Consider the following 109,817-nt stretch of genomic DNA (forward strand, 5'->3'; position numbering starts at 1 on the left):
CTCCTGGGACCAGCTGGACGACGGGCACGTTCCGTCGCCCGACGAGCGGTGGGTCGCCCGCCAGGGTGTCGCCGCCGCAGGCACCGGCGCCGGGGGTTCACCGGCCGAGGGCGGCTCGTACGAGACGGCCTTCGACGCGGCCCGCGAGCGGATCGCCGGGCTGCTCGGCGGGGGCGCCCTGCCCGACCTCGCCCCCTACTACACGCCTGTCACCGCGCCCGGCTACCTGCCCGGCATCCTCGCCCGCCACCACCTCGCGCCGGACGGCAGTCCGCTGCCCGGCGCGCCCGACGCCGACCGGGAGCCGGGGGCTGTGCGGCAGATCGTGCGGCGGGCCGCGCGGGGTGCCTACCGGCACGGGGTGCAGCGGGTCGCGCCCGTCATCCGGCGGATGGGGGAGCTGTGAGCTTCCCCTCGCCGGAGGCCGGGCGCCCCCCTGCCTGTGCCGTCTTGAACCTGCGGCTGCGTCGTGGCTGGGCGCGCAGTTCCCCGCGCCCCTTCGGGGCACCACGACCGTCGACCAAGGAGTACAGCGAATGACCAACTCGGAAGCGGGGCGGCTGAAGTCCGTGCCCCGCGTGCTCGCGGTGATTCCGGCCCGGGGTGGGTCCAAGGGTGTTCCCGCCAAGAACCTGCTGCCCGTCGGCGGGGTGCCGCTGGTCGCCCGGGCGGTGCGCGAGTGCCGGGCGGCCCGGCTGGTGACGGACGTCGTGGTCTCCACCGACGACCAGGCGATCGCCTCCGCCGCCCGTGAGGCGGGCGCCGAGGTCGTGCTGCGGCCCGCCGCCATCGCCGGCGACACCGCGACCTCCGAGGCGGCCGTCCTGCACGCCATGGACGCCCACGAGGCCCTGCACGGCTCCGCTGTGGACGCCGTACTCCTCGTGCAGTGCACCAGCCCCTTCATCATCCGCGAGGACATCGACTCGGTGGCCGGCGCGGTCGTGGAGAACGGCGCGGACACCGCGCTGACCGTGGCGGCCTTCCACGGGTTCGTCTGGCGGGACGCCGACGACGACCCGGCCGCGGTCGACACCGCGCCGACCCGGTCCGTCGGCGGCGGCACGACCGTCGCCGGCACCACGGCCACGGACGGCGGCTACGGCGTCAACCACGACAAGTCGTTCCGGCCGCGCCGCCAGGACCGGCCCCAGGACCTCCTGGAGACCGGCGCCGCGTACGCCATGAACGCGGCCGGACTGCGCGAGCACAAGCACCGCTTCTTCGGGCGGACGGAACTCGTCCGCACCGACCCCGCGCGGGTCCTGGAGATCGACGACCCGCACGACCTCGCCCGTGCCCGCGCCCTCGCGCCGCTCTTCGACGCGAACCGGCCCGGCACCCTTCCGACCGCCGAAGACATCGACGCGGTCGTCCTCGACTTCGACGGCACCCAGACCGACGACAGGGTGCTGATCGACTCCGACGGACGGGAGTTCGTCTCCGTGCACCGCGGCGACGGACTCGGCATCGCGGCCCTCCGCAGGAGCGGCCTCACGATGCTGATCCTGTCCACGGAACAGAACCCGGTCGTCGCCGCCCGCGCACGGAAGCTCAAGATCCCCGTGCTGCACGGCATCGACCGGAAAGATCTCGCACTGAAGCAGTGGTGCGAGGAACAGGGCATCGCGCCCGAGCGCGTGCTCTACGTCGGCAACGACGTCAACGACCTCCCGTGCTTCGCCCTCGTCGGCTGGCCCGTGGCGGTCGCGAGCGCCCACGACGTCGTACGCGGCGCCGCGCGCGCGGTCACCACCGTCCCCGGTGGCGACGGCGCGATCCGAGAGATCGCCAGCTGGATCCTCGGCCCCTCTCTCGACTCCCTCGACACGTAAGGAACGTCTCCACCATGAGCTCCAACTCCCGTCTGCGTACCTTCGGTTCCAAGACCGCGGGACCCGGCCACCCCGTCTATGTCGTCGGCGAGATCGGCATCAACCACAACGGCGACCTCGAAAACGCCTTCAAGCTGATCGACGCCGCCGCCGAGGCCGGCTGCGACGCCGTGAAGTTCCAGAAGCGCACCCCGGAGATCTGCACCCCGCGCGACCAGTGGGACATCGAGCGGGACACCCCCTGGGGCCGGATGACCTACATCGACTACCGCCACCGCGTGGAGTTCGGCGAGGACGAGTACCGCAAGATCGACGAGTACTCCAAGAGCAAGAACATCGCCTGGTTCGCCTCCCCGTGGGACACCGAGGCCGTCGCCTTCCTGGAGAAGTTCGACGTCCCTGCCCACAAGGTCGCCTCCGCCTCCCTGACCGACGACGAGCTGCTGCGCTCGCTGCGCGCCACCGGCCGCACGGTCATCCTCTCCACCGGCATGTCGACGCCGAAGCAGATCCGCCACGCGGTCGAGGTCCTCGGCAGCGACAACATCCTGATGTGCCACGCCACGTCGACCTACCCGGCGCAGGCCGAGGAACTCAACCTCCGCGTCATCAACACCCTCCAGGCCGAGTACCCGAACGTCCCGATCGGCTACTCCGGCCACGAGACCGGCCTGCAGACCACGCTCGCCGCGGTCGCCCTCGGTGCCGCCTTCGTCGAGCGCCACATCACCCTGGACCGCGCGATGTGGGGCTCCGACCAGGCCGCCTCCGTCGAGCCGCAGGGCCTGACCCGCCTGGTGCGCGACATCCGCACCATCGAGGCCTCCCTCGGCGACGGCGTCAAGAAGGTCTACGAGTCCGAGCTGGGCCCGATGAAGAAGCTGCGCCGCGTCTCGGGCGTCGTCGCCGAGGCCGAGATCGCCGCCGCCGCGGGCGAGCCCGTCGCGGTCTGATCCACTCCCCACCCCTTCGTCACTCCCACCCCTTTCGATTCCAGGGAAGCGACGGTCGTACGTCGATGAGTCCCCGCGCCGGGTCCACCGGCCCCCAGTCACCCGCCACGCTGGCTTTCGTGGAAAGCCCGGTGCAGCTCCTGAACGTCCTGGAGTGGGCGCACGCGCACGCCCTGAAGGCGGCGGCCCTCAGGAGCACCGGCGAGACCTCCGGACCCCCGGGTCCGGAACTGGGAGCCGGCCGGCCCGGCGGAACCGGCAGGTTCGGCAGGTCCGGCAAGCCCGGGGGGTCGGGCAGGTCCGGCAGGGCCGTCGACGCCAGGCCGGGAGAGGCCGGTACCGGCCTCACGCTGGTCGTCCTGTCGCCCACCGACCCGATGACCCGCGGGCAGCTCAGGCGGATGGCGGAGCTGGCCAGGGACGAGGGGTACGAAGTGCGGTGGGAGGAGGCGAGGGGCGGCACGACCGCGCCCTTCCACACGGTCGGCGGGCTCGCACCGCTGCTGCGGCGCGCGCGGCGCATCGTGATGGGCGACCCCTTCTCACGGTACGTGCAGCTGCTGCTGACCATCACCCGCGCCCGCGACCTCGTCGTCGTGGACGACGGGACCGCGACCATGGAGTTCGTCTCCCAGCTGGCGCGCGGTGAACGGCTGGTGCGCTGGCACCGGCGCGGCGGGCGCCCCGGGGCCCGGGACCTGGTCTTCGCACCGGTCTCGGCCCGGGCCCGCCGCCGGCTCACCCCCGGCGCCGGACGCCGGGTGGAGATCTTCTCCTCCATGCCGATCGACGAGACGCCCGAGGGCGTCGACATCTCCGCCAACGACTTCGCGTGGACCCGGGCCCGCTTCGGCCCGCCCCGCATCACGAAGGGCGCCGACCTGGTCGGCACGTCCCTGGTGGAGACCGGGGTCGTGGACCCCGACCGCTACGTCGAAGCGGTGAAGGGACTGGCCGGCACCTACGGGGCCACCCGGTACTTCGCCCACCGCAGGGAGAGCCCCGAGAAATTGCACCGGCTGGCCGTCGAGACCGGCCTGGAGATCGTCCGCCCGGACCTCCCGCTGGAACTGATCGCCCGGCGCGGCCCCATCGGCCGCATGATCCTCAGCTTCCCCTCCACCGTGGTCCACACCCTGCCGCTCGCACTGGTCGGCACGGACGTCAAGGTCGCCGTCTTCGACATCGACCCGGCCTGGCTCACGGAGAACGCCTCCCCCCGGGCCCAGGGCTTTCTCTCGGGCGTCACCGACACGGCCCGCGACGCCCACCGCCTGTCGGCGATCACGGCCACCTGAGAGGACGGGCGGCCGAGCCCTGTCGTGGTGCCGTCCGGCAGGGGTGTCCGGCAACTGAACGGAACCGATCAGGTGCCCGTATGCGTGGTATGCGTAGAGAGCCCATTTCCGGGGACCCGGGAATGGGCTTCGCCGCTCGGAGGTTTTCCCACAAGGAGGGCCGGATCCGGATCCGCCTGGGCAGGCGTGGGGGTCGTCGGCTCAAAAAGCCGGTCGAGTATACCCAAGCCAGTCAAACTGTATGCGCCGCGCGGCTGGATTTTCTGTCCCGAACGAGCTGAAGTTTTGTTGATCGCAGGGCAGTTGGTCGTCGCGTCGCCCTACCCTTCAGAGGGTGAACCAACTGATGTCGCAAGAGTCCGAGGCCGATTCCTCCGAGGAAGCGTCGTCCGGGGAAGTGCCGCCCGGGGAAGAACTGTCCGGGGGGGCGGCGCTTCCCGGTGTGCTGCCTGAGGCGCTGCGCGCCGAACTCGTCGCGTTCCGACGTGACCTGCACATGCACCCGGAGCTGGGCAACCAGGAGTTCCGCACCACCGCCGCGATCAAGGAGCGGCTGGAGCGGGCCGGTCTGCGGCCCCGCGTGCTCGCCACGGGAACCGGGCTCATCTGTGACATCGGTGCACCGGACCCCGCGCTGCCGATGCTCGCCCTGCGCGCCGACATCGACGGCCTGCCCATCCCTGACATGAAGACCGGGTGCGCCTACCGCTCGACCGTGCCCGACCGCGCCCACGCCTGCGGGCACGACGTGCACACCACCGTCGTGCTGGGCGCCGCCCTCGTCCTCGCGGACCTGCACGAGCGGGGTCTCCTCGACCGGGCCGTACGCCTGATCTTCCAGCCCGCCGAGGAAGTGCTGCCCGGCGGCGCTCCCGATGTCATCAAGAGCGGCGGCCTCGACGGCGTCGGCCGCATCGTCGCCGTCCACTGCGACCCGCGCGTCGACGCCGGGCGCATCGGCCTGCGGTACGGCCCCATCACCTCCGCGTGCGACCGGGTCGAGGTCTCCCTGGACGGGCCCGGCGGACACACCGCCCGGCCGCACCTCACCACCGACCTCGTCACCGCCGCCGCCCGGGTCGCCGTCGACGTGCCGGCCGTGGTGGCCCGGCGGGTCGACGCCCGCTCCGGACTCTCCCTGACCTGGGGGCGTATCGAGTCGGGGCACGCCTGCAACGTGATCCCGCAGCACGCCGAACTCTCCGGGACCGTACGGTGCCTGGACCTCGCGGCCTGGCACGCCGCCCCCGACCTGGTGCACGCCGCGATCGACGAGGTCGCCACGCTCCACCGGGCGAAGTCCGAGATCAGCTACGTACGCGGGGTGCCGCCGGTCGTCAACGAGCCGGGCGCCACCGATCTGCTGCGCGCGGCGATGACCGCCAGGCTCGGCGCGAACGCCGTGGAGGACACCGAGCAGAGCCTGGGCGGGGAGGACTTCTCCTGGTACCTGGAGCACGTGCCCGGCGCCATGGCCAGGCTCGGGGTCCGTACACCGGGCGAGCGGACCGTGCGGGACCTGCACCAAGGGGACTTCGACGCCGACGAGTCGGCCATCACGGTGGGCGTCGAACTCTTCACCGCCGCCGCGCTGCTGCAGGCGCGCGGCTGACGGAGTGACGCCGAACGGCGGGTGGTCCACGGGCGAAGGGGTGCCCCGATCGGCACCCCTTCGTCCCCTTGTGTCACTCGTACGTAACCGGCGGCGGGCGTTCGTAACCGGCCGTCGGCACGAATCGATAACGGCAGTGATGAACACCGTTCCCCTCCCCTTCTACGCGCGTTACTGTGCGCCGCAGTCAGCGTCGGCAACGGCGCCGTTGGGGAATGTAAGGGGTGCTCTCTCATGCGTCGGATTTCTCGGAGAACCAGGCTTTCTCAAGCCGCTGTCGCCGTCGCGGTCGTCGTCGTCGCGGCCGCCGGCTGCGGCGAGACCAGCGACGAGTCGTCGGACACCGAGTCCGGCTCCGGGTCCGGCTACAAGGGCAAGGGCATCGGACTCGCCTACGACATCGGCGGCCGTGGGGACCAGTCCTTCAACGACGCCGCCTACACCGGGTTCGAGAAGGCCCGCAAGGAGTTCAAGCTCGGCGGCAACGACATCGAGCCGAGCGACGGCGAGTCGGACGCCGACAAGGTGCAGCGGCTGACCCAGATGGCGAAGGCCGGCTACAACCCCATCGTCGGCGTCGGCTACATCTACGCGCCGGCGGTCAAGGAGGTCGCCGCCAAGTATCCGAAGGTCACCTTCGCCGTCATCGACGACGCCCAGGTGCAGGCGAAGAACGTCGCCGACATGGTGTTCGCCGAGGAGCAGGCCTCCTACCTCGCCGGTGTCGCCGCCGCCAAGGCCACCAAGAAGGACCACGTCGGCTTCATCGGCGGGGTGGACATCCCGCTCATCCACAAGTTTGAGGACGGCTTCGTCCAGGGGGTCAAGTCGGTCGACCCGAAGATCGAGATCGAGAAGCGGTACCTCACCGAGAAGCCCGAGGACGGCGGGTTCTCCAACCCGAGCATGGGCAAGGAGGCCGCCAGCGGGCAGGTCGAGGCCGGCGCCGACGTGATCTACCACGCGGCCGGTCTGTCCGGCCAGGGCGTCATCCAGGAGGCCGCGGCGCAGAAGGTCTGGGCGATCGGGGTGGACTCGGACCAGTACAAGCAGAAGGCGCTCGCCGCGTCCAAGGAGTGGATCCTGGGGTCCGCGCTCAAGGACGTCGGCGGTGCGGTGTACGAGGTCGCCAAGTCCGTCGTGGACGGGAAGCCGCTGTCCGGTGAGCACCGGGGTGACCTGAAGTCGGGTGGGGTGGGCTTCGCCGACTCCAACCCGAAGTACAAGGAGATGACGGATGTCGTCGAGGCCGTGGACAAGGCCAAGGAGGACATCATCACCGGCAAGGTGACGGTCAAGACCGACTGAGGTCCCCGCCCCGGGGTGTGCGTGCTCGACTGCGGGCCGGCGGGGGCGAGCCGCGCAGTTCCCCGCGCCCCTTGAGGGACGGGGCTGCGCCCCGGCCCCGGCCCCGGCCGGTTCGTCGACTGACGGCCGGTGGGGGTCGGCCGCGCAGTTCCCCGCGCCCCTGAAAAGCCGGGCCCGATGCCGCCATGACCGGGGCAGGGGCGCAGCCCCGCCCTTCAGGGGCGCGGGGAACTGCGCGGCCAGCCCCCACCGGCCCGCAGCCGACGAACCACCCGCACGCCCCCCCCACCCCCCACCGACCCACCCCACCCCGCACGCCCCCCCGGCCGAGGGACACGCTTCGCAGGTCGAACGCCCCTTGCCTCCCGCAAGGGGCGTTCGACGTTCCGTAGTCTGTACGGCATCTGTGGCCACAGCTCGATAACGGACCGGACAGAAGGGGTTTTCCGTCTGGTCTACGCGCGTTACGCTGCGGCGGAACCAGCGCCTGGTATGGGCGCTTGCACAAAGGAGTCACGTTCCATGCGCCGGGTGTCCCGAATCGCTGTCGCGGGCGTTGCGACCGCTACCCTCACCGCCGCCCTCGCTGCTTGCGGCGGCACGTCCAACGACGCCGCTGACAGCGGCGACGGCAAGAGCAAGGGCATCGCCCTCGCGTACGACGTCGGAGGCAAGGGCGACCAGTCCTTCAATGACGCCGCGACCGCCGGAATGGAGAAGGCCGCCTCCGAGTTCAAGTACGGCTCCAAGGCCGTCGAGCCCACCGACGGCGAGTCGGACGCCGACAAGGTGCAGCGCCTCCAGACGCTGGCCAAGGCCGGCTACAACCCGGTGGTCGGCGTCGGCTACGCCTACGCGCCGGCGGTCGCCGAGGTCGCCGCCAAGTTCCCGAAGATCACGTTCGGCATCGTCGACGACGAGACGATCGACAAGAAGAACGTCGCCGACATGGTCTTCCACGAGGAGCAGTCCTCGTACCTCGCGGGCGTCACCGCGGCCCTCACCACCAAGTCCAAGACCGTCGGCTTCGTCGGCGGCGTGGACATCCCGCTGATCCACAAGTTCGAGGCGGGCTACAAGCAGGGCGTCGCGGACACCAACCCCAAGGTCAAGGTCGTCTCGCAGTTCCTCACCGAGAAGGCCGAGGACGGCGGCTTCGCCAGCCCCGACAAGGGCAAGACCGCCGCCGAGGGCCAGATCGAGGACGGCGCCGACGTGGTCTACCACGCCGCGGGCCTCTCCGGTCAGGGCGTCATCGAGGCCGCCTCCGCCGCCAAGGTGTGGGCGATCGGCGTCGACTCCGACCAGTACAGCCAGGACGCCCTCAAGGCGTACAAGCAGTACATCCTCACCTCGGCCACCAAGGACGTCGCGGGCGCGGTCTACAACCTCGCCAAGTCGGTCCAGGACGGCAAGCCCGAGACGGGTGTCGTGCGCGCCTCCCTCAAGACCGGCGGCGTCGGCCTCGCGGACTCGAACCCCGACTTCAAGGGCAACGCCAAGCTCCAGGCGGCCCTGAAGAAGGCCACCGAGGGCATCAACGACGGCACCATCAAGGTCAAGACCTCGTAGTGACCGGCCGTTACCGATCGGTCGCGGTGACCGTTCCTGGCAACCGCTCGTAGTAACCATGGTCAATCGGGCGCTGTAATGGCAGCGTTACGGTCGCGAAAACGGGGTGTGGGAAGGATGGCCTTCCCGCGCCCCGTTCGCGCGGCGGATGGCCCGGGTCTGTCCGGGAGGCATGGATCTGCCTGGATGTGCCCGGAACATCCCACTCCGCAGTAGTAGTTGAAGCAGGGGCGCTACGCGCGTAGATCGGCCCCTTTTCCAAGGAGTACGCCATCGACGCGTCCAGCAGCCCTCCGCTCGCCGCACAGTCACCGTCACCGTCACGGCCGACCGTGTCGGTCGAACTCGCGGGCATCACCAAGCGCTTCCCCGGTGTCGTCGCCAACCACGACATCCACCTCTCCGTCCGCAAGGGCACCGTGCACGCCCTCGTCGGCGAGAACGGGGCCGGCAAGTCCACCCTGATGAAGATCCTCTACGGCATGCAGAAGCCGGACGAGGGCACCATCGCGGTCGACGGCGACCAGGTCACCTTCGCCAGCCCCGCCGACGCGATCGCCCGCGGCATCGGCATGGTCCACCAGCACTTCATGCTGGCCGACTACCTCACCGTCCTGGAGAACGTCGTCCTCGGCAGCGAGAAGCTGTACGGCATCGGCGGCGGCGCCCGCGACAAGATCAAGGAGATCTCCGAGCGGTACGGCCTCGGGGTCCGCCCGGACGCCCTCGTCGAGGACCTCGGCGTCGCCGACCGCCAGCGCGTGGAGATCCTCAAGGTCCTCTACCGCGGCGCCCGCATCCTGATCCTGGACGAGCCCACCGCCGTCCTCGTGCCGCAGGAGGTCGACGCGCTCTTCGACAACCTCCGCGAGCTGAAGGCCGAGGGCCTGTCCGTCATCTTCATCTCCCACAAGCTGGGCGAGGTCCTGTCGGTCGCCGACGAGATCACCGTCATCCGCCGCGGCACGACGGTCGGCACGGCCGTCCCCGCCGAGACCACCCCCCGGCAGCTCGCCGAGATGATGGTCGGCAGCGAACTGCCCACCCCCGAGACCGCCGAGTCGACGGTCACCGACAAGCCCGTCATCCAGGTCGAGGGCCTCACCGTGTACGCGGCCGGTGGCGCCTCGCTCGGCGAGACCGGGACCGTCGGTGCCACCCCGGCAGCCGGCTCCCTCGCGGGCGACGCGGCGGGCGGCGACGCCAAGCGCGTCCTGGACGACGTCACCTTCACCATCCACGCCGGTGAGGTCATGGGCATCGCCGGGGTCGAGGGCAACGGCCAGACCGAACTGGTCGACGCCCTGATCGGCCTCAAGAACGCCGACTCGGGCACCCTGCGTTTCATCGGCGAGGAGATCACCTCCTGGCCCACCCGCAAGCGCCGCGAACAGGGCGTCGGCTACATCCCCGAGGACCGCCACCGCCACGGCCTGCTCCTTGAGGCCCCGCTGTGGGAGAACCGCATCCTGGGCCACGTCACCGAGAAGCCCAACGCCAAAGGCATGTGGCTCGACATCAAGGGCGCCCAGGCCGACACGCGCCGCATCGTCGAGGAGTACGACGTCCGTACGCCCGGCATCGACGTCACGGCGGCCTCCCTGTCCGGCGGCAACCAGCAGAAGCTGATCGTCGGCCGCGAGATGAGCCACAAGCCGCGCTTCCTGATCGCCGCCCACCCCACCCGCGGGGTGGACGTCGGCGCGCAGGCCGCGATCTGGGACCAGATCCGCGAGGCCCGCCGTGAGGGCCTCGCGGTGCTGCTGATCTCCGCCGACCTGGACGAGCTGATCGGCCTCTCCGACACCCTCCGGGTGATCTACAACGGCCGGCTCGTCGCCGACGCCGACCCGGCGACCATCACTCCGGAGGAACTGGGTTCGGCCATGACAGGCGCCGCCTCCGGTCACCTGGAGCACGTGGAGCAGGCAGAGCGTGACGAACAGGTAGAGCGCGAAGAGCACGCGGCGCAGGCAGAGGAAGCCCCGGAGGACGAGGCCCGATGAAGAAGTTCGACAAGGAGCGAGTGCTCCTCGCGGTGGCCGGACCGGTCATCGCGCTCGTGGCGGCCGTGGTGCTGACCTCGTTCGTGCTGCTCGCCTCGGGCAAGAGCCCGATCGAGCCGTACACCCTGATGTTCGAGCAGGCCGGTTTCGCCGACGTCCAGGTCCTGATCATCAACCAGGCCGGGGTCTACTACCTCGCCGCCCTCGCGGTCGCCGTCGGCTTCCGTATGAACCTCTTCAACATCGGCGTCGACGGCCAGTACCGCCTCGCCGCCATGATGACCGCGGTCGTCGGCGCGCACGTCTCGCTGCCCGCCGCCCTGCAGATCCCGTTCCTGATGCTGGTCGCCGTGCTCACCGGCGCCTTCTGGGCCGGTATCGCGGGTGTCCTCAAGGTGACCCGCGGAGTGAGCGAGGTCGTCGCGACGATCATGCTCAACGCCATCGCCACCAGCCTCATCGGCTACCTCACCCTCACCGAGGTCTGGGGCAAGCCGCTCGGCAACAACCAGACCACCGGCGTGATGAAGGAGTCCGGCTGGTTCCCCGGCCTCGACATGGGCGATGCGGGCGAGATCTACGGCTTCACCCTGATCGCCGTACTCGCCGGTGTCCTGTACTGGCTGGTCCTCAACCGCACCCGCTTCGGCTTCGACCTGCGCGCCACCGGCGCCTCCGAGACCGCCGCAGCCGCCTCCGGCGTGGACGCCAAGCGCATGGTCCTCACCGCGATGCTGATCTCCGGCGGCGTGGCCGGCCTCGCGGGCCTGCCGATCCTCCTCGGCGACGCCCACACCTACAGCCTGTCCTTCCCGACGGGCCTCGGCTTCACCGGCATCACCATCGCGCTGCTCGGCCGCAACAACCCGGTCGGCATCGCCTTCGCCGCCCTGCTGGTCGCCTTCCTCGACAAGGCCTCGCCCGCCCTCGACTACGCGACCCCGGTGGCGTACGACAAGGAGATCGCGGTGATCATGCAGGGTCTCATCGTGATCGCGGTCGTCGTCTCCTACGAGGCCGTACGCGTCTGGGGCCTGCGCCGCCAGCAGCGCCGGGTCGGCGCCGAACTGGCCGCTGCCGCCGCCAACGACAACTCCAAGAAGGAGGTGGCTGCCCGATGAGCACCTCGACCGTCGCCAAGCCGCAGGCGCCGAAGCCCGCCCGGGGCCGCCGCCGTATCTCGCTCCCGGTCCTGCTCCTGCTCGTCGCGGGCCTGCTGGTACTCGTCTCCGTCGTCCGCCTGATCACCGACGCGAACGGCATCACCTCCACCGGCCAGATGTCCACCGCCCTGCGCCTGGCCGTACCGATCGGCCTCGCCGGTCTCGGCGGACTGTGGGCCGAGCGCGCGGGCGTCGTCAACATCGGCCTCGAAGGCATGATGATCCTCGGCACCTGGTTCGGTGCCTGGGCCGGCTTCCAGTGGGGCCCGTGGACCGGTGTCGCCTTCGGCATCATCGGCGGCGCCCTCGGCGGCCTGCTGCACGCGATCGTCACCGTGACCTTCAACGTCAACCACATCGTCTCCGGTGTGGCCATCAACATCCTGGCCCTCGGCGCCACCCGCTATCTGTCGACCTTCGCCTTCGAGGGCGAGGAGGGCGGCACGTCGAAGCAGTCGCCGCCCGTCGACTCGCTCGGCACCTTCGACATCCCGGGGCTCTCGGACTGGCTGCAGACCCTCAACGGCAAACACTGGTTCCTGGTCTCCGACCTCGCCGGTCTCGTCGGCGGACTCTTCACCGACCTGTCACCGCTCACCGTGGTCGCCGTCCTGCTCGTCCCGGTCACCTGGTGGGTGCTGTGGCGCACCTCCTTCGGGCTGCGGCTGCGCTCCTGCGGCGAGAACCCGGTGGCCGCCGAGTCGCTCGGCGTCAACGTCTACAAGTACAAGTACCTGGCCGTGATCATCTCCGGCGGCTTCGCCGGACTCGGCGGCGCCTTCCTCTCCCTGGTCGCCTCCAACATCTACCTGGAGGGCCAGACCGGCGGGCGCGGCTACATCGGTCTCGCCGCGATGATCTTCGGCAACTGGATGCCGGGCGGACTCGCCCTGGGCGCGGGCCTGTTCGGCTACACCGACAGCCTCAAGCTCCGCGGCGGCGGCACCAACGTGCACGCCCTGCTCCTCCTGCTGGCCCTGCTCCTGATCATCGGCGCGGCCTGGTTCGTGTGGAAGAAGCGGTACGTCCACGCGGCGGTCACCACGCTCATCGGCGTCCTGGTCTTCCTCTGGTACACCACCACCAACGAGGTCCCGAACCAGGTCGTCACCGCGACCCCGTACGTCGTCACGCTGCTCGTCCTCGCGCTCTCCGCGCAGCGCCTGCGGATGCCGAAGGCGGACGGTATGCCGTACCGGCGGGGGCAGGGCAAGTGACGCCGACCGACACCGCGCCTCCTACGGCCGTCGACTGGGAGGCCCTGCGGGAGGTGGCACGCGAGGCCATGTCCCGCGCGTACGCCCCCTACTCGGGGTACCCGGTCGGGGTCGCGGCCCTGGTCGACGACGGCCGGGTGATCTCCGGATGCAACGTGGAGAACGCCTCGTACGGTCTCGGCCTGTGTGCCGAGTGCGGGCTGGTCTCGCAGCTCCAGAACACCGGGGGAGGCCGGCTCACCCACTTCACGTGCGTGGACGGCCACGGCGAGATCCTCGTCCCGTGCGGCCGCTGCCGCCAGCTCCTGTACGAGTTCGGCGGCCCCGATCTCGTCCTGGAGACCCCGGCCGGTCTCCTCCCGCTCTCCGAGATGCTCCCGCAGGCCTTCGGTCCTGAGCACCTCACCAGGTAATTCATGTGCGGCCCCTCCGTATCGTGTGTCGTGAGGACACCGGGAGGGGCCGCTGCACTTCTGAAGGGAAGCCACAGCCATGGACGCCATCTCCGTCATCCGCACCAAGCGGGACCGCGGCGAGTTCAGCGACGAGCAGATCGACTGGGTCATCGACGCGTACACACGCGGTGACGTGGCCGACTACCAGATGGCCGCCCTCAACATGGCGATCCTGCTCAACGGCATGAACCGCCGGGAGATCTCCACCTGGACGGCGGCGATGATCGCCTCCGGCGAGCGCATGGACTTCTCGTCCCTGTCCCGCCCGACGGCCGACAAGCACTCGACGGGCGGCGTCGGCGACAAGATCACGCTCCCGCTGGCCCCGCTCGTGGCGGCCTGCGGCGCGGCCGTCCCGCAGCTGTCCGGCCGCGGCCTCGGCCACACCGGCGGCACGCTCGACAAGCTGGAGTCGATCCCGGGCTGGCGCGCCGCGCTCTCGAACGACGAGATGCTCTCCGTGCTCGACTCGGTCGGCGCGGTGATCTGCGCGGCGGGCGACGGCCTGGCCCCGGCGGACAAGAAGCTCTACGCCCTGCGTGACGTGACGGGCACGGTCGAGGCGATCCCGCTGATCGCCTCCTCGATCATGTCGAAGAAGATCGCGGAGGGTACGGGCTCGCTCGTCCTGGACGTGAAGGTCGGCACCGGCGCCTTCATGAAGACGATCGAGGACGCCCGCGAGCTGGCCTCCACGATGGTCGGCCTCGGTACGGACCACGGCGTACGGACGGTCGCGCTCCTGACCGACATGTCCACTCCGCTCGGGCTGACCGCCGGCAACGCCCTCGAAGTCCGCGAGTCCGTCGAGGTCCTGGCGGGCGGCGGCCCGGCCGACGTCGTCGAGCTGACCCTCGCGCTGGCCCGCGAGATGCTGGACGCGGCGGGCATCAAGGACGCCGACCCGGCGAAGGCGCTGGCCGACGGCTCGGCGATGGACGCGTGGCGCCGCATGATCTCCGCCCAGGGCGGCGACCCGGACGCCCCGCTCCCCACCTCCCGCGAACAGCACGTCGTCAGGGCCTCGTCCTCGGGCGTACTGACCCGCCTCGACGCGTACGACATCGGCGTCGCCGCCTGGCGCCTGGGCGCGGGCCGCGCCCGCAAGGAGGACCCGGTGCAGGCCGCCGCGGGCGTCGAACTCCACGCCAAGCCGGGCGACACGGTGACCGAGGGCCAGCCGCTCCTCACCCTCCACACGGACACGCCCGAGCGCTTCGAGTACGCGCTGGAGGCGGTGACGGGTTCGTACGACGTGGCCGCCCCCGGCACGGCGTTCACGGCGGCACCGGTGGTCTTGGAACGCATCGCCTGAGACATCACCTGACCTGCGACGCCCTGGTGCGCGTGAACGGGATCGCTGAACGGGATCGCTGAACGGGACCGGTGGGCGACCACCGGTCCCGTTCGGCTTTTCCACGGGCTGGCTGACGACAGGACCTCACCCCAGCAACGCCGCGACCACCACCAGCACCGGTACCGCCAGCATCGTGGACAGCAGGATCGACTCGCGGGCCAGGACCTCGCCGACGCGGTAGCGCGAGGCGTACGTGAAGAGGTTCTGGGCGGCCGGCAGAGCCGAGGTGACCACCACGTCGAGCAGGGGTTCGCCCCGCAGGCCGAAGACACCCGCCGCCAGGGCCCAGGCCGTCAGCGGCTGACCCACCGACTTCAGGGCGACGGAGAGCAGCACGGGCGCCCGGTCCGCCCCACGCCCCGGCATCGTGCTGCCGCACAGGGAGATCCCGAAGGCGAGCAGCACGGCCGGTACGGACATGTTGCCGATCAGGGTCAGCGGATCCATGACGGGCCCCGGGACGGTCAGCCCGGTCGCCGAGACGGCCACCCCGGACAGCGAGCCGATGGCTATGGGGTTACGGAAGGGAACGGTCACCCGCCGCCACACAGGCTGCTTCTCGCCCGCGCCCGACAGGTCGAGGACCGTCAGCGCGACCGGCGTCATCACGATCTGCTGGAACAGCAGGACCGGTGCGACGAGGGAGGCGTCACCGAGGACGTACACGGCGATCGGGATCCCGAGATTGCCCGCGTTGACGTAACTGGAGCAGAGCGCGCCGATCGTCGTACGGCCCACGCCCCAGCGGCGTACGGCACCGACCGCGACGAAGACCCCGGCCACCGCGAACGTGCTGACCGCCGTCACCAGCAGCCGGTTCGACAGGATCACCGACAGGTCGGCCCGAGCGAGGGTGGTGAAGAGCAGGGCGGGCGTGGCGACATGGAACGCGAGCTTGGTCAGCACCTCCCGCCCGTTGTCGCCGAGATACCCCCGCCGCCCGATCAGATACCCGACCCCGATGACCACGGCGATGACCGCGAATCCGTTCAGCACCCCTTGCACGGGACCTCCCGCGAGCCCGGGGGCCGGCGGAGCCCGGGTATCCGGGGTGTGAAGGGCGGTGATTCATGGGCCATACACCCAACCCTAGGGCCGGGAGAGCCTCCCCCCGTCCACGAGCTTCCCGTCACCGCATGGGGGCTCCGCCCCCTCGCCCCCGTCCGCGCAGTTCCCCGCGCCCCTTCAGCCGGGGCTGCGCCCCGTCAGGGGCGCGGGGAACGGCGCACCCAGCCCCCACGCACCCGCACCGCACAAACACCCCAGCCGACCGCAGGTCACCCCGCTCAGCGATGAGTTCCGCGCCCCCGCCCGGTCTACCGCACGTGGACGCCACGACACCCCCCGTACTCGTACTGCCCGGCCCCGTCACCAAGGACGACGTGCCGAGGCTCTGCGAAGCCGTGCGCACACGGTTGCAGCACACCACAGCCGCCGTCGTCGTCTGCGATGTCACGGACCTGGGCCCACCAGGCCTGACGACCGTCGACGCCCTGGCAAGGATGCAGCTCGCGGCCCGCCGCGCCGGAGGCCGCCTCAGACTGCGCGCCCCCGACCCCGCCCTACGGGCGCTGCTCGCCCTCGTCGCCCTGCCCTTCGAGCTGGAGCGGCAGCCCGAACAGCGGGAACCACCGCTGCGTGTCGAGGAAGCAGTGGAACCCGGTGATCCGCCCCTCTGAGATCTCCAGGACCTGCACGGCCCACGCCGTGTGACCGCCCGTCTCGGGATCCGGCTTGTACTGGGCGAAGCCCGGCAGTCCGTTCACCGCGACCGGGACCAGGTGGGAGTCCGCGCAGGGCGCGCCGAGCGTCGTCATGAAGCCCGTGATGTCCGAGGGACCGGTCAGCCACAGGTCGAACGGCGGCATCGTCATGATGGCGTCCTCGTGCAGGAGGGCCGTCAGCGCCGCCATGTCGTACCCCTCGAAGGCGGCCACATAGCGGTCGAGCAGCTTCTGCTGCTCCTCGTCGAGCGGATCGGACGTGGCGGCCCGCGACGCGGCACTCCCGCTCCCGCTCTCCGAGAGCGTCGCCCGCGCCCGCTGCAGCGCGCTGTTCACGGAGGCGACCGTGGTGCCGAGCAGCTCGGCCACCTCGCTCGCCTTCCACGCCAGGACCTCACGCAGGATGAGCACCGCCCGCTGCTTGGGCGGCAGCTGCTGCAGGGCGGCCATGAAGGCGAGGCGCACCGATTCCTTGGCCACGGCGGCCTCGGCCGGGTCGGTGACCGTCGGCAGCACGCGCGCGTCCGGCATCGGCTCCAGCCAGGTGTTGTCCGCGCGAGGCGTCAGGGCGGCCTGCGCGAGGGGTGTCGAGTCCGTCAGATCCATGGGCCGGGCCCGTTTGTTGCCGGCGGTCAGCATGTCCAGGCAGACGTTCGTCGCGATCCGGTACAGCCACGAACGCATCGAGGAGCGGCCCTCGAACTTGTCGTAGCTGCGCCAGGCGCGCACCAGCGTGTCCTGGACCGCGTCCTCGGCCTCGAAGGACGAGCCGAGCATCCGGTAGCAGTACCCCGTCAGCTCGACCCGGTGCTTCTCCAGCCGGACATCGAGGTCTTCCACCGTCGCCGTACCGTCGCTCATAAGCCAACCCACCCCTGTGGCCTTGTCCGCCGTGCGAGCACCGCCCCATTGCGGTACCAGCACTCCGGAAGCTACCGCAGCCCACTGACAATGGCCCCCCGAGACGGAAAAGGTGCAGGTCAGGACAGTAACTGTCCTGACCTGCACCCACCTGTCCGCCGGTTGCCCCCGGTGAGCCCCGGGTGTGTCAGTGCTGCACGGCCACCAGCCGCCGCCGCGTCCGGGCCGCGTGCGACCCGAGCACCGTGATCCCCACGACCCCGACCACCGCCAGCAGGCCGAGCGCGACCGTCCCGGCCCAGCCGCCGGAGTGGTAGGCGACCGCGCCGAGCGTGCCGCCCGCGCTGGAGCCCAGGTAGTAGGCGGACTGGTACAGCGCCGAGGCCTGGGCGCGGCCCTCCTTCGCCGTGTGGCTGACGGAGGAGGACGCCACCGCGTGCCCGGCGAAGAACCCGGCCGTGATCAGCACAAGACCGAGCAGCACGAACGGCAGCGAGTCGGCCAGCGACACCAGCAGCCCCGCGGTCGTCGTGGCGCCCGCGAGATACAGCGCGCCGCGCCTGCCGAGCCGGCCCACCAGCTTTCCGGCGGTCGACGCCGAGACCGTACCGACCAGGTAGACCAGGAAGATCGAGCCGATGAGGCCCTGCGGAAGGGAGAACGGGGCGTCGGTGAGGCGGTAGCCGATCACCGTGTAGACGGCGCCGAACACCGTCATGAACAGCGCGCCGATCGCGTAGAGCCTGCGCAGCAGCGGGTTCGCGAGGTGATCACGGACCGTGCCGACCAGCGCCGCGGGGCGCAGCGAACCGGCCTTGAAGTGCCTGGGCGCGGGCAGCAGCAGCCGGAAGGCCACCGCGCAGCCCACCGCGATCACGCCGATCACCGCGACGGCGACCCGCCAGCCCCATTCCTGCGCGACCCAGCCGGTGATGACCCGGCCGCTCATCCCGCCGACGCTGTTGCCCGCGACGAACAGGCCGATGGCCGTGATGAGCGCCTTCGGTCGTACTTCCTCCGCCAGGTACGCCGTCGCCGAGGCCGGCAGCCCGGCCAGCGCCGCGCCCTGGACGGCCCGCAGCGCGACCAGCCAGCCGACCGAGGGCGCGAAGGGCACGAGCAGCCCGACGGTCACCGCGACCGCGAGCGACGCCGTCATCAACGTACGCCGCCCGAACCGCTCGGAGAGCGCGCTCAGCGGCAGGACGAACAGGGCCAGTGCGCCGGTCGCCGCCGACACCGTCCAGCTCGCGGTGCTCGCCGTGACCCCGAAGTCGTGCGAGATCAGGGGGAGTAGGGCCTGCGTGGAGTAGAGGAGCGCGAAGGTCGCGACCCCGGCGAGGAACAGGGCGAAGCTCATCCGGCGGTAGCCGGGCCCGCCCGGGGTCAGCCGGGTGTCGACGGAGACCACTTCGGAGGGGACGGCGGCTTCGATGGGAGTGACGGCGGCGGAGGGGGCGACCACGCGGGTGGACGCCCCGGTACTGGCGGAAGGCATGCTTCGAACCTAAAGTCCTCCCCGTCATCCGTCCAATGCATGGAATCGCCATAATCGTTCCTGTGATGCATCAGCAGAGGTCAGAGGGTCGCCTGTCACCGTCCGGTGACACAGAAGACATCGTCGCCGTGCTCGCCCCGCGCCTGGCGTACTTCGCCGGCGTCGCCCGCACCGAGCACGTGACGCGGGCCGCCCAGGAGATGCAGGTCCCGCAGTCGACACTGTCCCGGGCGATGGTCCGCCTCGAACAGGACCTGGGAGTGGACCTCTTCGCCCGCCGGGGCCGCACGGTCTCCCTCACACCGGCAGGCCGTACGTTCCTCGGCTCCGTCGAACGGGCGCTCGCCGAGATCGAGCGGGCCGCCGACGAGGTACGGGCCGACGCCGACCCCACCACCGGCAAGGTCGCCTTCGGCTTCCTGCACACCATGGGCTCCGAGACGGTGCCTGCCCTGATCCGGGCCTTCCGCTTCGACCACCCCCGCGTCCGCTTCAGCCTCGTCCAGAACTACGGCGAGGCGATGATCGAGCGCCTGCGCTCCGGCGAACTCGACCTCTGCCTCACCTCCCCCGTCCCGGACGCCCCCGACCTGGTCGGCCGCCGCCTGGACGAGCAGAAGCTCCGCCTGGTGGTCCCGGCCGACCACCGGCTGGCCTCGCGCCGCCGCATCCGCCTCGCCGAGGCCGCCGACGAGGCCTTCGTCACCCTGGAACCCGGCTACGGCCTGCGCCGCATCACGGACGACCTCTGCCGGCAGGCGGGCTTCCGTCCCCGGGTCGCCTTCGAGGGCGAGGAGGCCGAGACGCTGCGAGGCCTGGTGGCGGCGGGCCTGGGAGTGGCCCTCCTGCCCCCGCCGGCCGTCCCCCGCCCAGGAGTGGTGGAACTGACGGTCACGGCCCCCCGGGCGGCCCGGGAGATCGGCGTCGCCTGGCTGGACGGTCACCCGGACACCCCACCGGTGGCGGCCTTCAAGAAGTTCCTGCTGTCGAGAAGGGGCAACCTGCTGCCGGAGTGACGGGCAGGGCTCCGCACCCGGTCGCGGCGCGGCGTCCAGGGCCGGCCCTCGTGGACCGTTCGCGCGCGGACCCTCAGTCGGAGGGACGTGGGTTGCTGCGGCCGCTCCGGTCGCGCCAGGCCCGAGGCGAGATTCCGTATGCCTGCTTGAACACCTTGCTGAAGTGGGTCGCGTCCACGAAGCCCCAGCTGCGCCCTATCGCGGCGATGGTCCGCTGCCGGCCGTGCGGGCCGGCCAGCTCCCGCCTGCATTCGGCCAGGCGGTGCGCACGGATCCAGTCTCCGAGGCTGATGCCCGACCGGGACAGCACGGCGTAGAGATGACGCACGGAGATCCCGTGTGCGGCGGCGATCCGTGCCGCCGACAGACCGGGATCGGCCAGGTGCGCCCGGATGAAGTGCGTGATCCGCAGGCTGAGCGTCGCCTCCAGCGGCTCTCGGGCGCGGCTGGAATCACCGTGCTGGGTCGTCAGGACGGCACGGAGCAGTTCGATGCTGGGTTCCACGACGGCGTCGGCGTGCACGCCCTGGCGCAACGCGTCGCTGACGGCCAGTTGGGAGAAATAGGTGGAGGCCAGGCGCGCCACGGGATTGTCGGATCCCAGGGTGACCGCGGTGACGTCCCGTAACAGCCGCTCGGGAAGCGCGAGTGCCGCGCGGGGGAGACGGAAGAAGTGGTGGTCGACTCCCTCGTCGAAGAGAAGTGTGTAGGGGGCGACCGATTCGTACACGGCGAAGTCTCCCGGCCCGAGCAGGCATTGGCGGCCGTTCTGCACCACCAGGCTGGTGCCCGTCATCTGCAGACCGAGGAAGACGAGCGGTTCCTCGTCCTCCCGGGCCAGCCGCTCCGTCCGACGGACAGTGACCGCGGTCGCCCGCGCCGAACAGATCCTGAGCGGCCCGACGGTGCCGAGCCCTATGCGAACGGAGATGTCCTCCGCCGGGACGGGATGGTCGATATCGACCGCCACCACGGATTCCCACACCGCGTGCCGAACCACTTCCTCACGGTCCTGCGGCGGCATGAACGCGGTGTCCAGAACCGGGCTCATGAGGCGAGCCGCCATCGGTATCGGTCGTAAAGCCGGCCGGACAACACCTCGGGCCGTTCCCCCACAAGACACCCCTCCACGCGGACGGTTCCCGACGTCAGTTTGGCAGGATTCGTCAATTCCGCGCAACGGCTCCGCGCAACGGCTTCGGCAGGCATACGCGCAGGTCCTCCACCTGATGCGGCATCAATTCCGGTCTGTGCGCCACTGACACAGTTCCCTGCATGAATGACAAAGTCCAAAGCCCGCGACGGTTCTAAGGTCCAGGGCGAAGCCGTCATTCCTGTCGATGGACGGGTGGAGCAGTAATGCCCGCCAAAGAGGTGCGTGCCGGCTGAAGGAAGAATTCCGCTGTCGTTCGTTCCGCCGATTTCGCGGCTCATCGAATTGAAGGGACACGCATGACCCTCCGCACGATACGTACCCGCCTGGGCGCCTCCGCCCTCGCCGTGGCCGCCCTCGCCACCGGCGCCGTGACCATGAGCGCCTCGCCCGCCTCCGCCGTCAGCATGCACGGCTGTTCCTACCCGCGCGTGTGTCTGTACGACGGCTCCTACCAGAACGGCAGCATCGCCAGCTACTACCAGGACACCTACTACCAGGCCACCCTCGGTGGAAGGGACACCGCGGACGCGGCCGTCAACACCCGTAACGACGACTCCGTCTGGCTGATCGACCGGGACATGTCTCCGGACGCGTATCTCTGCGTCCCGCGCAACACCGCCATCAACCTCGGCGACTACGCCCACCCCAACGGCGGCACCTGGGCGAACGACGTCGACGCCATCAAGATCTGGGGCGACCCCGACACCGGGACGTGCAGCGGCACCACGCAGGTGCGGCAGGGCCGCATCCCCGACGGCTGGCGCCCCTGACCCCGGGGTCGTCCTCGGTACCGCGAGCCCGGCCCGGGGACGATCAGCGGGTCGTCCCCGGGCCGCTCTCCCGGGGCCGGTCGCGGCGGACCCGCTCCGCGCAAAGCCCCCGCCGACCAACACCCTCGCCGACCAACACCCCCGCCGGCTAACGCCGGAGCGACCGTCCGAAGCCGGACGCGAGTGGCATCCGCAGGCCCAGCGGCGGCGGGGCCGCGAGCGCGTCCTCCACGGGCCGCGAGAACGCCCGTCCGAACAGCGCCCCCATCACGAAGTCCTCCGCGAGCGCGTGCACTTCGTCCCGAAACGCGTGCAGCGCGTGCCGGGCCGAGTGCACCTCGAACCGGCAGATGTCCCGGTTCGCCTTCTTGGCCCGCGCCGCGAGCCGGAACGACAACTCGGGGTCCGTCCGCTGGTCGTTGGTGCCGTGCACGATCAGCACCCGCCGCCCCGCGAGCTGCTTCACCGGTTCGGGCGGCGCCGCGACATCCTCCTCGGGCAGCCAGGGGGACAGCGCCAGCACGGAGTTGACGGCGGTGTGGCCTCCGGCGTGCAGGGCGGCCCGCCCGCCCATGTCCACCCCGACCAGGCAGACGGGCACGTCCCCGTACCGCCGTACGACCTCGTCCGCGGCCCACGCGGCGTCCTGCGCCGGATGCGCCTCGCTCCCGTTCCAGCCGCGGAACCGGTAGTGCACCACGTGCACCGCCAGCCCCTCCGTGTGTCCCGCGCGGGCGAGTCGGCGGCCCAACGCCCTGACGGACGCCGCCGCCAGCATCGGTGAAGGTCTGCGGGTAGAGGTCTCGTCGCCGCCCGGCAGCAGCAGCACCACGCCGCTCACCGCCGTCGGCTCGGTGCCGAGCGCCCGCCCCAGCCGTGCCGTGCGAACCGGCGTCGCTTGCTGTGCCATGACAAAACAGTGTCAGAAGTAAGGGTGTACGCCATCCGTCCGCACGGTCACCGTTACATATCGACGGATCCGCGCGAGGAGATATCTACGCGCGTAGGCGTTAGAGTGCGGAAATGACGAGCCAGACCAAGAACACCCCGAGCTCGGAGCAGATCCGCCGGGCGCCGAAGGTCCTGCTGCACGATCACCTGGACGGCGGCCTGCGCCCCGGGACGATCGTCGACCTCGCCCGTGACGCGGGCTATACGGGCCTGCCGGAGACGGACGCCGACAAGCTCGGCATCTGGTTCCGCGAAGCCGCCGACTCCGGCTCGCTGGAGCGGTACCTGGAGACCTTCGCGCACACCTGCGCCGTCATGCAGACCCGCGAGGCGCTGGTCCGCGTCGCGGCCGAGTGCGCCGAGGACCTCGCCGAGGACGGCGTCGTCTACGCCGAGGTGCGGTACGCGCCCGAGCAGCACCTCGAAGCCGGGCTCACCCTCGAAGAGGTCGTCGAGGCCGTCAACGAGGGCTTCCGGCAGGGCGAGCGGCTGGCCCGCGAGAACGGCCACCGCATCCGCGTCGGCGCCCTGCTCACCGCCATGCGGCACGCGGCCCGTGCCCTGGAGATCGCCGAACTGGCCAACAGCTACCGGGACCTGGGCGTCGTCGGCTTCGACATCGCCGGAGCCGAGGCAGGCTTCCCGCCCACCCGTCACCTCGACGCCTTCGAGTATCTGAAGCGGGAGAACAACCACTTCACGATCCACGCGGGCGAGGCCTTCGGGCTCCCCTCCATCTGGCAGGCCCTCCAGTGGTGCGGCGCCGACCGGCTGGGTCACGGCGTGCGCATCATCGACGACATCCAGGTGCAGGAGGACGGCACGGTGGAACTGGGCCGCCTCGCCTCGTACGTACGCGACAAGCGGGTGCCGCTGGAGCTGTGCCCCAGTTCCAACCTCCAGACGGGCGCCGCCGACTCGTACGCCGAGCACCCCATCGGGCTGCTCCGGCGGCTGCACTTCCGGGCGACCGTGAACACCGACAACCGTCTGATGTCCGGCACCAGCATGAGCCGCGAATTCGAGCATCTGGTCGACGCTTTCGGTTATTCGCTCGACGACATGCAGTGGTTCACAGTCAATGCGATGAAATCAGCATTCATTCCTTTCGATGAACGACTGGCCATGATCAATGACGTCGTCAAGCCCGGTTATGCCGAGCTGAAGTCCGAATGGCTGTTCGCGCAGACCGCCTCCACCAGCGGTTCTGTGCGCGAAGAGGGCTGAAGTCGGAGGATCGGAAGCGGCCGGGTGATGGCGACTCGGCCGCTTTTCGATGTTTGCGGGGCGCGCTCGCACGTGATTACCGTTTCGGACCGCTCGAATCCCCGTCACAGCATGCAAGGACGAAGATGAAGCAGTCTGCTGCCAAGACCCTCGGTGTCGCCGCTCTCGGTGCCGCCTTCGCCGTCGCCGGCGCCGGTGCCGCCAACGCCGCCCCCGCGCTCCCGGAGACCCCGGCGCTCGGCAACGCCGCCGGCTCGCTTCCGGTGGACGGGCTCGCCAAGTCCCTGCCCGGCGCGGGTGAGTCCCTCACCCAGGGCACGAACGCTCTCAGCAGCGGTGTCGCCGCCGCCCAGCCGGCCATCGCGAACCTCCTCGCCGAGGGTCCCGCCGCGCCCGTCGCCGGTCTGCTCGGCGGACTGCCCATCGAGGGCCTGCCCACGCACGGCACGCCGGTCAACGGCATCCCGCTGGGCTGAGCGGCATCCCGCCGGGCCCCGTCGTCGGAACCGGGCCCCCGTCCTCGTACGCGCCGATGGGGCGCACCCCCGCTCGGGTGCGCCCCATCGGCGTTCTCGCGTACGCGGCAGCAGGCCGTGAGTGTCACCAGGCCGTGCGTGTCACCGGGCCGTACGCGTCACCAGGCCGTGCGGGTCGCCTTGCCCTCTGCGGGGAAGAGGATCCACAGGGCTATGTAGAGAAGGAACTGAGGGCCGGGCAGCAGGCAGGAGACCAGGAAGATCACCCGCATCGTGGTCGCGGAGGTGCCGAAGCGCCGAGCCAGCGCGGCGCACACTCCGCCGATCATCCGGCCGTCGGTCGGGCGGGCAAGGCGGTTCATTGCGACTCCTTCGTGAGCGTCGTCGGACGGATCCGGGGCTTCCTGTGCGGTCGCCCCGTCTGACATCCACGGTACGGACACGAAGAGTCACGGGCGTCACTCTACGGAGCGATACCGACCCTGGAAATCGTCGGGGTCAGACCCTGAGCCGACTCCTCCACCGCGTCCCTGCGGCGCAGTGCGGCGACCCGGCGACGCAGCAGGGCCCGGCGGCGCAGCGCGGACCGGGCGGCGGGTACGACCGCGAGATGGGCCAGCGCCACACCCACGGTGTTCAGCAGCAGCGAGTCGACGTCGACGACCTGGCCGGGCACCCCGGTCTGCAGAAGCTCGATGCCCATCGACAGCAGCGCGCCCGCGGCGACCGTCCGCATCAGAGACAGCAGCGGGGAGACGGCGAGCCGGCCGCCCGCGAGGGGCAGCAGCACCCCGAGCGGGGCGAGCAGCAGCAGTCCCTGGCCGATGGCGCGGGCCGCCGCCTCGGGGCCCATCGCCAGATCGGCCCTGATGCCCGCGAACGGACGCAGGTTCGCGGCGCTCACCCAGGGCACGTCCAGGGGCCGCAGCGTGACCCAGGCGACAAGCGCGAGATGTGCGACGAGGAGGAGACCTCCCGTCGCACGGACGCGGTTCACGGCGGTTCCGCCGTTCGAGCCTTGACGCTGCACGACCCCAAGGACGCGGCCACCGGCAGGATCGGTTCCGTGTGACGGCGGCGCTTGGCCCGCACAGGTGAGGCGTGCGCCACAGACGGGCTTCGGCCGACCGCTTCAGGACACCTCCGCGAGGCGTCCGCCCGCGGAGCCGGAGGGGCTCAGGCCCCGTCGGTCCGCGTCGAGGGCGGGGTCTCCGTGCCCGGCCGCGTACGCACGGCCTCCGTGCACTCGTAGCGGCGCGAGGCGTCGGTGCCGGGGCCGCCCAGGGTCACCGTGCCGTCGTCGGAGGCGGCCTCCGAGTCGCTGAAGGTGCAGATGATCTGCGCCAGCGCGTACGGGGTCAGCTCCGCGGGGGCCGTGCTCAGCCGGAGCGCGTCGCCCGGGTCGGTGCGCTGCGGGCCGGCCACGGTGAGGCCCTTCGGCACGGTCGTCGAGTAGTTCGCCTGCTTCTCCGCGTCCGACGGGGACTCGGAGAGCTCGTCGAGGAGGGCCTGCGCGGCGCGTACCCGGTCGGTCTCCGCGGGACCCGCCTCGATGCGTACGGTCCGGTCGACCGGCGCGAGCTGGGAGGAGCAGACGAGGAACACCTGCACGAGGATGCCGCGCGAGGACTGCGTACCGATGTCGGGGCCGGTCAGCGCGCACGGCACCCGGGAGGGCGCGGGCCCGAAGTCGGTCGGCACCTCCGTCGCCCGGATCCCGCACCCGGCCAGCGCCAGAGCCAGGGCCAGCAGCGGCACGGCGAGCGCCGGACGGACCGCACGGACCGCCCGCAGTGCTCGTGTCCCACGCGGCGCACGCGGGGCGCGTATGCCCTGTGTGCCCCGCGTGTCCTGTCGTACGGGCATCACACGCCCCCCTCGGTGCGGTCGGCGTCGGCCCGGTGGCCGTCCTCGGCCCCGGGATCCCCGTGGTCCTCGGGGTCCTTCGGCTCGGAGGAGTCGAGCGGCAGGCGCAGGGTGAAGACCGCGCCGCCCTTGGGCGAGTTCGCGGCGGTGATCTCGCCGCCGTGGATGTGGGCGTTCTCCAGGGCGATGGACAGGCCGAGGCCGCTGCCCTCGGAGCGCGGCCGGGAGGCGCTCGCCTTGTAGAAGCGGTCGAAGACGTGCGGCAGGACGTCCTCGGGGATGCCGGGACCGTGGTCCTGCACCTCGATGACCAGGTCGGCGCCCTCCGCGCGCACGCACACGCGCACCGGGGAACCGCCGTGCTTGAGGGCGTTGCCGATGAGGTTCGCCAGGATGACGTCCAGGCGGCGCGGGTCGATGTGCGCCATGATGCCGCGCGGGGCGTCCAGTTCCACCGCGTCCAGCCAGGCGCGCGCGTCGATGCACGCGGTGATCTGGTCGGCGATGTCGACGGTGTCGGAGACGAGCCGGGCGGTGCCCGCGTCGAAGCGGGTGACCTCCATCAGGTTCTCCACGAGGTTGTTCAGCCGCCGGGTCTCGCTGACGACGAGCCGTACGGCGGGCTCGATCATCGGGTCGACGCTGCCGGTCTCGGCGTCCAGCTCCTCCTCCAGCACCTCGGTCACCGCGGTGATCGCGGTCAGCGGTGTCCGCAGTTCGTGCGACATGTCGGCCACGAACCGCCGGGACGCCTCGTCGCGGGCGCTCATGTCCGCGACGCGTTTCTCCAGCGCCTCCGCCGTGCGGTTGAACGTCCGTGACAGATCGGCGAGTTCGTCCGTGCCGGACACCCGCAGCCGGGTGTCGAGCTTGCCCTCGCCGAGCCGTCGGGCGGCGGTCCCCAGCCGGTGCACCGGCTTCAGCACGGTCGTCGCGGCGGCCTGAGCGAGCAGCGCCGAGCCGATCAGCGCGAGCCCGGTCGCGATCCCCAGCGACCAGGCGAGGGAGTTGAGGTCCTTGGCCTCCGGCTCCAGCGACTTGAGCATGTACCCGGTCGGCCCGCCGCCGATCACCCTGGTACCGCCCACCAGATACGGCTTGTCGCCCTGCACGGTCCGCTGCCAGTACAGGTGGTACGCGTACTTGTTGCGCGAGGAGATCTTCTGTTCCTTGTTCACCGCCTTCTGGAGGGACTGCGGTACGTCCTCCAGCGTGAAGGTGTCCAGGTCGGAGTTGCCGCGGACGGCCGTGCCGTTCTCGTCCTCGGCGATCAGCAGGACGCTGAAGCGCTGGCTGCTGTTCGCCATCTGCCCGGCGGCGCGCTGCAGTTCCCCCTGCGTGGGGTGCTGCCGCAGCGTGCTGGCGCGGGTCTGCATCGCCTGCTGGAAGTCGCCGAGCACCGCGTCCTGCGTACGGGTGAGCACGGCCTCGCGGTTGAGCCAGTACGCGATCCCGGACGCCGACACGGCGGCGGTCAGCGCGACCAGCCCGAACACCACGACCAGGCGCAGCCGAAGACTGGTGAAGCGCAGCCCCGCCATGACCGTCCGACGGGCCGCCGCCCAGCCACGGAGCTTGTCCTGCGGTTTGGTCACTGAGGATTGTCCAGCCGGTAGCCGACGCCGCGCACGGTACGGATCAGGGTCGGCGAGGACGGCACGTCCTCCACCTTCGCGCGCAGCCGCTGCACACACGCGTCGACGAGCCGTGAGTCGCCGAGGTAGTCGTGCTCCCACACCAGCCGCAGCAGCTGCTGCCGGGACAGGGCCTGACCGGGGCGCCGGCTCAGCTCCAGCAGCAGCCGCAGCTCGGTGGGCGTCAGCTGCAGGTCCTCGCCGTTCTTCGTCACGGTCATCGCGGCGCGGTCGATCACCAGCGAACCGAAGGTCGCCGAGTCGTTCGCCTCGCGCTCGCCGCGGCGCAGCACGGCCCGGATCCGGGCGTCCAGCACCCGCCCCTGCACGGGTTTGACCACGTAGTCGTCGGCGCCGGACTCCAGCCCGACCACGACGTCGATGTCGTCGCTGCGCGCGGTCAGCAGGATGATCGGCAACTGGTCCGTCCGCCGGATGCGGCGGCACACCTCGAATCCGTCGATGCCTGGCAGCATCACGTCGAGGACGATCAGATCGGGCCGTTGCTCGCGCAACAGCTTCAGTCCGTCCTCGCCGGTGGCAGCGGTGGCCACCCGGTGTCCCTGGCGCGTCAGCGAGAGCTCCAGGGCCGTCCGGATGGCGTCGTCGTCCTCGATCAGCAACAGGGAAGGCACGGACGTCATTCTGTCCCATGACGTGGGCGGGTATCGACTGTTGGAGCGCTCCCACACATGTCCCGCGTACGAGTGGGTGGCCGAGGCGTGCCGAGTGTGCCGGATGAGTAGCCGTACGACGCTTCTCTGTGATCGGTCTGTGGAATATCGGGGACGCGGGGCCTGTGACAGGTCTGTGACAGTCGGGGGACACCGTCATGAAGTCGCCCCGGCAAGCTTCTGGTCACAAGCACGGAGGCACCACAGCGAAGTCGGCAACACAGTCGGCGGCGCAGCAGGCGAAGTACCGGAGAACCGGAACTCCACGACGGGGGGCGCGAGATGAACACGCTGCACAGCACCAACACTGGCGCAGTTGTCACGCGGCTCCACGACGTCACGAGGAGCACCGAGAAGGCCGGTGCCGATGGGGGTCCCGCCCGCGTGAGCGTGGTCGAGCGCGGGGGAGGGCGGGGGTGCGCTCGCGGCACCGGGCGTCAGCACACCGGGTCGTACATGACGGTGGTTGACGCGCACACCGGGGGAAGCGGCACGGGGGCTGCCCACGGGGGTACGGGGGCGGCGTACGGGGAGGCCACGGGGGAGCGGCACTCGGTGTCGGAGGCGGAGTTCACCGCCTACGTCCAGGAGCGCCGCGCCTCCCTGTACGCGACCGCCTACCACCTGACCGGTGACCGTTTCGAGGCCGAGGACCTGCTGCAGAGCGCCCTCTTCTCGACGTACCGGGCGTGGGACCGCATCAGTGACAAGGCCGCGGTCGGGGGCTACCTCCGCCGCACGATGACCAATCTGCACATCAGCGCGTGGCGTCGCCGCAAGCTGAACGAATACCCGACCGAGGAGCTGCCGGAGACGGCCGGCGACACGGACGCGATGCGCGGCACGGAGCTGCGCGCGGTCCTGTGGCAGGCGCTCGCCCGGCTCCCCGAACTCCAGCGCACCATGCTGGTCCTTCGTTACTACGAGGGCCGTACGGACCCGGAGATCGCGGAGATCCTCGACATCAGTGTCGGCACGGTGAAGTCCAGCATCTGGCGGTCGCTCCGCCGGCTGCGTGAGGACGACGTCCTCAGCTTCGGCCGTGACGAGGAGGAGTCCTTCGGGGAGCTCGTCGCCTGAAGGCTGTGGGGGGAATGTCCGTCACTCCGGGGGGAGGCGTCGGACAGCACGGGGAAAGTTCGTCACTTCGGGGGAGGTGACGAACGGCTCGGGGGAGCAACACCGGGGGGAACCAACGGGGTCCGGGGGGACCACGGGGGAGCACCGGAAGCAGCGGGACCGGAGGGGCCGGGGGGCCCAACCGGCCCCGCTGCTTTTTGCCGTCAGGGGCGCGGGGAACGGCGCAGTCTTTTGCCTTTGCCTTCAAGGGGCGCGGGGAACTGCGCGAGCTCAGCCCCCACTCACCCGCACGTCACCCACGACCTCCGCCGCGGAGCGGGACGCCGCGGCCAGCCGCGCCAGCGCCTCGTCGCGATCACACGCGTACGCGCCGAGCGCGGTCTGCCGGGACACGATCGACCGCTCGTCCCGCATCAGCCGCCACCCCCGCCGAAGCAGGAACGGCACGGACTTGCGGCCCTCGCGAAGATCCCGCAGGAACCGCCGCCGGAACGTGGTCACGGCCCCCCGGCTGAGACACAGGGCGTCGGCCAGCAGCCCCGCCTCCCGGCACCGCTCCACTATCTCCGCCGCGAAGATGCCCTCGGCGATGAAGACCGGGGTCCCCTCGAAGTCGACGGTCTCGGCACCCGTACGCGCGCTCAGCGAGATGTCGTACGCGGGAACGCTCGTACGCCCCGTCCCGCACAGCTCCGCGATCGCCGCGACGGCCGCGTCCGCGTCCCAGGACAGCGGGTGGTCCCAGTCGATGTCCGAACTCCCCGCCACCCGCGGCAGCGTCGGGTCGTGACCCTCTTTGTAGAAGTCGTCGAGCCGCAGCACCGGAAGGCCGGAGCGGGCCGCGAGAAGGGACTTGCCGGAGCCGGAGGGGCCGCACAGCAGCACGACACGCGCGGTTTCCAGGGAATTCGGGAGAGGGGAACTCACGAGACACCAGTGTGCGGCATCACGCGCTCCCGGCCGAGCCCGCGGGTCGCCTTTGGAGCGCACGTCACACTTCAACTACCCTACGTGTCGACCTGATTACTTTGCGCAGCAGAAGGTGGCAGCAGCGATGGCACGACACTCGGCCCTTCAGAACCCGACCGCCCGGCGCGCGTTGCTGGCCCTCACCACCGCGGGGATCGCGGTCGGCGCCGGTGCGACCTCGGCGGTCGCTGACACCGATCCCGTGGTGGACGTGATCCGTACGCGCCCGACCTCGCTGGGCACCATCGACCCGCAGTCCGGGCTCCAGGCCCTGACGGGGACGGTCGGATACGTGACGGGGCCGGTCGCGGGGCTGAAGCCCAACCCGCTGGCGGGCACGGGCGTCGACCCGCTCGACAACGGGCTCGGCACGCAGATCGCCGACTTCCCGCCGATGGCGACGACCATGCTGACGGCGCCGGTCGCCCAGGCCCAGTCGCTGGGCAGCGTCCCGGTGCTGGGCCAGGTAACGACGCTGCTGGGCGCCTGAACCGCGAGCGCCCAGGAGCCCAGGAGCGGGCGAGAGAGAGCCGCGCCTCCCCCGGACGGTGGGGATGCGCGGCTCTCCCGCTCAGGTGGGCCGAACGCCGGCCCGGTGGGGTGCCCGCCTCAGTAGGACGAGCCGGACGCGCCCAGCGCTCCCGTCGGGTGCCAGACCGTCTTCGTCTCCAGGAAGGCCGTGAGACGGTCGATGCCGGGCGTGGCGAAGTAATCCACAGGCTGTGGACGGACGACCCGCTTGAGGTTGTCGGCCGCCGCGATCTCCAGGTCCTTCGCGAGTGCCTCGTCGGCGCCGGCCAGGTCGATCGCGTTGACGTCCTGATGGGCGGCGAGCGGGGCCGCGATCTCCGCCGTACCGCCCGTGAGGATGTTGACCACGCCGCCCGGGACGTCCGAGGTCGCCAGGACCTCGCCCAGCGACAGCGCGGGGAGCGGGGACTTCTCGCTCGCGATCACGACCGCCGTGTTGCCGGTCGCGATCACCGGGGCGAGCACCGAGACCAGCCCGAGGAACGACGACTCCTGGGGGGCGAGGACCGTCACCACCCCCGTCGGCTCGGGGGACGAGAGGTTGAAGTACGGGCCCGCCACCGGGTTCCCGCCGCCGACGACCTGGGCGATCTTGTCGGTCCAGCCCGCGTACCAGACCCAGCGGTCGATCGCCGCCTCGACCTGCGCGGTGGCCCTCGGCCTGGACAGCCCCTCGGCGTCGGAGACTTCCTCGACGAACTGGGCCCTGCGGCCCTCCAGCATCTCCGCGACGCGGTAGAGGACCTGGCCTCGGTTGTACGCGGTCGCGCCGGACCAGCCGCCGAACGCCTTGCGGGCGGCGACGACCGCGTCACGGGCGTCCTTGCGGCTCGCGCGCGGAGCGTTGGCCAGCCACTGGCCCTTGGAGTCGGTCACCTCGTACACCCGGCCGCTCTCGGAACGCGGGAACTTCCCGCCGACGTACAGCTTGTAGGTCTTGAAGACGCTCAGCCGCTGGTGCTCGGCGGGCTCGGCCTTCTGGGTGTTCTTCTGCTTGTCGGGGTTCTTCGGCTTATCGGTGTTCTTCGGCTTGTCAGACATCGAGGTACGCCTCCAGGCCGTGGCGACCGCCCTCGCGGCCGTAGCCCGACTCCTTGTAGCCGCCGAACGGCGAGGTCGGATCGAACTTGTTGAACGTGTTGGACCAGATGACGCCCGCGCGCAGCTTGCTCGCGACCGCCAGGATCCGGGAACCCTTCTCGGTCCAGATGCCCGCCGAGAGGCCGTACTGGCTGTTGTTGGCCTTCGCGACCGCCTCGTCCGGGGTGCGGAAGGTGAGGACGGACAGGACAGGGCCGAAGATCTCGTCGCGCGCGACGGTGTGCGCCTGGGTGACGTTGGTGAAGAGCGTCGGGGCGAACCAGTAGCCCGAGGACGGCAGTTCACAGGACGGGGACCAGCGCTCGGCGCCCTCGGCCTCGCCCTGCTCGACGAGCGAGGAGATACGGGCGAGCTGCTCGGCGCTGTTGATCGCGCCGATGTCGGTGTTCTTGTCGAGCGGGTCGCCCAGGCGCAGCGTCGAGAGCCTGCGCTTGAGGGAGTCGAGCAGCTCGTCGTGGATCGACTCCTGGACGAGGAGCCGGGAGCCGGCGCAGCAGACCTGGCCCTGGTTGAAGAAGATGCCCGTGACGACGCCCTCGACGGCCTGGTCGATGGGGGCGTCGTCGAAGACGATGTTCGCGCCCTTGCCGCCCAGTTCGAGCGTGACCTTCTTGTTCGTGCCCGCCACCTGGCGCGCGATGGCCTTGCCGACGGCCGTGGAGCCGGTGAAGGCCACCTTGTTCACGTCCGGGTGCTCGACGAGCGCCGCGCCCGTGTCGCCGTATCCCGGAAGGATGTTGACTACGCCCCTGGGCAGGCCCGCCTGGCGGCAGATGTCCGCGAAGAACAGGGCGGACAGGGGGGTCGTCTCGGCGGGCTTCAGCACCACCGTGTTGCCCGTCGCGAGGGCCGGGGCGATCTTCCAGGCCAGCATCAGGAGCGGGAAGTTCCAGGGGATGACCTGCCCGGCGACGCCCAGCGGACGCGGGTTCGTGCCGAAGCCGGCGTGGTCGAGCTTGTCGGCCCAGCCCGCGTAGTAGAAGAAGTGCGCCGCTACGAGGGGGAGGTCGGCGTCCCTCGTCTCCTTGATGGGCTTTCCGTTGTCCAGCGTCTCCAGGACGGCCAGTTCGCGGCTGCGCTCCTGGATGATCCGGGCGATACGGAACAGATACTTGGCGCGCTCGGAGCCGGGCAGCGCGGACCACTTCTCGAAGGCCCTGCGGGCGGCCTTCACCGCGCGGTCGACGTCCGCCGCGCCCGCCCGGGCGACCTCGGACAGGACCTCTTCGGTGCTCGGGCTGACCGTCTTGAAGACCTTGCCGTCGGCGGCCTCGGTGAACTCGCCGTCGATGAACAGGCCGTAGGAGGGCGCGATGTCGACGACGGAGCGGGACTCGGGCGCCGGTGCGTACTCGAATGTGGAAGCCATTGCGGAAGCCATGTGGATCAGTCCACCGTCACGTAGTCGGGGCCGGAGTAGCGGCCGGTGGCCAGTTTCTGGCGCTGCATCAGCAGGTCGTTGAGGAGCGAGGACGCGCCGAAGCGGAACCAGTGGCTGTCCAGCCAGTCCGCGCCCGCGGTCTCGTTGACCAGCACCAGGAACTTGACGGCGTCCTTCGTGGTACGGATGCCGCCGGCGGGCTTCACACCGACCTGTACCCCGGTCTGCGCGCGGAAGTCGCGGACGGCCTCCAGCATCAGGAGGGTGTTCGCGGGTGTCGCGTTGACGGCGACCTTGCCCGTCGAGGTCTTGATGAAGTCCGCGCCCGCCAGCATGCCGAGCCAGCTCGCGCGCCGGATGTTGTCGTACGTCGACAGCTCGCCGGTCTCGAAGATGACCTTCAGGCGGGCGGCGCCCGAGGCCTCCTTCACGGCGACGATCTCGTCGTACACCTTCAGGTACCTGCCCGCGAGGAACGCGCCCCGGTCGATGACCATGTCGATCTCGTCGGCGCCCGCGGCGACGGCGTCCCGCACGTCGGCCAGCTTCACGTCGAGCGCGGCGCGGCCGGCGGGGAAGGCGGTCGCGACGGAGGCGACCAGCACGCCGGACCCGGTGACGGCCTCCTTCGCTGCGGCCACCATGTCGGGGTAGACGCAGACGGCGGCGGTCGTCGGGGCGGTGCGGTCCGTGGGGTCCGGGTGGACGGCCTTGGCGCCGAGCGCCCGGACCTTGCCGGGGGTGTCCGCGCCTTCCAGTGTCGTGAGGTCGACCATCGAGATGGCGAGGTCGATGGCGTACGCCTTCGCGGTCGTCTTGATGGAACGGGTGCCGAGTGAGGCGGCACGCGCCTCCAGACCGACCGTGTCGACGCCGGCCAGCCCGTGAAGGAACCGACGCAACGAGCCGTCTGACGCGGTCACGTCCGTGAATACGTGAGCTGCGGAGGATGCAGTGGTGGGCATGGTCACCACCCGAGCATATCTACGCGCGTAGCGGCTGTACAGCCCCGGGATGCCCCTGGCCGGGGGGCGGGTTCGTCCGCGGGTGCGTGGGGGTTGGCCGCGCCGTTCCCCGCGCCCCTGGGGCGCCCCTGCGGGGCGGGCCCGGGGCCGCGCCGTACTCGTCTGCGGCCGGGTGGGGGTTGCTCGCGCAGTTCCCCGCGCCCCTTCGGGGGCGCCCTGCCGGGGTGTGCCCCGTCAGGGGCGCGGGGAACTGCGCGGCCCGCCCCCACGCACCCGCAGGTGACGACGTTCGTGGTCAGAGACCCCGCAGGGGCGCCCCAGGGGCGCGGGGAACTGCGCGGCCAACCCCCACCGGGCCGCAGACGGTCGCGTCGCCAGGGCGGGCCGCCCCGCAGGGGCGCCCAGCAAGGGGCGCGGGGAACGGCGCGAGCAACCCCCGCAGGCCCGCAGACGATGCACCCCACACCCGCGGAGCGACCCCCGTCGGGACGGTCAGGCAGAATCGGGAGTATGACGACCCCGGACCACCAGCCCCCCGCACCGGACACCCCGAACCCTCCGGAACCCCAGTTCAAGGACAGGGTCTACCGGTCCCCCTCCGGTGTCGCGGGCGGCGCCCTGCTGCTGGCCATCGCGGCCTGGCTCGGCATCGACGCGCTGCTCACGGGCGAGGGCCGCACCCCCTGGGTGGCGCTGGCCACACTGCTCCTGCTGGTGCCGCTGGTCGCCGCCTTCACCCTGCGCCCCGCGGTCTACGCGAACGAGCAGCGCATGCGCATCCGTAACCCCTTCCGGGTGATCACGCTGCCCTGGGGAGCGGTCGAGACGTTCAGGTCCGGCTACTCGAACGAGGTACTCGACAAGACCGGCACCAAGTACCAGATCTGGGCCGTACCGGTCAGCCTGCGGGCCCGCAACAGAGCGGCCCGCAAGGAGGCCCGCGGCGACACGACGGGCGCCCGCGGACGCCTGGGCCAGTCACGGCAGGCCCCGCACCCCGCCCCGGTGGCCACCGGCCCCGTACGCGCCCAGGGCGACCAGATCATGGACGAGCTGCGCGAACTGGTGGAAGCCCGCGGCAAGGACCCGCGGGCCCAGGGCGACGTGTCGGTGCGCTGGGCCTACGAGGTCGTGGCCCCCGCGGCGGCCGGAGCGGTCCTCCTGGCGATCCTCCTCTCAGTGGCCTGATCCCGCCCGACGCCCCAAGACGCCCCACAACGCCCCACGACACCGCACCCCGTACACCGCACCCCCCCCGCCGCACTCGGACCGAGCCCTCTTGAGGCGGATGGCCACGCCCGCCCGTACGAGAGGGCGGCACCCGCATCGGGCGCCGGGACGCCCGCCGGCCCGGGCGGGTCGTTTCGCTCGCTACTGTCACCACCGGTGCCCGCGCCGGTGTCGGCACCGGCGTTTCCACGCGATCCAGGAGTGCATGTGTCGTACGACGAGCCGCTGCGACTGCCCGCGGCCGCGATACCCGACGACTGCCGGGACTGGACGGCCGGACGGGCGGCGAGTTGGTCGGCCGCGCTGCCGTCGCGCTGGACGTTCCTGCGGGTGCGCCGGTCGATCGCCGGCGCCGTGACCACCCTCGCGCTCTGCGCGGGCGCCTGGGCCGCGATGCTCGGCGGACTGTGGCCGTTCGTCGCCGCGGGCTTCGCGGTGTACGTCCTGTGGGTGCTCGCGCGGCCCGAACTGGTCTGGGCCGGAGCACCCGCGCTGCTCCTGGGGCTCGCGGTGCAGGCATCGTCCCTGCCCTGGGCGGTGACCGCCGTCGGGGCGTTCGTCGTGGTGGCCTCCTGGGCCGCCGTCGCCGTACGCCTGCGGGCCCGCGGTGCCCAGGTGGAACAGGCCCTGGAGGCCGCCGGGGACGGCACGGCACAGGTCCCCGACGCGCAGGCCCCGGTGCGGCGCGGCCGTTTCCTGCTCCCGCTCGGCCTCGTGGTGCTCGTACTCGGTGTGCTCACCGGCGTCACCGCCCACCTGTGGGGCACGGTCGACGACCAGCGCGGCTCCTGGGTCATGGCCTTCTATCTGACGGGGCTCGGCCTGACCGCCCTGGTCTCGGCGTGGCTCGGCCGCCACCGGGCCGTCGCACTGCGCCGGGCCCCCGCACCCGTACTGCGTGTCCTCGTACGCGACGACGCGCAGGGCACCACGGAGGTGTACGCGGCGGACGACCTCGCGGCGACGCGGCCCCTGTTCACGGTGGAACTGACGTCCTACGACGGCGAATCCGACGAGGACGAGGACGAGGACGAAGAGGACGAGGGCGAGGGCGAGCCGGGCATCGCCGGTGCCGGTGCCGGCATCGAAGCCGTCGACGGGGCCGGGGCTGCCGAAGAGCTGGAGCGGCTTCTCGACGCGGTCGACGACGGTGTTCCCGGGCCGGTCCGCGAGGCCGTCCTCTTCGGCGCGCCCTTCGACGGCGCCGAGGTCGTGGTCCTGAGCGCGGACGAGGACGCGGACCAGCCGCCGCTGACGGAGTGGTCGGCGGGACCGGTCCGCCCGCTGTCGCCGAGCGCCGGTGTGCGGCACATCGCCAGGGAGAAGGCCCGCGAGGAGCAGAACCGTCAACTGGAGCGGCAGGCCAGGGAGTCGGTCGTGGACCGCGCGCCCGCCCCGGTGCGCCGCTGGCGTGCGGGCTGGCTGGACTGGGTGGCCGCCGCGCTGCTGGTGCAGTGGGGCGTCTGGCTCACCTGGGCCGGGTTCACCGAGGCCGAACTGCCCTCCTGGAAGCTGGGTCTGGCCGCCGCGCTCGGCCTCTACGGAGCCGCCCGCGTCCCCGTGAAACTCGCCTGGCGCATCACCGCGGACCGCTCGGGGCTGTGGGTCACCGGGCTGCGCGGCCCCCGGCACGTTCCCTGGGACGACATCCGCTCCGTACGCCGCCGGTCCTTCGAGCTGAAGCTGCGCTGGCGGGACGACGACTGGTCGGTCGCCGCGCCGCGCTGGGCGTGGTTCGAGCGACGACGCGGCCTGGTCCATCCGTACGACGCGCTGGCGGCCGAGCTGTCGGCCATGCGCAAGGACCCGGCGCTGCGGCCCACCGGAGAGAGCACCACGCCCGAACGGGGCCGCCCGCTCTGGCCGTTGGCCGTCGTGCTGGCGCTGGTGTGGGCGGCGGTCCTGGTGGTGTGGGGCTGAGGCGGACGCGCCGGCCACCCCAGGCGACCGCAGCAACCGCATCCGCAACCGCCAGGCAACCGCGGGCAACCGCAGGCAACCGCAAGGGCGTCGGCGGCGACTCAAGGGTGAAATCCCGTCCCCCACCCAGGGAGTTCACCGTGCGCAGACATCTGACGCGTCTGGTCACCGTCCTCGCCGCACTCGTCGCGCTGGTCGCCGCGCCCCTCGTCCCGGCGTCCCAGGCGAAGGCCGCCGACCAGTGGAACCCGCCCGCGAACCTGGTGCAGCCGCTGAACGAGGTGTGGAACCACGTCTCGACGACCTACCCGGACCTCTACGGCTTCCGCAACTACGGCTGGGACCAGGTCATGGCCAACCGGGGAAGCATCAACTACTGCGTCCGCTGGGAGTCGGACGCGCCGGTCAGTACGGCCCTGCGGGATCAGATCCACACCGCCCTGAAGAAGCAGTTCGGCAAGTGGACGGCGGCCATGCTCGACAACGGCACGGGCCACAACGCCTGGCCGTACACCAGCGTGCCGGTCAACATCGTCGGCTGGGCGGTGAAGAACCGCTCCACCCTCCAGTGGACCGACAACTCCGTCGACGTCTACGCCGGAAACCTCGACAGCGGCGGCGCCCCGCAGTGCGCGCCCGACTGCGGCCGCTTCTTCCACCAGGACGGGAACTACTCGAAGTGTCCGGGCGGCGCGGCCCGCCACTACGACCAGTCCCTCTGGCTGACCAAGGGCTTCCAGGGCGGCGCGGGCGGCGACTGGGGCCAGCGGGTCGGCCAGGAGTACTTCACCGGCGCGCTGTCCCAGGAGGACATCCACATCTATCTGCACGAGGTCGGCCACACCTTCGGCCTCGACGACTTCTACGACTGGACGCCGACGGGCCAGTGCTGCTTCCTCATGAAAGCGGGCAGCGCCACCTACATCACGGAGTTCGACAAGTGGATGTTCCGCGACTTCTGGCGCCACCTGAAGAGCCGGTACGGGCTCTGAGGGGTGGAAGCGGTGACGGACCGGCGCCTCCGGTGACGCCGGTCCGTCGGGCCGCTCAGATGCCCGCGACCGCCGACAGGTCCCGCTTGATCTCCGCCAGCAGCTCCGTCGCCTTCGCGCGGGCCGCCGGGAGCCCGTCGTGGGTGCCCACCGGCACCACGACCTCCAGATAGCACTTCAGCTTCGGCTCCGTACCGCTGGGCCGGACGATGACACGGGCGCCGTCCAGCGTGTAGCGCAGGCCGTCCGTGGGCGGCAGCAGGTCCGTCCCCAGGGCGAGGTCCTCGGTCCTGGTGACGGGCAGGCCCGCGAGGCGCGTGGGCGGCTGTTCGCGCAGCCTGCGCATCGCGTCGGAGATGACGGAGAGGTCGTCCACCCGGACGGACAACTGGTCCGTGGCATGGAGCCCGTGCTCGACGGCGAGGTCGTCCAGCAGGTCGAGGAGCGTGCGGCCCTCCGCCTTCAGCTCCGAGGCCAGCTCGGTGACGGCCAGCGCCGCCGTGATGCCGTCCTTGTCCCGTACGCCGTCGGGGTCGACGCAGTAACCGAGCGCCTCCTCGTAGCCGTACCGCAGGCCCTCCACCCGGGCGATCCACTTGAAGCCCGTCAGCGTCTCCTCGTACGCCAGACCCGCCTTCTCGGCGATGCGGCCGAGGAGGGAGGAGGAGACGATCGACTCCGCGAAGGTGCCGCGCGCGCCCCGGCGGACGAGGTGCGCCGCGAGGAGCGCGCCCACCTCGTCGCCGCGCAGCATGCGCCAGTCGCCGCCGTTCCCGCCGTCCTTGACGGCCGCGGCGCAGCGGTCCGCGTCCGGGTCGTTCGCGATGATCAGGTCGGGGTCGGTCTCGCGGGCCTTCGCGAAGGCGAGGTCCATCGCGCCGGGCTCTTCCGGGTTGGGGAAGGCGACGGTGGGGAAGTCGGGGTCCGGCTCGGCCTGCTCGGCGACGAGGACGGGCGCGGGGAAGCCGGCCCGTTCGAACGCCGCGAGGAGGGTCTCCGTGCCGACGCCGTGCATCGCCGTGTAGACCGTACGGGCGGTCCGCGGGGAGCCGGGGGCCAGGACCGCGTCCGTGCGCTCCAGATAGGCGTTCAGCACACCCTCGTCGAGGGTCTGCCAGCCGGAGTCCGGGCGGGGGACGTCGGCGAGGCGCGCGACCGCGGCGATCTCCGCGGCGATCTCGGCGTCCGCCGGGGGGACGATCTGGCTGCCGTCGCCCAGGTACACCTTGCAGCCGTTGTCCCGCGGGGGGTTGTGGCTGGCCGTCACCTCGACGCCCGCCACCGCGCCCAAGTGCCTTATGGCGTACGCGAGTACGGGCGTGGGGAGGGGGCGGGGGAGTACGGCGGCGCGCAGGCCCGCACCCGTCATGACCGCGGCGGTGTCGCGGGCGAAGTCGGCGGACTTGTGGCGGGCGTCGTAGCCGATGACGACGAGGCCGTCCGTCACTCCCTGCGCCTTCAGGTACGCGGCGAGGCCGGCGGCGGCGCGGATGACGACCGCGCGGTTCATGCGCATCGGGCCGGCGCCGAGTTCGCCCCGGAGGCCTGCCGTGCCGAACTGGAGGGTGCCGGTGAAGCGTGCGGTGAGCTCCGCGGTGTCCTCGGCGTCGATGAGCTTGGCGAGTTCCTCGCGGGTGTCCGTGTCGGGGTCCTCGGCCAGCCATGCCTTGGCCCGTGCGATGAGTTCGTCCTGCACGAGGGTCGACCTCTCTTCGTCGTCTTGCGTGGTTGTGTACCCCGGCCCAGGGATTTTCTTCGCCCCCGCCGCCCCTACCCTTCCCGTCACTGCATGGGGCTGCGCCCCTCGCCCCCGTATCGCGCTGCGCGCTCGTCCTCAAACGCCGGACGGGCTGATAGTCAGCCTCTCCGGCGTTTGAGGAGCGGGGGTTCGGGGGCCGGCCCCCGAGTACGTGACGGGAACGGGAAACTACAAGCGGTCCAGGACCTGCGTGAGGAGCGCCCCCATGTGCGTGGCCGAGTCCCGGCCCGCCTGGAGCACCTCCTCGTGGTTCAGCGGCTCACCCGTCATCCCCGCGGCGAGGTTGGTCACGAGGGAGATGCCGAGCACCTCGGCCCCCGCCTCCCGCGCGGCGATCGCTTCGAGCGTGGTCGACATCCCGACCAGGTCCGCGCCGATCACGCGAGCCATCCGGATCTCCGCCGGCGTCTCGTAGTGCGGGCCGGGGAACTGCGCGTACACGCCCTCTTCGAGCGTCGCGTCGATCTCCTTGCACAGCGCCCGCAGCCGCGGCGAATACAGATCCGTCAGGTCGACGAAGTTCGCGCCGACGATCGGGGACGTCGCCGTCAGATTGATGTGGTCGCTGATGAGGACCGGCTGCCCGGGCCGCATGCCCTCGCGCAGACCGCCGCAGCCGTTGGTCAGCACGATGGTCTTGCAGCCGGCGGCCACGGCCGTCCGGACGCCGTGCGCGACGGCGGCGACCCCGCGGCCCTCGTAGAAGTGGGTGCGGCCCAGGAAGACGAGCGCGCGCTTGTCGCCGATCCGGTACGAGCGGACCTTGCTGCTGTGGCCCTGGACCGCCGGCGGCGGGAAACCGGGCAGATCGGTGACCTGGAACTCGGCTTCGGGAGCGCCGAGGGCGTCCACGGCCGGCGCCCAGCCGGAGCCCATCACGAGGGCGACGTCGTGGGTCTCGGCGCCCGAGAGTTCCCGCAGGCGCGCGGCGGCGGCGTCGGCGGCGGCGTACGGGTCGCCCTGGATGTCGTCCGGAAGAAGAGATGCGTTCACGCGCATGAGGGTAGCCGCTCGCGGCCTACGCGCGTAGATGTTGATGGTCACGGGTTCGCGATCGTTGTCTTGTTGTTTCCGCCGAAGTTCTGGACCGGGCCCCGGTACGGGCGTGTCCCGCGTGCCGGTGGAGGCCGCCAGGGGTCAGCAGGGGCGCTTGCGCAGCTCCATCACGTAGTCGTGCGGGGCGCCCGCCGACTCCGCCGCGTCGGCCAGCTCGCCGAGGTAGCGGGCCGAGGGGAGCCCTCCCTCGTAACCGTTGAGGACGTACAGCCACGCCGACTCCTCGCCCTCCAGCGTGTGGACCCGTACGCGCATCCGCCGGTAGATGTCGAGGCCGACACCCTCCCAGCGGTCCAGGGACTCCTCGTCCGGGGGAGCGATGTCGTACAGGGCGACGAAGACCTGGGACCGCGGGGCCTCGACGATCGTCGCCAGCGCGCCCTCCCAGCCCATGTGCTCGCCGCCGAACGTCAGCCGCCAGCCGTTGAGCCACCCCGTGGCGCGCAGCGGCGAATGGGGAGCGCGGCGCGTCATGAGCCGCGGGTCGAGATTGCCGGCGTACGCGGCGTAGAGCGACATGGGACCGAGGGTACGGCAGCGGACGCATGTGACTCTCCCGTAACCGCGGCCCCGGATCGCGCACCCGTTCCACCCCGCTCGCCCGCCCGCGACACCCGGACAGCGCCCCCGTGCGGAAGCACCTTGAAGCGTGCGGGACAATGGAGTACGTGACTCGGATCGTGATCATTGGCGGCGGACCCGGCGGATACGAAGCGGCCCTGGTGGCCGCCCAGCTCGGCGCGGAGGTGACCGTCGTCGACTGCGACGGCCTGGGCGGTGCGTCGGTGCTCACCGACTGCGTGCCGTCCAAGACCCTCATCGCGACGGCCGAGGTGATGACCACCTTCGACTCCTCGTACGAGGAGCTGGGGATCATCGTCGCCGACGACACCCCGCACATTGACCAGCCCGCGCGGGTCGTCGGCGTGGACCTCGGCAAGGTCAACCGCCGTGTGAAACGCCTGGCGCTCGCCCAGTCCCACGACATCACGGCCTCCGTGACGCGTGCCGGCGCGCGGGTGCTGCGCGGTCGCGGCCGGCTGGAGGGCATGCAGGGCCTCGACGGCTCGCGCAAGGTCGTCGTGCGGGCCGCGGACGGCAGCGAGGAGACGCTCGTCGCCGACGCCGTGCTCATCGCCACCGGCGGGCACCCCCGCGAGCTGGCCGACGCGCAGCCCGACGGCGAGCGGATCCTGAACTGGACCCAGGTCTACGACCTCGACGAGCTCCCCGAGGAGCTCATCGTGGTCGGCTCCGGTGTCACCGGCGCCGAGTTCGCCGGCGCCTACCAGGCCCTCGGCTCGCGGGTCACGCTCGTCTCCAGCCGCGACCGCGTGCTGCCGGGCGAGGACCCCGACGCGGCGGCCGTCCTGGAGGACGTGTTCCGGCGGCGCGGGATGAACGTGATGGCCCGCTCGCGCGCCGCGTCCGCCAAGCGGGTGGGCGACCGGGTCGAGGTGACGCTCGCCGACGGCCGTGTCATCACCGGCTCGCACTGTCTGATGGCCGTCGGCGCCATCCCCAACAGCGAGGGCATGGGCCTGGAGGAGGCCGGGGTCAAGGTCCAGGAGTCCGGGCACATCTGGACCGACAAGGTCTCCAGGACCACCGCCCCCGGCGTGTACGCGGCCGGTGACGTCACCGGGATCTTCGCGCTCGCCTCCGTGGCGGCCATGCAGGGCCGTATCGCCATGTACCACTTCCTCGGCGACGCGGTCGCCCCGCTCAATCTGAAGACGGTCTCGTCGAACGTCTTCACCGACCCCGAGATCGCCACCGTCGGCTATTCGCAGGCGGACGTCGACGGCGGGGTCATCGACGCCCGGTGCGTGAAGCTGCCCCTGCTGCGCAATCCGCGCGCCAAGATGCAGGGCATCCGGGACGGCTTCGTGAAGATCTTCTGCCGTCCGGGCACCGGGATCGTCGTCGGCGGTGTGGTCGTCGCGCCGCGTGCCTCGGAACTCATCCACCCGATCTCGCTCGCGGTCGACAACAACCTGACCGTCGAGCAGATCGCGAAGGCCTTCACCGTGTATCCGTCCCTGTCGGGCTCGATCGCCGAGGTGGCCCGCCAGCTGCACACCCGGAAGTCCACGGGCGAGGGCTGAGCGCCGACGGCCGGCGTGGGGTCCGCGAGCGGGCCCGACGCGGTACGGAAAGCGGTGCCCTGAGCGGTTTCCCGCTGGTCACGAGGACCGGCCGCCCCTCTGGTCACGGGGAGTCGTCGCCCATTCGCGTGGCATAGGCGCCCGGATTAGGCGCGTATACCACTCCGGGTACTGCCATGCGAACAACTTCTGTTATTCGGCGCAAACTGCTGAAAGCAGACGGTCGTTGGGGTTACTGTCAGTTTCGTGTTCGCTGCAGAACGTCGTCAATTGATCCTCGAAATGGTGCGAGCAAATGGAGCCGTGTCGCTCCGTGAGCTCGCCCGCGTCGTCCAGACCTCCGAAGTGACCGTACGGCGGGACGTGCGCGCACTGGAGGCAGAAGGACTCCTCGACCGCCGACATGGCGGTGCGGTATTGCCGGGCGGGTTCACGCGGGAGTCCGGCTTTCCGCAGAAATCTCATCTCGCGACCGCCGAGAAGACGGCCATCGCCGACCTCGCCGCGGGTCTCGTCGAAGAGGGCGAGGCCATCGTGGTGGGGGCGGGAACCACCACGCAGGAGCTGGCTCGCCGGCTCGCGCGGGTGCCGGGGCTGACCGTCGTCACCAATTCCCTGCTGGTGGCCCAGGCGTTGGCCCATGCCAACCGTGTGGAAGTCGTGATGACCGGCGGCACCCTGCGCGGTTCCAACTACGCCCTGGTGGGCAGCGGGGCCGAGCAGTCCCTCCAGGGGCTGCGGGTCTCCCGGGCCTTCCTGTCGGGAAGCGGGCTCACCGCGGAGCGCGGCCTGTCCACCTCCAACATGCTGTCGGCCTCGGTCGACCGCGCGCTCGTCCAGGCGGCCGCCGAGGTCGTCGTCCTGGCCGATCACACCAAGCTCGGCGCCGACACGATGTTCCAGACGGTGCCGACCGATGTGATCACCCGGCTGGTCACGGACGAGCCACCGGCCCAGGACGACCGCGCGGCCACCGAACTGCAGGCCCTGGCCGACCAGGGCGTACAGATCGCGGTGGCGGGAGCGGGTGGTTCGGGCGGCGATACGGTCCCGGCGGGGCGCCAGCAGCCACGCCGGGACGTGCCGCTGCCCGGCCCCCGACGCGGTCAGGTGCCCGGCGCCGGACCGCAGTTGCGCAGCGCCGCGGCGGTGCTGGGCGATCAGGCCCAGAGCGAGCGGGCGCGGGTCGCCGACATGCGCAGACGCTGACACGGCCGGTATGGCAGGTACGGCCGGTACGGCGGGGCCGGTGCTGATGACGGGCGGGGGTCCAGTCCGTACGTCGGAACGCGCCGCGCCCGTGGTGACGTTCGGTGTGCGGGGCGTCAGTTCTTGAGGCCCCGCAGCGTCAGTGCCAGCAGGCGGTCGGCCAACTCCGGGTCGTCCGGAGTCTCTTCGGCGGCCAGCGCGATCGCGTTGGTCAGCTGAAGCAGGTCACCGATGGCGACACCGGTGCGTACGGAGCCTGCTTGCTGCGCGCGCGTGAGGAGGGCGCTGCCCGCCTCACGCATCGGGCCGCTGCACTGCGCGAGCGCCGACGCGGCGTCGTGCGAGGCCGACATGAGCGCGCGTGACAGTCCGCGGTACTCACTCGCATGAGTGATGACGGCGCGCAGCCATTCCACGAGCGCCGTGCACGGGTTCGGGGCGTCCAGGAGTTCGCGTGAGCGGGTCAGCAGGTCGCTCACCGCGTCCGCGAAGACCGCGTTCAGCAGGGCGTGGCGGTTGGGGAAGTGGCGGTAGAGGGTGCCGATGCCTACGCCCGCGCGTTTCGCCACGTCCTCCAGGGAGGCGTCGGCGCCGTGTTGCGCGAACGTGGTTCGTGCCTCGGTGATGAGGCGGTCGTGGTTTCTCCGGGCGTCGGCGCGCATCCCTGCCGGGGGGTTGGCCATGGTTTGCCTGACCTCTCTTGCGTCCCGCAGCGCGGTTGTGGCTGGACCGATGGCCGTTTTGTCTGCCTCTGAGGGTTGGGCGGCTGGGCGGCTGGACGGTTGGGGTCGGACGGGGGTGCGGGCCGGTGGGGGCTGGTCGCGCAGTTCCCCGCGCCCCTGAAAAGCACGGGGTGCTGCGGGCTGCGCCGTTCCCCGGCCCCTGGAAAGCGCTGGGTGGTGCGGGCCGTGGTGGCCGCGGGCTGAAAAGCGCCTGACGGGGCGCGCCATAGGTGGCGCGCCCCGTCAGGCGTGACGGCTGGGGTCAGTCCTTGATCTCGCAGATGACCGCGCCCGAGGTGAGGGAGGCGCCGACTTCCGCCGCGAGGGCCTTGATGGTGCCCGAGCGGTGGGCGTTCAGGGGCTGTTCCATCTTCATGGCCTCCAGGACCACGATCAGGTCGCCCTCCTTGACCTCCTGGCCCTCCTCGACGGCCACCTTCACGATGGTGCCCTGCATGGGCGAGGCGAGCGTGTCACCGGAGGCGGCCGGTCCGGACTTCTTGGCCGCGCGCCGCTTGGGCTTGGCGCCCGCCGCGAGTCCCGTACGGGCCAGGGACATGCCCAGCGAGATCGGCAGGGAGACCTCAAGGCGCTTGCCGCCGACCTCGACGACGACCGTCTCACGGCCCGGCTCGTCGTCCGTGTCGGTGTCCGCGGGGGCGGTGAAGGCGGGGATCTCGTTGACGAACTCGGTCTCGATCCAGCGGGTGTGGACCGTGAAGGGGTCGGTGGAGCCGGTCAGCTCGGGGGCGAAGGCGGGGTCGGCGACCACCGCGCGGTGGAAGGGGATGGCCGTGGCCATGCCTTCCACGGTGAACTCCTCCAGCGCACGCGCGGCCCGCTGAAGGGCCTGCTCACGCGTGGCGCCGGTGACGATCAGCTTGGCGAGCAGCGAGTCCCAGGCCGGGCCGATGACCGAACCGGACTCCACGCCCGCGTCCAGGCGCACACCGGGGCCCGACGGCGGGGCGAAGGTGGTCACGGTGCCGGGGGCGGGCAGGAAGCCGCGGCCCGGGTCCTCGCCGTTGATGCGGAACTCGAAGGAATGCCCGCGCAGCGGCGGGTCGTCGTAGCCCAGTTCCTCGCCGTCGGCGATCCGGAACATCTCACGGACCAGGTCGATCCCGGAGACCTCCTCGGTGACCGGGTGCTCGACCTGCAGACGGGTGTTGACCTCCAGGAAGGAGATCGTGCCGTCCGCGCCGACCAGGAACTCCACGGTGCCGGCGCCGACGTACCCGGCCTCCTTGAGGATCGCCTTCGAGGACGCGTACAGCTCGGCCACCTGGGCGTCGGAGAGGAACGGCGCGGGCGCCTCCTCGACCAGCTTCTGGTGGCGGCGCTGCAGGGAGCAGTCACGGGTGGAGACGACCACCACGTTGCCGTGGGAGTCGGCCAGGCACTGGGTCTCCACGTGCCGCGGCTTGTCGAGGTAGCGCTCCACGAAGCACTCGCCGCGGCCGAAGGCGGCGACGGCCTCGCGCACCGCGGAGTCGAACAGCTCGGGAATCTCTTCGAGGGTGCGGGCCACCTTCAGACCGCGACCGCCACCGCCGAAGGCCGCCTTGATCGCGATGGGCAGGCCGTGCTCGCGGGCGAAGGTGACGACCTCGTCGGCACCGGGCACCGGATCCGGCGTACCGGCGACCAGCGGAGCGCCGGCGCGCTGCGCGATGTGCCGGGCCGCGACCTTGTCGCCGAGGTCGCGGATCGCCTGCGGCGGCGGGCCGATCCAGGTCAGGCCCGCGTCCAGGACGGCCTGGGCGAAGTCGGCGTTCTCCGAGAGGAAGCCGTATCCGGGATGGATCGCGTCCGCCCCGGAGTCCTTGGCGGCCTGGAGCACCTTGGCGATGTCGAGGTAACTGCTCGCGGGGGTGTCACCGCCCAGCGCGAACGCCTCGTCCGCGGCCCGCACATGCAGTGCGTCCCGGTCCGGCTCGGCGTACACCGCCACGCTCGCGATGCCGGCGTCTCGGCACGCCCGGGCGACACGAACAGCGATTTCGCCACGGTTGGCGATCAACACCTTGCGCACGTTGGCTCCCTCTCCTTGAAACAAGCCGAGTTTAGGGACTGCCGACACGTCGTTTCGACCCGTCCCCGATGGTGAGCTTGCCCACACGGAGCGTGATGCAAGGCCTGCTCGCCCGCGAATTCCCTTGCCCTACCTCGGTACGCAGGGGGCTTGCCTTGAACCCTAGCTCTCCGGTGTGGCCAAGGTCTCTGTGAGTCCGTGCTGCGCGCCACTCGGTTTCTTTGTGGAGACCCTACGAATGGCCCAACGATTCTTTGCCCTCCGCAGATCCCTTGTCCCTGGGTTTACTCGTTAGTAGCGTGCTCGCTGGCGTACGGATACTTGGGGTAACAGGGGCCCTGCTCGGGCGGAAGTCGAAAGTGGGTGGGGGCCGGTGGTCCGCAGACCGGTGGCAGTGGTGACCGCGATCGTGCTCTTCGTGGAGGCGGTGGGCATCGCGTGGGTCAACTGGTTCATGGGGGTCGTCGTCGACCGGCAGGACATGTCCCTGGCGGGGCTCGACCCGGACGTGATGTCGACGTCGTCGAAGGTCGCCGGGCTGGTCTTCGGCCTCTACTTCGCGCTCTGCGGCTTCACCGCGCTGCGCGTCGGCCTGCGTGACCGCGCGCCCGCGGGTATCGGCCGCATCCTGCTGATCAGCGCGGCGGTGGTGCACGCCCTGCTCGGCGCGTTCACGGTCGGCCTGGTGGGCTGGGGCGCGTTCGCCTTCATGATGGTCGTGCTGGGTCTGATCGTGCTCATCTTCATGACGTACGACCGGCTGGAGGCCACGAGGTCCGACGCGAAGCCGGATGCGGGGCCGGATGCGGGCCCCGGGAGCCCCGGCAGTCCCGGGAGCGCAGGGGGTTCCGGGGACGGTGTGCTGCCTCCGCCCCCGGCGCCTTCCCGCTCCTGACGAACTCCTGACCCGCTCCTGACCCGCCCCGGCGGGTCCTACTTCTCCTTCTCGCGCGGGGTCCACAACTCCGTGATGCCGACGCCCAGTTCGGCCAGCAGGCGGCGTACCAGTGGCAACGACAGCCCGATGACGTTGCCGTGGTCGCCGTCGATGCCGTCGACGAACGGGGCCGAGCGGCCGTCCAGCGTGAACGCCCCGGCGACGTGCAGCGGCTCGCCCGAGGCGACGTACGCGGCGATCTCGGCGTCGGTCGGCTCGCCGAAGCGGACGACGGTGGACGCCACGCCCGAGGTGTGACGGCCGGCTTCCGTGTCCCACACGCAGTGTCCGGTCTGCAGGACGCCCGCCCGGCCGCGCATCGACTTCCAGCGCGCGGTCGCCTCCTCGGCGTCGGCCGGCTTGCCGTACGCCACGCCGTCCAGTTCGAGCACCGAGTCGCAGCCGATCACCAGGGCGCCGGCGGCCTCGGGCCGTGCCGCGACCACGGACGCCTTCGCCTCGGCGAGGGCGAGCGCCAGTTCGGCGGGGGTCGGGGCGGTCACGGCGTCCTCGTCGACTCCGCTGACGATGACCTCGGGGTCGAGTCCGGCCTGCCGCAGCAGTCCGAGCCGGGCGGGGGACTGGGAGGCGAGAACGAGCCTGCGGCGTGGCTGATCAGTCATGCGGTCAGCGTATCGGCGGGGTCGCGCAGGCTCACATCAGGCCGAGGATGATCATCGCGAACACCACGGCCAGCGCGATCAGGACGCCGAGCCGCCGCAACATGTCCTGCATGTCGCGCAGCTCCTTCGGCGGCTCGTTCTCCGGGTCGGACCACAGCATGTCTCCGATCGTGACTCCGGCACGGCTCCGGACGCCTGAGTACGCGTACTCATCTTGCCCAAAAGGGCCTGCCGTTCCGTTAACGGGCCGCTTCCTGCTACTGTTCCCGCTCTCACTAAAGGGGCTGAAGTCCCATTAGTGCTTGACTCCTCAGGAGGGAACCGTGGTGTTCACCACCGCTTGGACCGCCGCCGCGCAGTCGCCCAGCACCGGCTTCACCCCCAACTGGTCGCAGGAGGGCTTCTGGCGCCAGTCCCTGCGGCAGGTCGTCAGCCTCTCCGCGGGCGGCGACCGCGTCCGGATCCGCCTCTCGAACGCGTACGGGACCTCGCCGCTGCGGATCGCGGGCGCGACCCTCGCCCGAACGGCCGTGGGCGCCGGTGCCGGTGCCGCCCTGCGGTCCGAGCCGGTGCGGCTCGCCTTCGGCGGGGCCGGGTCCGTGGAGATCCCGGCGCGCGGGGAGATCGTCGGTGACGCGGCCGAACTGGCCGTGGCGGCCGGGGAGTCCGTGACCGTCACCCTCCACCTGGACGCCGTCACCGGGCCCGCCACCTTCCACGCGCAGGCCTTCGCCACCAGCTACCGGGGCGCGGGCGACCTCCTGGCGGAGACCGGGGGCGCCGGCTTCGACGAGACCACCGCGTCCTGGTACTTCCTGACCGCGGTCGATGTCTCCGCCGGGCGCACGGACGGCGTGGCGCTCTTCGGCGACTCGATCACCGACGGGTTCGGGTCCACGCCCGGTGCGAACCGCAGATGGTCCGACGCTCTCGCCGCGCGCACCGGGCGGCCCGTGCTCAACGCCGGCATCGGCGGGAACCTGCTGCTCAACGACTCCGCCTGGTACGGGGAGAAGGGCGTCCACCGGCTGGAGCGGGATGTGCTCGGCATGGCCGGTGTCGACACCCTCGTCGTGCTGCTCGGGCTCAACGACATCGGCTTCAGCGAGGGGGCGGCGGAGCCCACGTATCGGCCCGCGCCGCTGGTCGAGGTGGGTGAACTGATCGCGGGCCAACGGGAGTTGATACGGCAGGCGCGGGGCGCGGGCCTGCGGGTACTCGGGGCGACGCTGTTGCCCTTCGGGGGGTCAGATCACTGGGGGGAGCGGGCGGCGAAGGTGAGTCACGAGTTCAACGAGTGGGTTCGTCGCTCGGGGGAGTACGACGTCGTGGTCGACCTCCACGCGGCGCTGGGCGCGGCCGGTGGGGGTGGGGTGTTGCGCGAGGCGTACGACTTCGGCGATCACCTGCACCCGAACGATGCGGGGTATCTGGCGATGGCCGAAGCCGTGGGGTCGGTTCTTTGACTGCGGGTGCGTCGTGGCTGGTCGCGCAGTTCCCCGCGCCCCTGAAGGGGCTAGTGGGGCCAGAAGGTGTGGGACCAGGACTGGGGGCCCGGGGCCGGTAGGCGGGTTCGGGCCACTCGGGACGGGTCCGACCACGCGTCCCTGTTCTTCGCCGCGCCGGGCGGGGGTGTGGCTGCCGCCGCGGCGCGGGCGCGGACCACCGCCAGGGCGGCGGCCAGCTCCTCGGGGGTGGGGTTGCCCCGTACGACCTTGATGTTCATGACCGCTCCCGTTCTCGACCGGCGTGCTAGAGGGGGATGTTGCCGTGCTTCTTCGGCGGCAGGGACTCCCGCTTGGTGCGTAGCGCCCGCAGGCCGCGTACGACGTGGGAGCGGGTGTCGGAGGGCAGGATCACGCCGTCGACGTAACCGCGCTCGGCCGCCGTGTAGGGGTTGAGGAGCGTGTCCTCGTACTCCCGGATCAGCCGGGCCCTGGTGGCTTCCTGCTCGTCGGCGGGGGTGGCGGCGATGGCGCGGCGGTGCAGGATGTTCACCGCGCCCTGCGCGCCCATCACGGCGATCTGGGCGGTCGGCCAGGCGAGGTTGAGGTCGGCGCCCAGGTGCTTGGAGCCCATCACGTCGTACGCGCCGCCGAAGGCCTTGCGGGTGATGACCGTGATGAGGGGGACGGTGGCTTCGGCGTACGCGTAGATCAGTTTGGCGCCGCGGCGGATGATGCCGGTGTGCTCCTGGTCGACGCCGGGGAGGAAGCCGGGGACGTCCACGAAGGTGAGGACGGGGACGTTGAAGGCGTCGCAGGTGCGCACGAAGCGGGCCGCCTTCTCGCTCGCGTCGATGTCCAGGCAGCCCGCGAACTGCATCGGCTGGTTGGCGACGATGCCCACCGGCTGCCCCTCCACCCGGCCGAAGCCGGTCAGGATGTTCGGCGCGAACAGCGGCTGCGTCTCGAAGAACTCGGCGTCGTCCAGGACGTGTTCGATCACCGTGTGCATGTCGTACGGCTGGTTCGCGCTGTCCGGGATCAGCGTGTCCAGCTCGCGGTCCTCGTCCGTCGTCGTCAGGTCCGCCTCCTCGGGGAAGGCGGGCGGCTCGCTGAGGTTGTTCGACGGCAGGTAGGACAGCAGCGACTTGACGTACTCGATCGCGTCCTTCTCGTCGCCCGCCATGTGGTGGGCCACGCCCGAGACCGCGTTGTGCGTGCGCGCGCCGCCCAGCTCCTCGAAGCCGACGTCCTCGCCGGTGACCGTCTTGATGACGTCGGGTCCCGTGATGAACATGTGCGAGGTCTGGTCGACCATCACCGTGAAGTCGGTGATGGCGGGGGAGTAGACCGCGCCGCCCGCGCACGGGCCGACGACCAGGCTGATCTGCGGGATCACACCCGAGGCGTGCGTGTTGCGGCGGAAGATCTCGCCGTACATGCCGAGCGCCGCCACGCCCTCCTGGATACGGGCGCCGCCCGAGTCGTTGATGCCGATGACCGGACAGCCAGTCTTCAGCGCGAAGTCCATCGCCTTCATGATCTTCTGGCCGAAGACCTCGCCGAGGGCGCCGCCGAAGACCGTGAAGTCCTGGGAGAACACGGCGACCGGACGGCCGTCCACCGTGCCGTAACCGGTCACGACCCCGTCCCCGTACGGGCGGTTGTTCTCCAGGCCGAAGTCCGTCGAGCGGTGCTGGGCGAACTCGTCGAACTCGACGAAGGAGTTCTCGTCCATCAGCAGGTCGATCCGCTCACGGGCCGTCAACTTGCCCTTGGCGTGCTGCTTTTCGACGGCGCGTGCCGAGCCGGCGTGCGTCGCCTCGTCGATGCGGCGCCGCAGGTCCGCGAGCTTGCCCGCGGTGGTGTGGATGTCGATCTCGTGCTGCTGTTCCGGCTCGGACATCGGGATGCGGCTCCCTGCCTGCTCAGTGGGGACGTGAGGGTGAGGTGCTCAGAAGGGGGGTTGGCTACTCATCCGTAGCGTAGTGGCGTGCCTACCGTTCGGCAGTGCGGCGTTTACCACACCTAGGGTGGGTTGCATGACGCCGCGAGATGACTCAGACGCGAACAGCGACGCGCCCAGCAATCGGTGGTCCGACCTGGACCGTCCGCCGCTCAACGCCGTGGCGCTGCGCCGCGCCCTCGTGCGCGACGGGGAGCGCGCGGGGCTCTGGTCCGACGTCCGGGTGGTGGCCCGTACCGGCTCCACCAACTCCGACCTCGTCGCCCTCGCCGCTGACGGCAGGGCGGCGGAGGGCACGGTGCTGATCGCCGAGGAGCAGGACGCCGGACGGGGGCGCCTCGACCGGCGGTGGACGGCGCCCGCCCGCTCGGGCCTCTTCTTCTCCGTCCTGCTGAAGCCCACCGGGGTCCCCGTCGAGCGGTGGGGCTGGCTGCCGCTGCTCGCCGGGGTCGCGATGGCGACCGGGCTCTCACGGTCGGCCGGCGTGGACACGGCGCTGAAGTGGCCCAACGACCTGCTGGTGACCGTCGAGGGCGCGGAACGCAAGGTCGGCGGCATCCTCGCCGAACGCGCCGGGGCCGACGCGGTCGTCGTCGGCATCGGCATCAACGTCACGCTCCGCGCCGACGAGCTGCCCGTGCCGGGCGCCGGATCGCTCGCCCTCGCGGGGGCGGCGACCACCGACCGGGACACCATCCTGCGGACCGTCCTCCGCTCGCTCGAACAATGGTTCGAGAAGTGGCGGAGCGTGGGAGGCGACCCCGCCGCGTCCGGCCTCCAGGACACCTACGCCGCCGGGTGCGCGACGCTCGGCCGGGAAGTACGGGCCGAACTGCCCGGGGACACCTCGATCACCGGTGAGGCGGTCGCCCTCGACGGCGACGGACGGCTGGTGCTGGCCACCGCGGAAGGGGTGCAGCAGCCCGTGGGTGCCGGGGACATCGTGCACCTGCGCCCGGCGGGATCCCCGGGGAACGAGTGACGGACGCGCCCAGCGGGGTACACGGGGCGTTCCGCAGGGTCCCCCGCGTCGCGTGCCTGTTCGTGCCGGTGGTGAGCAAAGAGGCCCACCCGAGCCGTACGACAGGGAGTGGGCCGGGAGCGGGCCGCCGGACGTACGGGGACGGAGTGGGTCATGGGCCGCCCGGCCTCGGCGGTCGGGAGTGAGCCACAGCACACCTGCCGTAGAGTTGAGGCCGGTCGATACCTGACCGCGGCAGATCGGAAGGGCAGCAGGCGTGACGGTCGACGACAGCGGTTCGGGCACGGGTGACCCCGCCTCCGACGGGGAGCCGGGGCGTGCCGCCGGGTCTGTCGCCGACACGGCGGCCGCGCGGGTCGACCGCACCGAGCTCCACGCGCGCGTGGAGGAAGAGGAACAGGACCCAGTGGACGCGCAGGACGGCCGGACCGACGTGCACAACGGCCGGGCGGACGGGCGGGACAGCCGCACCGACGTGCAGCACAACCGGACGGGCGGGCAGGACGGCCGGACCGACCAGCCCGGCGACGAGTCCGACGACGACCCGCTCGCGCTCCGGCTCGAACAGCTCATCCTCGGCGCCGAGCGCCGTTACACGCCCTTCCAGGCGGCCCGCAGCGCGGGTGTCTCCATGGAGCTGGCCTCCCGTTTCTGGCGGGCCATGGGGTTCGCCGACATCGGCCAGGCCAAGGCGCTGACCGAGGCGGACGTACTGGCCCTGCGGCGGCTGGCCGGTCTCGTCGAGGCGGGGCTGCTCAGCGAGGCGATGGCGGTCCAGGTGGCCCGTTCCACCGGCCAGACCACGGCCCGGCTGGCCGAGTGGCAGATCGACTCGTTCCTGGAGGGCCTCACCGAGCCTCCCGAGCCGGGCATGACCCGCACCGAGGTCACGTACCCCCTCATCGAGCTGCTGCTGCCCGAGCTGGAGGAGTTCCTGATCTACGTGTGGCGGCGCCAGCTCGCCGCCGCGACCGGGCGGGTCGTGCAGGCCGCGGACGACGAGGAGATGGTCGACCGGCGCCTGGCCGTCGGCTTCGCCGACCTCGTCGGCTTCACCCGTCTGACCCGGCGCATGGAGGAGGAGGAGCTCGGCGAACTCGTCGAGGCCTTCGAGACCACCGCCGCCGACCTGGTCGCCGCCCACGGGGGACGGCTCATCAAGACCCTGGGCGACGAGGTGCTGTACGCGGCCGACGACGCGGGGGTGGCCGCCGAGATCGCGCTGCGCCTCATCGAGACGATGGCCAACGACGAGACGATGCCGGAGCTGCGCGTGGGCATCGCGTTCGGCACGGTCACCACGCGCATGGGCGACGTGTTCGGTACGACCGTGAACCTCGCCTCCCGGCTGACGTCGATAGCTCCCAAGGACGCGGTCCTGGTCGACGGGGCTTTCGCGGAGGAGCTGATCCGCACGGGCGACGCGCCCGCCTCCGAGGCCGTGGCCGTCGAGGAGGCCGTCGCCGCGGAGAAGGAGGGCGAGGAGCCGCCGGCGTACCGCTTCGGCCTCCAGCCGATGTGGCAGCGCGCGGTCCGCGGCCTGGGAGTGGTCGAACCCTGGCTGATGAGCCGCCGGTAGCCGCGGGGCCGGTGGGGGCTGAGCGCGCAGTTCCCCGCGCCCCCATTTCGGGGCCGGTGGGAACTGCGCAACGGGGGTTCGGGGACGGAGCCCCTGAGAAAGGGACGGGAAGGGTAGGGGCGGCGGGGGCGAAGAACTACTCCCCGGGCCACTCCGGCCGACGCTTCTCGTTGAACGCCGCCACCCCCTCCGCCCGATCCCCCGAGAACGCGACAGACCGCCACGCCGCGTCCTCGATCTCCAGCCCGGCCCGCAGATCGACCCCGTGCCCGAGCCGCAACGCCCGCTTCGCGGCCCGCAGCCCCACGGGCGAGTTGCCGCCGATGCGCGAGGCGAGCGCCAGCGCCTCCGCCCGGTCCTCCCCGACACCGACCAGGACGTCGACCAGCCCCAGCTCCCGGGCCTCCACAGCCTCCACCCGCCGAGCGGAGAAGATCAGCTCGGCGGCCCGCGCCGCCCCCACCCGGCGCGGCAGCAGCTGCGTACCGCCGCCGCCCGGGATGACCCCGACCGAGACCTCGGGCAGGCCCACCACGGCCGTCCCGTCCGCCACGATCAGGTCGCAGGCCAGGGCCAGCTCGAAACCGCCGCCCAGCGCGAAGCCGTGCACGGCGGCCACCGTCGGCATCGGAAGCTCCAGCACCCCGGTGTACGCCGCCCGCGCGACCGGCCGCTGACGGACCAGCTCGGCGTCCGTGAGGGAGTTGCGCTCCTTGAGGTCGGCGCCGACGCAGAACGCCCGCTCGTGGGTCGAGGTCAGCACCACCACGCGTACGTCCCGGTCGGCGGCCAGCGCCTCGCAGGCCTCGGCGATCGAGCGGGCCATCCCGGACGACACGGCGTTCATGGCCCTGGGCCGGTCCAGGGAGAGTTCGGCGACGTACGAGGCATGGCGCCGCACCGCCACGTACTCCCCGAACCGCCGCGTCGAGTCCTGGTCCGGCCGGTCCGCCCGGTCCGGCTGGTCGGCCCGGTTGCCCTGCTCCGTCATGTCGATGCTCCCCGGTTAACGTGGGTTAACTTCCGGAGCCGATCATCGCAGCGGGCCGCCCGCGAGGAAACCCCTGTTCGCCGCTTCGACCTCCCATAGTCGTACAAACCTACCTAACATAGGGTAATGGGTGGTGACGATGTGCGACTGAGGGCCGTGGTGGCGCTGGCGCAGGGCATGGCCGCCGCGCAGGTCCCGCGCGAGTCGTGGCGCGCGGCGGCGGACGGGGCGCGCCGGGCGCTGGGCGGGAACTCCGCCGCGCTGTCCGTGTGGGAGCGGCAGCTGGGGCGGCTGCGGGTCCTGGTCAACACGGGGGAGCGGGCCCCGGACGAGGAGGAGTTCCCGGAGTCGGAGACGTATCCCGTTCATCAGTTCCCCGAGATCGCCGAGTTCCTGCACGAGCGCTGGGTGGGCGGCGGCGAGCCCAACGCCTGGGTCGAGACGGCGGACGGTCCGGCCGCCGGGAGCGCCGAGCACTGCCCGGGGGCACCTTCCGGCGGCAGCTGGGGGCGGGTGGCCGCGCTGCGGCGGCGCGGGCGCGGCTGCTGCGTCGTCGCGCCGATCGTGCTGCACGGGCGCGCCTGGGGCGAGCTGTACGTCGCCCGGTCGGCCGGCGCGCCCGTGTTCGGCCGCGCCGACGCCGACTTCGCGACCGTCCTCGCCTCCGTGGTCGCCGCCGGGATCGCGCAGACCGAACGGCTCGAAGAGGCCCGGCGGCTCGCCTTCACCGACGCGCTCACCGGCCTCGCCAACCGCCGGGCCGTGGACATGCGCCTGGACGAGGCGATCGAGTGCCATCGCGCGCGGGGTGTGGTCGTGAGCCTGGTGGTGTGCGACCTCAACGGGCTCAAGCGCGTCAACGACACCCGGGGGCACGCCGTCGGCGACCGGCTCCTCGAACGCTTCGGGTCGGTGCTGTCCCTGTGCGGCGCGATGCTTCCCGGCACGCTCGCCGCCCGTCTCGGCGGTGACGAGTTCTGCCTGGTCGCGGTGGGCCCCGCCGCCGACGAGGTGGTCCGCGTCGCCGAGGAGCTGTGCCGCCGGGCCGGCGAGCTGGAGCTGGGCGAGGGGGTCGCGTGCGGGATCGCGTCGACCGGGGATCCCCTCGGGCCCGTCCGCTCGGCCCGCCGCCTCTTCCGCCTCGCCGACGCGGCCCAGTACCGCGCCAAGGCCGTACGCGCCACGAAGCCCGTCGTCGCCGGCCGTGAGGGCCCCGACGATCCCGTCGTACGCCTCGCCGACGCGCCCCCGCCCGCGGCGGCCGAACGGCGGAGGTTCCGCGGGCGCCGATAGGGGCCCGGGCGAGGTGCCCAGGCGAGGTGCCCGGGCGGCGTGGACGTAAGGACCCAACCCCGTACCCACTAGTGACACCATCGCATTCACTGCGTACGCTCCTGAATATGGATATGCACTCTGTGGTGGTGGGGACGAGCGGGGTCACCGCGTCCGACGTGCTGGCCGTGGCGCGCGGCGGCGCCCGGGTCGAGCTCTCCGGTGAGGCGGTGGCGGCGCTCGCCGCGGCCCGCGAGATCGTCGAGGCGCTGGCCGCCAAACCCGAGCCCGTCTACGGCGTCTCCACCGGCTTCGGAGCCCTCGCGACCCGGCACATCAGCCCGGAGCTGCGGGCGCAGCTGCAGCGCAACATCGTGCGCTCGCACGCCGCCGGGATGGGGCCGCGCGTCGAACGCGAGGTCGTACGGGCCCTGATGTTCCTGCGGCTGAAGACCGTCTGCTCCGGCCGTACCGGCGTACGCCCGTCCGTCGCGCAGACCATGGCCGACGTCCTCAACGCCGGGATCACCCCGGTCGTCCACGAGTTCGGCTCGCTCGGCTGCTCGGGCGACCTCGCGCCGCTCTCCCACTGTGCCCTGACCCTGATGGGCGAAGGGGACGCCGAGGGCCCGGACGGTGAGATCCGCCCGGCCGGTGAACTGCTCGCCGCGCACGGCATCGAGCCTGTCGAGCTGCGGGAGAAGGAGGGGCTGGCCCTCCTCAACGGCACCGACGGCATGCTCGGCATGCTGATCATGGCCCTCGCCGATCTCGACAATCTCTACAAGTCCGCCGACATCACGGCCGCCCTCAGTCTGGAGGCGCTCCTCGGGACCGACAAGGTCCTCGCGCCCGAACTGCACGCCATCCGGCCGCACCCCGGCCAGAGCGTCAGCGCCGCCAACATGCTGGCCGTGCTGAAGGGTTCGGAGCTGACCGGCCATCACCAGGACGACGCCCCGCGGGTGCAGGACGCGTACTCCGTGCGCTGCGCCCCGCAGGTCGCCGGCGCCGGCCGCGACACCATGGCCCACGCCCGGCTGGTCGCCGACCGCGAACTGGCCTCCGCCGTCGACAACCCGGTCGTCCTGCCCGACGGACGCGTCGAGTCGAACGGCAACTTCCACGGCGCCCCGGTCGCGTACGTGCTGGACTTCCTCGCCATCGTCGCGGCCGACCTCGGTTCCATCGCCGAACGCCGAACCGACCGGCTTCTCGACAAGAACCGCTCGCACGGCCTGCCGCCCTTCCTCGCGGACGACGCGGGCGTCGACTCCGGCCTGATGATCGCCCAGTACACGCAGGCCGCCCTGGTCAGCGACATGAAGCGGCTCGCCGTACCCGCCTCCGCCGACTCCATCCCGTCCTCCGCCATGCAGGAGGACCACGTCTCGATGGGCTGGTCGGCCGCCCGCAAGCTCCGTACGGCGGTCGACAACCTGACCCGGATCGTCGCCATCGAGCTGTACGCCGCCACGCGCGCCGTCGAGCTGCGCGCCGGACTCACTCCGGCGCCGGCCTCGCGGGCCGTCATCGCCGCCGTCCGGGCCGCCGGAGTGGCGGGCCCCGGGCCGGATCGTTTCCTCGCCCCGGACCTCGCCGCGGCGGACGCCTTCGTACGCGCCGGCGCCCTGGTCGCGGCCGTGGAACCGGTGACGGGCCCGCTGTCCTGACGGTGATCCCGTTCGGCGGGCGGGGCTGTCGTGTCCGTCACGGCAGCCCTGCCACTTCGTGTGCTAGGGTTCATAGCGAAACGTTTTTGGTACCCATTAACTTGTGCGCCTGAAAGGATTCTCTCTCAGGCGCGTTTTGTTTTTCCGGTCATTTCCGGATGGGAGCCACACCTATCCAAGGAGAAATGACATGGCTACTGGCACCGTGAAGTGGTTCAACAGCGAAAAGGGCTTCGGCTTCATCGAGCAGGACGGCGGCGGCGCCGACGTCTTCGCCCACTACTCCAACATCGCCACCTCTGGCTTCCGTGAGCTGCAGGAAGGCCAGAAGGTCTCCTTCGACGTCACGCAGGGCCAGAAGGGCCCGCAGGCGGAGAACATCGTTCCCGCCTAATTCCGGGACGCGCATCACGCGAGCCGGGGTCCGCACCTTCGGGTGCGGGCCCCGGCTTGTGCTGTCCGTGTGTCCCAGAGCACGGGAAACCGTGAAAGCACGGGAAACCGTGCGGCCCAGGAAGGAATTCCAGATCCAGCATGACTCGATCCGAACGTCCTGAACGACCCTCCGGTGGGCGACCGGCGAATTCCCGGGGTTCTCGCGGCTCTCGTGGCACACGCGTCGGAGGCCAGGCGGCCCCCGCGAACGGCGGCGGCAGAAACGTACGCAAGAAGCCCATCGCGCAGGCCGCCCCGCCGCGCGAGTTCACCCTGCCGCAGACGATCACGCCCGCACTGCCCTCCGTCGAGTCCTTCGACGCGCTGGACATGCCGGCCGCGCTCGGCAAGACCCTCAGCGCCCAGGGTGTGACCGACCCCTTCCCGATCCAGGGCGCCACCCTGCCCAACTCCCTCGCCGGGCGCGACATCCTCGGCCGGGGCCGCACCGGCTCGGGCAAGACCCTCGCCTTCGGCCTCGCGCTGCTCGCCCGCACCGCCGGGCGGCGCGCCGAGTCCAAGGCGCCCCTCGCACTCGTCCTGGTGCCCACGCGCGAACTCGCGCAGCAGGTCACCGACGCGCTCACGCCGTACGCCACGGCCGTGAACCTGCGCCTCGCGACCGTCGTCGGCGGGCTCTCCATCGGCAAGCAGTCCGCTCTGCTGCGCCGGGGTGCCGAGGTGGTCGTCGCCACGCCCGGGCGCCTCAAGGACCTGATAGACCGGGGTGACTGCACCCTCGCGAGGGTGGGGATCACCGTCCTCGACGAGGCCGACCAGATGGCCGACATGGGCTTCATGCCCCAGGTCACGGCGCTCCTCAACCAGGTCGAGCCGGGCGGTCAGCGCATGCTGTTCTCGGCGACCCTGGACAAGAACATCGACAAACTCGTCCGGATGTTCCTCACGGACCCCGTCGTGCACTCCGTCGACCCCTCGGCCGGCGCGGTCACGACGATGGAGCACCACGTGCTGCACGTCGCCGACGAGACGGACAAGAAGGCCGTCGCGATGCGGATCGCCGCCCGCGAGGGGCGCGTGATCCTCTTCGTCGACACCAAGCGCTCGGCCGACCGCTTCACCAAGCGGCTGCTCGCGAGCGGCGTACGCGCCTCCGCGCTGCACGGCGGACGCTCCCAGCCGCAGCGCAACCGCACGCTCGACCAGTTCAAGACCGGTCTGGTGACCGCTCTCGTCGCCACCAACGTGGCGGCGCGCGGCATCCATGTCGACGACCTCGACCTCGTCGTGAACGTCGACCCGCCGACCGACCACAAGGACTACCTGCACCGCGGCGGGCGTACCGCTCGCGCGGGGGAGTCCGGCAGCGTGGTCACGCTGGTCCTGCCGGAGCAGAAGCGGGACATGACCCAGCTGATGGCCAACGCGGGGATCAGTCCGCACACGGCCCGCGTCAAGTCGAGCGACGACGAGCTCGTACGGATCACCGGGGCGCGGGAGCCTTCCGGGGTTCCGGTCGTCATCCCCGTACCGGAGCCCGCGGTCGCGCAGCCCTCACAGGGGAAGCCGCGGGCGCGGCGCGGTGGTGGCGGGGGCGGTGGCGGCCGTGGAGCGGCTGCCACCGGTACTCGGGCCGCCGGTACGCGGTCCGGTGGCGGTGCTGCTCGTACCGGGTCCGGTGCCGGGGCGGCCTCGCGTGGGCGCGGGGGCGCCGCGTCGCGTACGCGCGGTGGGCAGCCCGGTGGCGGACGTCGGTCCGCCTGAGCCACCGACTGGGAGCTCGGGGAGAAGCGTCGGGGGCGGCTGCGGGCACGTCGTGGCCGCCCGCGCGGTTCCCCGCGCCCCTGACGGGGCGCCCTCGGGCGCCCCGTGTCAGAACTCCGTCATGCGCTCCCGGCGCACCGAGTAGACGACGAATCCCGCCCCCAGGGCCAGGAACAGCGTGCCGCCCGCCACGTACGGGGTCGTGTCGAAGCTTCCCGTGTCGGCCAGGCGGGTCCGGGTCGTGTCCGTCGTGGCTGCCGTGTCGGTTGTGTGGGTCGTCTCGGTGGCGGCCTCCTCCGATGTGCCCGTGGACGTGTGTGCCGCGGTGCGGACCACCGTCGTGGTCGTTGTCCGTGTTCTGTGCTCCGCCGGCATGTCGTCCGTCGCCTTGGCGGACGGGACGAACCACAGGGCACCCAGGAGGGTCCCCGCGGCGGTGGCGGTCAGCAACGATCGACGTGCGGACACGGAATATCGATCCCCTTGTGACGCTGGCGAATTGGCCGTGTGGGGCGATGTTAGTGAAAGGTGCGGGTCACGGGAAAGTCACGGTGGTCAGGAGTCGTACGCTCCCATGCATGAGCACACCTGAGACATCACGTTTTGTGCGGTTGCACGTCGAATTGGTCGTCGAGGTCGACGACGAGAACGCTCTGACCAAGGCGGCGCTGGGCCGCATGGCCGAGGATGCCGAGATCCCGGCCGACGAGCGGGCCCACGCCGAGAGCACCGTGACGCACGACACGGCCGAGGCCCTCGCGTACCTCGTCGACCCGTTCGACCTGGTCGCGGACGTGCCGGGGGTCGAACTCGCCCAGGCCTCGTGGAGCAGCGAGCACATCGACTACGACCCCGATTCGCCGGATTGGGACCTGGACGAGGATGATGACGCCTCGGACGAGGAAGAAGCGACCGGCTGATACCGCTCGGGAGAATTCATGACCCCGGGCGGCAACCGCCACCCGGGGTTCTGTCGTCTCATGGGACGCAGTGACCGACACCCGCACCAGGCGTATCCCTGTGGAGCGACGTGGCATGCCCCACACCCTCGATGGATGTGGAACGGGACGAACCGGTCGTAGCGTTAATTGGTGTTACGGGGACTCTCTTGGTTCAGGGGATTCGGCAACGATGGAGAAGCGTGTGATGACGGACAGTAAGCGGCGCAAGGGCCTGACGGTCGCGTCCGCACTGCTCGGCGGGGTGCTGATGCTCTCTGCGTGCAGCGGAGGGGGCGGCGACAACCCCAAGGGCGAAAGCGAAGGTGACGGCTCCTCGCAGTCCAAGGTCGACGAGGCCGCGGCCAAGGAGACCTCCGAGGCCCAGATCAAGATCACACCCAAGGACGGCTCCGACAACGCCTCCATCAACAGCGCCGCCGCGGTCACTGTGACCAAGGGCACACTGAGTGAAGTGACCATGAAGACGGCGGCCGGTGCCGCCGTCGAGGGCGAGATATCCGCCGACAAGAAGAGCTGGAAGCCCAGCGGTCAGCTGGAGCGCGCCACCGGCTACAAGATCGCCGCGACGGCCAAGGACTCGGACGGCCGCGCCGCCCACGAGAACGCGTCGTTCACGACGGTCTCCCCGGCCAACAGCTTCATCGGCAACTTCACGCCCGAGGACGGTTCCACCGTCGGCGTCGGTATGCCGGTCTCGATCAACTTCGACAAGGCGATCACGAACAAGGCGGACGTCCAGAAGGGCATCACCGTCTCCTCCACCAGCGGCCAGGAGGTCGTCGGGCACTGGTTCAGCGCCAACCGCCTGGACTTCCGCCCCGAGGAGTACTGGAAGGGCAACTCCACCGTCACCCTGAAACTGAACCTCGACGGTGTCGAAGGTGCCTCCGGCGTCTACGGCGTGCAGCAGAAGACGGTCACCTTCAAGATCGGCCGCAACCAGGTCTCGATCGTCGACGCCAAGACGAAGACGATGAAGGTCACGCAGGACGGCAAGACCATCAGGACCATCCCGATCTCCGCGGGCGCTCCGGAGAACAAGACGTACGAGGGCCGGATGGTGATCTCCGAGAAGTTCAAGGAGACCCGGATGGACGGCTCGACGGTCGGCTTCACCAAGGAAGACGGCAAGGGTGAGTACGACATCAAGGACGTACCGCACGCGATGCGCCTGTCGACCTCCGGCACGTTCATCCACGGCAACTACTGGGGCGCCAAGTCCATCTTCGGCAGCGTGAACACCAGCCACGGCTGTGTGGGCCTGTCGGACACCAAGGGCGCCAACGACACCAACTCCCCGGGCGGCTGGTTCTACAGCCACTCGATCGTCGGCGACGTCGTGGACGTGCGGAACACCGGTGACAAGACCGTCGCCCCGGACAATGGCCTCAACGGCTGGAACCTGGACTGGGCGGCGTGGAAGGCCGGTTCGGCCGCCTGATCCCGAACAGACCTCGTCCCGAGGGCGGTTGCTCACCACGAGCAGCCGCCCTCGGCGTTTTCACAGCCTTTCGGGGGCCCGCACAGCCCGCTGTGGGACCTTTCCGGGGTTCTGCACAGCCTTCTCATCCTTCTCTTATGCGGGGCTTATCCCTCCATCACACGGTGTCCCTAGCTTGCGGCCATGTTCTTCACCTATCTGAGGCGCGAACTGCGCCGCCGCAGAAAGGCGGCGCTCGTCGTCGCCTCCGGACTCGCCCTGGGCATCGCCCTGGTCATCGTGGTCAGCTCCGTGTCGTCCGGCATGGAGAAGGCGCAGGGCAAGGTCCTCCAGTCGCTGTACGGGCTGGGCACGGACATGACGGTCACCAAGGCGGCCCAGGCCCAGTCGGGCACGGGCGAGCGCCCGCGCTTCCAGTTCGACGCCCGGGACGGTGACTCCGACGAGGAGCAGAGCAGCGACCGCGTCATGGTGCAGGGCTTCCAGACCCTGGCCGCCGGCACGGTCTCGAAGGTCGACACGCAGAAAGGGGTCTCGGACGCCGTCGGCGGGCTCAGCCTCCAGGTCGTCAAGGTCAGCGGCCAGTTCCAGCGGGGCGAGTTCCAGCAGGACCAGCAGCAGGGCGGCGGCGGTGGCAACCAGCAGGGCGGCGGCCCCGGCGCCCAGCAGTCCCCGCAGGGCCGCGTCGAGGGCGGCGGCGCCGACTTCGACGTCAACAGCTACTCGGTCTACGGCACGGACGTCAGCAAGCCCGACCTGGGCCCGCTGACCTCCTCGAAGATCACCAGCGGCCGTACGTTCAAGACCTCGGAGACCGACGCGAAGGTCGTCGTCGCCGACAAGTCCTACGCCAAGGAGAAGAAGCTCGCCCTCGGTGACACCGTCACCGTCAAGGGCGTCAAGTACAAGGTCATCGGCATCGCGACACCCGACAGCGGTGACGCGGCGGCCAACCTCTACATTCCGCTCAAGCAGGCGCAGACGATCAGCGACTCCAAGAACAAGGTCACCACGATCTACGTCAAGGCGTCCGACTCGCAGCAGATCGACAGCGTCAAGTCCACCATCCAGAAGAACATCGACGGTACGACGGTGACCACCTCCGCCGACCTCGCGGACACGGTGTCCGGATCCCTCTCCACCGCCTCCGACCTCGCCTCGAACGTGGGCAAGTGGCTGTCGATCGCGGTGCTCGTGGCCGCGTTCCTGGTCGCGGGACTGCTCACCTCCTCCGCCGTGTCCCGTCGCGTACGGGAGTTCGGCACGCTGAAGGCGCTCGGCTGGAAGTCCGGCCGCGTCACCCGGCAGGTCGTCGGGGAGGCCGTCGTCAACGGCCTGGTCGGCGGCGTCCTCGGGATCGCCCTCGGTCTCGGCGGCGCGTACGCCGTCACCGCGATCAGCCCGACGCTCCAGGCCGAACTCGCCTCCACGGGCGGGGGCACGGGCGGCCCCGGCGGCGGTGGAGGCCCCGGTGGCGGCGGCATGGGCGGCCCGGCCCGCCAGGCGGCGTCCAAGGCCCTCGACGTGACCCTCACGGCCCCGGTCGCCCTCGACACGATCGCGATCGCGGTGGGCCTCGCGGTGGCGGGCGGCCTGATCGCCGGCGCGTTCGGCGGCTGGCGGGCCTCCCGCCTCCGCCCGGCGGACGCCTTGCGCCGAGTCGAGTAGCCCGAACACCTACGGGACGGCCCCGCACCCCGAGCCCCGCCAGGGGCGCCCTTCAGGGGCGCGGGGAACTGCGCGCTCAGCCACGTACAGCCCGCACTTCGACTGCGGCAGCCACCACCCCGCCCCTCCAGGGGCGCGGGGAACTGCGCGACCAGCCCCAGACGGCCCGCACTCTCAAGAACCGGCCCAGGAGTCACACGTGTACGAACTAAAAGGCATCACCAAGCAGTACAAGCGGGGCAAGGAGACCGTGCACGCCCTCGCAGGCGTCGACCTGACCATCGCGGACGGCGACCGCCTGGTCATCCAGGGCCCCACCGGCGGCGGCAAATCGACCCTCCTCCAGATGCTCGGCGGCCTCGACCGCCCCACCTCCGGAAGCATCGAGCTGGACGGAACAGATCTCGCCAGATTGTCCGAGACCAAACTGACCGACGTACGCAGCGAGAACATCGGATTCGTTTTCCAGAGCTTCAATCTCATTCCCACCCTCACCGCCCAGGAGAACGTGGAGACCGCCCTCGTACCACTGAAGGTGAAGGTGAGGGAACGGCGGGAAAGGGCCGCCGCCGCGCTGGAGTCCGTAGGGCTCGCCGAGCGGGCCGGGCATCTGCCCGCCGAGCTGTCCGGCGGCCAGCAGCAGCGCGTCGCCATCGCCCGTGCCCTGGTCAAGCAGCCGAAGGTGCTGCTCGCCGACGAACCGACCGGCAACCTCGACGAGTCGATGCGCGACGAGATCATGGACGTACTGGAAACCATGTGGAAGGAGCACGGGCTCACTTTCATCATGGTCACGCACGATTCCGCGCTCGCGAGAAAGGCCCCCAGGGTCGCCACGATCCGGAAGGGGAAGATCACCGTCAAGGAAAACGCCAACTCTTGACCGCAGTCACACTATTGAGCACCTGTTCACCCCCCGGCATACTGAGTATTCCGGGGGGTTACGCACGCGCATGCGTACGGGATGTCCCCCGGCCGGATGAACGGGGATTCATCCCGGACCTCATCTCCAGGGGGAGACTTGCGCAGACAAGTGAAAAGAGCGTGCGCGGCCACGATCGCCACGGCGGCAGCCGTGGCCCTGGCGGCGGGCATGACCAGCCCGGCGTCGGCGGAGGCCGAGCCTACGGCCGTCGACCAGGCCGCACAGACCACGCCCAAGCACCGCGTCACCCTGATCACCGGCGACCGTGTCGTCGTCGACGCCAAGGGCCGTGTCATCGGCCTGGAGCGGGCCAAGGGCCGCGAGGGGATACCCGTCCAGATACGCAAGGCCGACGGGCACACCCTCGTCGTCCCGGCCGACGCCGCACGGCTGATAGCCGGCGGCAAGCTCGACCAGCGGCTCTTCGACGTCACCGCGCTGAACACCGCGGCCAACCGCAAGGCCCAGAAGCAGGGCCTCAAGCTGATCGTCGGCTACAGCGGCGCCGCCGCGGCGGCGAAGGCGGACGTCCGCGAGGCCGGTGACACCAAGATCCGCAGGACCCTCAAGTCACTGAACGCGGACGCGGTGCTGACGCCCAAGGGCGACGCGCCCGACCTGTGGGCCGCGGTCACCGACACGCGGTCCGGCGGCGCGAGCACCGCCTCCGGCATCGCCCACGTGTGGCTCGACGGGGTCCGCAAGGCCAGCCTCGACAAGTCCGTTCCGCAGATCGGCGCCGACAAGGCCTGGGCCGCCGGATACGACGGCAAGGGCATCAAGGTCGCCGTCCTCGACACCGGTGTCGACGCCACCCACGACGACCTGAAGAACCAGGTCGTGGCCGCGAAGAACTTCTCCACCGCCGCCGACGCGACCGACAAGTACGGCCACGGCACGCACGTCGCGTCCATCGTGGCCGGTACGGGCGCCAAGTCCGCCGGCAAGTACAAGGGCGTCGCGCCCGGTGCCAAGCTGCTCAACGGCAAGGTGCTCGACGACAACGGCTACGGCGACGACTCCGGCATCCTCGCCGGTATGGACTGGGCGGCCGAGCAGGGCGCCGACGTCGTGAACCTCAGCCTGGGCGGCGGGGACACCCCCGACATCGACCCGCTCGAAGCGCAGGTCAACAAGCTGTCCAAGGAGAAGGGCATCCTCTTCGCCATCGCCGCCGGCAACGACGGCGACTTCGGCGAGCAGACGATCGGCTCCCCGGGCAGCGCGGAGGCCGCGCTCACCGTGGGCGCCGTCGACGACACGGACAAGCTGGCCTCGTTCTCCAGCCGGGGCCCCGGCCTCGACGGGCAGATCAAGCCCGACGTGACCGCGCCCGGCGTGGACATCACGGCCGCCTCGGCGCCGGACAGCGTCATCGCCAAGGAGGTCGGCGAGAAGCCGGCCGGCTATGTGAGCATCTCGGGTACGTCGATGGCCACCCCGCATGTCGCGGGCGCCGCGGCGATCCTGAAGCAGCAGCACCCCGACTGGACGTACGCCGAGCTCAAGGGCGCGCTGACCGGCTCCGCCAAGGGCGGCAAGTACACGCCGTTCCAGCAGGGTTCGGGCCGGATCCAGGTCGACAAGGCCATCAAGCAGAGCGTGGTCGCCGACCCGTCGTCGGTGAGCTTCGGCGTCCAGCAGTGGCCGCACACCGACGACACCCCGGTCACCAAGAAGGTCACGTACCGCAACCTCGGGACGGCCGACGTCACGCTGAACCTCGCGGTGGCGGCCACCGACCCGAAGGGGCAAGCGGCTCCGGCCGGCTTCTTCACGCTCGGCGCCAAGACGCTGACCGTCCCGGCGGGCGGCACGGCCTCCGCCGACCTCACGGCCAACAGCAAGCTCGGCGGCACGGTCGACGGCGCCTACTCGGCGTACGTGACCGCCACCGGCGGCGGCCAGAGCGTACGCACGGCGGCGGCGGTGCAGCGCGAGGTGGAGTCGTACGACGTCACGCTCAAGTTCGTCGACCGTGACGGCAACGCGGCGAAGTACTACAACGCCAACCTCTCCGGGGTCTCCGGGCTCGCCAAGGACAAGTGGTACTCGCCCTACGACGCGTCCGGCAGCGTCAAGGTGCGCGTCCCCAAGGGCGGTTACATCCTCGACTCGGCGTTCTTCGTCGACCCGGAGGACTTCGCCAAGGGTGCCGACTGGGTGGCACAGCCGAAGCTGAGCATCACCAGGAGCGCCACGATCACGGTGGACGCGCGGACCGCCAAGCCGGTGGACATCACCGTGCCCGACGCGGCGGCCACGTCGGAGTTCGCCTCCGCGGACTACACGGTGGACGTCGGCAACAACAGCTACTCGTTCGGCTGGTGGCTGGACTCGTACGCCAACTTCCGTGCCGCGCACGCCGGTCCGCAGATCACGGACGGCACGCTGTACCAGCAGTGGGACGGCCACTGGGCCAAGCCCGCCGAGGAGTACGACACCACGGCCGGAGGCAAGGTCAAGCAGGTCGCCACCGGCTACACCAAGCACTACAAGGCGAGCGAGCTGGCCACGGTGAAGACCGGTCTCGGTGCCTCGTCGAGCGGCAAGAAGGGCGCGCTCAACGCCTGGGGCTCGCTGCCCGGCAGCTCCGGCTCCTCCGCCATCGGTATCCAGCAGACGCTGCCGGGCACGCGGACGGTGCACCTGTCCACCGCGGGCGGCGTCAAGTGGAACCTCGACTTCGAGCAGCACGGCGGAGTCGACGAATGGGGTTGGCCGATCGTCGAGGCCTTCTACACGCTCGGCACCCCGCAGACCCTCGCGGCGGGCAAGAGCTACGAGAAGACCTTCAACACGGCGGTCTTCGGACCGCGGATCGGCTCCTCCTTCGGGATCTACCGCGAGGGCAACGGCATCTACGGCTACCTGCCGCTGTTCGCCGACGGCAAGACCCATTCCGGCTCCTCGCTGTACTCGGCGGTCACCACGACCCTCTACCGCAACGGCGCCAAGGTCGGCTCGAACAGCGACCCGCTGGTCGGGGGCGACATCTTCAAGGTCCCGGCCGGTGACGCCGCGTACAAGCTGACCACCTCGGTCAAGCGGACCGTCAAGGTCGCCGCGGCCTCCACCCGCGTCGACGCCAGCTGGACCTTCCGCTCCAAGAAGGCCGACCTGGCCAAGCTGCCCGCGTCCTCGATCCGCTTCGACGCGGCCGTGGGCCTGGACAGCAGGGCTCCGGCGGACAAGAAGGTCTCCGTCCCGGTGACCGTCCAGGGCTCGGCGGCGGGCTCGAACCTGAAGTCCCTGTCGGTGTACGTGTCGTACGACTACGGCCAGACCTGGAAGAAGGTCACCGTCAAGAACGGCAAGATCGCGATCACGAACCCGGCCAAGGGCAAGGCGATCTCGTTCCACGCCAAGATCGCCGACAAGAAGGGGAACAAGTCGACGATCTCGATCTACAACGCGTACTACGGAAAGTGACCCAAGTTCTACTGAACGCTGATACGCGCGACGCGTGAGAACGGCCCGCCGGAAGCAGAGCTGCCGGCGGGCCGTTCGGGTAGACGGGGGGTATGACCACGCACACCGTCGAATACGTCCGGTACCTCATCCCCGAGGAGCAGTCGGCGCTGTTCCTCGCCGCCTACTCCCGGGCCGCCGCGCACCTCGCGGCGGCCCCGAGCTGCGTCGACTACGAGCTGGCCCGCTGCGAGGACGACTTCCAGCACTACGTGCTCCGGATCACCTGGACGTCCACCGAGGACCATGTCGAGGGTTTCCGCCGGTCCGAGCTCTTCACCGACTTCGTCGCCGAGATCGGCCCCTTCACCGGGTTCGTGGAGGAGACACGCCACTACAAGCCGACGACGGTACGGGGCACGGGGGCGGCCGTGCCCACGCTGTACGCCTGGGCCGGGGGCACGGAAGCCTTCGCCCGCCTCACCGAGGTGTTCTACGACAAGGTCCTCAAGGACGACATCCTGGCCCCCGTCTTCGAGGGGCTCGCCGCCGAGCACGCGGCGCATGTGGCGTCCTGGTTCGCGGAGGTCTTCGGGGGGCCGCCCGCGTACTCCGAGACGCAGGGCGGGCACGGGCACATGGTCGCGAAGCATCTGGGGAAGGGCATCACCGAGGTGCAGCGGCGGCGCTGGGTGAATCTGTTGCAGGACGCGGCGGATGAGGCGGGGCTGCCCTCGGACGCGGAGTTCCGGTCCGCGTTCCTCGCTTACGCGGAGTGGGGGACCCGGCTCGCCGTGTATTTCTCCGGGCCGGACGCGGTGGCTCCGGGGGAGCGGCCGGTTCCGCGGTGGTCATGGGGTTCGGCCATGCCGTACCAGGCCCCTTCGTCCTCGTCCTCGTCCTCAGCCTCGTCCTCAGACGCCGGACGGGCTTGAGGGCTTCGATCTCGGCTGCGGGCCGGTGGGGGCCGGTCGCGCAGTTCCCCGCGCCCCTGGGGGGGCGGAGCCCCCGAGGTCGGCTACTGCCTCGGCGCCGACGAACCCGCCTGGACCGCGTCCGTTCCCCAGCTCGCGAGCAGGCGGAGCGCCTCCGCCGAGGGCGACCCCGGCTCCGCGTGATACGTCACCATCGACAACTCCTCGTCGTCGACGAGCTTGAACGTCTCGAAGGACAGCGTCAGCTCACCCACCAGCGGATGATGCAGCCGCTTCACCCCGTGACTCTTCTCCTTGACGTCGTGCGTCGCCCACAGCCGCCGGAACTCCTCGCTCTTCACGGACAGCTCCCCGACGAGAGCCGACAGCCGAGGATCGTCCGGATGGCAGCCCGCGTCCATCCGCAGGAAACTCACCATGTCGGACGCCTTCTGCTCCCACTCCACGAACAGCTCGCGGTACTCGGGCCGCAGGAACACCATCCGCGCCCAGTTCCGCTCCTGCGCCGGCATCTGCGACCAGTCCCCGAAGACCGCCGCGCTCATCCGGTTCCACACGAGGATGTCCGAGCGTCGCCCCACGACGTACGCGGGCACACTGTCGAACGTGTCGATCAGCTGCCGCATCGCCACCCGCACCTGCTGCGGCCGGGCCGACACCTTCTTCTTGTGCTGCTTGGGCTTCGCCAGATGCGTCAGGTGCGCGTGCTCCGCGCCGCTCAGCCGCAGGGCGCGGGCGATCGCGTCGAGGACCTCCGCCGACACGTTCCGGCCGTTGCCCTGCTCAAGGCGGGTGTAGTACGCCACGGACACCCCGGCCAGCTGCGCCAGCTCCTCGCGGCGCAGCCCCGGCACCCGGCGGTGCCGCCCGAAGTCCGGCAGCCCCACGTCCTCCGGCTTCAGCCGGGCCCGGCGGGTGCGCAGGAACTCGCTGAGCTCGGCGCGCCGGTCCAGCCCCCGTCCCGGTTCCTGGCCGGTCCCGCCGGAGGGCTCCTGAGAGGGCTGTTCGTCCATACGTCCAGTATTCACGCCGCTGCACGGTCGTACGCATACGAGCCTGCCCCCGCCAGTAGTAGGACCGGTGGACGTACGAAACACCGTGGTCTGGGTGAAGGCCGGCAAACGGGCCAGGCTGGACGCCGTACCCGGCCGGAAGGCAGGCCGGGCGCGGATCCACCCTTTAGGAGAACCGTCCGCATGACCACTGTCGCCGCATACGCCGCCCCCGCCGCCAAGGCTCCGCTGGAGCGCACCACCATCGAGCGTCGCCCGGTCGGCCAGCAGGACGTCCTCATCGAGATCAAGTTCGCCGGTATCTGTCACTCGGACATCCACCAGGCCCGCGAGGGCTGGGGCGAGGCCATCTTCCCGATGGTCCCCGGCCACGAGATCGCCGGCGTCGTCACCGAGGTCGGCGCCGGTGTCACCAAGTTCGCCGTCGGCGACCGCGTGGGCGTCGGCTGCATGGTCGACTCCTGCCGCGAGTGCGAGAACTGCAAGGCGGGCCTTGAGCAGTACTGCACCCAGGGCAACATCGGCACGTACAACGCCGTCGACAAGAACGGCGAGGTCACCTACGGCGGCTACTCGACCCACATCGTGGTCGACGAGGCCTTCACCGTCGGTATCCCCGAGGGCCTGGCCCTCGACGAGGCCGCGCCGCTGCTGTGCGCCGGCATCACCACGTACTCCCCGCTCAAGCACTGGAACGCCGGTCCCGGCAAGAAGGTCGCGATCCTCGGCATGGGCGGCCTCGGGCACATGGGCGTGAAGATCGCGCACGCGCTCGGCGCCGAGGTGACCGTGCTGTCGCAGTCGCTCCGCAAGAAGGACGACGGGCTGAAGCTGGGGGCCGACCACTACTACGCGACCAGTGACCCGAAGACCTTCGAGGAGCTGCGTGGCTCGTTCGACCTGATCCTCTCGACCGTTTCCGCTCCGCTGGACCTGGACAGGTTCCTGTCCCTGCTCCGGACGGACGGTGCCTTCGTGAACGTGGGCGCGCCCGAGGAGCCGGTGTCCCTGAACCTGTTCTCGGTGATCGGCGGGCGCAAGACCCTCGCCGGGTCGGGGATCGGTGGCATCCAGGAGACGCAGGAGATGCTGGACTTCTGTGCCGAGCACGGGTTCGGGGCGGAGATCGAGCTGATCAGTGCGGCTGAGATCAACGAGGCGTACGAGCGGGTGCTCGCGAGTGATGTGCGGTACCGGTTCGTGATCGACGCTGCCACGATCTAGGTCCGCCCTGGGGTGGCTGGGGCTCGTTCTTCTGTGCGGGCCCGGTGGGGGCCGGTCGCGCAGTTCCCCGCGCCCCTTGAGGGCGCGGGGCTACGGGGGGTGCCGTCCCGGCGGGTGGGCGCCTAGCGTGGTCGTTGGCAGGGAAGGTGCCGCTGACGAGCCGAGGAGGTCCGCACGATGACCGTCGAGCTGAACCACACGATCGTCGCCGCCCATGACAAGAAGACGTCGGCCCGCTTTCTCGCCGACATCCTGGGCCTGGAGGTGAGCCCCGCGTACGGCCCCTTCATCCCCGTGCGGATCCCGAACGGGGTGACCCTCGACTACATGGACGCCGTCGGGTCCATCCCGCCCCAGCACTACGCGTTCCTGGTCTCGGAGGACGACTTCGACACGATCTTCGCCCGCGTCCAGGACACGGGCCTCACCTACTGGGCGGACCCGTACCACCGCCGCGTCAGCGAGATCAACACGAACGACGGCGGTCGCGGCACGTACTTCGAGGACCCCAACGGCCACAGTCTGGAGATCCTCACCCGGCCTTATGGAAGCGGGGCGCGGGGGTAGGCGAGGTGGCCGGCACGCCTACTATGTGCTTTTCGGCTGCCATTGTCCTGGGGAGGGCCTGCAGCGCATGTCTCGTCGCTCTACTGGTTTCGTCGGCGTGTGGGCTGAAGTACAACGACAGCAGCAGCGCCAGCTGGAAGTCGAGGCCAGGCAGCGGAGGCGAGCGGAACAGCAGACCCTCGCCTACCAGCGGCGAGCGGCCCAGAGCCACCGCCAGTACCGGCAGGCCGAGGCGCAACGCCGTACGGACGAACTGGACGCGCAGGTCGCCTCGTTGCAGGGTCTGCTCGCCGCGGGCTGCCGGACCCCCGCCTTCCGGGCGTCCTCGCTCCTGCGGCCAGAGGAGGTCCAGCCCTTCGCCCCGGGGCCGCTGGCCCAGCCGGTACGCATGCCGGATGCCGCCCACTACCAGGTGCAGAGCGGCTGGACCGCGAACCGCCGGGCCCAGGCGCAGGCCGAGGCACGAGCGCGCTTCGAGCACGACTGGCACGCCGCCCAGGCCGCGGAGGCGCACCGCCGGCAGCAACTGGCCGCCTACCAGCGGCAGTACCAGCAGTGGGCCGACGCCCAGCTGGCCGAGGTACGCCGCCACAACGCGGGCGTCGCCGAGGTGACCGAGGGCGTCCGGCGGCTGGATCCCGACGCGGTGATCGAGTACTTCTCCGCCGCTCTCTACGCCTCGAAGGCATGGCCACAGGACCTGCCGCGCCAGGTCGCGGCAGCGTACGACCCGGCGGCCCGGGAACTGGTGCTGGACTGGGAGCTGCCCGACTTCGGGATCGTCCCCGAGGTCAAGTCCGTGCGGTACGTGGCCGGGACCGACCAGGACAAGGAGACCGCGCGCCCCGTGAGCCAGCGCCGGGCGCTGTACCGGGACGTTCTCGCGCAGTGCGTGCTGCTCGTCCTGCACGAACTCTTCGCCGCCGACGAGCTGGGCGCACTCGAAGCGGTGACCCTGAACGGGTTCGTGGACGGACACGACCCGACGACGGGCCGGCCGGGCCAGATCTTCCTCGCGACCGTCATGGCCTCCCGCTCGGCGTTCCACGACCTGCACCTCGCACAGGTGGAGGCGGGCAGCTGCCTGTCCGACGCGCTGCGGGGACAACTCTCGGCCCGGCCGGACCAGCTGATACCGGTACGGACGGGCCGGCGGCCCCAGGATGTCGGGAACCGTGTCGTCGCCCACGGCGGCGACGAGGAACCCGACCTGTACGCCATGGATCCGATCGCCTTCGAGAACCTCGTCGCCGAACTCTTCCGGGCCATGGGGATGCAGGCGGTGACGACCCAGCGCTCGGGCGACGGCGGCGTGGACGTCGACGCGCTGGACCCGGCGCCGATCCGGGGCGGCAAGATCGTCGTACAGGTCAAGCGGTACCGCAACACCGTTCCGCCCACCGCCGTACGCGACTTGTACGGGACCGTGCAGGACGCCGGGGCCAACAAGGGCGTCCTGGTGACGACGTCGGGCTTCGGCCCCGGCTCGCACACCTTCGCCAACGGCAAACCGCTGGAACTCGTCTCGGGCCCCCAGCTCGTCGATCTGCTGCACCGGCACGGGCTGCGGGGGCGGCTGGGCGAGGGGGACCGGGCGGCGGGCGGCGAAGCGCGGTCGGCCACGCGGCCGGCGCGGTCGGCACCGGAGGACCCCGGCACCCGGCTGCCCGACGACTACAACGTCCTCGGCATGTCGTGGTCCGGGAACGTGGCCCTGGACGTGTGCGCGCTCGTCTGCGCCGGCAACCGCGTCCTGAGCGACGAGCACTTCGTCTTCTTCAACAACCCCCGGACCCCCGACGGTTCGGTGCGCACCCTTCCCGCCACCGGGCCCGACAAGGCCGCGATCTGTGTGTCCTTCGACGGGCTGCCGGAGCGGGCGGACCGGTTCGTCCTCGTGGCCGCGATCGACCCGGAGGTCAACCCGGACGCCGACCTGTCCGGGTTCACCGACGCCCGGATCCGGCTGCTCGACCCGGAGATGTCCGAACTGGGACAGCTGGAGGTCTCCGACGGGCGGCCGCGCGAGACCGCGCTGGTGCTCGGCGCCTTCCGCCGACGGGCGGGCGGCGACTGGGACTTCGTCCTCGGCGGCAAGGGCTACACCGGCGGCCTGATGGAACTCGTCCAGGACCACGGCATAGAGGTGGAGTAACAGGAGCAACAGGAGTAACAGCAGCAACAGGAGTCACAGGGGGACACCCACTATCGGGCCCGGGCCTCCTGGGCTTCCTGGGGCTCCCGGGCCTCCTGTGCTTCGAGGAGTTCGTCGCCGTGCTCGGTCACCCAGCGGCCGAGCGCAGCCATGGGGCCCTCGACCAGGCTCAGCCCCAGCGTGGTCAGGGCGTACTCGACGCGCGGCGGCGCCTCGGCACGGGCCCGGCGGTCCACCAGGCCGTTGGCGAGGAGGCGGCGCACGGTGTCGGTCAGCACCTTGTCGCTGATGCCGCCGATCGCGGCCCGCAGATCGCGGCGCCGGCACGGGCCCGAGCGAAGGGCCGCCAGGACGACGGGGTCCCAGGTGTGCGCGAACAGATCGGCGGCGGCGCGCAGCCGGCAGTCGGCGACCAACTCGTAGCAGTGCGTCTCGTCATCGGTCATCCCCGCTTCACCCGCCTCTCTGTCATCCCCGTCTCCGTCATCCCTGTCTCTGCCGTCCCCGACCCCGTCTCCGCCATCATCGCGTGTCGGTCACGCACCGATCGGTGCGTGACGCGCTCCCTACCGTGGTTACCCAACTGGCTGCGTACGACGATGGTTTGAGAGGCGGCGACGATGCGTATCGGGATTCTGGGAACGGGAACACTGGCGGCGGCCCTGGGCGAGGGCTGGATCCGTGCGGGGCACGAGGTGTGGATCGGCGGACGGTCGCAGGTCAAGGCGGGCAAGCTCGCCGAGCGACTGGGGCGCGGGGCACTCGCCGCCACACCGCGCGAGGCGGTCACGGGCCGCGACGCGGTGCTGCTCGCCGTGTCCTGGGACGGCGTCGGGGACATGCTGGGACTGGCGGGCGCGGCCGACGGCGTACTCGCGGGCACGCCTCTGATCGACCCCACGAACGCCGTCGCGCACGGTGTCGGCGATCTGCTCACCGGACGCGGCGAGTCGATGGCGATGCGGATCGCCGGGCTCGCGCCGGGCGCCCATGTGGTGAAGGCGTTCCATCTCTTCCCCGCCGGCCTGTGGACCAGCCCCGCCGACGACGGCCGGCCCCGGGCGACCGTGGCGATGTGCGGCGACGATCCGACGGCCCTGCGGATCGTCGGCGAGCTGGTGAGTGACGTCGGCGGAGCCCCGGCGACTCTGGGCTCCCTGGACCGTGTCCGACAGCTGGAGGAGGTCGCGGGCTTCGTCATAGGTCTCGCGTTCGCGGGTGTGGACCCCAACTCCGCTGTGCCGAAGGTCTCTTGAGGAGGTGAGGAGGCGAGGAGGTGATGGGGCATGCGGAGTGTCCCCGGGACCGCCGTGGCGTGACCGGCCGTATGCCCCCCAGGACCTCGCCAGGCGGAACAGGGCCGGTGATACTCCTTGCTCCGTCACGTGCCGTGCGCTCAGCCGGGTGGCCCGGTCCGTCGTCTCGACATGGTTCCCGCACGGCGGGACGGTGTCCGCGCCCGTGACCTCGTCCGCGTCCCGCATCCGTGCCCGCGCCCGTGACCTCGTTCGGAAATCATTCTGGAGACACATCCGATGAAACTCGCCAAGCGTCTTGTCCTCACCACCGCGGCACTCGCCGCCGTGACCGCCGGCACGCTTTCCGGCGCGTCGGCCGACCAGGCCGCGGTCTCGCAGCCCGTACGGGTCGGCGTCGACGTTCCCGACGCGCTGAAGGTCCCGGACGGCAACCGCCTCACCGGTGTCTTCGCGGCCACCGGCGTCCAGACGTACACCTGCACCGACGGTGCCTGGAAGCTGCTGGAGCCCGCCGCCACCCTCTCGGTGAAGAGCGACCGCCAGCACCGCGCGGTCGCCCTCCACTCCCGCGGCCCCGTCTGGGTGTCCACCGTGGACGGCAGCGCCGTGAACGCCGCCGCCGTCGCCACCTCGCCCAAGACCGGCACCATCCCCGAACTCCTGCTCAAGTCCACCGCCACCCGCGGCACCGGCGTCTTCGCCGACGTCTCCTACATCCAGCGCCTCGCCACCGACGGCGGCGTGGCCCCCACCACCGCCTGCACCGGCACCGACCAGATCGGCGTCCCCTACTCCGCCACGTACACCTTCTACAAGCCCACCGCGTGACGGCTTGAAGAAGAGCTGAACGGAAGCAGGAAGCCCGGCGGCCGGGCACCTTGCCAGTTCGGTCGGGCAGCCAGCCGTTCGGCCGGGTACGGAATCGCCCGGAACCCTCGTGCGTTGAGGGGGGTGGGCATGGATGCCGGTGGTGAGCGAGCCGAGCGGCCCGAGTGACCGAGCTGACTGAAATTTGGAGGGGCCGCAATGGCTGCGCAGACACAGAGGGCCGTGCTGGCGGGCGGATGCTTCTGGGGGATGGAGGACCTGATCCGCCGACTCCCCGGCGTGACGGCGACCCGGGTCGGATACACCGGGGGCGACGTGCCGAACGCGACGTACCGTAACCACGGCACGCACGCGGAGGCCATCGAGATCCTTTTCGACCCCGCGGGGACGGATTTCCGTACGCTCCTGGAGTTCTTCTTCCAGATCCACGACCCGAGCACCAAGAACCGGCAGGGCAACGACCTCGGTCTCAGCTACCGCTCGGCGATCTACTACGTGGACGACGAGCAGAAGCGGATCGCCGAGGACACGATCGCGGACGTGAACGCCTCCGGACTGTGGCCGGGCGAGGTCGTCACCGAGGTGGAGCCGGTCGGCCCCTTCTGGGAGGCCGAGCCCGAGCACCAGGACTACCTGCAGCGTTACCCGGACGGCTACACCTGCCACTTCCCGCGCCCGGGATGGCGGCTGCCCGCCCGCGCGGAGGGCTGACCACCGGGCGGCCCGCCGGTCACACCACCTGTGACCGACGGGCCTCCTCGCGCCGACGTAGGTCACCGTCCGTCGTGCGCCATGAATCGACCGGTCTCCGTACGTCGCGAAGACGACGGCAGCCCGGCCGCTGCGCGGATACGCGGGGTGTCCCTGGAACCACCGCCGCTGTCGCGGGCCCACCCCCTTGGCCTCGGGACGGCATCAGCCGCGCCGCCACCACCAGCGCCGCCTGGGTTCCACCGTCAGCGCGGTTTCGTCCGTAGACCTGTTCGTCGACCTGTTCGTCGACCTGTCCGAGTGGAAGGCGGCCAGGGCGGCGCGGACGCGGTCGAAGGGGACGACCGCGTGTTGGCCGTCGGCGTGGACGGCCACCCCGACGCAGACCAGCTTGAATTGGTGCCCGTCTCCGCCGAGACGCGCACCGATGAAGACCGGCGCGCCCACGCACCCTTGGGGCAGGTCTCCGTTCCAGCGGATGCCGCCGTTGCCGGTGCGCGTGATCTCGCCGACCACGACAGCCTGCTCCCGCGTACCGTCCCCGTCGGCGACGTGCCCCAGCAGATAGGCCGCGACCGGGCCGTCACCGAGGTCGACGATGTCCTGTTCCGTGGCCGCGATGCCGTCGGTGATCTCGTCGATGGCCCAGCGCCACCCCTTGCGAGCGCCGTGGGCGTGCAACCCGGCGGTGGGCATGACCGCCACTCCCAGATCGTCCAGATGGGTCCACCCCTGCGCGAAGTCGATCAACATCAGCTTCTCGGCGCTCATTGCGGGTGTGCACAAGTCTGGACGCAGGGTGAATTCGGCCAACTCGACTCGCGTCGGCTCGCCGGCGGTCACGAGGTACTGCCGGACGACCTCGCCGTCGGCGCTCGTCTCCACAAGCTCGTTGAACCAGAAGGCCGTGGCGTGCTGCTCCTCCCGGTTGGCCTGCTGGAAGGGAAGCGTCGAGCGGCCGGCGTGATCGACTATCGCGTCGACGGTCGCACTGTGAAGATCGGGTAGGTCGGACACAGTTCGAGAGGCTAACGCACGGTGTGCGACATCTACCGAGGAGACTGGTTCCCCGTGGGAGGCCCGACCTGCGAGCCCACCGTTTCCCCAGCTTTCGGCGTCGGCAGCGCACAGGTGTCTGTCGATACGCCTTGATGACCCACTTCAGTTGAAGGTGCTGTGTTCGGGACGGCGGGTCCACAGAGATACGTCACTGCTCGTCGCGACGGCGATGGTCTCTCCGCAGGGGGAGAAGCCGAAGGCTCGAAGTTCCGAGTGCGCGGAGTGAAAGATGTGCCACCACTGCTCTCCGTGCGGGCCGGAGTGAGGAAGGCCGCCGTCGACCGAGAGCAGCACACGATCGTTGGGCCAGGCCGGGGTGACGGCCTCCAGGGCCCAGCCGTCCCCGGTCGTGGTGTGCAACCCTCCGCCGAAGAGCCCTGCGATGTGCACGCGGCGGTCGGCGATCGGCCCCAGTCCGGGGGACGTCAGGTCGGCGACCGTATCAGGGGTGCTGTCTTCGGGATCGGGGTCGCAGTCCCTGGCGATCTTTTCCCCGGTGACGGCGTCGAAGAGACCGTCACCGTTGTGGGAGACGACCATCACCAGGTCATGGCCGCTCTCAGGGTGCGACGCGAAGCCGATCCCGAGAAGTCCGCCGACAGGGACGCCGTACCCGGACTCGAAGACGGGCCGCCAGGGTTCAGGCGCGGGCACCACGGGGGCGGCGAGGAGCCGATCCCGTAGGGCCTGTCGATAGCCGGAAAGCGGCCGTTCACGAACGCGTCGCTCCACCGGGTCCCCCCTCTTGAGCCATTTCGTCACCTCGTCACCTCGTCACCTCTTCGCCTCTTCATGATCTCGCGGCGGTCACTATCCTGCGCAACCGGATAGTTGAGACAGTCGCTCCTTCGTCCGCCGAGCGCTCGTCCGCTCACGCTTCCCCGTGCACGCGATGGCCTTCCACCCCCGGCGTCCGCTGCTCGCGGTGGGCACCGGAGGGTACGACGGTGGCTACTTCTTCGAGGGCGAGTTACTGCTTCTGCACCTCAAGACGGGCGCGGTCGCTTCTCTCATCGAGCACGGAACGGGGCGGCAGGTCCTGGGCCTGGAGTGGCTCGACGAACAGTCACTCCGTGTCCTCATGGCGCCGCCCGACGACTGGCGGGACGAAGCAGCGCACGAGGAAGGTCACGTCGCCGTGGTGGACCGGACCGACTGGACCTCCGTCCCCGCGCAGTCCCTCGACGGCCGGGACCTGGCCGGCCCCCGGGTCCCCGCCCCGCGGCCGGATCACCGAGAGGCGGCGCAGCGAGCAACGGCCGAACTGCGCTCTCTCTGGCAGGCCCAACGAGCCGTTCCCGAACGATGATCGGCGATCTCGGCAAGCAGGCATCATGGGGTCCGACGCTGAAGGAGCGACGCCCATGAGACTGGTCTCGGACCCCGGATACGGCGAAGTGGATCTCTCCGCCTCGGCGGAAGAACTGACTGGGCTGGCGAGCGCGGTGGCTCAGGGCGAAGGGCTGCTCTGCTCCACTCCTTCGCCGGACGGCAACACCTTGGCCGGGGTCGAGGTCCGGAGTACTTCCGGCCCGGGCGTACTCATCCACCGGGACCCCGAGCGACAGATCCTCGTGATCAGCGGTGACTCCGCGAGCAGGACAGTACTCGCGGAGAATCTGCAGGCCATGGCCACTGCCGAGGACGGCGGTCACCTCCACGTCGACTACTTCCCCGGGCACTTCTACCTCGCCGAAGGGTCACTGCCCTTGGTGGTCAACAGCCCGCATGGAGGTATGCCGACCCGGTGAGAGCGGTCGGCCGCTGCGATGTGCGACCTGCGAGCGCTCGCCGTGAACGCGGCGTGACGATGCACGTCACCCTGTCCCGCTTCCCCGTGGCGGCCTACCCGTCCGTGGCCTCCGGCGCCGGGGTAATTCCCGTCGGGCAAGACGCTGCCGGGTTCGTCGTGAACGGGGCGCTCAGCCTGACCCCCGTCCCACCGATCCCGCAGTACCCGTCCGGGTTCTTGCTGCCCGAGAGGTACTGCTGGTGGTGGGCCTCCGCCGGATAGAAGGGGCGGCCCTCGGCGGGGAGGATCTCCGTGGTGATCGTGCCGTGGCCGGAGTACGTGAGGACCCTCTGGTACGCCGTGCGGGAGGCCTCGGCCGTGGTCGCCTGGGCCGGCGTGTGCGTGTAGACCGTGGAGCGGTACTGCGTGCCCACGTCGTTGCCCTGGCGGAAGCCCTGGGTCGGGTCGTGGGACTCCCAGAAGACCTTCAGCAGGCTCGCGTACGAGAGCACGGCCGGGTCGTACACCACGCGCACCACCTCGGTGTGGCCCGTCAGGCCCGAGCAGACCTCCTCGTACGCCGGGTGCTCGGTGAAGCCGCCCTGGTAGCCGACCAGAGTGGTGAAGACGCCCGCCGGGAGCCGCCAGAAGGTGCGCTCCGCACCCCAGAAGCAGCCCATGCCGAAGTCGGCGATCTCCAGACCCTCGGGGTACGGGCCGAGCAGCGGGTTGCCCAGCACCGTGTGCCGGCCGGGGACCGAGTACATCGGCTCCGAGCGGCCCCGCAGCGCCTGCTCGGCGGTGGGCAGCTTCGGCGTACGGCTGTACGGGAACACGGGATCTCCTCGGCGATGGCGGCGATAGCGGCGATGGCAGCAGTGGTGGCCGTGGCGGCAGTGGCAGCAACGGGAGAACGTCGTAGTCCCGTCCGGCATTCCGAGGCGTTCCGAGGCGTTCCGGAAGGCGCGCCCAGGGCCGCCGCGGCTACCGGTGCCGTCAGGGCCGTGCTCAGTGCGGCAGTGTCGCCGGGCTTCCTCCGTTCGCCTCGTATCCCGCCACCGACAGGGCCCGGTACACCGCGTAGTCCGCCGCCGGGTCGGGCGTCAGGGTCCAGGGCAGGGCGCCCACGTGGCCGTCGACATGCACCAACTGGTTCATCGACTCCGCCCAGCGCTCGCCGCGCACCAGGAAGAAGACCAGCAGATGGCGGACATGGGCGAGCATCGGGTCGTCCGAGCGGGCCGCGTGGACCGCGAAGAGCGCGCCGTGGACCGCCTTGGTCACGACTTCGCTCTGGTAGAAGCCGCTGACGAGATTCACCTCGGGGAGGTGCTCGAAGACCGCGAAGAGCGGCATGGCGGCGAGCAGGGAACCCCGCGGAGCACGCGCCGCGGCTGCCTCCGCGAACGAGTACGCCGTCTCCCGCGAGCCGTGCCACTTCTCGCACCAGTAGTGCAGTGCCGCCAGATGAGCCCCCATGTGCGCGGGCGCGCGGTCCAGGATCTTCAGCCAGAGCTTCTCGAACTCCGGCTGCGAGTAGGCGAGCCCGCGGGCCACGGAAAGCTCGATGATGTACGGGATCGGGTCGCCCGGAGCCAGCAGCGCCGCGTCACCGCAGGCCGACCGCGCCTCCTCCATGATGATCCGGAACTCGTCCGTCTCCGGTGACGACGTACGCCACGCCTGCTGCACCAGGAACTCCGCGTGCACCGCCGCGCCGCCCGCGTCCTTGGGGTGCTCGGTCCGCCACACCCGCAGCCACTGCCCGCCGGGGTTCTCGCTCACTCCGCCCGGGCGCTGCTGCAGTTCCAGCGACGCGGCCCCCGCGAAGGCCTGGACGCGCTGCCAGCGCCGCTCGCCCTCCGCCTCCGTACCGGCGAGGAGCTGTGACGCGGCGCGGTAGTCCTGGCTGCGCTGCACCAGGTCGAGGACCTCCAGCAGGTCCTGGTCGGGGCCGGGCATGCGGATGTCCAGCTCCTCCTGGCGCAGGAAGCCGTAGTTCGCCGGGTCGGCGGCGTCCGGGTCGCCGGGGGCGACCTGCTGGATACCACCGGCACGCCTGCGCATCATGATCGGTCCGAAGGCGAACCCGATCATGAGCAGCGCCATCAGGACCCAGAGAATTTCCATGCCACAAGCGAACCAGACGGGTCCGACAATTGGCCAACCAGGGCGGCGGCTCCTGTGGAAAACCTCCGCGGACGGCCGGAGGGAGCGGTTCCACCGGAGCCTCCCACGACGGCCTCGGGTCAGGAGATGGACGTCCGCCGTCACAATGCCCGCGAGCGCACTACCCTCGGTGCCCATGAGCGACAGGCACATCAGTCAGCACTTCGAAACCGTGGCGATCCACGCGGGCAACACCGCCGATCCCCTCACCGGCGCGGTCGTCCCGCCGATCTACCAGGTCTCGACCTACAAGCAGGACGGCGTCGGAGGTCTGCGCGGCGGCTACGAGTACAGCCGCAGCGCCAACCCGACCAGGACCGCGCTTGAGGAGAACCTCGCGGCGCTGGAGGGCGGCCGTCGCGGGCTCGCGTTCGCGTCCGGACTGGCGGCCGAGGACTGCCTGTTGCGTACGCTGCTCAGTCCCGGCGACCACGTGGTCATCCCCAATGACGCGTACGGCGGTACGTTCCGCCTCTTCGCGAAGGTCGTCTCGCGGTGGGGGGTGGAGTGGTCGGTCGCCGACACCAGCGATCCCGCGGCCGTGCGGGCCGCCCTCACACCCAGGACGAAGGCCGTCTGGGTGGAGACCCCCTCCAACCCGCTCCTGGGCATCACCGACATCGCCGCGCTCTCGCACGTCGCGCGTGAGGCCGGCGCGAAGCTGGTCGTCGACAACACCTTCGCCAGCCCCTACCTCCAGCAGCCGCTCGCGCTCGGCGCGGACGTCGTCGTGCACTCGCTGACCAAGTACATGGGCGGCCACTCCGACGTCGTCGGCGGCGCCCTGGTGGTCGCCGACCAGGCGCTCGGCGAGGAGCTGGCCTACCACCAGAACGCGATGGGCGCGGTGGCCGGCCCCATGGACGCCTGGCTGGTGCTGCGCGGCATCAAGACACTCGCCGTCCGGATGGACCGGCACAGCGAGAACGCCACCAAGGTCGCCGAGATGCTCACCCGGCACGCGCGCGTGACGCGCGTTCTGTACCCGGGCCTTCCGGAGCACCCCGGTCACGAGACCGCCGCCAAGCAGATGCGGTCGTTCGGCGGCATGGTCTCCTTCCAGGTCGAGGGCGGCGAGGAGGCGGCCGTCGAGGTCTGCAACCGCGCCAAGGTGTTCACCCTGGGCGAGTCCCTGGGCGGCGTCGAGTCCCTGATCGAGCACCCGGGGCGGATGACGCACGCGTCCGTGGCCGGGTCCCTCCTGGAGGTCCCCGCCGATCTCGTACGCCTCTCCGTGGGCATCGAGAACGTCGACGACCTCCTTGAGGACCTCAAGCAGGCCCTCGGATAACCCGACCGACCGACCCGGTCCGACCGGCCCGACCGACCGGCTCGGCTGCGGTCCTGTAGTACCCGGCGGCCCCTCGAAGGCTGCCGCCGGTCCTCTCACCAGCCGGTCAGCGGTGGAGTCGTCTCCGACGGCGGCTCCACCCACGGCTGGGCGACCGACAGCCACACCACGAGGGCCACGGTCGCCGCGAACAGCACCAGCCACATCAGCCGCCGGGCGACCGTCCGGCGGCGCAGCATGCGTCCGCCCCTGCGGACGGCCTCCGTGTACAGATCCGGCGGTACGGGCGGCTGCGGTTCCTCCAGGATGCGCCGGACATCGGCCTCCTGGCGGCTGACCGGGCTCATGAAGGCACCACCTTCGCGATCGGCGGGGCCGCCTCCCGGGGCGGATGCAGCAGGGTGGCCATGGCACGGGCGCAGATCGTCCGTACCCGTTCCGTGGGCAGCCCCAGCAGCGCGGCGGCCTGTTCCTCGGCGACGCCCTCGTACATGCGCAGCACGAGGATCAGCCGTTCCTGAGGGGTGAGGTGGCGCAGGGCGCTGTCGGGAGCCGGGCGGCCACGGGGGTGCGGTCGGCCGAGGCCGCCGTACTGGTGCCAGGCCCCGCGCGCGAAGCGCACCGCCAGATACTGCCGGGTCCGGTCGTACGGGTCCTCGCCGTGCAGCCGGTCCCAGACGGCGTACGTATGGGCCAGGGCCGCGGTGAGCAGGCGCCGCGCGCGCGGGTTGACGTCCGGGGGCTCCGCGGTGAGCAGCGTGGCGGCATGCAGCAACCGCCCTGCCGCGCCCGCGACGAACGCCTCGAACTCCCGGGCACGACGGGCGTTCCGGGACGCCTGCCGCTCTCGCACCGCGCCTCCCCGTGGGAAAACCGGACCCTGGCGACGTACGCCGTGCACAGCCGGGTACGTCGGGACCCGACTTCATATGAGGCCAGGCGCGGGCCCCTGGTCAAGAGGCCGGCACGAGACGGTACGCCTGGATCGGTCCGGTGCGGCCCGGCGCACTGGTGGGCGACGGGCGGCGTACTGGCGGCGTACTGGCGGTCAGGAGGTTGCCGGTGCCTCTGCGGACGGCGACGCGGCCATGCGGGTGGAGAGCGCGACATTGAAGCGGGTGAGCAGCGTACAGAAGGCATCGCGCTCCTCGGGCGACCACTCCTGGGTCAGTTCCGCCATCAACTGACGCCTGGAGGAACGGACTTCCTCCAGACGGGAGAGTCCGCGCGGCGACAGCTGGAGCACCACGGCACGCCCGTCCTCCGGGTGGGAGGTGCGCTTGACGAGGCCGGTGTCGACCAGCGGGGCCACCTGCCGGGTGACCGTCGACGAGTCGATGCCCATGCTCGCGGCGAGCGCCTTGACGCCCATCGGGCCTTCCTTGTCGAGGCGGTTGAGCAGCAGGTACGCGGCGCGGTCCATCGAGTTGCGCACCTGCCCGACTCCGCCGAGCCGGGTCTGTTCGGCACGGCGGGCGAACACCGCGACCTCGTGCTGCAGCGTTTCGAGAAGACCGGTGTCACCGACGGTTGTCATGTCCATCGACATTTCAGGTGTTGTGGGCATGGCCGGGGGCTCTATTCATGCGTGGGGCTGGGTTGGGGGACAGAGTACGCGGACGGGGGGCGGACCGTACCGGCGCTGAGGAAACCGGTCTCGGACGTTGGTCACGCCCGCTGTGGCGCGGTGTGAACTGCGAGACTGGCGGTCATGAGCTATCGCACGGCCGACCCCTTGCCGCCGGTGACCCTCGACGATGTGCGAGGCGCCCAGAAGATGCTCTCCGGAGTGGCACGGATGACCGCCATGGAGGGCAGCAGGCACCTGTCCGGTCTGGTGGGCGCGCCGGTCCACCTCAAGTGCGAGAACCTTCAGCGCACCGGTTCCTTCAAACTGCGCGGCGCGTACGTGCGGATCGCCGGGCTCCTCCCCGAGGAACGGGCGGCCGGAGTGGTCGCGGCCAGCGCGGGCAACCATGCGCAGGGCGTCGCCCTGGCCTCCTCCCTGCTCGGTGTGCGCTCCACGGTGTTCATGCCGGCGGGCGCCCCGCTGCCGAAGGTCGCGGCGACCATGCACTACGGCGCCGAGGTGCGAACGCACGGCACGGTGGTGGACGAGACGCTGGCCGCCGCGCAGGAGTACGCGGCCGAGACGGGCGCCGTCTTCATCCACCCCTTCGACCACCCCGACATCATCGCCGGGCAGGGCACGGTGGGCCTGGAGATCCTGGAGCAGTGTCCCGAGGTGCGCACGATCGTCGTGGGGATCGGCGGTGGCGGGCTCGCCGCGGGCATCGCGGTCGCGGTGAAGGCGCTGCGGCCGGACGTGCGGATCGTGGGTGTGCAGGCGGCGGGCGCGGCCGCGTACCCGCCCTCGCTGGCGGCCGGGCGTCCTGTGTCGGTCGAGAACCCGGCGACGATGGCCGACGGGATCAAGGTCGGACGGCCGGGGGACGTGCCGTTCCGGATCATCGGCGATCTGGTGGACGAGATCCGCACGGTGTCCGAGGACGCGCTGTCCAGTGCGCTGCTGCTCTGCCTGGAGCGGGCCAAGCTGGTCGTCGAGCCGGCCGGCGCGAGCCCGGTCGCGGCGATCATGAGCGAGCCGGAGGCCTTCGAGGGCCCGGTCGTCGCGCTGCTGTCCGGCGGAAACGTCGATCCGCTGCTGATGCAGCGCATCCTGCGGCACGGCATGGCCGCGAACGGCCGCTACCTCGCCGTCACGCTGCGGCTGACGGACCGGCCCGGCGCCCTGGCCACGCTTCTCGGGGTGTTGTCAGTGGTGGACGCTAACGTCCTCGATGTGAGTCACGTACGGACCGATCCGCGGCTCGGGCTCACGGAGGTGGAGGTCGAGCTGCACCTGGAGACGAAGGGGCCGAAGCACTGTGCCGAGGTGAACTCGGCGCTGCGGCGGGCGGGCTACACGGTCATCGACTGAGGTCGGACGGGGGAGAGCGGGCATGGAAAACCGAGCTGGGAAAACCACTTGAGGAAACGCGATACATCGCGTTATGGTGTGTCTCTCGTCACAGGTCGCTCGGGTGAAGTGCGATATTCGCTCGCCCGGCGGCGCGACGCGGGCGAAACTAGTCGCCCATTCGTCACTTTTTCACTGGATCCCCAACCACTTGGGAGACTCACATGCCAGGCGCCATCTACGCCGAAGGCCTGGTGAAGACCTTCGGCGACGTAAGGGCTCTGGACGGCGTCGATCTCGATGTCCCGGAGGGCACGGTCCTCGGCCTCCTCGGGCCGAACGGAGCGGGCAAGACCACGGCCGTCCGCTGCCTCACCACCCTGCTGCGGCCCGACAGCGGCAAGGCGGTCGTCGCGGGCATCGACGTACTGAAGCACCCGAACGAGGTACGGCGCTCGATCGGTCTGTCCGGTCAGTTCGCCGCGGTCGACGAGTATCTGACGGGCCGTGAGAACCTCCACATGGTCGGCCAGCTCTACCAGATGAGGGCCAAGCAGGCGAAGGTCCGCGCGGTCGAGCTGCTGGAGCAGTTCAACCTCACCGAGGCGGCCGACCGGACGGCGAAGACCTACTCCGGCGGTATGCGCCGCCGGCTCGACCTCGCGGCGGCGCTCGTCGTCTCGCCGCCGGTCATGTTCATGGACGAACCGACGACCGGTCTCGACCCGCGCAACCGCCAGCAGCTGTGGGAGGTCATCAAACAGCTGGTCTCCGGCGGTACGACCCTCCTGCTGACCACGCAGTACCTCGAAGAGGCCGACCACCTCGCGCACGACATCTGCGTCGTCGACCACGGCAAGGTCATCGCCCGCGGCACCTCCGACCAGCTCAAGGCCCGTACCGGCGGCGAGCGTGTGGAGGTCGTGGTGCACGAGCGCGAGCACATCGCGACCGCCGCCGAGGTCCTGCGCGGCTTCGGCAAGGGCGAGACCACCGTCGAGGACCACACCCGCCGGCTCACCGTGCCCGTCTCCGGCGGCGCGAAGCTCCTCGCGGAGGTCATCCGCGAGCTGGACGCCCGCGGCATCGAGATCGACGACATCGGTCTGCGCCGCCCCACGCTCGACGACGTGTTCCTGTCCCTGACCGGCCACCTCGCCGAGCAGAAGGACGCGGAGAACGGCGAGAGCGCCGACGCCGAGGGACTCAAGGGATCCAAGGGGTCCAAGGGATCCAAGCGCAAGAAGGAGGCCGACAAGTGAGCGCCGTCACCGATGCCGTGCGGACCGTGGCCCCGGGAGGCTCCCTCGGGCAGTCCGTCCGGGACTCCCTGGTCGTCGCCAAACGCAACCTGATCCGTATGACCAGGATCCCCGAGATGATTCTGTTCGGGATCATCCAGCCGGTGATGTTCGTGGTCATGTTCACGTACGTCTTCGGCGGCTCGATGCAGATCGGGAGCACCACCGACCCGGACGTCTACAAGAACTTCCTGATGGCGGGCATCTTCGCGCAGACCGTCACGTTCGCCACCGCGGGATCGGCCGCCGGTATCGCGGACGACATGCAGAAGGGGCTCGTCGACCGCTTCCGCTCCCTGCCGATGGCCCGCGGCGCGGTGCTGACCGGCCGCACCGTCGCCGACCTCGTGCAGACGGCCATCACGCTGCTCGTCCTCGCGGTCGTCGCGCTGCTCGTGGGCTGGCGCACCGGTTCCGCGGAGCCGACCAACGCGGGCAGGGTCCTGGCCGCCTTCGGCCTGCTGCTCCTCCTGGGATACGCCTTCACCTGGATCGGCGCACTGATCGGCCTGTCCGTGCGCACCCCCGAGGCGGCGACCTCGGGCGGGATCATCTGGCTGTTCCCGGTGACGTTCATCTCGAACGCCTTCGTGGACTCCAGCCAGATGACCCCCTGGCTGCGGCACATCGCCGAGTGGAACCCGTTCAGTGCCACGGTGCAGGCGTGCCGCGTGCTGTTCGGCAACCCGGGCGTGGTGGAGTCCGGTGCCTGGCCCATGCAGCATCCCGTCTGGGCCTCGGTGATCTGGTCCGTACTGATCATCGTCCTCTTCCGCACCCTGGCGGTACGCAAGTACCGCAAGGCGGACGGCTGAGCGGGCACGGAGAAGCCCCCGGCGCGCAGGCACCGGGGGCTCGCCGGGGCGACGCCGGGGACGGGGTTACGCGGCGTACGGCTTGGCTTCGAGGACCTTCACCGAGGCGAGCTTGCCGTTCGGCAGCTCGTACTGGGCGTCCTCGCCGATCTTCTTGCCGTTCACACCGGACCCTAGCGGGGACTGCGGCGAGTACGTCTCGATGTCGGAGCTCGCGTACTCGCGCGAGGCGAGCAGGAAGGTGAGGGTGTCGTCCTCGTCGCCGTCGAAGGCGATGGTGACGACCATGCCGGGAGCGACCGCACCACCGGCCGACGGAGCCTCGCCCACCTTGGCGTTCTCCAGGAGCTGGGTCAGCTGGCGCACCCGGAGCTCCATCTTGCCCTGCTCCTCCTTGGCCGCGTGGTATCCGCCGTTCTCACGCAGATCGCCCTCCTCGCGCGCGGCCGCGATCTTGGCTGCGATCTCCGTGCGCGCAGGACCAGACAGGTGCTCCAGCTCGGCCCTGAGCTGGTTGTACGCCTCCTGGGTCAGCCAGGTGACGTTCTCGCTGGTCTGGGTCACAGGTGCTCCTCGTAGGTACTGGGAATACAAAGCATCGCCCTACCCAGAAGAATGTTCCTTCTCGGGTGGGCGAAACCACGAGCCTAACAATTCACGGGCGGAAGGGGGAGGACATAAGCCATCAGAATTACGTCCACGCAGGTCAGTGCGGAGGTATCGGGAGTGACATCCGTCGGTGTCGCGTGTGGTCCGGTGCGGCCACGGAGCCGCACGGTTCGCACGGTGGGGCAGGGCCCGGAGTGAACCGGTCCCGAGGGCCGGTCCGCGGCTCAGTCCGCGTGGCAGCCGAGGAGTTCCGCGGTCGTGCCGGGGGCCGTCGTGCGGAGCGTGAGGACCTTGTCGACACGGGTCGAGTCCTGGTCGAACCGGAAGTCCGCGCGGCCGACCTCGGCGCCGTCCTCCGCCTGGGACCGGATCGTGCAGTAACCCGTCACACCCGAGTCCTTGCGGACCTCAAGATGCACCTTCACGGCGGATTCCGAGGCATCGAAACTGATGACCTCCGCGCTGATCTTGTTGCCGGCCACGTAGTGGAAGGCGAAATAGCCGATCAGCGCGAGCAGTGCCACTCCGAGCACGGAACCGATGATCTTGAGTTTGTGGTCGGCGCGCTCGTCCGCGGAGCGACCGTACCGGCCCTCGGGCAGCTGCACCGTACTCATGATCGTCCTTTCCGGGGCGGGTCCGCCGGGCCGGGGCCCGGAATTTTTTGCCCGCCGGTTCGGTCACTATAGGAGGGCCGATCGCGCCGTTTCACACTGGGGCGCCGACTTACTGAGGATTGAGTCTTGACTGACCAGCTGCGACTGATGGCCGTGCACGCCCACCCCGACGACGAGTCGTCGAAGGGCGCGGCCACCATGGCGAAGTACGTGTCCGAGGGGGTGGACGTGCTGGTCGTGACCTGCACGGGCGGGGAGCGCGGCTCCATTCTCAACCCCAAGCTGCAGGGCGACAAGTACGTCGAGGAGCACATCCACGAGGTGCGCAAGAAGGAGATGGACGAGGCCCGCGAGATCCTCGGCGTCGAGCAGGAGTGGCTGGGCTTCGTGGACTCGGGCCTGCCCGAGGGCGACCCGCTGCCGCCGCTGCCCGAGGGGTGCTTCGCCCTGGAGGACGTCGACAAGGCCGCCGGTGAACTGGTCCGCAAGATCCGCGCCTTCCGTCCGCAGGTGATCACCACCTACGACGAGAACGGCGGGTATCCGCACCCGGACCACATCATGACCCACAAGATCTCGATGGTGGCCTTCGAGGGCGCGGCCGACACCGAGAAGTACCCGGAGTCGGAGTTCGGCCCGGCCTTCCGGTCGCAGAAGCTCTACTACAACCAGGGCTTCAACCGCCCGCGCACCGAGGCGCTGCACCACGCCATGCTGGACCGGGGCCTGGAGTCGCCGTACGGGGACTGGCTGAAGCGGTGGGACGAGTTCGAGCGCGCCGAGCGCACGCTGACCACGCATGTCCCGTGCGCGGACTTCTACGAGATCCGCGACAAGGCCCTCATCGCGCACGCCACGCAGATCGACCCCGAGGGCGGCTGGTTCCGCGTCCCGATGGAGCTCCAGAAGGAGGTCTGGCCGACGGAGGAGTACGAGCTGGCGAAGTCCCTCGTCGACACATCCCTCCCCGAGGACGACCTCTTCGCGGGCATCCGCGACAATGCCTGATATGAGCGCAAGCCTGGCACTGACGCACCTCGTCCCCCTGGCCAAGGAGGTCGACGAGAACAAGGTCACCCCCGGTGTCCTCGGCTTCATCGTCTTCGCGGTGATGGCCCTGGCGGTATGGGGCCTGATGAAGTCGATGAACCGGCAGCTGGGGAGGGTGGACTTCAAGGAGGACGCCGACCCGAAGGCGGAGCCCGTCGGGAAGGCGACGTCCGGTTCGACCGGTACCGGCAGCGGTTCCGGGGGGAAGGCCTCGCCCGCCGAGGGCTGATCCCGGACGCGACCGCGTCGGCGCCCTGATCCGGTGATGCCCGAAGGCATCGCCGGATCAGCCACACCCGCGGACCCCCTCGGGGAACGGCGTCGTCACGTCCGCCGCGCCGAGACCGGCACCCCCATGACCTCCCGCGCATGCCGGTTCGGGACCATGCCCAGACGCCAGGCCTGCCAGCCGGCTTCCAGGTCGGCTCCCCGTTCCAGGAGGAGCTCGTACGCCTCGATGTAGTCGTCCAGTTTTCCGTCGCGGGTCGGGTGGCCGGTGCGGGAGAGCTGGGACAGCTCCTCCTGGGCCACGGCGGTGCCCACCTCGACGCCGCCGGGGGAGGCGTACGGCAGGAGCGTGCAGCGCAGGAAGCGGGCCCAGTCCTCGCCGCGCCGGTCGCCGTAGGAGGCGAAGAGCGCGGTCGCCTCGTCGCACAGGGCCAGCGCCGACTGCGTACGGGCGTTGCCCGCGTCGACCACCGCCAGTTCCAGGCAGGTCCAGGCTTCCCCGTGGGCGACGCCGATCCGCTGGAAGTCGGCGCGCGCGTCCACCAGGAGCTGCCGGGCGAAGCCCGAGTTGCGCAGCGAGCCGGTCTGCGCGGCGCGCTGGTCGCGGGTCACCCGTGCCGAGTGGTGGCGGGCGCAGGCCAGACCGTAGACGTCGCGGATGCGCGAGAACATCGTCCGGGACCGCTCCAGTTCACGGACCGCCTGGTCGAGGTTGCCCGTCTCCTCCAGGGACTGGCCCAGGTAGTACACCGTCCAGGCCTCGCCGCGGGCGTCCTCGTTCTCGCGGTGGCGGGAGACCGCCTGGCGCAGGCCGTCCACGGCGGCGGACGGGTCGCCGTCGACCAGCCGGGCCCGGGCCAGCTGGGTCAGCGCCCAGGCCTCGCCACGGGCGTCGCGGGTACGCCCGTACAGATCGAGGGCGGCGCGCAGTTCGGACTCGGCGCGCGGTACGTCGCCCATCCGCAGGCCCAGTTGGCCGAGCTGGTAGTGGGCCCACGCCTCGCCGTGCACGGACTCGCCCTCGCGGTGCAGGTCCAGGGCCCGTGTGAGGAGGTCGAGCGCCTCGCGCAGCCTCGCCCGGTCCCGCTCCACGGCCGCCAGCGCGTGCATCGTCCAGGCCCGGTCCGCCGCGAGGTCGGGGGAGGCCTGCAGGTCCAGGGCCTCCTGGAGCTTCAGGGCGGCCTCGGTGAGGTTGCCCTGGTGGTGGAGGGTGATCCCGAGCGAGCACAACGCCCGTGCCGCGCCCGCGTCGTGATGGGCCTCGAAGTAGAGGTCGACCACCGACGTCAGGGTCGTACGGGCCTTGTCGAGTTCGCCGAGCTGACGGGCCGCGATGCCCGTGCGCCACTGGACCGAGCGCACCAGCAGCCCCTGGTCGACGGCCTGCGTCAACTCGCTGATCTCGCCGAGGCGGTAGAGGTCCCCGCGCAGCAGGCAGTAGTCGCACAGGGCGCCCAGGAGGTTGAGCACCGCCGCCTGGTCCACGCCCTCCGCGTGCCGCAGTGCCGCCGTGATGAAGCTCGACTCGTCGTCCAGCCAGCGCAGGGCCGCGTCCAGCGAGGTGAACCCGTGCGGACCGACTGTGCTCGATTGAAAGGAGGTGTCGGCCCGTGTGGACGTCTTGCCGTCGACCAGGCGGATCACCGAGTCGGCCAGCTCGCCGTAGTTCACGATGAGACGTTCCTGCGCGGCCGTGCGCTCGGCCGGTTCCTCCTCGTCGAGGAGGCGGGCCTGCGCGAAGGCGCGTACGAGATCGTGGAGGCGGTAGCGGCTGCCGCGGACGTGGTCGATCAGACCCGCGCGGGCCAGGGCTTCCAGCTGGCGGGTCGCCTCCGGCTCGTCCGTCGCGAGCAGGGCCGCCGCCGCGGCGGCGCCCAGCGAGGCGCGGCCCGCCAGCGCCAGCCGCCGCAGCAGTCGCCTCGCCGGGTCCGGCTGGTCCGTGTAGCGCAGCCACAGCACCCGTTCGACCGGCTCGACCGGACCGTACGCCGCCAGGTCGGAGGCGAGCCGGCGCGGTGTGCGCGGGCCGAGGGACGAGCCGGCGACGCGCAGCGCCAGGGGCAGTCCGCCGCACAACTCCCTGATCTCGTCGGAGGCTTCGGCGTCGTACGGGGCCGAGGCGTCCTGGGCGGAGGCCTTCAGAAGCTCCTCGGCGCCCGGCGCGGCCAGCGGTTCGACCGCGAGCTGGTGCACCCAGGCGGGCAGGTCGGCGGGCAGGTCCAGGGGTTTGCGGGTGGTGACGACGACCAGGCTGTCGGAGCGCTCCGGCACGAGTGTGCGTACCTGCTCCAGGTCGCCGGCGTCGTCCAGCACGATCGTCACCGGCAGGCCGGTCAGATGCTGGTGGTACAGCTCGGCGAGCCGCCTGACCTGCTGGTCCTGCGAGGAACGCTCACGGAACAGAAGCTGTTCGCGGGGTGCGCCGAGGCGGTTCAGCAGATGGAGCAGCGCGTCGCGGGTGGTCAGCGGTGGCTCCTCCGGGCTGTCGCCCCGCAGGTCCACCACGCACGCGCCGCGGAACTGGTCCTTCAGCTCGTGCGCCGCGCGAACGGCGAGGGTGCTGCGGCCGGAGCCCGGCGCGCCGTGCAGGACGACCACGGTCGGCCTGGTCTCGGTGCTCGCGCGGGCCGCGTGCACCCACTGCGCGATCCGCTGCAGCTCCTGGCGGCGGCCCGCGAACGGCCCGACAGGCTCGGGAAGCTGCCCGAACGACTGCTCCAGGACGCTCCGCCGCCGTGCCGCCGCGCTCTTGTCCGTACGCCGCAGCTGGGGCGCGCCCTTCTTCGCGCCGGTGGACGCGTTGGACACCCGCTGCTGGTCGAAGAAGGGCCGGATCCCGCGGACCTCCAGGGCGGTCAGCCAGGTCAGGCGCAGCTGCTCCGGGCCGCCGGGCTGGCTCAGGGCCCCCGCGCGGCGGCTCGCGGCCGGCAGATGGGAGGCCGTCACCTTCGCCACCGTGGTCGCGGCGCCCGCGACGCCGACGACCGCGCCGGCGCCCACGGCCGCGCCCGCACCGGTGCCGAACGCCAGGTCCGCCGCCACGGCCGCGAGCGCCGCGACGGCCGCCACCAGCAGGGGAGTTCCGGCGCCCTCGCGCGCGTAGCGCTGCCCGAAGGTCAGCCGGCCCACCTCGGCCTCGTCCGTCGCCTTCGTGTAGGCCTCGTACTCCTCGGCGGCCTTCTGCGCCATGGTGTCCAGCGAGGCCCGCGCCCGAGACAGCAGTACGTTTCCCTCGACCCGCCCGCCGGAGCGCCGGACCTCCTCCTCCACGGCCCGGACCAACAGCCGTTCGGCCTCCGCCCGATGGCTGTCCCGCATTTCGCGTCCCCCTCCGCCGACAACGGTTTTCCTGGTCAAGTGTCCTGCGGATGAGCGGGGAAGGCGAGAGACCCACTGGCCCGTTCCCTGGCATGCGCACGCCCATCCGGGCAGCCCGGACCCAGTACCTACCCCCGCGGGAACCGGATGATCCGCGGGCCGTGCCGGTGATCCGCGGCGCGCCCGGGCGATCCGCGGCCGTCACCGGTGACCGCCCGCCGCAGCCGCCCGCCGCGCGCCCCCAACCGGTCCCACCGCCACCCGCGTACTGCGGCAGGATGGACCCCATGCCGAACCGACTGGCCCACGAGACGTCCCCCTACCTCCTGCAGCACGCCGACAACCCCGTCGACTGGTGGCCCTGGTCGGCCGAGGCCTTCGAGGAGGCGCGCCGGTCGGGCAGACCGGTCCTGCTGAGCGTCGGTTACAGCAGTTGCCACTGGTGTCATGTGATGGCCCACGAGTCGTTCGAGGACCAGCGGACCGCCGACTTCCTGAACACGCACTTCGTGAACGTCAAGGTCGACCGGGAGGAGCGGCCCGACGTCGACGCCGTGTACATGGAGGCCGTGCAGGCGGCGACCGGACAGGGCGGCTGGCCCATGACCGTCTTCCTGACGCCCGACGCCGAGCCGTTCTACTTCGGTACCTATTTCCCGCCCGAGCCCCGGCACGGCAGCCCCTCGTTCCGGCAGGTCCTCGAAGGCGTGCGCGGCGCGTGGACCGACCGGCGGGACGAGGTCGACGAGGTCGCCCAGAAGATCGTGCGCGATCTCGCCGGCCGCGAGATCGGCTTCGGCGACGCGCAGGTGCCGGGTGAGGGCGAGCTGGCGCAGGCGCTGCTCGGGCTCACCCGCGACTACGACGCCACCCACGGCGGGTTCGGCGGGGCGCCCAAGTTCCCGCCGTCCATGGCCGTCGAGTTCCTGCTGCGCCACCACGCGCGCACCGGGTCCGAGGGCGCGCTCCAGATGGCCGCCGACACCTGTGAGCACATGGCCCGCGGCGGGATCTACGACCAGCTCGGCGGCGGCTTCGCCCGCTACTCCGTCGACCGTGAGTGGGTCGTGCCCCACTTCGAGAAGATGCTGTACGACAACGCGCTGCTGTGCCGCGTGTACGCGCATTTGTGGCGGACCACCGCCCGCGGCGGAGCCGCTGATGAACTCAGCGACCTCGCCCGCCGGGTCGCCCTGGAGACGGCCGACTTCATGGTCCGCGAACTGCGCACCGACGAGGGCGGGTTCGCCTCCGCGCTCGACGCCGACAGCGACGACGGCACGGGCAGGCACGTCGAGGGCGCGTACTACGCCTGGACGCCCCAGCAGTTGCGTGACGTGCTGGGTGACGAGGACGCGAGCCTCGCCACCGACTACTTCGGCGTGACCGAGGAAGGCACCTTCGAGGAGGGTGCCTCCGTTCTGCAACTGCCGCGGAGCGAGGGCGTGTTCGACGCCGAACGCATCGAGTCCGTCAAGGCCCGGCTGAAGGCGGCGCGCGACGGCCGCCCCGCCCCCGGCCGCGACGACAAGGTCGTCGCCGCCTGGAACGGGCTCGCGATCGCCGCCCTGGCCGAGACCGGCGCGTACTTCGACCGGCCCGACCTCGTCGACGCGGCGCTCGCGGCGGCCGACCTCCTCGTACGGGTCCATCTGGACGAGCACGCGCGGCTCGCCCGTACCAGCAAGGACGGTCGCGTCGGCGTCCACGCGGGGGTGCTGGAGGACTACGCGGACGTCGCGGAGGGGTTCCTCGCGCTGGCCTCGGTCACCGGCGAGGGCGTCTGGCTGGAGTTCGCCGGCTTCCTGCTCGACCACGTCCTCGCGCAGTTCACCGACGAGAAGTCGGGGGCCCTGTACGACACGGCGGCCGACGCCGAGAAGCTCATCCGGCGCCCGCAGGACCCGACCGACAACGCCACGCCCTCCGGCTGGAGCGCGGCGGCCGGCGCCCTGCTGAGCTACGCGGCCCAGACCGGCTCGGAGCCCCATCGGAGTGCCGCCGAGCGGGCGTTGGGCGTGGTCAAGGCGCTCGGGCCGCGTGCCCCGCGGTTCATCGGCTGGGGACTGGCCACCGCCGAGGCCCAGTTGGACGGTCCGCGCGAGGTGGCGGTAGTGGGACCGAGTGACGATCCGGCCACCAGGGAGCTGCACCGCGCCGCCCTGCTCGCCACGGCGCCCGGCGCGGTCGTCGCCCTGGGCACTGCGGACAGTGACGAACTCCCCCTGCTCGCACACCGGTCACTTGTCGACAACGCACCGACCGCGTACGTCTGCCGTAACTTCACCTGTGACGCCCCGACGACCGACGTGGACCGCCTCCGGGCGGCACTGGGGCGCTGAGCAGGGGAAACCCCCGGCACTGAAGGTCAACGGCGGAAAGGGAGACGTCGGACGCGCCGGACGGGCTGATCACTCAGCCCGTCCGGCGCTTGGGGACACACGACAAACGAAGGGCGTCAGCCCAGACGCTTGACCAGCGCCCGGTACTCGTCCCAGAGCTCCACCGGCGTGTGCTCACCGAACGTGTTCAGATGCTCCGGCACCAGCGCGGCCTCCTCGCGCCAGACCTCCTTGTCGACCGTGAGCAGGAAGTCGAGTTCGGACTCGGAGAGTGCGAGACCCTCCGTGTCGAGCGCGCCCTTCGCCGGCAGCACACCGATCGGCGTCTCGACACCCTCGGCCCGCCCGTCGAGCCGGTCCACGATCCACTTCAGGACCCGGCTGTTCTCGCCGAAGCCGGGCCACACGAACTTGCCCTCGTCGTTCTTGCGGAACCAGTTGACGTAGTAGATCTTCGGGAGCTTCGCCTGGTCCTTGCCCTTGGCGACATCGACCCAGTGACCCATGTAGTCGCCCATGTTGTAGCCGCAGAACGGCAGCATGGCGAACGGGTCGCGGCGCAGCTCACCGACCTTGCCCTCGGCGGCGGCGGTCTTCTCGGAGGCGACGTTCGCCCCGAGGAAGACACCGTGGTTCCAGTCGAAGGACTCCGTCACCAGCGGAACGGCCGTGGCCCGGCGGCCACCGAAGAGGATCGCCGAGATCGGCACACCCCGCGGGTCCTCCCACTCGGGCGCGATGATCGGGCACTGAGAGGCGGGCACGGTGAACCGGGCGTTCGGGTGGGCGGCCGGGCTGTAGCCATTTTCGTGGGCGGACTCGGGCGTCCAGTCGTTGCCCTTCCAGTCCGTCAGATGGGCCGGAGTCTCCTCCGTCATGCCCTCCCACCAGATGTCGTTGTCGTCGGTCAGGGCGACGTTGGTGAAGACGGAGTTGCCCCAGAGCGTCTTCATCGCGTTGGCGTTGGTGTGCTCACCGGTGCCGGGCGCGACGCCGAAGAAACCGGCCTCGGGGTTGATGGCGTACAGCCGCCCGTCCTCGCCGAAGCGCATCCAGGCGATGTCGTCGCCGATGGTCTCGACGGTCCAGCCGCGGACCGTCGGCTCCAGCATCGCGAGGTTCGTCTTGCCGCAGGCGCTCGGGAACGCGGCGGCCACGTACTTCGACTCTCCCCGCGGAGGCGTGAGCTTCAGGATCAGCATGTGCTCGGCGAGCCAGCCCTCGTCACGGGCCATGACGGAGGCGATGCGCAGCGCGTAGCACTTCTTGCCGAGCAGCGCGTTGCCGCCGTACCCGGAGCCGTACGACCAGATCTCGCGGGTCTCCGGGAAGTGGGAGATGTACTTCGTGGAGTTGCACGGCCACGGCACATCCGCCTCGCCCTCCTCCAGCGGCGCCCCGAGCGTGTGCACAGCACGCACGAAGAACCCGTCGGAGCCGAGTTCGTCCAGGACCGGCTGACCCATCCGGGTCATGGTGCGCATCGACACGGCGACGTACGCGGAGTCGGTGATCTCGACCCCGATGGCGGAGAGGTCGGAGCCGAGCGGGCCCATGCAGAACGGGACGACGTACATCGTCCGGCCGCGCATCGAGCCACGGAAGAGCCCCCCGTTGCCCTCCTTGCCCTGGAAGACCTCCCGCATCTCCGCGGGGTCCTTCCAGTGGTTCGTCGGGCCCGCGTCCTCCTCCTTCTCGGAGCAGATGAACGTCCGGTCCTCGACCCGGGCGACATCGGTCGGGTCGGAGGCGGCGTAGTAGGAGTTCGGGCGCTTGATCGGGTCGAGCTTCTTGAAGGTGCCCTTGCGGACGAGCTCCTCGCTCAGTCGCTCGTATTCGGCCTCTGAGCCGTCACACCAGACCACACTGTCCGGCTGCGTCAGTTCGGCGATCTCGTTGACCCACGAGATCAGTTCCTGATGGTTGGTGGGGACGGTGTCGGAAGAGGGAGCCGCGATGTCGCGCGCCACGATCGCTCCTAGATGAGGGGTTTTTGTTTTTTGTGCCCCGTGGGGGCTGCGACCCGGATGCTTCACGTGATCGATACTCACCGATCGTCACCGATCTTCACTGGCCCTTTTCGATCTTTTCGGTGGATATCGATCTTCCTGGCGCTCATCCGGTGCCGACCGCACTCATTTGATCATCCGACGGCTCCGCGCATATGTCCAGAGGGCCGTACATCTGAGCAGCGTGAGCATCGCCACTTGCCGCCGTACGCGTGAGAAGCCCTCTCCCCGCCCACCGGGTACTTCGGGCCCGGCACCCGCATGAGACGCTGGCCACTTGGCGCATTACTGACGGTCGGCTGATACGTAACTTACGGTTCCGTAGGTACGATGGATCGTATGACTGCGCCCAGCCCCGACGCCTCAGCGGAATCGCCGGTCGTCGACCGTGTCGCCGAAGCGCTCTCCCTGCCGCACCCCGTCAAACCAAGACTGCGCGGCTGGCTGCACGCCGGAATGTTCCCGGCGGTGCTCGTCTCCGGCCTGGTCCTGACGGCCCTCGCCGGCTCGACCCGCGCCCGTGCGGCCTGCGCGATCTTCGTCCTGACGGCCTGCCTGCTGTTCGGGGTCAGCGCGATCTACCACCGCGGCACGTGGAGTCCGCGCATGGACGGTGTGCTGCGCAGACTCGACCACGCGAACATCTTCCTGATCATCGCGGGCTCGTACACACCGCTGACGATGCTGCTGCTCCCGGAGAGCAAGGGGAAGTGGCTGCTGTGGGGCATCTGGGGCGCGGCGCTCGCGGGCATCGCCTTCCGGGTCTTCTGGATCGGCGCCCCGCGCTGGCTCTACACCCCCTGTTACATCGCGATGGGCTGGGCCGCCGTCTTCTTCCTCCCCGACTTCATGCGGGCCGGCGGCATCGCCGTGCTGGTCCTCGTGATCGTGGGCGGGCTCCTCTACAGCGCCGGCGGAGTGATCTACGCGCTCAAGCGGCCCAACCCGTCACCGCGCTGGTTCGGCTTCCACGAGGTCTTCCACTCGTTGACGCTCGCGGCGTTCATCGCGCACTACATCGGCATCTCGATGGTGGCCTACCAGTACGGGTAGCCCGTACGGACAGTCAGTACGGATCGCCGGTACGGACAGCCGGTACGGACAGCCGGTACGGACAACCGGGGCAGCTCTCCGCGGCGGCCGTCCCGGACATGGCACCGGCCCCGGCCGATGCCCGACAATGACCGCCATGACGGCCGCACGTACTCCGCCTCTCGCCACCCCCGCCGCGCACCCCCGGCCGGGACTCCGTGAGCGCAAGAAGATCAAGACGCGTGCGGCCATCCGTGACGCGACGTACGGGCTGATCCGCGAGCAGGGGTACGACGCGACGACGATCGAGCAGATCGCCGAGCGGGCCGAGGTGTCGCCGTCCACGGTCCTCCGCTACTTCCCGGCCAAGGAGGACATCGTCCTCATGGACGAGTACGCCCCGATCCTGGTGGCGGAACTGCGCGCCCGCCCGGCCGGCGAACCGTGGCTTGACTCCCTCAGGCAGGTGTTCAGGACAGGCATCGCCCTCGGCGCCCCAGCCCCAGCCCCCGCCCCGGACTCGACCTCTACCTCGGTCTCGGCCTCGGAAGAAGCAGAGGTGACCCGGCTGCGGACCACGCTGATGGTCGAGGTGCCCGCCGTGCGCACCCGGATGACGGAGAACATGTCCGGCACCGGTCGCCTGCTCTGCCAGGTCATCGGCGAGCGCACGGGCCGGTCACCCGACGGCTTCGAGGTGCGCGTCCACGCGATGTCCCTGGTGGCCGCTCTGACGGAGGCGGCCCTGTACTGGGCCGAGCACGGGCACGAGGACGACCTCGGCGCCCTCGTCGACCGGGCCTTGGACGTCCTGGAACAAGGGCTCGCTCCGGGAAAACCCTGAGGCCACGGGCCCGCCCCGCATGTCATCCTGAGCCGGTGAACGGACCGGAGATCCACGTCGAATTCGCCCCCGGACTGCGGGTGTTCGTCCCGCACGGACGCCGGTCGGGGAGCACGCCGGTCGCCACCGACGGCTCCTCCACGCTGGGCCATGTCGTCGAGTCGCTGGGCGTCCCGCTGACCGAGGTCGGGGAACTCGTGGTGAACGGCCGCCCGGTGCCCGTCTCGTATCTGCCCGCGGTGGCCGACTCCGTCGAGGTACGCGCGGTCGAGCGCCCCCAGCCGGTGCCGGGCGCTCCGCTGCGGTTCCTGCTCGACGTCCACCTGGGCACGCTGGCGCGCAGGCTGCGACTGCTCGGTGTCGACGCCGCGTACGAGTCGCTGGACATCGGCGATCCCGCGCTCGCGGCGAGATCCGCGGCCGAACGACGGGTGATGCTCAGCCGGGACCGGGGCCTGCTGCGGCGCCGGGAGCTGTGGGCGGGGGCGTTCGTCTACAGCACGCGACCGGACGAGCAACTACGGGACGTACTCGGCCGTTTCGCCCCCGCCCTGCGCCCCTGGAGCCGGTGCACCGCGTGCAACGGACTGCTCGCGGAGGCCTCCAAGGACGAGGTCGCCGAGCAGCTTCAAGGGGGTACGCGACGGTCGTACGACGTGTTCGCGAGGTGCGCGGAGTGCGGGCGGGCGTACTGGCGGGGCGCACACCATGAGCAGCTGGAGGCGATCGTGGGCCGGGCGCTCACGGAGTTCGGCCCCGGCTGAGCCCGCTCTTCCGGTCTTCGGGCCGACTGCGCCCACTCTCCACCCGGTCTGCGACTACGCCCGGCCCTCCAGATAACGGGTGTGGGACTCCTGGCGCCGGGCCTCCGTCTCGCGCAGACCGGCGGCCAGCGCCTCCGCCTCCTCGTGCAGCAGCGTGAGCTGCCGCTCAAGATGCCGCTCGGGCGCCTCCGTACCGGGCGCCAGCCGCACCCACCACCGCGTCCGTACGAACGTGTCGACGGCCTCCGGGACATCCGTCCGCACGGCCCGGGACAGCGCGTGCACCCCCTCCGGGTCCTGCGCGAGGATCTCCGCGACCCACCCGGGATCGAGCAGCGCCGCCAGCAGCTCGGTCAGCTCGGTGAGCCGTCCGGCGGCGGCGGGCGGCAGCTCGACGTCGGCGAGGTAGGCCCGCAACTTCCCGAAGTCCCCGCGGATCTCGTCCAACTGGGCGGACGGATCCGGGAAGTCCGGCAGCGGCGGCCGCTCCGGCGGGGCGATCAGCGCGCCCGCGCCGTACAGACCCACGACGACGACCGGCCAGTACGCCCCCGCGACTCCCGCGAAGGTCAGCCCGAGACCGGCGATCCCGCAGGCGCTCCCCGCAAGATTCTTACGGGACTCCAGATAGCCGAAGAGTTTGTTGGGCTCATTGGTAGCCACGGATCTCCTTGAAGGCGCCGTCCAGCGAGCCCTTCCGCGCGTCGAAGAGACGGCCGCCGGTCAGCTCGGCGATGTGTTCCAGCTCGCCGCGGTCGGAGTCGCCGAACAGGATCGGGAAGACGGGGATCCGCCGCTCGTCCGCGGACAGCCGCGCGTAGAACCCGTCGAACTCCGCCGGGCTCGCGCCCTGCGTGTTCTCGCCGTCCGTCATCAGCACGACCGACGTGAACGTGTCCTCGTCGGCCCCCAGCTGCTCGTACGCCTTCTGCAGCGACGTATAGATCGCGGTGTCGCCCTCCGCGGTGAGCGCCCGTGTGTCACGGCGGATCGCGTCGAGCCCCGAGCGCGGGTCCTCGGGCCGCACCACATGCGTGCGTACGCTCTTGACGGCCGAGCCGAACGGCATCAGCGTCACCTCCTCGCGTTCGCGGAAGTCGCCGGTGAGGTCGGTGAGCGCCTTCTTCAGCCGCCCGAGCCGCCCGTCCTCACCCATCGAGCCCGAGGTGTCGAGCACGTACACGGTCCGGGAGGGGCGGCGCAGCTCGTTCTCGTACGAGTCGAGAAGCCCGTCGGCGACGGAACGGCTGCCCGGGAAGGGCAGTTCGCGCCGCCGGGTGGTGTCGAGCCCCGCCGCCAGCGGCACGGAGGGCACGACGGGCCGGCGCAGCGTCCGCTCGGTGATCAGCCGCTGGGTCGCCGGGGTACGCAGGGCCTCGGTGAGCCGGCGGACGTCCTCACGGACCTCCTGACTCGTGGACGCCAGCGAGGAGAGCGGATAGTCGGCGGTGACGACGCCGTCCCGCGGCCGGATCACCGTCAGGTCCTTCCGCGACTTCAGCACCGACTCGTAGTTGAGCAGCGCGTCGACGTCACCCCGCCGGTCGTACGCCTGCGCCAGCCAGCCCGACGACCCGGACGTCAGCTTCTGCCCCTTGAAGAACTCCGTCAGCCGGGGCGTCGCCTCCTTCACATCCGCGTCCGTCAGCGCGGACTGGGCGTCGGAGAGACCCGAGGCCACGGACACGAGGGTGGCGAAGCCCGAGTTGGAGCGGGACGGGTCGGTCATGCCGTAGGTCAGGCCACCGCCGCGCACCGCCTTCTCGACAGCGGCCCAGGTGACGTCCTCGGGCCTCCACCTCAACTTCCGTACGGTGGCGTCCTTCACCCCGATGGCCAGCGGGCTGGACATCACCGGGGTCTGGGACACGACCTGCTTCGCGGCGGCGGGGTCGAGACGGAGGTAGTCGTTGGAGGAGAGCCAGACGGCGTCGTACGCGCCCTTGGCCCTGCCCTTCGCGAGGAGGTCGACGGCGTCCAGTGTGCCGGTGTAAGTGGGCCTGACCGTGATGCCGGTGTCCTTACGAACCTGGTCCAGGACGGGCTTCATGTCGGCGAGTTCGCTGGACGCGAGTATGCGTAGCGTGCCGGGTTCCGGCCTGTCGCCCGAAGGGCTCGGCCCCTCTACGGCCGAGGTGCATCCCGCCGTCACCCATGCCAGAGCGATGGCGGCCGCAGTCCGGTGGGTGGTCCGTGCCCACCCCCGCCCACGCTCGGCTGCGCTCGCGCGGAGGTTTTTCATGCGAGGCGGCCTCCGTCCAGGGCGCCCTGTGCGCGGCTGCGCTCCAAGTACGCCGTGGCGTGCTGGAGTTCCGAGGTCAGGGACTCCACGGTCGACGCCATCGTCTCCGTGGCCTGGGCCTTGTACGTGTCGATGGTGTCGAGGGTCCGGTAGATCTGCTGGAAGGCCGAGCGCAGTGTCTCCGCTCCGACGGCCGGGTCGGCGGCGATGCGCTGGATCTCGCCGCTCTGGGTGGCGAGCATCTCGGCGTTGCCGCGGATGAGGTCCTCCGTCGTGCCGCGCAGCGCGTTGACCTGCTCGACGACCTTGCGCTGGTTGTCGAGGGCGGAGGCGAGCATGACCGAGATGCGCAACGCGGAGACCGTGGTGGTGGCCGCACGGTCGACGCCCTTGATCAACTCCTCGTTGTTGCGGCGGACCACGTCCATCGCCAGATAACCCTGGGCGCACACCGCGAGCTGGGTGAGCAGGTCCTGGTGCTTCTGCCGTACGGGAAAGAGGACGTCGGCGCGCAGGGTGTCCGCCTGGGCCGGATCCCGCGCTTCCACCCCACCGATGTGACCCTCGACCGCCGCGTCCAGGGCCTCGGTCAGGACGACGTACTCCTGGAGCTTGCCCATCGAGTCCCAGAGGCGGACGCGTTCGGTCTGCAGGGCGGCGTTGTCGCGCCGCAGTTCGTCCTGGCCGCCGCGCAACGAGCCCACGATCCTGTTCAACGTGCCCTGTGCGGAGGCGTACTTGGCCACATGGTCACGGAGCCTGTTCCCGCCGGGCAGCCGGGACAGCAGCTTGCGGGCCTTGCCGCCGGGCAGGTCGCGCGGGTCCAGGTCCTCGACGGTGCGCCGGAGTTCGACGAGCGAGGACGATACACGGGACTGGGCGTCCTCGCCGTTCGCGGGCAGGGCGCGGACCGTGCGCTCCAGCATGCGGTTCGACTGGGCGGAGGCCCCGCGCATCTCACCCGAGCCGAGTGCGACGATCTCACCGATCTTCCCGGCGAACTCGGGGGAGCGGGCGTCGAGCACGGCGAGCCCGTCGACGTACTCGGCGGCCTTGCGCGCCATGTCCGTACGTACGGACTCGTCGACCGGCACGAGCCCGCCGGCCTTCTCCTTCGGCACGGCCGCGACGGCCTCGGGAGGAGTGAGAGTGAAGGTGTTCTCGGTGTCGCTCACGTGCTGTTCCCCCTAGTCCCGGGCCCGGCGTGCCATCTCGTGCAGCACCTTGGAGGCGGGCACGGGCACCTGCCGGACACCGGTCAGCGTCTGGTTGAGGTAGGTGGTGTGGGCGTCGGTGGCCGCCGTGAACTCGGCGGACGCGCCCTGGGGCCGGAACCCGTGCCGTACCGCGAGCCCGCGCAACTCCTCGTCGCTCCCCAGCAGTTCACCGAGGGCACGGCCCTCGTCCGTGAGCGGGACGACCGTGTGGTCGCTGTTCGCGGTGGTGTCCGGATAGAGAACGACCAGATCGTCGACACCGTGGTCCTCTGCGAGGAGGGCGGCGACCTGGGACTCGTACACGAGGACCAGCGGGTTTCCGACGCCGCTGACGAAGTCGCGGAAGGCCGCGTCCGTGCTGGTCTGCTGGGCGCCCTGGACGCTGATCAGCTTGCGCATCAGGGGCGCGGTGCGGTCGACGGCGGCGGTACCGTCGGCGACCCGGCCGCCGTCGGCGACGTAGGAGGCGGCGGCGAGGTACAGGGCGCCGGAGTTCGAACTGGTCGGGTCGGTGGTGGAGATGAACAGCGTGCCGCTCAACTCACCGTGCTTCTCGGCCCCCTTGAGCTGCTGCCAGGTCCGGTCGCCCTCGGCGGCCTTGAGATAGGCCTTCATATCAAGGCTGCCGTTGCCGTTGTCCTTGCCTCCGTCCGTGCTCTTCAGTGTCGCGAGGCCGTTGCCGGCCAGCACCTCGGCGGCGCTGCGGTGCGCGACGACCACGAGGGGCGAGTAGAAGGGGCGCGGCAGGGGCTGCCGTACGTGGTACTTCGAGGCCAGTTCTCCGGCGGGCGCCTGGCTGGAGGGGAAAGCGAAGTCGTACCCCTTGAGGTCGAGTCCCTCCATGGCCCAGGACCCGGAGGTCTCCGTCTCCACGGTGTAGCCCTTGGCAGCGAGGGCCTTCACCACATCCGGGTCGGCGAAGAACTCCGCCTTCTCCGACCCGATCACTCCCTGCACGGTCTTCGTTGCCGTGCTGCTGTCCTGGTCTTCGCGGCCCGCTACGACGGCTGCTGCCACTCCGCCGATCAGGAATACCGCCAGGACGATGGCGATGATTCGTCTCACACCTGGAGCGTGCTCCCGGAACTCAACGTTCCCCGTCGCATCGCATGAACACGGGGTGACGACCCCATCCCAGTACGCAACCGGATGCCGCCCCTCCAGTTGCGGGGGCCAGCCCCCGAACCCCCGGTCCTCAAACGCCGGACGGGCTGGAGGGCAGGTCCTCGATCGCCGGATGGGCTGAAATGCAGCCCCAGCCTCCCGTCAGGTCACCGACTCGGGGGCCAGCCCCCGGACCCCCGGTCCTCAAACGCCGGACGGGCTGGAGAGCAGGTCCTCGATCGCCGGACGGGCTGAAATGCAGCCCCAGCCTCCCGTCAGGTCACCGACTCGGGGGCCAGCCCCCGAACCCCCGGTCCTCAAACGCCGGACGGGCTGGAGAGACAGGTCCTCAAGTCGGACGGGTTGGAGAGCAGGTCCTCATACGCCGGACGGGCGGAAGGGCAGCTCCTCATACGCCGGGCGGGCTGGGAAGGCAGCAGGGTGCAGCCCGGCTTTTCAGGGGCGCGGGGAACTGCGCGGCAAGCCCCCACCGGGCCCGCAGGTGAGAAACGACGGACGCACGTAGTGAAAGAGAAGGGCCGCACCCCCAGGGTGCGACCCTTCACACATGCATGGCACCCGGCCCGCACGTCGCTGCGGGTGCGCGCGGACCGGGGCCGACCAGGGGAGCAGAAGGCTCGATGGAGCCCCCGGCTCAGCCGACGGTGAGCGCCGGCTCCGCCACGGCAACGGCAGCCGCATGCGCATCCATACGCTCGGCGGCGAGAATCGCCCCCGCCGTATCCGCCCGGGAGGCGGCGACGACAAGGGCGCGCCCCGCCAGGGCATGCGCCCGCTGATGCAACCCGACGGGCAGCGGCCCACGACCTCCGCCGACGGCGGACGCGACAGCCGCACGGACGGGCGGACGCCCCCCACGCAGCCGGGTCACCTGCTCGGCCAGCCGTTCCGCGGCGACATCGAGCTCGGCGGAAGCGGACGGTTCGAGCCCGCGGAGCTCGTCCGTGACCGCGAGCAGTGCCGCCAGATGACCGGCGAGCTGGATGTCCAGCTCCTCCTCGCGCGACCGATGGGGAAAGTCGGCGGTGCCGGCCATCGTGTGGACCGACTTGGTGCGGATCGGTTCGTACATGGGAGATGGCCTCCTGCTGCTCTGACAGGAAGCCATCCTAGCTTAGATTTCGTCTAAAGTTGAGCAGACTCCGAAAACGGAGCCGCCCGACCACACAGGGTGACCAGGCGTCAGTTCCACCGGTCAGCCCTGTCCGTCAGTGCTGTCCATCAGGCCTGTCCGTCAGTGCTGCCCGTATCCGTCCAGGAAGTTCCCGATCCGCGTGACCGCGTCCGTCAGGTCCCGGGCGGTCGGCAGGGTGACGACCCGGAAGTGGTCGGGTTCCGGCCAGTTGAAGCCCGTCCCCTGCACGACCATGATCTTCTCGGTGCGCAGCAGGTCCAGCACCATCCGCCGGTCGTCCTTGATCTTGTAGACCTTCGGATCGAGGCGCGGGAAGAGATAGAGCGCGCCCTTCGGCTTCACACAGGTCACGCCCGGGATCTGGGTCAGCAGCCGATGCGCCACGTCCCGCTGCTCGCGCAGCCGCCCACCGGGCAGCACGAGGTCGCTGATGGTCTGCCGGCCACTCAGGGCGGCGACGACACCGTGCTGACCGGGCATGTTCGCGCAGAGCCGCATGTTGGCGAGGATCGTCAGCCCCTCGATGTACGAGTCGGCGTGCGCGCGCGGCCCGGAGATCGCCATCCAGCCCACCCGGTACCCGGCCACGCGGTACGCCTTCGACATCCCGTTGAAGGTGAGGGTGAGCAGGTCGGGGGCGACCTTGGCGGTCGGCGTGTGCACGGCTTCGTCGTACAGGATCTTGTCGTAGATCTCGTCCGAGCAGACCAGCAGGTTGTGGCGGCGGGCGATGTCCGTGAGCCCGCGCAGCATCGCCTCGTCGTAGACCGCGCCCGTCGGGTTGTTCGGGTTGATGATCACGATCGCCTTGGTGCGGTCGGTGACCTTCCGCTCCACGTCGGCGAGATCGGGCATCCAGTCGGACTGCTCGTCACAGCGGTAGTGGACGGCGGTGCCGCCGGAGAGGGAGACGGCGGCGGTCCACAGGGGGTAGTCCGGCGCGGGTACGAGGACCTCGTCGCCGTCGTCCAGCAGGCCCTGCATCGCCATCACGATCAGCTCGGACACGCCGTTGCCGATGAAGACGTGCTCGACGTCTGTCTCTATGCCGAGGGTCTGGTTGTGCATGACCACGGCCCGGCGTGCCGCGAGCAGCCCCTTCGCGTCCCCGTAGCCGTGCGCCGACGAGACGTTGCGGAGGATGTCCTCCAGGATCTCCGGCGGGCACTCGAAGCCGAACGCCGCGGGGTTTCCGGTGTTCAGCTTGAGGATGCGGTGGCCTGCCGCTTCCAGCCGCATGGCCTCCTCAAGGACCGGGCCCCGGATCTCGTAACAGACGTTGGCGAGCTTGGTCGACTGGATCACCTGCATGTTCGTGAGCTTACGGGCGGGTAGCGGTTGTCGCGCCGCGTTTCCGCCACGTGAGACGTCCGTCTGGGGGTGGGGACGTGGGTGGGTGCGGGTCGGTGGGGGCTGGTCGCGCAGTTCCCCGCGCCCCTAGGGGGGTGTCGGCGGGGGTTGCGATGTGCGTGCGGGGTGGTGGGGGTGGGCCGCGGGGGGGGGCCCCCCCCCCCCAAAACCCAAAACCCCCCCCCCCGGGGGGCCCGCGCAGTAGCCGGGCCCCCCCACCCCCCCCCACAACAA

The 109,817-nt window shown here is 70.8% G+C and carries 100 protein-coding genes (1 of these 100 only partly in view); 56 read left to right on the forward strand and 44 right to left on the reverse strand.

Annotated elements, in window-relative coordinates; translation table 11 throughout:
- The 12 genes from ACH4DZ_RS10160 to ACH4DZ_RS10215 all read left to right on the forward strand — a co-directional run.
- Window positions 1–406: the end of a DUF6716 putative glycosyltransferase gene (locus ACH4DZ_RS10160; RefSeq protein WP_398286551.1), read on the forward strand. Its footprint begins 986 nt before the window's first position; only the last 406 of its 1,392 coding nucleotides appear in the window; the start codon falls outside the window, past its left edge; it ends in the stop codon at window positions 404–406.
- Between the two features lie 130 nt (window positions 407–536).
- Entirely contained in the window at window positions 537–1,835 is a 1,299-nt protein-coding gene (locus tag ACH4DZ_RS10165) for a cytidylyltransferase domain-containing protein (protein WP_398286552.1), read from the forward strand.
- Window positions 1,836–1,849: 14 nt separating this feature from the next.
- A complete protein-coding gene (locus ACH4DZ_RS10170) occupies window positions 1,850–2,788 on the forward strand; it encodes an N-acetylneuraminate synthase family protein (protein WP_267026930.1) in 939 nt (312 codons plus the stop codon).
- Between the two features lie 65 nt (window positions 2,789–2,853).
- The gene (locus tag ACH4DZ_RS10175) at window positions 2,854–4,086 is read left to right on the forward strand and encodes a hypothetical protein (RefSeq protein ID WP_398286553.1); all 1,233 of its coding nucleotides are present in this window, start codon (window positions 2,854–2,856) and stop codon (window positions 4,084–4,086) included.
- A gap of 346 nt (window positions 4,087–4,432) precedes the next feature.
- Window positions 4,433–5,698, forward strand: a complete 1,266-nt coding sequence (locus ACH4DZ_RS10180; RefSeq protein ID WP_398286554.1) for an amidohydrolase — start codon at window positions 4,433–4,435, stop codon at window positions 5,696–5,698.
- Window positions 5,699–5,932: 234 nt separating this feature from the next.
- Window positions 5,933–7,006, forward strand: coding sequence for a BMP family protein (locus tag ACH4DZ_RS10185; protein ID WP_398286555.1), 1,074 nt, complete (start codon window positions 5,933–5,935; stop codon window positions 7,004–7,006).
- 522 nt (window positions 7,007–7,528) lie between these two features.
- Complete coding sequence (locus tag ACH4DZ_RS10190) at window positions 7,529–8,578, forward strand: BMP family protein (protein ID WP_398286557.1); 1,050 nt, start codon at window positions 7,529–7,531, stop codon at window positions 8,576–8,578.
- Window positions 8,579–8,823: 245 nt separating this feature from the next.
- Window positions 8,824–10,584, forward strand: coding sequence for an ABC transporter ATP-binding protein (locus tag ACH4DZ_RS10195; protein ID WP_398287061.1), 1,761 nt, complete (start codon window positions 8,824–8,826; stop codon window positions 10,582–10,584).
- Window positions 10,581–11,705, forward strand: coding sequence for an ABC transporter permease (locus tag ACH4DZ_RS10200; RefSeq protein ID WP_398286558.1), 1,125 nt, complete (start codon window positions 10,581–10,583; stop codon window positions 11,703–11,705). The genes ACH4DZ_RS10195 and ACH4DZ_RS10200 overlap by 4 nt, the downstream gene beginning before the upstream one ends.
- Window positions 11,702–12,964 (forward strand): ABC transporter permease, encoded by a 1,263-nt coding sequence (locus tag ACH4DZ_RS10205; RefSeq protein WP_398286559.1) that lies wholly within the window; start codon window positions 11,702–11,704, stop codon window positions 12,962–12,964. Before ACH4DZ_RS10200 ends, ACH4DZ_RS10205 begins: the two co-directional genes overlap by 4 nt.
- Window positions 12,961–13,377: a cytidine deaminase gene (locus ACH4DZ_RS10210; RefSeq protein ID WP_398286560.1), complete on the forward strand. Its 417-nt coding sequence runs from the start codon at window positions 12,961–12,963 to the stop codon at window positions 13,375–13,377. The genes ACH4DZ_RS10205 and ACH4DZ_RS10210 overlap by 4 nt, the downstream gene beginning before the upstream one ends.
- A gap of 79 nt (window positions 13,378–13,456) precedes the next feature.
- Complete coding sequence (locus ACH4DZ_RS10215; protein WP_398286561.1) at window positions 13,457–14,734, forward strand: thymidine phosphorylase; 1,278 nt, start codon at window positions 13,457–13,459, stop codon at window positions 14,732–14,734.
- Between the two features lie 126 nt (window positions 14,735–14,860).
- On the opposite strand, the gene ACH4DZ_RS10220 is transcribed toward ACH4DZ_RS10215, so the two are convergent.
- Window positions 14,861–15,781 carry an AEC family transporter gene (locus tag ACH4DZ_RS10220; RefSeq protein ID WP_398286562.1) on the reverse strand — a complete coding sequence of 307 codons (921 nt, stop codon included), beginning with the start codon at window positions 15,779–15,781 and terminating at the stop codon, window positions 14,861–14,863.
- Between the two features lie 287 nt (window positions 15,782–16,068).
- Here ACH4DZ_RS10220 and ACH4DZ_RS10225 point away from each other — a divergent pair, with 287 nt between their 5' ends.
- On the forward strand, window positions 16,069–16,455 hold the full coding sequence (locus tag ACH4DZ_RS10225; protein ID WP_398286563.1) for an STAS domain-containing protein: 387 nt from the start codon (window positions 16,069–16,071) through the stop codon (window positions 16,453–16,455).
- Here ACH4DZ_RS10225 and ACH4DZ_RS10230 read toward each other — a convergent pair.
- Together ACH4DZ_RS10230 and ACH4DZ_RS10235 are read right to left on the reverse strand one after the other, a co-directional pair.
- A complete protein-coding gene (locus tag ACH4DZ_RS10230) occupies window positions 16,339–17,361 on the reverse strand; it encodes a sigma-70 family RNA polymerase sigma factor (protein WP_398286564.1) in 1,023 nt (340 codons plus the stop codon). The genes ACH4DZ_RS10225 and ACH4DZ_RS10230 overlap by 117 nt on opposite strands.
- Window positions 17,362–17,548: 187 nt before the next feature.
- The gene (locus ACH4DZ_RS10235; RefSeq protein ID WP_398286565.1) at window positions 17,549–18,859 is read right to left on the reverse strand and encodes an MFS transporter; all 1,311 of its coding nucleotides are present in this window, start codon (window positions 18,857–18,859) and stop codon (window positions 17,549–17,551) included.
- A gap of 62 nt (window positions 18,860–18,921) precedes the next feature.
- On the opposite strand from ACH4DZ_RS10235, the gene ACH4DZ_RS10240 reads away from it, so the two are divergent.
- On the forward strand, window positions 18,922–19,875 hold the full coding sequence (locus tag ACH4DZ_RS10240) for a LysR family transcriptional regulator (RefSeq protein WP_398286566.1): 954 nt from the start codon (window positions 18,922–18,924) through the stop codon (window positions 19,873–19,875).
- 73 nt (window positions 19,876–19,948) lie between these two features.
- Here ACH4DZ_RS10240 and ACH4DZ_RS10245 read toward each other — a convergent pair whose 3' ends face one another.
- Window positions 19,949–20,926 (reverse strand): helix-turn-helix domain-containing protein, encoded by a 978-nt coding sequence (locus ACH4DZ_RS10245; RefSeq protein WP_398286567.1) that lies wholly within the window; start codon window positions 20,924–20,926, stop codon window positions 19,949–19,951.
- Window positions 20,927–21,327: 401 nt separating this feature from the next.
- On the opposite strand from ACH4DZ_RS10245, the gene ACH4DZ_RS10250 reads away from it, so the two are divergent.
- Complete coding sequence (locus tag ACH4DZ_RS10250; protein ID WP_398286569.1) at window positions 21,328–21,801, forward strand: hypothetical protein; 474 nt, start codon at window positions 21,328–21,330, stop codon at window positions 21,799–21,801.
- 148 nt (window positions 21,802–21,949) lie between these two features.
- On the opposite strand, the gene ACH4DZ_RS10255 is transcribed toward ACH4DZ_RS10250, so the two are convergent.
- Window positions 21,950–22,711 carry a dienelactone hydrolase family protein gene (locus ACH4DZ_RS10255; RefSeq protein ID WP_398286570.1) on the reverse strand — a complete coding sequence of 254 codons (762 nt, stop codon included), beginning with the start codon at window positions 22,709–22,711 and terminating at the stop codon, window positions 21,950–21,952.
- Window positions 22,712–22,824: 113 nt separating this feature from the next.
- Here ACH4DZ_RS10255 and ACH4DZ_RS10260 point away from each other — a divergent pair, with 113 nt between their 5' ends.
- Together ACH4DZ_RS10260 and ACH4DZ_RS10265 are read left to right on the forward strand one after the other, a co-directional pair.
- Entirely contained in the window at window positions 22,825–23,979 is a 1,155-nt protein-coding gene (locus ACH4DZ_RS10260; protein ID WP_398286571.1) for an adenosine deaminase, read from the forward strand.
- 125 nt (window positions 23,980–24,104) lie between these two features.
- The gene (locus ACH4DZ_RS10265; protein WP_398286572.1) at window positions 24,105–24,455 is read left to right on the forward strand and encodes an ATP-binding protein; all 351 of its coding nucleotides are present in this window, start codon (window positions 24,105–24,107) and stop codon (window positions 24,453–24,455) included.
- 158 nt (window positions 24,456–24,613) lie between these two features.
- Here ACH4DZ_RS10265 and ACH4DZ_RS10270 read toward each other — a convergent pair whose 3' ends face one another.
- The 5 genes from ACH4DZ_RS10270 to afsQ1 form a co-directional block, all read right to left on the reverse strand.
- Window positions 24,614–24,817, reverse strand: a complete 204-nt coding sequence (locus tag ACH4DZ_RS10270; protein ID WP_107020361.1) for a PspC domain-containing protein — start codon at window positions 24,815–24,817, stop codon at window positions 24,614–24,616.
- 101 nt (window positions 24,818–24,918) lie between these two features.
- Window positions 24,919–25,485 (reverse strand): VanZ family protein, encoded by a 567-nt coding sequence (locus ACH4DZ_RS10275; RefSeq protein WP_398286573.1) that lies wholly within the window; start codon window positions 25,483–25,485, stop codon window positions 24,919–24,921.
- Window positions 25,486–25,631: 146 nt separating this feature from the next.
- Window positions 25,632–26,321, reverse strand: a complete 690-nt coding sequence (locus ACH4DZ_RS10280) for a hypothetical protein (RefSeq protein ID WP_398286574.1) — start codon at window positions 26,319–26,321, stop codon at window positions 25,632–25,634.
- Window positions 26,321–27,862: an ATP-binding protein gene (locus ACH4DZ_RS10285; protein WP_398287062.1), complete on the reverse strand. Its 1,542-nt coding sequence runs from the start codon at window positions 27,860–27,862 to the stop codon at window positions 26,321–26,323. The genes ACH4DZ_RS10280 and ACH4DZ_RS10285 overlap by 1 nt, the downstream gene beginning before the upstream one ends.
- Before the next feature lie 50 nt (window positions 27,863–27,912).
- Complete coding sequence (gene afsQ1 / locus ACH4DZ_RS10290; protein ID WP_099505496.1) at window positions 27,913–28,590, reverse strand: two-component system response regulator AfsQ1; 678 nt, start codon at window positions 28,588–28,590, stop codon at window positions 27,913–27,915.
- Between the two features lie 321 nt (window positions 28,591–28,911).
- Between afsQ1 and ACH4DZ_RS10295 the strand changes: the two genes are divergently transcribed.
- A complete protein-coding gene (locus ACH4DZ_RS10295) occupies window positions 28,912–29,709 on the forward strand; it encodes a SigE family RNA polymerase sigma factor (protein WP_398286575.1) in 798 nt (265 codons plus the stop codon).
- Between the two features lie 270 nt (window positions 29,710–29,979).
- Here the strand turns inward: ACH4DZ_RS10295 and ACH4DZ_RS10300 are convergent, their stop codons facing one another.
- Entirely contained in the window at window positions 29,980–30,711 is a 732-nt protein-coding gene (locus ACH4DZ_RS10300; RefSeq protein ID WP_398286576.1) for a uridine kinase, read from the reverse strand.
- A gap of 52 nt (window positions 30,712–30,763) precedes the next feature.
- Here ACH4DZ_RS10300 and ACH4DZ_RS10305 point away from each other — a divergent pair, with 52 nt between their 5' ends.
- Window positions 30,764–31,168 carry a hypothetical protein gene (locus ACH4DZ_RS10305; RefSeq protein WP_398286577.1) on the forward strand — a complete coding sequence of 135 codons (405 nt, stop codon included), beginning with the start codon at window positions 30,764–30,766 and terminating at the stop codon, window positions 31,166–31,168.
- A 119-nt stretch (window positions 31,169–31,287) separates the two neighbouring features.
- On the opposite strand, the gene ACH4DZ_RS10310 is transcribed toward ACH4DZ_RS10305, so the two are convergent.
- From ACH4DZ_RS10310 to deoC, 3 genes are read right to left on the reverse strand one after another with little or no spacing between them, the layout of a single operon-like run.
- Window positions 31,288–32,250, reverse strand: coding sequence for an aldehyde dehydrogenase family protein (locus ACH4DZ_RS10310; protein ID WP_398286578.1), 963 nt, complete (start codon window positions 32,248–32,250; stop codon window positions 31,288–31,290).
- The gene (locus ACH4DZ_RS10315; RefSeq protein WP_398286579.1) at window positions 32,243–33,679 is read right to left on the reverse strand and encodes an aldehyde dehydrogenase family protein; all 1,437 of its coding nucleotides are present in this window, start codon (window positions 33,677–33,679) and stop codon (window positions 32,243–32,245) included. The genes ACH4DZ_RS10310 and ACH4DZ_RS10315 overlap by 8 nt, the downstream gene beginning before the upstream one ends.
- Before the next feature lie 17 nt (window positions 33,680–33,696).
- Entirely contained in the window at window positions 33,697–34,656 is a 960-nt protein-coding gene (deoC, locus tag ACH4DZ_RS10320) for a deoxyribose-phosphate aldolase (RefSeq protein WP_398286580.1), read from the reverse strand.
- A 510-nt stretch (window positions 34,657–35,166) separates the two neighbouring features.
- Here deoC and ACH4DZ_RS10325 point away from each other — a divergent pair.
- From ACH4DZ_RS10325 to ACH4DZ_RS10335, 3 genes are all read left to right on the forward strand, one after another.
- Window positions 35,167–35,844, forward strand: a complete 678-nt coding sequence (locus ACH4DZ_RS10325; RefSeq protein WP_398286581.1) for a PH domain-containing protein — start codon at window positions 35,167–35,169, stop codon at window positions 35,842–35,844.
- A 249-nt stretch (window positions 35,845–36,093) separates the two neighbouring features.
- Window positions 36,094–37,806 carry a hypothetical protein gene (locus tag ACH4DZ_RS10330; RefSeq protein WP_398286582.1) on the forward strand — a complete coding sequence of 571 codons (1,713 nt, stop codon included), beginning with the start codon at window positions 36,094–36,096 and terminating at the stop codon, window positions 37,804–37,806.
- 140 nt (window positions 37,807–37,946) lie between these two features.
- A complete protein-coding gene (locus ACH4DZ_RS10335) occupies window positions 37,947–38,798 on the forward strand; it encodes a hypothetical protein (RefSeq protein ID WP_398286583.1) in 852 nt (283 codons plus the stop codon).
- A 55-nt stretch (window positions 38,799–38,853) separates the two neighbouring features.
- On the opposite strand, the gene ACH4DZ_RS10340 is transcribed toward ACH4DZ_RS10335, so the two are convergent.
- From ACH4DZ_RS10340 to ACH4DZ_RS10350, 3 genes are all read right to left on the reverse strand, one after another.
- Entirely contained in the window at window positions 38,854–40,494 is a 1,641-nt protein-coding gene (locus ACH4DZ_RS10340; protein WP_398286584.1) for a phospho-sugar mutase, read from the reverse strand.
- Between the two features lie 231 nt (window positions 40,495–40,725).
- The gene (locus ACH4DZ_RS10345; protein ID WP_398286586.1) at window positions 40,726–41,550 is read right to left on the reverse strand and encodes a purine-nucleoside phosphorylase; all 825 of its coding nucleotides are present in this window, start codon (window positions 41,548–41,550) and stop codon (window positions 40,726–40,728) included.
- A 144-nt stretch (window positions 41,551–41,694) separates the two neighbouring features.
- Window positions 41,695–42,132: a gamma-glutamylcyclotransferase gene (locus tag ACH4DZ_RS10350; RefSeq protein WP_398286587.1), complete on the reverse strand. Its 438-nt coding sequence runs from the start codon at window positions 42,130–42,132 to the stop codon at window positions 41,695–41,697.
- A 140-nt stretch (window positions 42,133–42,272) separates the two neighbouring features.
- Between ACH4DZ_RS10350 and ACH4DZ_RS10355 the strand changes: the two genes are divergently transcribed.
- On the forward strand, window positions 42,273–43,721 hold the full coding sequence (locus ACH4DZ_RS10355; protein ID WP_398286588.1) for an NAD(P)H-quinone dehydrogenase: 1,449 nt from the start codon (window positions 42,273–42,275) through the stop codon (window positions 43,719–43,721).
- A gap of 246 nt (window positions 43,722–43,967) precedes the next feature.
- Entirely contained in the window at window positions 43,968–44,930 is a 963-nt protein-coding gene (locus ACH4DZ_RS10360) for a DeoR/GlpR family DNA-binding transcription regulator (RefSeq protein WP_398286589.1), read from the forward strand.
- 116 nt (window positions 44,931–45,046) lie between these two features.
- Here the strand turns inward: ACH4DZ_RS10360 and ACH4DZ_RS10365 are convergent, their stop codons facing one another.
- Together ACH4DZ_RS10365 and ACH4DZ_RS10370 are read right to left on the reverse strand one after the other, a co-directional pair.
- Entirely contained in the window at window positions 45,047–45,613 is a 567-nt protein-coding gene (locus tag ACH4DZ_RS10365) for a TetR/AcrR family transcriptional regulator (RefSeq protein ID WP_398286590.1), read from the reverse strand.
- 301 nt (window positions 45,614–45,914) lie between these two features.
- Complete coding sequence (locus ACH4DZ_RS10370; protein ID WP_398286591.1) at window positions 45,915–47,687, reverse strand: acetyl/propionyl/methylcrotonyl-CoA carboxylase subunit alpha; 1,773 nt, start codon at window positions 47,685–47,687, stop codon at window positions 45,915–45,917.
- A gap of 373 nt (window positions 47,688–48,060) precedes the next feature.
- Between ACH4DZ_RS10370 and ACH4DZ_RS10375 the strand changes: the two genes are divergently transcribed.
- Window positions 48,061–48,582: a hypothetical protein gene (locus ACH4DZ_RS10375; protein ID WP_398286592.1), complete on the forward strand. Its 522-nt coding sequence runs from the start codon at window positions 48,061–48,063 to the stop codon at window positions 48,580–48,582.
- Window positions 48,583–48,620: 38 nt separating this feature from the next.
- On the opposite strand, the gene ACH4DZ_RS10380 is transcribed toward ACH4DZ_RS10375, so the two are convergent.
- Both ACH4DZ_RS10380 and mmpB read right to left on the reverse strand, forming a co-directional pair.
- Window positions 48,621–49,247, reverse strand: coding sequence for a Maf family protein (locus ACH4DZ_RS10380; RefSeq protein WP_398286593.1), 627 nt, complete (start codon window positions 49,245–49,247; stop codon window positions 48,621–48,623).
- A gap of 31 nt (window positions 49,248–49,278) precedes the next feature.
- A complete protein-coding gene (gene mmpB / locus ACH4DZ_RS10385) occupies window positions 49,279–49,407 on the reverse strand; it encodes a morphogenic membrane protein MmpB (RefSeq protein WP_267026964.1) in 129 nt (42 codons plus the stop codon).
- A gap of 166 nt (window positions 49,408–49,573) precedes the next feature.
- Here mmpB and ACH4DZ_RS10390 point away from each other — a divergent pair, with 166 nt between their 5' ends.
- Complete coding sequence (locus tag ACH4DZ_RS10390) at window positions 49,574–50,713, forward strand: SGNH/GDSL hydrolase family protein (protein WP_398287063.1); 1,140 nt, start codon at window positions 49,574–49,576, stop codon at window positions 50,711–50,713.
- 50 nt (window positions 50,714–50,763) lie between these two features.
- On the opposite strand, the gene ACH4DZ_RS10395 is transcribed toward ACH4DZ_RS10390, so the two are convergent.
- Both ACH4DZ_RS10395 and ACH4DZ_RS10400 read right to left on the reverse strand, forming a co-directional pair.
- On the reverse strand, window positions 50,764–50,973 hold the full coding sequence (locus ACH4DZ_RS10395) for an acyl-CoA carboxylase epsilon subunit (protein WP_398286594.1): 210 nt from the start codon (window positions 50,971–50,973) through the stop codon (window positions 50,764–50,766).
- Between the two features lie 26 nt (window positions 50,974–50,999).
- Window positions 51,000–52,598: an acyl-CoA carboxylase subunit beta gene (locus ACH4DZ_RS10400; RefSeq protein ID WP_398286595.1), complete on the reverse strand. Its 1,599-nt coding sequence runs from the start codon at window positions 52,596–52,598 to the stop codon at window positions 51,000–51,002.
- A gap of 136 nt (window positions 52,599–52,734) precedes the next feature.
- Between ACH4DZ_RS10400 and ACH4DZ_RS10405 the strand changes: the two genes are divergently transcribed.
- On the forward strand, window positions 52,735–53,640 hold the full coding sequence (locus tag ACH4DZ_RS10405; RefSeq protein WP_398286596.1) for a biotin--[acetyl-CoA-carboxylase] ligase: 906 nt from the start codon (window positions 52,735–52,737) through the stop codon (window positions 53,638–53,640).
- Between the two features lie 256 nt (window positions 53,641–53,896).
- The gene (locus ACH4DZ_RS10410) at window positions 53,897–55,219 is read left to right on the forward strand and encodes an adenylate/guanylate cyclase domain-containing protein (RefSeq protein WP_398286597.1); all 1,323 of its coding nucleotides are present in this window, start codon (window positions 53,897–53,899) and stop codon (window positions 55,217–55,219) included.
- A 136-nt stretch (window positions 55,220–55,355) separates the two neighbouring features.
- Here ACH4DZ_RS10410 and ACH4DZ_RS10415 read toward each other — a convergent pair whose 3' ends face one another.
- Entirely contained in the window at window positions 55,356–56,210 is an 855-nt protein-coding gene (locus ACH4DZ_RS10415; RefSeq protein ID WP_398286598.1) for an enoyl-CoA hydratase/isomerase family protein, read from the reverse strand.
- Window positions 56,211–56,336: 126 nt separating this feature from the next.
- Between ACH4DZ_RS10415 and ACH4DZ_RS10420 the strand changes: the two genes are divergently transcribed.
- The 4 genes from ACH4DZ_RS10420 to ACH4DZ_RS10435 all read left to right on the forward strand — a co-directional run bounded on the left by ACH4DZ_RS10420 (window position 56,337) and on the right by ACH4DZ_RS10435 (window position 61,315).
- Window positions 56,337–57,503: a diguanylate cyclase domain-containing protein gene (locus ACH4DZ_RS10420; RefSeq protein WP_398286599.1), complete on the forward strand. Its 1,167-nt coding sequence runs from the start codon at window positions 56,337–56,339 to the stop codon at window positions 57,501–57,503.
- A gap of 113 nt (window positions 57,504–57,616) precedes the next feature.
- Entirely contained in the window at window positions 57,617–59,155 is a 1,539-nt protein-coding gene (hutH, locus tag ACH4DZ_RS10425) for a histidine ammonia-lyase (RefSeq protein ID WP_398287064.1), read from the forward strand.
- Window positions 59,156–59,345: 190 nt separating this feature from the next.
- Window positions 59,346–59,549: a cold-shock protein gene (locus ACH4DZ_RS10430; RefSeq protein ID WP_003969786.1), complete on the forward strand. Its 204-nt coding sequence runs from the start codon at window positions 59,346–59,348 to the stop codon at window positions 59,547–59,549.
- Window positions 59,550–59,689: 140 nt separating this feature from the next.
- A complete protein-coding gene (locus ACH4DZ_RS10435; RefSeq protein WP_398286600.1) occupies window positions 59,690–61,315 on the forward strand; it encodes a DEAD/DEAH box helicase in 1,626 nt (541 codons plus the stop codon).
- Between the two features lie 108 nt (window positions 61,316–61,423).
- On the opposite strand, the gene ACH4DZ_RS10440 is transcribed toward ACH4DZ_RS10435, so the two are convergent.
- On the reverse strand, window positions 61,424–61,783 hold the full coding sequence (locus ACH4DZ_RS10440; RefSeq protein WP_398286602.1) for an LAETG motif-containing sortase-dependent surface protein: 360 nt from the start codon (window positions 61,781–61,783) through the stop codon (window positions 61,424–61,426).
- A gap of 110 nt (window positions 61,784–61,893) precedes the next feature.
- On the opposite strand from ACH4DZ_RS10440, the gene ACH4DZ_RS10445 reads away from it, so the two are divergent.
- The 6 genes from ACH4DZ_RS10445 (at window position 61,894) to ACH4DZ_RS10470 (ending at window position 70,657) form a co-directional block, all read left to right on the forward strand.
- On the forward strand, window positions 61,894–62,235 hold the full coding sequence (locus tag ACH4DZ_RS10445) for a hypothetical protein (RefSeq protein WP_398286604.1): 342 nt from the start codon (window positions 61,894–61,896) through the stop codon (window positions 62,233–62,235).
- Window positions 62,236–62,446: 211 nt separating this feature from the next.
- The gene (locus ACH4DZ_RS10450; protein ID WP_398286605.1) at window positions 62,447–63,718 is read left to right on the forward strand and encodes an Ig-like domain-containing protein; all 1,272 of its coding nucleotides are present in this window, start codon (window positions 62,447–62,449) and stop codon (window positions 63,716–63,718) included.
- 183 nt (window positions 63,719–63,901) lie between these two features.
- Entirely contained in the window at window positions 63,902–65,386 is a 1,485-nt protein-coding gene (locus tag ACH4DZ_RS10455; RefSeq protein ID WP_398286606.1) for an ABC transporter permease, read from the forward strand.
- 199 nt (window positions 65,387–65,585) lie between these two features.
- A complete protein-coding gene (locus ACH4DZ_RS10460) occupies window positions 65,586–66,269 on the forward strand; it encodes an ABC transporter ATP-binding protein (protein WP_398286607.1) in 684 nt (227 codons plus the stop codon).
- 150 nt (window positions 66,270–66,419) lie between these two features.
- The gene (locus tag ACH4DZ_RS10465; protein ID WP_398286608.1) at window positions 66,420–69,743 is read left to right on the forward strand and encodes a S8 family serine peptidase; all 3,324 of its coding nucleotides are present in this window, start codon (window positions 66,420–66,422) and stop codon (window positions 69,741–69,743) included.
- Window positions 69,744–69,835: 92 nt separating this feature from the next.
- Complete coding sequence (locus ACH4DZ_RS10470; RefSeq protein ID WP_398286609.1) at window positions 69,836–70,657, forward strand: antibiotic biosynthesis monooxygenase; 822 nt, start codon at window positions 69,836–69,838, stop codon at window positions 70,655–70,657.
- An 83-nt stretch (window positions 70,658–70,740) separates the two neighbouring features.
- Here the strand turns inward: ACH4DZ_RS10470 and ACH4DZ_RS10475 are convergent, their stop codons facing one another.
- Window positions 70,741–71,670 (reverse strand): helix-turn-helix transcriptional regulator, encoded by a 930-nt coding sequence (locus ACH4DZ_RS10475; RefSeq protein WP_398286611.1) that lies wholly within the window; start codon window positions 71,668–71,670, stop codon window positions 70,741–70,743.
- A 183-nt stretch (window positions 71,671–71,853) separates the two neighbouring features.
- On the opposite strand from ACH4DZ_RS10475, the gene ACH4DZ_RS10480 reads away from it, so the two are divergent.
- The 3 genes from ACH4DZ_RS10480 (at window position 71,854) to ACH4DZ_RS10490 (ending at window position 75,616) form a co-directional block, all read left to right on the forward strand.
- Complete coding sequence (locus tag ACH4DZ_RS10480; protein ID WP_398286612.1) at window positions 71,854–72,894, forward strand: NAD(P)-dependent alcohol dehydrogenase; 1,041 nt, start codon at window positions 71,854–71,856, stop codon at window positions 72,892–72,894.
- A gap of 177 nt (window positions 72,895–73,071) precedes the next feature.
- A complete protein-coding gene (locus ACH4DZ_RS10485) occupies window positions 73,072–73,461 on the forward strand; it encodes a VOC family protein (protein ID WP_398286613.1) in 390 nt (129 codons plus the stop codon).
- A gap of 67 nt (window positions 73,462–73,528) precedes the next feature.
- Complete coding sequence (locus tag ACH4DZ_RS10490; protein WP_398286614.1) at window positions 73,529–75,616, forward strand: restriction endonuclease; 2,088 nt, start codon at window positions 73,529–73,531, stop codon at window positions 75,614–75,616.
- Between the two features lie 50 nt (window positions 75,617–75,666).
- Here ACH4DZ_RS10490 and ACH4DZ_RS10495 read toward each other — a convergent pair whose 3' ends face one another.
- Complete coding sequence (locus tag ACH4DZ_RS10495; RefSeq protein ID WP_398286615.1) at window positions 75,667–76,062, reverse strand: winged helix-turn-helix transcriptional regulator; 396 nt, start codon at window positions 76,060–76,062, stop codon at window positions 75,667–75,669.
- Window positions 76,063–76,236: 174 nt separating this feature from the next.
- Here ACH4DZ_RS10495 and ACH4DZ_RS10500 point away from each other — a divergent pair, with 174 nt between their 5' ends.
- From ACH4DZ_RS10500 to msrA (ACH4DZ_RS10510), 3 genes are all read left to right on the forward strand, one after another.
- Entirely contained in the window at window positions 76,237–76,872 is a 636-nt protein-coding gene (locus ACH4DZ_RS10500; RefSeq protein WP_398286616.1) for an NADPH-dependent F420 reductase, read from the forward strand.
- A gap of 279 nt (window positions 76,873–77,151) precedes the next feature.
- Window positions 77,152–77,703, forward strand: a complete 552-nt coding sequence (locus ACH4DZ_RS10505) for a DUF3455 domain-containing protein (RefSeq protein WP_398286617.1) — start codon at window positions 77,152–77,154, stop codon at window positions 77,701–77,703.
- 198 nt (window positions 77,704–77,901) lie between these two features.
- Window positions 77,902–78,414, forward strand: coding sequence for a peptide-methionine (S)-S-oxide reductase MsrA (gene msrA / locus ACH4DZ_RS10510; RefSeq protein WP_328494307.1), 513 nt, complete (start codon window positions 77,902–77,904; stop codon window positions 78,412–78,414).
- 204 nt (window positions 78,415–78,618) lie between these two features.
- On the opposite strand, the gene ACH4DZ_RS10515 is transcribed toward msrA (ACH4DZ_RS10510), so the two are convergent.
- Together ACH4DZ_RS10515 and ACH4DZ_RS10520 are read right to left on the reverse strand one after the other, a co-directional pair.
- Window positions 78,619–79,431, reverse strand: a complete 813-nt coding sequence (locus ACH4DZ_RS10515; protein WP_398286618.1) for a hypothetical protein — start codon at window positions 79,429–79,431, stop codon at window positions 78,619–78,621.
- 144 nt (window positions 79,432–79,575) lie between these two features.
- Window positions 79,576–80,205: a hypothetical protein gene (locus tag ACH4DZ_RS10520; RefSeq protein ID WP_398286620.1), complete on the reverse strand. Its 630-nt coding sequence runs from the start codon at window positions 80,203–80,205 to the stop codon at window positions 79,576–79,578.
- A 160-nt stretch (window positions 80,206–80,365) separates the two neighbouring features.
- On the opposite strand from ACH4DZ_RS10520, the gene ACH4DZ_RS10525 reads away from it, so the two are divergent.
- Window positions 80,366–80,782, forward strand: a complete 417-nt coding sequence (locus ACH4DZ_RS10525; protein ID WP_398286621.1) for a hypothetical protein — start codon at window positions 80,366–80,368, stop codon at window positions 80,780–80,782.
- Window positions 80,783–80,837: 55 nt separating this feature from the next.
- Window positions 80,838–81,224, forward strand: coding sequence for a hypothetical protein (locus tag ACH4DZ_RS10530; RefSeq protein ID WP_398286622.1), 387 nt, complete (start codon window positions 80,838–80,840; stop codon window positions 81,222–81,224).
- A gap of 94 nt (window positions 81,225–81,318) precedes the next feature.
- Here the strand turns inward: ACH4DZ_RS10530 and msrA (ACH4DZ_RS10535) are convergent, their stop codons facing one another.
- Together msrA (ACH4DZ_RS10535) and ACH4DZ_RS10540 are read right to left on the reverse strand one after the other, a co-directional pair.
- Window positions 81,319–82,041 (reverse strand): peptide-methionine (S)-S-oxide reductase MsrA, encoded by a 723-nt coding sequence (gene msrA / locus ACH4DZ_RS10535; RefSeq protein ID WP_398286623.1) that lies wholly within the window; start codon window positions 82,039–82,041, stop codon window positions 81,319–81,321.
- A gap of 172 nt (window positions 82,042–82,213) precedes the next feature.
- Window positions 82,214–83,335, reverse strand: a complete 1,122-nt coding sequence (locus ACH4DZ_RS10540; protein WP_398286624.1) for a hypothetical protein — start codon at window positions 83,333–83,335, stop codon at window positions 82,214–82,216.
- A 175-nt stretch (window positions 83,336–83,510) separates the two neighbouring features.
- Here ACH4DZ_RS10540 and ACH4DZ_RS10545 point away from each other — a divergent pair, with 175 nt between their 5' ends.
- Complete coding sequence (locus tag ACH4DZ_RS10545) at window positions 83,511–84,665, forward strand: cystathionine gamma-synthase (RefSeq protein ID WP_398286625.1); 1,155 nt, start codon at window positions 83,511–83,513, stop codon at window positions 84,663–84,665.
- A gap of 95 nt (window positions 84,666–84,760) precedes the next feature.
- On the opposite strand, the gene ACH4DZ_RS10550 is transcribed toward ACH4DZ_RS10545, so the two are convergent.
- The 3 genes from ACH4DZ_RS10550 to ACH4DZ_RS10560 all read right to left on the reverse strand — a co-directional run bounded on the left by ACH4DZ_RS10550 (window position 84,761) and on the right by ACH4DZ_RS10560 (window position 86,214).
- Window positions 84,761–85,012 (reverse strand): hypothetical protein, encoded by a 252-nt coding sequence (locus tag ACH4DZ_RS10550; protein WP_398286626.1) that lies wholly within the window; start codon window positions 85,010–85,012, stop codon window positions 84,761–84,763.
- Window positions 85,009–85,518 (reverse strand): sigma factor-like helix-turn-helix DNA-binding protein, encoded by a 510-nt coding sequence (locus ACH4DZ_RS10555; protein WP_398286628.1) that lies wholly within the window; start codon window positions 85,516–85,518, stop codon window positions 85,009–85,011. The genes ACH4DZ_RS10550 and ACH4DZ_RS10555 overlap by 4 nt, the downstream gene beginning before the upstream one ends.
- A 195-nt stretch (window positions 85,519–85,713) precedes the next feature.
- Window positions 85,714–86,214 carry a MarR family winged helix-turn-helix transcriptional regulator gene (locus tag ACH4DZ_RS10560; protein WP_398287065.1) on the reverse strand — a complete coding sequence of 167 codons (501 nt, stop codon included), beginning with the start codon at window positions 86,212–86,214 and terminating at the stop codon, window positions 85,714–85,716.
- A gap of 162 nt (window positions 86,215–86,376) precedes the next feature.
- On the opposite strand from ACH4DZ_RS10560, the gene ilvA reads away from it, so the two are divergent.
- The 3 genes from ilvA to ACH4DZ_RS10575 all read left to right on the forward strand — a co-directional run bounded on the left by ilvA (window position 86,377) and on the right by ACH4DZ_RS10575 (window position 89,701).
- Window positions 86,377–87,606 (forward strand): threonine ammonia-lyase, encoded by a 1,230-nt coding sequence (ilvA, locus tag ACH4DZ_RS10565; RefSeq protein ID WP_398286629.1) that lies wholly within the window; start codon window positions 86,377–86,379, stop codon window positions 87,604–87,606.
- Between the two features lie 203 nt (window positions 87,607–87,809).
- Entirely contained in the window at window positions 87,810–88,847 is a 1,038-nt protein-coding gene (locus ACH4DZ_RS10570; RefSeq protein WP_398286630.1) for an ATP-binding cassette domain-containing protein, read from the forward strand.
- Complete coding sequence (locus tag ACH4DZ_RS10575) at window positions 88,844–89,701, forward strand: ABC transporter permease (protein ID WP_398286631.1); 858 nt, start codon at window positions 88,844–88,846, stop codon at window positions 89,699–89,701. Before ACH4DZ_RS10570 ends, ACH4DZ_RS10575 begins: the two co-directional genes overlap by 4 nt.
- A gap of 66 nt (window positions 89,702–89,767) precedes the next feature.
- Here the strand turns inward: ACH4DZ_RS10575 and greA are convergent, their stop codons facing one another.
- Both greA and ACH4DZ_RS10585 read right to left on the reverse strand, forming a co-directional pair.
- Window positions 89,768–90,265 (reverse strand): transcription elongation factor GreA, encoded by a 498-nt coding sequence (greA, locus tag ACH4DZ_RS10580; RefSeq protein ID WP_189769428.1) that lies wholly within the window; start codon window positions 90,263–90,265, stop codon window positions 89,768–89,770.
- Between the two features lie 269 nt (window positions 90,266–90,534).
- The gene (locus tag ACH4DZ_RS10585) at window positions 90,535–90,927 is read right to left on the reverse strand and encodes a DUF4307 domain-containing protein (RefSeq protein ID WP_398286632.1); all 393 of its coding nucleotides are present in this window, start codon (window positions 90,925–90,927) and stop codon (window positions 90,535–90,537) included.
- A 126-nt stretch (window positions 90,928–91,053) separates the two neighbouring features.
- Here ACH4DZ_RS10585 and mca point away from each other — a divergent pair, with 126 nt between their 5' ends.
- Together mca and ACH4DZ_RS10595 are read left to right on the forward strand one after the other, a co-directional pair.
- Complete coding sequence (mca, locus tag ACH4DZ_RS10590) at window positions 91,054–91,935, forward strand: mycothiol conjugate amidase Mca (protein ID WP_398286633.1); 882 nt, start codon at window positions 91,054–91,056, stop codon at window positions 91,933–91,935.
- 1 nt (window position 91,936) lies between these two features.
- The gene (locus tag ACH4DZ_RS10595; protein WP_398286634.1) at window positions 91,937–92,206 is read left to right on the forward strand and encodes a hypothetical protein; all 270 of its coding nucleotides are present in this window, start codon (window positions 91,937–91,939) and stop codon (window positions 92,204–92,206) included.
- A 95-nt stretch (window positions 92,207–92,301) separates the two neighbouring features.
- Here the strand turns inward: ACH4DZ_RS10595 and ACH4DZ_RS10600 are convergent, their stop codons facing one another.
- Window positions 92,302–95,523 (reverse strand): tetratricopeptide repeat protein, encoded by a 3,222-nt coding sequence (locus ACH4DZ_RS10600; RefSeq protein WP_398286635.1) that lies wholly within the window; start codon window positions 95,521–95,523, stop codon window positions 92,302–92,304.
- A 287-nt stretch (window positions 95,524–95,810) separates the two neighbouring features.
- Here ACH4DZ_RS10600 and ACH4DZ_RS10605 point away from each other — a divergent pair, with 287 nt between their 5' ends.
- Window positions 95,811–97,865, forward strand: coding sequence for a thioredoxin domain-containing protein (locus ACH4DZ_RS10605; protein WP_398286636.1), 2,055 nt, complete (start codon window positions 95,811–95,813; stop codon window positions 97,863–97,865).
- A 116-nt stretch (window positions 97,866–97,981) separates the two neighbouring features.
- On the opposite strand, the gene ACH4DZ_RS10610 is transcribed toward ACH4DZ_RS10605, so the two are convergent.
- Window positions 97,982–99,835, reverse strand: coding sequence for a phosphoenolpyruvate carboxykinase (GTP) (locus ACH4DZ_RS10610; RefSeq protein WP_398286637.1), 1,854 nt, complete (start codon window positions 99,833–99,835; stop codon window positions 97,982–97,984).
- 378 nt (window positions 99,836–100,213) lie between these two features.
- Between ACH4DZ_RS10610 and ACH4DZ_RS10615 the strand changes: the two genes are divergently transcribed.
- From ACH4DZ_RS10615 to ACH4DZ_RS10625, 3 genes are all read left to right on the forward strand, one after another.
- Entirely contained in the window at window positions 100,214–100,927 is a 714-nt protein-coding gene (locus ACH4DZ_RS10615) for a hemolysin III family protein (RefSeq protein WP_398286638.1), read from the forward strand.
- Window positions 100,928–101,063: 136 nt separating this feature from the next.
- Entirely contained in the window at window positions 101,064–101,750 is a 687-nt protein-coding gene (locus tag ACH4DZ_RS10620) for a TetR/AcrR family transcriptional regulator (protein ID WP_398286639.1), read from the forward strand.
- 35 nt (window positions 101,751–101,785) lie between these two features.
- Complete coding sequence (locus ACH4DZ_RS10625) at window positions 101,786–102,514, forward strand: Mut7-C RNAse domain-containing protein (RefSeq protein ID WP_398286640.1); 729 nt, start codon at window positions 101,786–101,788, stop codon at window positions 102,512–102,514.
- Window positions 102,515–102,568: 54 nt separating this feature from the next.
- On the opposite strand, the gene ACH4DZ_RS10630 is transcribed toward ACH4DZ_RS10625, so the two are convergent.
- The 6 genes from ACH4DZ_RS10630 to ACH4DZ_RS10655 form a co-directional block, all read right to left on the reverse strand.
- On the reverse strand, window positions 102,569–103,177 hold the full coding sequence (locus tag ACH4DZ_RS10630; protein ID WP_398286641.1) for a hypothetical protein: 609 nt from the start codon (window positions 103,175–103,177) through the stop codon (window positions 102,569–102,571).
- Window positions 103,164–104,756, reverse strand: a complete 1,593-nt coding sequence (locus ACH4DZ_RS10635) for a substrate-binding domain-containing protein (RefSeq protein WP_398286643.1) — start codon at window positions 104,754–104,756, stop codon at window positions 103,164–103,166. The genes ACH4DZ_RS10630 and ACH4DZ_RS10635 overlap by 14 nt, the downstream gene beginning before the upstream one ends.
- The gene (locus ACH4DZ_RS10640) at window positions 104,753–105,931 is read right to left on the reverse strand and encodes a toxic anion resistance protein (protein ID WP_398286644.1); all 1,179 of its coding nucleotides are present in this window, start codon (window positions 105,929–105,931) and stop codon (window positions 104,753–104,755) included. The genes ACH4DZ_RS10635 and ACH4DZ_RS10640 overlap by 4 nt, the downstream gene beginning before the upstream one ends.
- Window positions 105,932–105,943: 12 nt before the next feature.
- Window positions 105,944–107,038 carry a hypothetical protein gene (locus ACH4DZ_RS10645; protein WP_398286645.1) on the reverse strand — a complete coding sequence of 365 codons (1,095 nt, stop codon included), beginning with the start codon at window positions 107,036–107,038 and terminating at the stop codon, window positions 105,944–105,946.
- 694 nt (window positions 107,039–107,732) lie between these two features.
- Window positions 107,733–108,170: a hypothetical protein gene (locus ACH4DZ_RS10650; RefSeq protein WP_398286646.1), complete on the reverse strand. Its 438-nt coding sequence runs from the start codon at window positions 108,168–108,170 to the stop codon at window positions 107,733–107,735.
- Between the two features lie 162 nt (window positions 108,171–108,332).
- Entirely contained in the window at window positions 108,333–109,544 is a 1,212-nt protein-coding gene (locus ACH4DZ_RS10655; RefSeq protein ID WP_398286647.1) for a pyridoxal phosphate-dependent aminotransferase, read from the reverse strand.
- Between the last annotated feature and the right edge of the window lie 273 nt (window positions 109,545–109,817).

Origin of the sequence: Streptomyces sp. NPDC017991, assembly GCF_044328075.1 — a bacterium.
Classification (GTDB): Bacteria; Actinomycetota; Actinomycetes; order Streptomycetales; family Streptomycetaceae; genus Streptomyces.

Excerpts from the sequence above, each read along its gene's own strand:
- ACH4DZ_RS10310 (WP_398286578.1), bottom strand. The coding sequence starts at position 32,250 with ATGTCTGACAAGCCGAAGAACACCGATAAGCCGAAGAACCCCGACAAG.
- ACH4DZ_RS10455 (WP_398286606.1), top strand. The coding sequence starts at position 63,902 with ATGTTCTTCACCTATCTGAGGCGCGAACTGCGCCGCCGCAGAAAGGCG.
- ACH4DZ_RS10595 (WP_398286634.1), top strand. The coding sequence starts at position 91,937 with ATGAGCGCAAGCCTGGCACTGACGCACCTCGTCCCCCTGGCCAAGGAG.
- ACH4DZ_RS10545 (WP_398286625.1), top strand. The coding sequence starts at position 83,511 with ATGAGCGACAGGCACATCAGTCAGCACTTCGAAACCGTGGCGATCCAC.
- ACH4DZ_RS10405 (WP_398286596.1), top strand. The coding sequence starts at position 52,735 with ATGACGCCGCGAGATGACTCAGACGCGAACAGCGACGCGCCCAGCAAT.
- ACH4DZ_RS10420 (WP_398286599.1), top strand. The coding sequence starts at position 56,337 with ATGGGTGGTGACGATGTGCGACTGAGGGCCGTGGTGGCGCTGGCGCAG.
- deoC (WP_398286580.1), bottom strand. The coding sequence starts at position 34,656 with ATGCCCACCACTGCATCCTCCGCAGCTCACGTATTCACGGACGTGACC.
- ACH4DZ_RS10260 (WP_398286571.1), top strand. The coding sequence starts at position 22,825 with ATGACGAGCCAGACCAAGAACACCCCGAGCTCGGAGCAGATCCGCCGG.
- ACH4DZ_RS10485 (WP_398286613.1), top strand. The coding sequence starts at position 73,072 with ATGACCGTCGAGCTGAACCACACGATCGTCGCCGCCCATGACAAGAAG.
- ACH4DZ_RS10525 (WP_398286621.1), top strand. The coding sequence starts at position 80,366 with ATGGCCTTCCACCCCCGGCGTCCGCTGCTCGCGGTGGGCACCGGAGGG.
- ACH4DZ_RS10490 (WP_398286614.1), top strand. The coding sequence starts at position 73,529 with ATGTCTCGTCGCTCTACTGGTTTCGTCGGCGTGTGGGCTGAAGTACAA.
- ACH4DZ_RS10445 (WP_398286604.1), top strand. The coding sequence starts at position 61,894 with ATGAGCACACCTGAGACATCACGTTTTGTGCGGTTGCACGTCGAATTG.
- ACH4DZ_RS10280 (WP_398286574.1), bottom strand. The coding sequence starts at position 26,321 with ATGCCCGTACGACAGGACACGCGGGGCACACAGGGCATACGCGCCCCG.
- ACH4DZ_RS10435 (WP_398286600.1), top strand. The coding sequence starts at position 59,690 with ATGACTCGATCCGAACGTCCTGAACGACCCTCCGGTGGGCGACCGGCG.
- ACH4DZ_RS10305 (WP_398286577.1), top strand. The coding sequence starts at position 30,764 with ATGGCACGACACTCGGCCCTTCAGAACCCGACCGCCCGGCGCGCGTTG.
- ACH4DZ_RS10190 (WP_398286557.1), top strand. The coding sequence starts at position 7,529 with ATGCGCCGGGTGTCCCGAATCGCTGTCGCGGGCGTTGCGACCGCTACC.
- ACH4DZ_RS10480 (WP_398286612.1), top strand. The coding sequence starts at position 71,854 with ATGACCACTGTCGCCGCATACGCCGCCCCCGCCGCCAAGGCTCCGCTG.
- ACH4DZ_RS10530 (WP_398286622.1), top strand. The coding sequence starts at position 80,838 with ATGAGACTGGTCTCGGACCCCGGATACGGCGAAGTGGATCTCTCCGCC.
- ACH4DZ_RS10475 (WP_398286611.1), bottom strand. The coding sequence starts at position 71,670 with ATGGACGAACAGCCCTCTCAGGAGCCCTCCGGCGGGACCGGCCAGGAA.
- ACH4DZ_RS10430 (WP_003969786.1), top strand. The coding sequence starts at position 59,346 with ATGGCTACTGGCACCGTGAAGTGGTTCAACAGCGAAAAGGGCTTCGGC.
- msrA (WP_328494307.1), top strand. The coding sequence starts at position 77,902 with ATGGCTGCGCAGACACAGAGGGCCGTGCTGGCGGGCGGATGCTTCTGG.
- ilvA (WP_398286629.1), top strand. The coding sequence starts at position 86,377 with ATGAGCTATCGCACGGCCGACCCCTTGCCGCCGGTGACCCTCGACGAT.
- ACH4DZ_RS10615 (WP_398286638.1), top strand. The coding sequence starts at position 100,214 with ATGACTGCGCCCAGCCCCGACGCCTCAGCGGAATCGCCGGTCGTCGAC.
- ACH4DZ_RS10560 (WP_398287065.1), bottom strand. The coding sequence starts at position 86,214 with ATGTCGATGGACATGACAACCGTCGGTGACACCGGTCTTCTCGAAACG.
- ACH4DZ_RS10380 (WP_398286593.1), bottom strand. The coding sequence starts at position 49,247 with ATGACTGATCAGCCACGCCGCAGGCTCGTTCTCGCCTCCCAGTCCCCC.
- ACH4DZ_RS10250 (WP_398286569.1), top strand. The coding sequence starts at position 21,328 with ATGACCCTCCGCACGATACGTACCCGCCTGGGCGCCTCCGCCCTCGCC.
- ACH4DZ_RS10400 (WP_398286595.1), bottom strand. The coding sequence starts at position 52,598 with ATGTCCGAGCCGGAACAGCAGCACGAGATCGACATCCACACCACCGCG.
- ACH4DZ_RS10495 (WP_398286615.1), bottom strand. The coding sequence starts at position 76,062 with ATGACCGATGACGAGACGCACTGCTACGAGTTGGTCGCCGACTGCCGG.
- ACH4DZ_RS10570 (WP_398286630.1), top strand. The coding sequence starts at position 87,810 with ATGCCAGGCGCCATCTACGCCGAAGGCCTGGTGAAGACCTTCGGCGAC.
- ACH4DZ_RS10605 (WP_398286636.1), top strand. The coding sequence starts at position 95,811 with ATGCCGAACCGACTGGCCCACGAGACGTCCCCCTACCTCCTGCAGCAC.
- ACH4DZ_RS10350 (WP_398286587.1), bottom strand. The coding sequence starts at position 42,132 with ATGTCGCTCTACGCCGCGTACGCCGGCAATCTCGACCCGCGGCTCATG.
- ACH4DZ_RS10500 (WP_398286616.1), top strand. The coding sequence starts at position 76,237 with ATGCGTATCGGGATTCTGGGAACGGGAACACTGGCGGCGGCCCTGGGC.
- ACH4DZ_RS10185 (WP_398286555.1), top strand. The coding sequence starts at position 5,933 with ATGCGTCGGATTTCTCGGAGAACCAGGCTTTCTCAAGCCGCTGTCGCC.
- hutH (WP_398287064.1), top strand. The coding sequence starts at position 57,617 with ATGCACTCTGTGGTGGTGGGGACGAGCGGGGTCACCGCGTCCGACGTG.
- ACH4DZ_RS10505 (WP_398286617.1), top strand. The coding sequence starts at position 77,152 with ATGAAACTCGCCAAGCGTCTTGTCCTCACCACCGCGGCACTCGCCGCC.
- ACH4DZ_RS10450 (WP_398286605.1), top strand. The coding sequence starts at position 62,447 with ATGGAGAAGCGTGTGATGACGGACAGTAAGCGGCGCAAGGGCCTGACG.
- ACH4DZ_RS10540 (WP_398286624.1), bottom strand. The coding sequence starts at position 83,335 with ATGGAAATTCTCTGGGTCCTGATGGCGCTGCTCATGATCGGGTTCGCC.
- mmpB (WP_267026964.1), bottom strand. The coding sequence starts at position 49,407 with ATGCTGTGGTCCGACCCGGAGAACGAGCCGCCGAAGGAGCTGCGCGAC.
- ACH4DZ_RS10205 (WP_398286559.1), top strand. The coding sequence starts at position 11,702 with ATGAGCACCTCGACCGTCGCCAAGCCGCAGGCGCCGAAGCCCGCCCGG.
- ACH4DZ_RS10165 (WP_398286552.1), top strand. The coding sequence starts at position 537 with ATGACCAACTCGGAAGCGGGGCGGCTGAAGTCCGTGCCCCGCGTGCTC.
- ACH4DZ_RS10600 (WP_398286635.1), bottom strand. The coding sequence starts at position 95,523 with ATGCGGGACAGCCATCGGGCGGAGGCCGAACGGCTGTTGGTCCGGGCC.
- ACH4DZ_RS10230 (WP_398286564.1), bottom strand. The coding sequence starts at position 17,361 with ATGAGCGACGGTACGGCGACGGTGGAAGACCTCGATGTCCGGCTGGAG.
- ACH4DZ_RS10180 (WP_398286554.1), top strand. The coding sequence starts at position 4,433 with ATGTCGCAAGAGTCCGAGGCCGATTCCTCCGAGGAAGCGTCGTCCGGG.
- ACH4DZ_RS10315 (WP_398286579.1), bottom strand. The coding sequence starts at position 33,679 with ATGGCTTCCACATTCGAGTACGCACCGGCGCCCGAGTCCCGCTCCGTC.
- ACH4DZ_RS10170 (WP_267026930.1), top strand. The coding sequence starts at position 1,850 with ATGAGCTCCAACTCCCGTCTGCGTACCTTCGGTTCCAAGACCGCGGGA.
- ACH4DZ_RS10270 (WP_107020361.1), bottom strand. The coding sequence starts at position 24,817 with ATGAACCGCCTTGCCCGCCCGACCGACGGCCGGATGATCGGCGGAGTG.
- ACH4DZ_RS10235 (WP_398286565.1), bottom strand. The coding sequence starts at position 18,859 with ATGCCTTCCGCCAGTACCGGGGCGTCCACCCGCGTGGTCGCCCCCTCC.
- ACH4DZ_RS10415 (WP_398286598.1), bottom strand. The coding sequence starts at position 56,210 with ATGACGGAGCAGGGCAACCGGGCCGACCAGCCGGACCGGGCGGACCGG.
- ACH4DZ_RS10355 (WP_398286588.1), top strand. The coding sequence starts at position 42,273 with ATGGAGTACGTGACTCGGATCGTGATCATTGGCGGCGGACCCGGCGGA.
- ACH4DZ_RS10215 (WP_398286561.1), top strand. The coding sequence starts at position 13,457 with ATGGACGCCATCTCCGTCATCCGCACCAAGCGGGACCGCGGCGAGTTC.
- ACH4DZ_RS10585 (WP_398286632.1), bottom strand. The coding sequence starts at position 90,927 with ATGAGTACGGTGCAGCTGCCCGAGGGCCGGTACGGTCGCTCCGCGGAC.
- ACH4DZ_RS10655 (WP_398286647.1), bottom strand. The coding sequence starts at position 109,544 with ATGCAGGTGATCCAGTCGACCAAGCTCGCCAACGTCTGTTACGAGATC.
- ACH4DZ_RS10325 (WP_398286581.1), top strand. The coding sequence starts at position 35,167 with ATGACGACCCCGGACCACCAGCCCCCCGCACCGGACACCCCGAACCCT.
- ACH4DZ_RS10295 (WP_398286575.1), top strand. The coding sequence starts at position 28,912 with ATGAACACGCTGCACAGCACCAACACTGGCGCAGTTGTCACGCGGCTC.
- ACH4DZ_RS10470 (WP_398286609.1), top strand. The coding sequence starts at position 69,836 with ATGACCACGCACACCGTCGAATACGTCCGGTACCTCATCCCCGAGGAG.
- ACH4DZ_RS10650 (WP_398286646.1), bottom strand. The coding sequence starts at position 108,170 with ATGTACGAACCGATCCGCACCAAGTCGGTCCACACGATGGCCGGCACC.
- ACH4DZ_RS10255 (WP_398286570.1), bottom strand. The coding sequence starts at position 22,711 with ATGGCACAGCAAGCGACGCCGGTTCGCACGGCACGGCTGGGGCGGGCG.
- ACH4DZ_RS10550 (WP_398286626.1), bottom strand. The coding sequence starts at position 85,012 with ATGAGCCCGGTCAGCCGCCAGGAGGCCGATGTCCGGCGCATCCTGGAG.
- ACH4DZ_RS10175 (WP_398286553.1), top strand. The coding sequence starts at position 2,854 with ATGAGTCCCCGCGCCGGGTCCACCGGCCCCCAGTCACCCGCCACGCTG.
- ACH4DZ_RS10635 (WP_398286643.1), bottom strand. The coding sequence starts at position 104,756 with ATGAAAAACCTCCGCGCGAGCGCAGCCGAGCGTGGGCGGGGGTGGGCA.
- ACH4DZ_RS10620 (WP_398286639.1), top strand. The coding sequence starts at position 101,064 with ATGACGGCCGCACGTACTCCGCCTCTCGCCACCCCCGCCGCGCACCCC.
- ACH4DZ_RS10245 (WP_398286567.1), bottom strand. The coding sequence starts at position 20,926 with ATGAGCCCGGTTCTGGACACCGCGTTCATGCCGCCGCAGGACCGTGAG.
- ACH4DZ_RS10265 (WP_398286572.1), top strand. The coding sequence starts at position 24,105 with ATGAAGCAGTCTGCTGCCAAGACCCTCGGTGTCGCCGCTCTCGGTGCC.
- ACH4DZ_RS10225 (WP_398286563.1), top strand. The coding sequence starts at position 16,069 with ATGAGTTCCGCGCCCCCGCCCGGTCTACCGCACGTGGACGCCACGACA.
- ACH4DZ_RS10365 (WP_398286590.1), bottom strand. The coding sequence starts at position 45,613 with ATGGCCAACCCCCCGGCAGGGATGCGCGCCGACGCCCGGAGAAACCAC.
- ACH4DZ_RS10285 (WP_398287062.1), bottom strand. The coding sequence starts at position 27,862 with ATGGCGGGGCTGCGCTTCACCAGTCTTCGGCTGCGCCTGGTCGTGGTG.
- ACH4DZ_RS10395 (WP_398286594.1), bottom strand. The coding sequence starts at position 50,973 with ATGAACATCAAGGTCGTACGGGGCAACCCCACCCCCGAGGAGCTGGCC.
- ACH4DZ_RS10200 (WP_398286558.1), top strand. The coding sequence starts at position 10,581 with ATGAAGAAGTTCGACAAGGAGCGAGTGCTCCTCGCGGTGGCCGGACCG.